Annotated in this window: 115 protein-coding genes, 4 tRNA genes, 1 pseudogene, 1 riboswitch and 2 other annotated features (1 of these 123 running past the window's edge); of the genes and pseudogenes, 24 read left to right on the top strand and 96 right to left on the bottom strand. The window is 36.5% G+C overall.

Annotation, left to right across the window (positions count from 1 at the left end; translation table 11 throughout):
- The 20 genes from ACE025_RS02120 to ACE025_RS02025 all read right to left on the bottom strand — a co-directional run.
- Window positions 1–300, bottom strand: the 5' portion of a protein-coding gene (locus ACE025_RS02120) for a terminase large subunit (RefSeq protein ID WP_485936993.1). 1428 nt of this gene lie to the left of the window's left edge; 300 of the gene's 1728 nt are visible here — the first part of the coding sequence; its start codon is at window positions 298–300; its stop codon lies off the left edge, out of view.
- Window positions 301–349: 49 nt separating this feature from the next.
- Entirely contained in the window at window positions 350–883 is a 534-nt protein-coding gene (locus tag ACE025_RS02115) for a hypothetical protein (RefSeq protein WP_485936991.1), read from the bottom strand.
- Between the two features lie 42 nt (window positions 884–925).
- The gene (locus ACE025_RS02110) at window positions 926–1363 is read right to left on the bottom strand and encodes a P27 family phage terminase small subunit (RefSeq protein WP_485936989.1); all 438 of its coding nucleotides are present in this window, start codon (window positions 1361–1363) and stop codon (window positions 926–928) included.
- Window positions 1364–1470: 107 nt separating this feature from the next.
- The gene (locus ACE025_RS02105) at window positions 1471–1851 is read right to left on the bottom strand and encodes an HNH endonuclease (RefSeq protein WP_485936987.1); all 381 of its coding nucleotides are present in this window, start codon (window positions 1849–1851) and stop codon (window positions 1471–1473) included.
- A complete protein-coding gene (locus tag ACE025_RS02100; RefSeq protein ID WP_485936986.1) occupies window positions 1851–2147 on the bottom strand; it encodes a hypothetical protein in 297 nt (98 codons plus the stop codon). Before ACE025_RS02100 ends, ACE025_RS02105 begins: the two co-directional genes overlap by 1 nt.
- A 139-nt stretch (window positions 2148–2286) precedes the next feature.
- Complete coding sequence (locus ACE025_RS02095) at window positions 2287–2688, bottom strand: hypothetical protein (RefSeq protein ID WP_485936984.1); 402 nt, start codon at window positions 2686–2688, stop codon at window positions 2287–2289.
- Window positions 2689–2707: 19 nt separating this feature from the next.
- A complete protein-coding gene (gene ssb / locus ACE025_RS02090) occupies window positions 2708–3187 on the bottom strand; it encodes a single-stranded DNA-binding protein (RefSeq protein ID WP_485936982.1) in 480 nt (159 codons plus the stop codon).
- Window positions 3184–3474: a hypothetical protein gene (locus ACE025_RS02085; protein WP_485936980.1), complete on the bottom strand. Its 291-nt coding sequence runs from the start codon at window positions 3472–3474 to the stop codon at window positions 3184–3186. The genes ssb and ACE025_RS02085 overlap by 4 nt, the downstream gene beginning before the upstream one ends.
- On the bottom strand, window positions 3471–4799 hold the full coding sequence (locus ACE025_RS02080) for a PcfJ domain-containing protein (RefSeq protein ID WP_485936978.1): 1329 nt from the start codon (window positions 4797–4799) through the stop codon (window positions 3471–3473). Before ACE025_RS02080 ends, ACE025_RS02085 begins: the two co-directional genes overlap by 4 nt.
- On the bottom strand, window positions 4796–5200 hold the full coding sequence (locus ACE025_RS02075) for a Cas9 inhibitor AcrIIA9 family protein (protein WP_485936977.1): 405 nt from the start codon (window positions 5198–5200) through the stop codon (window positions 4796–4798). The genes ACE025_RS02080 and ACE025_RS02075 overlap by 4 nt, the downstream gene beginning before the upstream one ends.
- Window positions 5201–5205: 5 nt before the next feature.
- Window positions 5206–5508, bottom strand: coding sequence for a hypothetical protein (locus ACE025_RS02070; protein ID WP_485936975.1), 303 nt, complete (start codon window positions 5506–5508; stop codon window positions 5206–5208).
- Window positions 5509–5546: 38 nt separating this feature from the next.
- Complete coding sequence (locus ACE025_RS02065) at window positions 5547–6095, bottom strand: RNA polymerase sigma factor sigma-70 region 4 domain-containing protein (RefSeq protein WP_485936973.1); 549 nt, start codon at window positions 6093–6095, stop codon at window positions 5547–5549.
- A gap of 1 nt (window position 6096) precedes the next feature.
- A complete protein-coding gene (locus ACE025_RS02060) occupies window positions 6097–6306 on the bottom strand; it encodes a DUF7736 domain-containing protein (RefSeq protein ID WP_485936971.1) in 210 nt (69 codons plus the stop codon).
- On the bottom strand, window positions 6306–6509 hold the full coding sequence (locus tag ACE025_RS02055) for a hypothetical protein (RefSeq protein WP_485936969.1): 204 nt from the start codon (window positions 6507–6509) through the stop codon (window positions 6306–6308). The genes ACE025_RS02060 and ACE025_RS02055 overlap by 1 nt, the downstream gene beginning before the upstream one ends.
- A 12-nt stretch (window positions 6510–6521) precedes the next feature.
- Window positions 6522–6923 (bottom strand): RusA family crossover junction endodeoxyribonuclease, encoded by a 402-nt coding sequence (locus ACE025_RS02050; RefSeq protein ID WP_485936967.1) that lies wholly within the window; start codon window positions 6921–6923, stop codon window positions 6522–6524.
- A 22-nt stretch (window positions 6924–6945) separates the two neighbouring features.
- Window positions 6946–7137, bottom strand: a complete 192-nt coding sequence (locus tag ACE025_RS02045; protein ID WP_485936965.1) for a hypothetical protein — start codon at window positions 7135–7137, stop codon at window positions 6946–6948.
- A gap of 11 nt (window positions 7138–7148) precedes the next feature.
- Entirely contained in the window at window positions 7149–7967 is an 819-nt protein-coding gene (locus ACE025_RS02040) for an ATP-binding protein (protein ID WP_485936963.1), read from the bottom strand.
- Complete coding sequence (locus ACE025_RS02035) at window positions 7948–8691, bottom strand: conserved phage C-terminal domain-containing protein (protein ID WP_485936961.1); 744 nt, start codon at window positions 8689–8691, stop codon at window positions 7948–7950. Before ACE025_RS02035 ends, ACE025_RS02040 begins: the two co-directional genes overlap by 20 nt.
- 14 nt (window positions 8692–8705) lie before the next feature.
- Window positions 8706–9377 carry an MBL fold metallo-hydrolase gene (locus ACE025_RS02030; RefSeq protein WP_485936959.1) on the bottom strand — a complete coding sequence of 224 codons (672 nt, stop codon included), beginning with the start codon at window positions 9375–9377 and terminating at the stop codon, window positions 8706–8708.
- Between the two features lie 29 nt (window positions 9378–9406).
- Window positions 9407–10345, bottom strand: a complete 939-nt coding sequence (locus ACE025_RS02025) for a recombinase RecT (protein ID WP_485936957.1) — start codon at window positions 10343–10345, stop codon at window positions 9407–9409.
- 66 nt (window positions 10346–10411) lie between these two features.
- Here ACE025_RS02025 and ACE025_RS02020 point away from each other — a divergent pair, with 66 nt between their 5' ends.
- A complete protein-coding gene (locus ACE025_RS02020) occupies window positions 10412–10879 on the top strand; it encodes a hypothetical protein (protein WP_485936955.1) in 468 nt (155 codons plus the stop codon).
- Here ACE025_RS02020 and ACE025_RS02015 read toward each other — a convergent pair.
- The 6 genes from ACE025_RS02015 to ACE025_RS01990 all read right to left on the bottom strand — a co-directional run bounded on the left by ACE025_RS02015 (window position 10857) and on the right by ACE025_RS01990 (window position 14744).
- Window positions 10857–12809, bottom strand: coding sequence for an AAA family ATPase (locus ACE025_RS02015; protein ID WP_485936953.1), 1953 nt, complete (start codon window positions 12807–12809; stop codon window positions 10857–10859). The two genes, ACE025_RS02020 and ACE025_RS02015, sit on opposite strands and share 23 nt — an antisense overlap.
- A 71-nt stretch (window positions 12810–12880) precedes the next feature.
- Complete coding sequence (locus ACE025_RS02010) at window positions 12881–13174, bottom strand: hypothetical protein (protein WP_485936951.1); 294 nt, start codon at window positions 13172–13174, stop codon at window positions 12881–12883.
- On the bottom strand, window positions 13171–13320 hold the full coding sequence (locus ACE025_RS02005; RefSeq protein ID WP_485936949.1) for a hypothetical protein: 150 nt from the start codon (window positions 13318–13320) through the stop codon (window positions 13171–13173). Before ACE025_RS02005 ends, ACE025_RS02010 begins: the two co-directional genes overlap by 4 nt.
- A 214-nt stretch (window positions 13321–13534) precedes the next feature.
- Window positions 13535–13834 (bottom strand): hypothetical protein, encoded by a 300-nt coding sequence (locus tag ACE025_RS02000; RefSeq protein WP_485936947.1) that lies wholly within the window; start codon window positions 13832–13834, stop codon window positions 13535–13537.
- A gap of 2 nt (window positions 13835–13836) precedes the next feature.
- The gene (locus tag ACE025_RS01995) at window positions 13837–14550 is read right to left on the bottom strand and encodes a Rha family transcriptional regulator (protein WP_485936945.1); all 714 of its coding nucleotides are present in this window, start codon (window positions 14548–14550) and stop codon (window positions 13837–13839) included.
- Between the two features lie 11 nt (window positions 14551–14561).
- The gene (locus ACE025_RS01990) at window positions 14562–14744 is read right to left on the bottom strand and encodes a helix-turn-helix domain-containing protein (protein ID WP_485936943.1); all 183 of its coding nucleotides are present in this window, start codon (window positions 14742–14744) and stop codon (window positions 14562–14564) included.
- A gap of 282 nt (window positions 14745–15026) precedes the next feature.
- Between ACE025_RS01990 and ACE025_RS01985 the strand changes: the two genes are divergently transcribed.
- The 4 genes from ACE025_RS01985 (at window position 15027) to ACE025_RS01970 (ending at window position 17482) form a co-directional block, all read left to right on the top strand.
- Complete coding sequence (locus ACE025_RS01985) at window positions 15027–15353, top strand: helix-turn-helix domain-containing protein (protein WP_485936941.1); 327 nt, start codon at window positions 15027–15029, stop codon at window positions 15351–15353.
- Window positions 15354–15371: 18 nt separating this feature from the next.
- Window positions 15372–15716 carry an ImmA/IrrE family metallo-endopeptidase gene (locus tag ACE025_RS01980; RefSeq protein ID WP_485936939.1) on the top strand — a complete coding sequence of 115 codons (345 nt, stop codon included), beginning with the start codon at window positions 15372–15374 and terminating at the stop codon, window positions 15714–15716.
- An 87-nt stretch (window positions 15717–15803) separates the two neighbouring features.
- Window positions 15804–16250 carry an SHOCT domain-containing protein gene (locus ACE025_RS01975; protein ID WP_485936937.1) on the top strand — a complete coding sequence of 149 codons (447 nt, stop codon included), beginning with the start codon at window positions 15804–15806 and terminating at the stop codon, window positions 16248–16250.
- Between the two features lie 110 nt (window positions 16251–16360).
- Entirely contained in the window at window positions 16361–17482 is a 1122-nt protein-coding gene (locus ACE025_RS01970) for a tyrosine-type recombinase/integrase (protein WP_485936935.1), read from the top strand.
- Here ACE025_RS01970 and ACE025_RS01965 read toward each other — a convergent pair.
- The 3 genes from ACE025_RS01965 to ACE025_RS01955 all read right to left on the bottom strand — a co-directional run bounded on the left by ACE025_RS01965 (window position 17469) and on the right by ACE025_RS01955 (window position 19585).
- Window positions 17469–18089, bottom strand: coding sequence for an ATPase, T2SS/T4P/T4SS family (locus tag ACE025_RS01965; protein ID WP_485936933.1), 621 nt, complete (start codon window positions 18087–18089; stop codon window positions 17469–17471). The genes ACE025_RS01970 and ACE025_RS01965 overlap by 14 nt on opposite strands.
- A gap of 141 nt (window positions 18090–18230) precedes the next feature.
- Window positions 18231–18956, bottom strand: a complete 726-nt coding sequence (locus tag ACE025_RS01960) for a YebC/PmpR family DNA-binding transcriptional regulator (RefSeq protein WP_485936931.1) — start codon at window positions 18954–18956, stop codon at window positions 18231–18233.
- Window positions 18957–19066: 110 nt separating this feature from the next.
- The gene (locus tag ACE025_RS01955; protein WP_485936929.1) at window positions 19067–19585 is read right to left on the bottom strand and encodes a VanZ family protein; all 519 of its coding nucleotides are present in this window, start codon (window positions 19583–19585) and stop codon (window positions 19067–19069) included.
- A 135-nt stretch (window positions 19586–19720) separates the two neighbouring features.
- On the opposite strand from ACE025_RS01955, the gene ACE025_RS01950 reads away from it, so the two are divergent.
- Both ACE025_RS01950 and ACE025_RS01945 read left to right on the top strand, forming a co-directional pair.
- A complete protein-coding gene (locus ACE025_RS01950) occupies window positions 19721–21532 on the top strand; it encodes a M3 family oligoendopeptidase (protein WP_485936927.1) in 1812 nt (603 codons plus the stop codon).
- 26 nt (window positions 21533–21558) lie between these two features.
- Window positions 21559–23367 (top strand): M3 family oligoendopeptidase, encoded by a 1809-nt coding sequence (locus tag ACE025_RS01945; protein WP_485936925.1) that lies wholly within the window; start codon window positions 21559–21561, stop codon window positions 23365–23367.
- A 65-nt stretch (window positions 23368–23432) separates the two neighbouring features.
- Here ACE025_RS01945 and ACE025_RS01940 read toward each other — a convergent pair whose 3' ends face one another.
- The 3 genes from ACE025_RS01940 to ACE025_RS01930 all read right to left on the bottom strand — a co-directional run bounded on the left by ACE025_RS01940 (window position 23433) and on the right by ACE025_RS01930 (window position 26777).
- A complete protein-coding gene (locus ACE025_RS01940; protein WP_485936923.1) occupies window positions 23433–24338 on the bottom strand; it encodes a diacylglycerol/lipid kinase family protein in 906 nt (301 codons plus the stop codon).
- Window positions 24339–24492: 154 nt separating this feature from the next.
- A complete protein-coding gene (locus tag ACE025_RS01935) occupies window positions 24493–26031 on the bottom strand; it encodes a C40 family peptidase (RefSeq protein ID WP_485936921.1) in 1539 nt (512 codons plus the stop codon).
- A 200-nt stretch (window positions 26032–26231) separates the two neighbouring features.
- Window positions 26232–26777, bottom strand: a complete 546-nt coding sequence (locus tag ACE025_RS01930; protein ID WP_485936919.1) for a DNA-3-methyladenine glycosylase I — start codon at window positions 26775–26777, stop codon at window positions 26232–26234.
- Between the two features lie 166 nt (window positions 26778–26943).
- On the opposite strand from ACE025_RS01930, the gene trhO reads away from it, so the two are divergent.
- Window positions 26944–27903 carry an oxygen-dependent tRNA uridine(34) hydroxylase TrhO gene (gene trhO / locus ACE025_RS01925; protein WP_485937191.1) on the top strand — a complete coding sequence of 320 codons (960 nt, stop codon included), beginning with the start codon at window positions 26944–26946 and terminating at the stop codon, window positions 27901–27903.
- Window positions 27904–27954: 51 nt separating this feature from the next.
- On the opposite strand, the gene ACE025_RS01920 is transcribed toward trhO, so the two are convergent.
- The 6 genes from ACE025_RS01920 to ACE025_RS01895 all read right to left on the bottom strand — a co-directional run bounded on the left by ACE025_RS01920 (window position 27955) and on the right by ACE025_RS01895 (window position 32460).
- Entirely contained in the window at window positions 27955–28830 is an 876-nt protein-coding gene (locus ACE025_RS01920; RefSeq protein WP_485936917.1) for a VOC family protein, read from the bottom strand.
- Window positions 28831–28888: 58 nt separating this feature from the next.
- A complete protein-coding gene (locus ACE025_RS01915) occupies window positions 28889–29272 on the bottom strand; it encodes a DUF421 domain-containing protein (protein WP_485937189.1) in 384 nt (127 codons plus the stop codon).
- The gene (locus ACE025_RS01910; protein WP_485936915.1) at window positions 29272–29556 is read right to left on the bottom strand and encodes a DUF421 domain-containing protein; all 285 of its coding nucleotides are present in this window, start codon (window positions 29554–29556) and stop codon (window positions 29272–29274) included. The genes ACE025_RS01915 and ACE025_RS01910 overlap by 1 nt, the downstream gene beginning before the upstream one ends.
- Before the next feature lie 182 nt (window positions 29557–29738).
- Window positions 29739–30542, bottom strand: a complete 804-nt coding sequence (locus ACE025_RS01905) for an ABC transporter ATP-binding protein (protein ID WP_485936913.1) — start codon at window positions 30540–30542, stop codon at window positions 29739–29741.
- Window positions 30539–31447 (bottom strand): ABC transporter permease, encoded by a 909-nt coding sequence (locus ACE025_RS01900; protein WP_485936911.1) that lies wholly within the window; start codon window positions 31445–31447, stop codon window positions 30539–30541. The genes ACE025_RS01905 and ACE025_RS01900 overlap by 4 nt, the downstream gene beginning before the upstream one ends.
- A gap of 35 nt (window positions 31448–31482) precedes the next feature.
- Window positions 31483–32460, bottom strand: coding sequence for an ABC transporter substrate-binding protein (locus ACE025_RS01895; protein WP_485936909.1), 978 nt, complete (start codon window positions 32458–32460; stop codon window positions 31483–31485).
- Between the two features lie 670 nt (window positions 32461–33130).
- Between ACE025_RS01895 and ACE025_RS01890 the strand changes: the two genes are divergently transcribed.
- Window positions 33131–35968 carry a transglycosylase domain-containing protein gene (locus ACE025_RS01890; protein WP_485936907.1) on the top strand — a complete coding sequence of 946 codons (2838 nt, stop codon included), beginning with the start codon at window positions 33131–33133 and terminating at the stop codon, window positions 35966–35968.
- Window positions 35969–36108: 140 nt separating this feature from the next.
- Here the strand turns inward: ACE025_RS01890 and ccpA are convergent, their stop codons facing one another.
- Window positions 36109–37119, bottom strand: a complete 1011-nt coding sequence (gene ccpA / locus ACE025_RS01885; protein ID WP_485936905.1) for a catabolite control protein A — start codon at window positions 37117–37119, stop codon at window positions 36109–36111.
- Between the two features lie 224 nt (window positions 37120–37343).
- On the opposite strand from ccpA, the gene ACE025_RS01880 reads away from it, so the two are divergent.
- The gene (locus ACE025_RS01880) at window positions 37344–38441 is read left to right on the top strand and encodes a M24 family metallopeptidase (protein WP_485936903.1); all 1098 of its coding nucleotides are present in this window, start codon (window positions 37344–37346) and stop codon (window positions 38439–38441) included.
- 115 nt (window positions 38442–38556) lie between these two features.
- On the opposite strand, the gene ACE025_RS01875 is transcribed toward ACE025_RS01880, so the two are convergent.
- Window positions 38557–39156 carry a YtxH domain-containing protein gene (locus tag ACE025_RS01875; RefSeq protein WP_485936901.1) on the bottom strand — a complete coding sequence of 200 codons (600 nt, stop codon included), beginning with the start codon at window positions 39154–39156 and terminating at the stop codon, window positions 38557–38559.
- Between the two features lie 51 nt (window positions 39157–39207).
- Entirely contained in the window at window positions 39208–39642 is a 435-nt protein-coding gene (locus tag ACE025_RS01870) for a DUF948 domain-containing protein (protein WP_350457884.1), read from the bottom strand.
- 315 nt (window positions 39643–39957) lie between these two features.
- On the opposite strand from ACE025_RS01870, the gene ACE025_RS01865 reads away from it, so the two are divergent.
- Window positions 39958–40842, top strand: coding sequence for a mechanosensitive ion channel family protein (locus tag ACE025_RS01865; protein WP_485936898.1), 885 nt, complete (start codon window positions 39958–39960; stop codon window positions 40840–40842).
- 97 nt (window positions 40843–40939) lie between these two features.
- On the opposite strand, the gene ACE025_RS01860 is transcribed toward ACE025_RS01865, so the two are convergent.
- The 5 genes from ACE025_RS01860 to racE form a co-directional block, all read right to left on the bottom strand.
- Window positions 40940–42103, bottom strand: a complete 1164-nt coding sequence (locus ACE025_RS01860; protein WP_485936896.1) for an N-acetyldiaminopimelate deacetylase — start codon at window positions 42101–42103, stop codon at window positions 40940–40942.
- A 146-nt stretch (window positions 42104–42249) separates the two neighbouring features.
- A complete protein-coding gene (gene cbpB / locus ACE025_RS01855; protein WP_485936894.1) occupies window positions 42250–42732 on the bottom strand; it encodes a cyclic-di-AMP-binding protein CbpB in 483 nt (160 codons plus the stop codon).
- 117 nt (window positions 42733–42849) lie between these two features.
- Window positions 42850–43365 (bottom strand): YfcE family phosphodiesterase, encoded by a 516-nt coding sequence (locus ACE025_RS01850; RefSeq protein ID WP_485936892.1) that lies wholly within the window; start codon window positions 43363–43365, stop codon window positions 42850–42852.
- 13 nt (window positions 43366–43378) lie between these two features.
- Entirely contained in the window at window positions 43379–44752 is a 1374-nt protein-coding gene (rph, locus tag ACE025_RS01845) for a ribonuclease PH (protein ID WP_485936890.1), read from the bottom strand.
- Between the two features lie 39 nt (window positions 44753–44791).
- Window positions 44792–45607, bottom strand: a complete 816-nt coding sequence (racE, locus tag ACE025_RS01840) for a glutamate racemase (protein ID WP_485936888.1) — start codon at window positions 45605–45607, stop codon at window positions 44792–44794.
- Window positions 45608–45839: 232 nt separating this feature from the next.
- Between racE and ACE025_RS01835 the strand changes: the two genes are divergently transcribed.
- The gene (locus tag ACE025_RS01835) at window positions 45840–46304 is read left to right on the top strand and encodes a YslB family protein (RefSeq protein ID WP_485936886.1); all 465 of its coding nucleotides are present in this window, start codon (window positions 45840–45842) and stop codon (window positions 46302–46304) included.
- 96 nt (window positions 46305–46400) lie between these two features.
- Here ACE025_RS01835 and ACE025_RS01830 read toward each other — a convergent pair whose 3' ends face one another.
- A complete protein-coding gene (locus ACE025_RS01830; protein WP_485936884.1) occupies window positions 46401–47639 on the bottom strand; it encodes an ABC transporter permease in 1239 nt (412 codons plus the stop codon).
- Window positions 47632–48531, bottom strand: coding sequence for an ABC transporter ATP-binding protein (locus tag ACE025_RS01825; RefSeq protein WP_485936882.1), 900 nt, complete (start codon window positions 48529–48531; stop codon window positions 47632–47634). The genes ACE025_RS01830 and ACE025_RS01825 overlap by 8 nt, the downstream gene beginning before the upstream one ends.
- 212 nt (window positions 48532–48743) lie before the next feature.
- Between ACE025_RS01825 and ACE025_RS01820 the strand changes: the two genes are divergently transcribed.
- Window positions 48744–49457: a Bax inhibitor-1/YccA family protein gene (locus tag ACE025_RS01820; RefSeq protein WP_485936880.1), complete on the top strand. Its 714-nt coding sequence runs from the start codon at window positions 48744–48746 to the stop codon at window positions 49455–49457.
- A 76-nt stretch (window positions 49458–49533) separates the two neighbouring features.
- Here ACE025_RS01820 and ACE025_RS01815 read toward each other — a convergent pair whose 3' ends face one another.
- The 9 genes from ACE025_RS01815 to ACE025_RS01775 all read right to left on the bottom strand — a co-directional run bounded on the left by ACE025_RS01815 (window position 49534) and on the right by ACE025_RS01775 (window position 58854).
- On the bottom strand, window positions 49534–51042 hold the full coding sequence (locus tag ACE025_RS01815; protein WP_485936878.1) for a DUF1846 domain-containing protein: 1509 nt from the start codon (window positions 51040–51042) through the stop codon (window positions 49534–49536).
- Window positions 51043–51229: 187 nt separating this feature from the next.
- Complete coding sequence (locus ACE025_RS01810; RefSeq protein WP_485936876.1) at window positions 51230–51940, bottom strand: alpha/beta fold hydrolase; 711 nt, start codon at window positions 51938–51940, stop codon at window positions 51230–51232.
- 85 nt (window positions 51941–52025) lie between these two features.
- The gene (locus ACE025_RS01805) at window positions 52026–52295 is read right to left on the bottom strand and encodes a hypothetical protein (protein WP_485936874.1); all 270 of its coding nucleotides are present in this window, start codon (window positions 52293–52295) and stop codon (window positions 52026–52028) included.
- 314 nt (window positions 52296–52609) lie between these two features.
- On the bottom strand, window positions 52610–53353 hold the full coding sequence (locus tag ACE025_RS01800) for an alpha/beta hydrolase (RefSeq protein ID WP_485936872.1): 744 nt from the start codon (window positions 53351–53353) through the stop codon (window positions 52610–52612).
- A gap of 118 nt (window positions 53354–53471) precedes the next feature.
- Complete coding sequence (gene trxA, locus ACE025_RS01795) at window positions 53472–53783, bottom strand: thioredoxin (protein WP_092479842.1); 312 nt, start codon at window positions 53781–53783, stop codon at window positions 53472–53474.
- A gap of 110 nt (window positions 53784–53893) precedes the next feature.
- Complete coding sequence (locus tag ACE025_RS01790) at window positions 53894–56260, bottom strand: endonuclease MutS2 (protein ID WP_485936870.1); 2367 nt, start codon at window positions 56258–56260, stop codon at window positions 53894–53896.
- Between the two features lie 134 nt (window positions 56261–56394).
- Complete coding sequence (locus ACE025_RS01785) at window positions 56395–56943, bottom strand: CvpA family protein (RefSeq protein WP_485936869.1); 549 nt, start codon at window positions 56941–56943, stop codon at window positions 56395–56397.
- 16 nt (window positions 56944–56959) lie between these two features.
- The gene (locus tag ACE025_RS01780) at window positions 56960–57256 is read right to left on the bottom strand and encodes a cell division protein ZapA (protein WP_485936867.1); all 297 of its coding nucleotides are present in this window, start codon (window positions 57254–57256) and stop codon (window positions 56960–56962) included.
- A 140-nt stretch (window positions 57257–57396) separates the two neighbouring features.
- Window positions 57397–58854 (bottom strand): AcpB/EbpR/MafR family transcriptional regulator, encoded by a 1458-nt coding sequence (locus tag ACE025_RS01775; protein WP_485936865.1) that lies wholly within the window; start codon window positions 58852–58854, stop codon window positions 57397–57399.
- Window positions 58855–59662: 808 nt separating this feature from the next.
- Here ACE025_RS01775 and rnhC point away from each other — a divergent pair.
- A complete protein-coding gene (gene rnhC, locus ACE025_RS01770) occupies window positions 59663–60592 on the top strand; it encodes a ribonuclease HIII (RefSeq protein ID WP_485936863.1) in 930 nt (309 codons plus the stop codon).
- A gap of 48 nt (window positions 60593–60640) precedes the next feature.
- On the opposite strand, the gene pheT is transcribed toward rnhC, so the two are convergent.
- The 11 genes from pheT to ACE025_RS01715 form a co-directional block, all read right to left on the bottom strand.
- Window positions 60641–63058, bottom strand: coding sequence for a phenylalanine--tRNA ligase subunit beta (pheT, locus tag ACE025_RS01765; RefSeq protein WP_485936861.1), 2418 nt, complete (start codon window positions 63056–63058; stop codon window positions 60641–60643).
- A gap of 4 nt (window positions 63059–63062) precedes the next feature.
- Window positions 63063–64109, bottom strand: coding sequence for a phenylalanine--tRNA ligase subunit alpha (gene pheS / locus ACE025_RS01760; protein ID WP_485936859.1), 1047 nt, complete (start codon window positions 64107–64109; stop codon window positions 63063–63065).
- Between the two features lie 55 nt (window positions 64110–64164).
- Window positions 64165–64391 (bottom strand) — a binding site (T-box leader).
- Window positions 64392–64455: 64 nt separating this feature from the next.
- Window positions 64456–64827 (bottom strand): winged helix-turn-helix transcriptional regulator, encoded by a 372-nt coding sequence (locus tag ACE025_RS01755; protein ID WP_483089529.1) that lies wholly within the window; start codon window positions 64825–64827, stop codon window positions 64456–64458.
- A 127-nt stretch (window positions 64828–64954) separates the two neighbouring features.
- On the bottom strand, window positions 64955–65503 hold the full coding sequence (locus ACE025_RS01750) for an HD domain-containing protein (RefSeq protein ID WP_485936857.1): 549 nt from the start codon (window positions 65501–65503) through the stop codon (window positions 64955–64957).
- Between the two features lie 160 nt (window positions 65504–65663).
- Window positions 65664–66419, bottom strand: a complete 756-nt coding sequence (locus ACE025_RS01745) for a TrmH family RNA methyltransferase (RefSeq protein WP_485936855.1) — start codon at window positions 66417–66419, stop codon at window positions 65664–65666.
- 172 nt (window positions 66420–66591) lie between these two features.
- A complete protein-coding gene (locus tag ACE025_RS01740; RefSeq protein ID WP_485936853.1) occupies window positions 66592–68037 on the bottom strand; it encodes a peptidoglycan DD-metalloendopeptidase family protein in 1446 nt (481 codons plus the stop codon).
- Between the two features lie 547 nt (window positions 68038–68584).
- Window positions 68585–70039: an aminomethyl-transferring glycine dehydrogenase subunit GcvPB gene (gene gcvPB / locus ACE025_RS01735; protein WP_485936851.1), complete on the bottom strand. Its 1455-nt coding sequence runs from the start codon at window positions 70037–70039 to the stop codon at window positions 68585–68587.
- Entirely contained in the window at window positions 70032–71384 is a 1353-nt protein-coding gene (gene gcvPA, locus ACE025_RS01730) for an aminomethyl-transferring glycine dehydrogenase subunit GcvPA (RefSeq protein WP_485936849.1), read from the bottom strand. Before gcvPA ends, gcvPB begins: the two co-directional genes overlap by 8 nt.
- A gap of 1 nt (window position 71385) precedes the next feature.
- On the bottom strand, window positions 71386–71790 hold the full coding sequence (gcvH, locus tag ACE025_RS01725; protein WP_485936847.1) for a glycine cleavage system protein GcvH: 405 nt from the start codon (window positions 71788–71790) through the stop codon (window positions 71386–71388).
- Window positions 71791–71823: 33 nt separating this feature from the next.
- Entirely contained in the window at window positions 71824–72936 is a 1113-nt protein-coding gene (gene gcvT / locus ACE025_RS01720; RefSeq protein WP_485936845.1) for a glycine cleavage system aminomethyltransferase GcvT, read from the bottom strand.
- A gap of 223 nt (window positions 72937–73159) precedes the next feature.
- Window positions 73160–73945, bottom strand: a complete 786-nt coding sequence (locus ACE025_RS01715; protein WP_485936843.1) for an SDR family oxidoreductase — start codon at window positions 73943–73945, stop codon at window positions 73160–73162.
- Window positions 73946–74145: 200 nt separating this feature from the next.
- Between ACE025_RS01715 and ACE025_RS01710 the strand changes: the two genes are divergently transcribed.
- Window positions 74146–74487 (top strand): hypothetical protein, encoded by a 342-nt coding sequence (locus tag ACE025_RS01710; RefSeq protein ID WP_485936841.1) that lies wholly within the window; start codon window positions 74146–74148, stop codon window positions 74485–74487.
- Window positions 74488–74576: 89 nt separating this feature from the next.
- Here the strand turns inward: ACE025_RS01710 and pepV are convergent, their stop codons facing one another.
- Window positions 74577–75977, bottom strand: coding sequence for a dipeptidase PepV (gene pepV / locus ACE025_RS01705; RefSeq protein ID WP_485936839.1), 1401 nt, complete (start codon window positions 75975–75977; stop codon window positions 74577–74579).
- Between the two features lie 243 nt (window positions 75978–76220).
- Between pepV and ACE025_RS01700 the strand changes: the two genes are divergently transcribed.
- Window positions 76221–77048, top strand: a complete 828-nt coding sequence (locus ACE025_RS01700) for an NAD(P)H-hydrate dehydratase (protein WP_485936837.1) — start codon at window positions 76221–76223, stop codon at window positions 77046–77048.
- Window positions 77049–77083: 35 nt separating this feature from the next.
- On the opposite strand, the gene ACE025_RS01695 is transcribed toward ACE025_RS01700, so the two are convergent.
- Together ACE025_RS01695 and ACE025_RS01690 are read right to left on the bottom strand one after the other, a co-directional pair.
- Window positions 77084–78199 carry a GGDEF domain-containing protein gene (locus ACE025_RS01695; protein ID WP_485936835.1) on the bottom strand — a complete coding sequence of 372 codons (1116 nt, stop codon included), beginning with the start codon at window positions 78197–78199 and terminating at the stop codon, window positions 77084–77086.
- Window positions 78200–78250: 51 nt separating this feature from the next.
- A complete protein-coding gene (locus ACE025_RS01690; protein ID WP_485936833.1) occupies window positions 78251–78979 on the bottom strand; it encodes an EAL domain-containing protein in 729 nt (242 codons plus the stop codon).
- A 602-nt stretch (window positions 78980–79581) separates the two neighbouring features.
- On the opposite strand from ACE025_RS01690, the gene ACE025_RS01685 reads away from it, so the two are divergent.
- Together ACE025_RS01685 and ACE025_RS01680 are read left to right on the top strand one after the other, a co-directional pair.
- Window positions 79582–79947, top strand: a complete 366-nt coding sequence (locus tag ACE025_RS01685) for a DUF2512 family protein (RefSeq protein WP_485937187.1) — start codon at window positions 79582–79584, stop codon at window positions 79945–79947.
- Between the two features lie 102 nt (window positions 79948–80049).
- The gene (locus ACE025_RS01680) at window positions 80050–80874 is read left to right on the top strand and encodes a manganese catalase (protein ID WP_485936831.1); all 825 of its coding nucleotides are present in this window, start codon (window positions 80050–80052) and stop codon (window positions 80872–80874) included.
- A 56-nt stretch (window positions 80875–80930) separates the two neighbouring features.
- Here ACE025_RS01680 and ACE025_RS01675 read toward each other — a convergent pair whose 3' ends face one another.
- From ACE025_RS01675 to leuS, 5 genes are all read right to left on the bottom strand, one after another.
- Window positions 80931–81650 (bottom strand): pseudouridine synthase, encoded by a 720-nt coding sequence (locus ACE025_RS01675; RefSeq protein WP_485936828.1) that lies wholly within the window; start codon window positions 81648–81650, stop codon window positions 80931–80933.
- 143 nt (window positions 81651–81793) lie between these two features.
- A complete protein-coding gene (locus ACE025_RS01670; RefSeq protein ID WP_485936826.1) occupies window positions 81794–83458 on the bottom strand; it encodes a putative polysaccharide biosynthesis protein in 1665 nt (554 codons plus the stop codon).
- 195 nt (window positions 83459–83653) lie between these two features.
- The gene (locus ACE025_RS01665) at window positions 83654–84451 is read right to left on the bottom strand and encodes an aldo/keto reductase (RefSeq protein ID WP_485936824.1); all 798 of its coding nucleotides are present in this window, start codon (window positions 84449–84451) and stop codon (window positions 83654–83656) included.
- A 13-nt stretch (window positions 84452–84464) separates the two neighbouring features.
- Window positions 84465–84590 carry a hypothetical protein gene (locus ACE025_RS01660; protein ID WP_485936822.1) on the bottom strand — a complete coding sequence of 42 codons (126 nt, stop codon included), beginning with the start codon at window positions 84588–84590 and terminating at the stop codon, window positions 84465–84467.
- Window positions 84591–84736: 146 nt separating this feature from the next.
- Window positions 84737–87154: a leucine--tRNA ligase gene (gene leuS / locus ACE025_RS01655; RefSeq protein ID WP_485936820.1), complete on the bottom strand. Its 2418-nt coding sequence runs from the start codon at window positions 87152–87154 to the stop codon at window positions 84737–84739.
- A 72-nt stretch (window positions 87155–87226) separates the two neighbouring features.
- Window positions 87227–87455: a binding site (T-box leader), on the bottom strand.
- A gap of 234 nt (window positions 87456–87689) precedes the next feature.
- Here leuS and ACE025_RS01650 point away from each other — a divergent pair.
- From ACE025_RS01650 to ACE025_RS01640, 3 genes are all read left to right on the top strand, one after another.
- Complete coding sequence (locus ACE025_RS01650) at window positions 87690–88217, top strand: HdeD family acid-resistance protein (protein WP_485936818.1); 528 nt, start codon at window positions 87690–87692, stop codon at window positions 88215–88217.
- A gap of 226 nt (window positions 88218–88443) precedes the next feature.
- Complete coding sequence (locus ACE025_RS01645; RefSeq protein WP_427355655.1) at window positions 88444–88887, top strand: acyl-CoA thioesterase; 444 nt, start codon at window positions 88444–88446, stop codon at window positions 88885–88887.
- Between the two features lie 33 nt (window positions 88888–88920).
- On the top strand, window positions 88921–89757 hold the full coding sequence (locus ACE025_RS01640) for a DUF72 domain-containing protein (protein WP_485936815.1): 837 nt from the start codon (window positions 88921–88923) through the stop codon (window positions 89755–89757).
- A 63-nt stretch (window positions 89758–89820) separates the two neighbouring features.
- Here ACE025_RS01640 and ACE025_RS01635 read toward each other — a convergent pair whose 3' ends face one another.
- From ACE025_RS01635 to ACE025_RS01595, 9 genes are all read right to left on the bottom strand, one after another.
- On the bottom strand, window positions 89821–90369 hold the full coding sequence (locus ACE025_RS01635; RefSeq protein ID WP_485936813.1) for a glycosyl-4,4'-diaponeurosporenoate acyltransferase CrtO family protein: 549 nt from the start codon (window positions 90367–90369) through the stop codon (window positions 89821–89823).
- A 16-nt stretch (window positions 90370–90385) separates the two neighbouring features.
- Entirely contained in the window at window positions 90386–91495 is a 1110-nt protein-coding gene (locus tag ACE025_RS01630; protein WP_485936811.1) for a glycosyltransferase family 2 protein, read from the bottom strand.
- Window positions 91496–91506: 11 nt separating this feature from the next.
- Window positions 91507–92904 carry an aldehyde dehydrogenase family protein gene (locus ACE025_RS01625; protein ID WP_485936809.1) on the bottom strand — a complete coding sequence of 466 codons (1398 nt, stop codon included), beginning with the start codon at window positions 92902–92904 and terminating at the stop codon, window positions 91507–91509.
- Window positions 92897–94399, bottom strand: a complete 1503-nt coding sequence (locus ACE025_RS01620; protein ID WP_485936807.1) for a phytoene desaturase family protein — start codon at window positions 94397–94399, stop codon at window positions 92897–92899. The genes ACE025_RS01625 and ACE025_RS01620 overlap by 8 nt, the downstream gene beginning before the upstream one ends.
- Window positions 94400–94458: 59 nt before the next feature.
- Window positions 94459–95346, bottom strand: coding sequence for a phytoene/squalene synthase family protein (locus ACE025_RS01615; RefSeq protein ID WP_485936805.1), 888 nt, complete (start codon window positions 95344–95346; stop codon window positions 94459–94461).
- 82 nt (window positions 95347–95428) lie between these two features.
- Complete coding sequence (locus tag ACE025_RS01610) at window positions 95429–96931, bottom strand: phytoene desaturase family protein (RefSeq protein WP_485936803.1); 1503 nt, start codon at window positions 96929–96931, stop codon at window positions 95429–95431.
- A gap of 23 nt (window positions 96932–96954) precedes the next feature.
- The gene (locus tag ACE025_RS01605; RefSeq protein ID WP_485936801.1) at window positions 96955–97425 is read right to left on the bottom strand and encodes a MarR family winged helix-turn-helix transcriptional regulator; all 471 of its coding nucleotides are present in this window, start codon (window positions 97423–97425) and stop codon (window positions 96955–96957) included.
- Window positions 97426–97477: 52 nt separating this feature from the next.
- A complete protein-coding gene (locus ACE025_RS01600) occupies window positions 97478–98152 on the bottom strand; it encodes an ABC transporter ATP-binding protein (RefSeq protein WP_485936799.1) in 675 nt (224 codons plus the stop codon).
- 18 nt (window positions 98153–98170) lie between these two features.
- Window positions 98171–99262 carry an ABC transporter permease gene (locus ACE025_RS01595; protein ID WP_485936797.1) on the bottom strand — a complete coding sequence of 364 codons (1092 nt, stop codon included), beginning with the start codon at window positions 99260–99262 and terminating at the stop codon, window positions 98171–98173.
- 312 nt (window positions 99263–99574) lie between these two features.
- Here ACE025_RS01595 and ACE025_RS01590 point away from each other — a divergent pair, with 312 nt between their 5' ends.
- A complete protein-coding gene (locus ACE025_RS01590; RefSeq protein ID WP_485936795.1) occupies window positions 99575–100282 on the top strand; it encodes a Crp/Fnr family transcriptional regulator in 708 nt (235 codons plus the stop codon).
- 62 nt (window positions 100283–100344) lie between these two features.
- Here the strand turns inward: ACE025_RS01590 and ACE025_RS01585 are convergent, their stop codons facing one another.
- From ACE025_RS01585 to ACE025_RS01560, 6 genes and pseudogenes are all read right to left on the bottom strand, one after another.
- On the bottom strand, window positions 100345–101850 hold the full coding sequence (locus tag ACE025_RS01585; protein WP_485936793.1) for a YfcC family protein: 1506 nt from the start codon (window positions 101848–101850) through the stop codon (window positions 100345–100347).
- Between the two features lie 213 nt (window positions 101851–102063).
- Window positions 102064–103011: a carbamate kinase gene (arcC, locus tag ACE025_RS01580; protein ID WP_485936791.1), complete on the bottom strand. Its 948-nt coding sequence runs from the start codon at window positions 103009–103011 to the stop codon at window positions 102064–102066.
- A gap of 85 nt (window positions 103012–103096) precedes the next feature.
- Complete coding sequence (gene argF / locus ACE025_RS01575) at window positions 103097–104113, bottom strand: ornithine carbamoyltransferase (RefSeq protein ID WP_485936789.1); 1017 nt, start codon at window positions 104111–104113, stop codon at window positions 103097–103099.
- Window positions 104114–104141: 28 nt separating this feature from the next.
- Window positions 104142–105473, bottom strand: a complete 1332-nt coding sequence (locus ACE025_RS01570) for an arginine deiminase (RefSeq protein ID WP_485936787.1) — start codon at window positions 105471–105473, stop codon at window positions 104142–104144.
- A gap of 462 nt (window positions 105474–105935) precedes the next feature.
- Window positions 105936–107393 (bottom strand): annotated as a pseudogene (nagE, locus tag ACE025_RS01565) (N-acetylglucosamine-specific PTS transporter subunit IIBC); the annotation flags it as partial.
- 409 nt (window positions 107394–107802) lie between these two features.
- Window positions 107803–111078: a LysM peptidoglycan-binding domain-containing protein gene (locus ACE025_RS01560; RefSeq protein ID WP_485936785.1), complete on the bottom strand. Its 3276-nt coding sequence runs from the start codon at window positions 111076–111078 to the stop codon at window positions 107803–107805.
- A gap of 266 nt (window positions 111079–111344) precedes the next feature.
- Here ACE025_RS01560 and ACE025_RS01555 point away from each other — a divergent pair, with 266 nt between their 5' ends.
- Both ACE025_RS01555 and mnmM read left to right on the top strand, forming a co-directional pair.
- The gene (locus tag ACE025_RS01555; protein WP_485936783.1) at window positions 111345–112016 is read left to right on the top strand and encodes a phosphatase PAP2 family protein; all 672 of its coding nucleotides are present in this window, start codon (window positions 111345–111347) and stop codon (window positions 112014–112016) included.
- A gap of 15 nt (window positions 112017–112031) precedes the next feature.
- Window positions 112032–112598 (top strand): tRNA 5-(aminomethyl)-2-thiouridylate-methyltransferase MnmM, encoded by a 567-nt coding sequence (gene mnmM, locus ACE025_RS01550; protein WP_485936781.1) that lies wholly within the window; start codon window positions 112032–112034, stop codon window positions 112596–112598.
- Between the two features lie 38 nt (window positions 112599–112636).
- On the opposite strand, the gene metK is transcribed toward mnmM, so the two are convergent.
- The 5 genes from metK to ACE025_RS01525 all read right to left on the bottom strand — a co-directional run bounded on the left by metK (window position 112637) and on the right by ACE025_RS01525 (window position 115331).
- Window positions 112637–113824 (bottom strand): methionine adenosyltransferase, encoded by a 1188-nt coding sequence (gene metK / locus ACE025_RS01545; RefSeq protein ID WP_485936779.1) that lies wholly within the window; start codon window positions 113822–113824, stop codon window positions 112637–112639.
- Window positions 113822–113907, bottom strand: a riboswitch (SMK box riboswitch). It overlaps the preceding gene by 3 nt.
- A 1077-nt stretch (window positions 113908–114984) precedes the next feature.
- Window positions 114985–115056: transfer RNA gene (locus ACE025_RS01540), tRNA-Glu, on the bottom strand.
- 28 nt (window positions 115057–115084) lie between these two features.
- A tRNA-Ile gene (locus ACE025_RS01535) sits at window positions 115085–115158 on the bottom strand.
- A gap of 17 nt (window positions 115159–115175) precedes the next feature.
- Window positions 115176–115246: transfer RNA gene (locus ACE025_RS01530), tRNA-Gly, on the bottom strand.
- A 12-nt stretch (window positions 115247–115258) separates the two neighbouring features.
- Window positions 115259–115331, bottom strand: a tRNA-Phe gene (locus tag ACE025_RS01525).
- Between the last annotated feature and the right edge of the window lie 12 nt (window positions 115332–115343).

Below are 115343 nucleotides of genomic sequence, written 5' to 3'. Positions count from 1 at the left end.
ACGTACGACTTTGCCTTTTTCGTTGTAATGGACCCAACCATAAATGTTGCTATAGATGAATTTTTCCCAATCTTCAAGAATGAATGGCTGTCCGGCCATATCACCTTTTGTATGACGTACAAAAGTTTCAACCCAGTCCATCATTTCATTGGCGCGATCAACATCAAACCAAATATCTTTTCTCTTTTTCCATCTGTAATAACGATTTACTGCATCTTTAACAGTTGTCGGGAATTTTTTAGGTCTCTTTCTAACTTGTTTAGCATAAATATCTGCATAGTTGATACCTGGTTCAATCACATATGCTCACCACCTCCAGGCATAATAAAAAGCCACTCATATGAGTGACTTAAAGACTTTTTCTTATTTTTTCTTGTTCCTTATTGGTATATTCATTTAAAGCTAAATCTGTTCTAATTAGTATCTCTGTCAGAGCATCCTTTAACTTATCTATCTCAAGGTTATTAGCATTTTTCACTTTATTTAAAGTTATTAATTGCAGCCTATTAGTGTTAAGCAAACCTGATAAATTGTATACATGTTTCTCTTTTTTGTATAGAAGGGGAATTATTTTAGCAAATTGTAATTGTAATGAATTTATAATATTATCATTTCTTTTTACAAGTCCATTCTTGACGTTATTATTGTTTTTGCTTATATATAAGCTGATTTCCGAAGTTGCAATAGTGATTTCGTTTCTTAATCTATTTAGTTCATCCAATCTTTCTTTAACTAAAGTATTTGCTTCTCTATTAGCCTTAGCTTGTTTATTAGACAAAAAAATAGATACTACTGAAGAAATAAAAGTTAAAAATGATATTATAGCTGCGATACTAGCCCATTGAAAATGCTCGGTACTATCAAGAAAAAACTTTTCATACATTGTATAATCTCTCCTAAATATTTTCTTTGATTATACCAATATTTATCTCTGATTTCTCCATTTAATTCTATGTGCTTCTAATTCATTGACTACTACTTTAGGTTTCTCCATCTCATCATCTTTATTGACAGAAGAACCACCAGTAATCATTTTGCCAACTTTTCCTTTATTAGTTAAACCAAGTAAGTCTAAAGCTTTGGTTTTTTTATCTGACCACGATTCAACTTGTTGGGCCAAAGGATGCTTAGAATTATTTGTTGCTCCGGCTTTATTTGTGTGCCTTTGCGTTGTTGGAAACCCCTTATCTTTCCATTCAATAAACATTGTTTGATAAATTTCATAGATATCTAAATAAGATTCAATCAAAGGATCCAGAGTGAGTGTGTAAATATCTGCCTTGCGCATAATATCTAAAATACGCTTTTTTTCTTCAGCAGTTTTTTTTGCCACGATCGCTTGACGCTGCTTTTTCGTGCTCATTTTTTACACACCCCCCTTTCTTTTTTTGAAATTCTTCCTAGCGCGTGAAATGACACCCTTGCTACCTATCTTCCCTTGACGAAAAAAAAATATTTTTGGTAGGGGGGCTATCCGAAATAGCTGGGAAAAACTTTTTCCTTTTTATCTTTATTTTCTTCAATCGTATGACATGTTGGACAAAGTAATGTTAAATTAATTGGGTCTAACTTCAGCAAAGGATTATCTTTGACTGGCACTTTGTGATGGACATGAGCTGACTTACCAAAGACGAACTTGCCACATCTACTGCAACAACCTTTGTCTCTTTCGTAGATATATTCCCTCATACTTTTCCATGGACCAGAATTATAAAAGCTTTTATTCTCGTGATGATAGATTTCTTTCTTCTTACGTTTAGCCCTGGATGATTTCTTAGACCGTTTATGCTCAGGACAATAAGCTCCCTTAGCCATCTTGTTGCTGCAGCCGTTGAAGTCACAATACTTCATTATTCTTCATCTGTTTCTTCGCTTTTTATAACCGACTTGATTTGATCTTTAGTCTTTGCTTCATTAGGCAACTCAATCTCTAAGGATGCAGCATGTTCTTTTAACTCTTTGAGATTCATTCTTTCAAGATCAGGTTCATTCTCGACTACTTTCTTTTCTTCTTTATGGATCAATGACTCATACTCATCGGTTACTTCAAAGTTCGGTTTAGATCCATTAGGAACGAAGACGGTTCTTTTTTCTATGTTATCCCAATATTCAGTGCCTGCACCTGTTGTTCTGATTTTTGCTCTCATAATCAATCTCTCCTTTTTTGTAATAGCAAAAGAGCAACTACATTTCTGCAGCTGCTCTTTTGTCGATTTGGTATGTTATTAATATATAGTACATTTTCCTAACAAAATTGTTTTAACTCTGCTTAGTTAAAAAGTAGAATTACGTTATTGATTCATAAATCTTTATCACTTTTACTAGATGAGAATGTCTAGTCATGATATATGAGTAACTGTAATTCAATTCAATTGATATATCTTTAAGAGTCATTCTATCAATGTATTTCATTTTCAATATTTGGTTATCCAACCCTTTGAATCGATTAACCATTTCCATTAACGACTCCATAGCTTTTTGTTTTTCATTAAGTAACTCTTTGTCACGTTCAATATTCTTTTCTAGATTAGAAGCTAAAGAATCTTTTTCAAGTTTGATTTTAGCTAAGTCGCCTTCAACCCATCTACTCAATTCTAGTTCTGACTTCTTTATCTTCCACTTCAAAAGATATATTTGCTCGTCCAATTCCTGGTACTCCAGCAACCATTCATACTTGATGTTAACCACCACCTTTGTTTAATTAAAATCAGAATGGTAAGTCATCATCCGAGATGTCTACTACTTGACCACTAGAATCAAAAGGATCTTGACTTGCATTCTGGCTTTGATTCCTTGCGTAGTTTTGATTTGAATTAGAACTTTGAGTATTTGTCTGTGAACTTACTAAATCGTCTTGTACCCCTGTTTTTTTACTTTCTAGGAACTTCACTTCTTTAGCATTCACTTCAGTAACGTATACTCTTTGACCTTCTTTGTTCTCGTATGATCTCGTTTGTATTTGTCCCTCTACTCCAATGAGTGAACCTTTGCTAGTGAAGTTGGCCAATGCTTCAGCAGTCTTTCTCCAGGCAACGCAATTAATGAAGTCTGCTTTCTGCTCCTCGTTGTCTTTCTTGAAGGAACGATTCAATGCAACTGTAAAGGATGCAACTGCAGTTCCGTTTGATGTATATCTTAAATCTGCATCTTTAGTCAGTCTTCCAACTAATACAACGTTGTTAATCATTTTCCGAACCACCCTTTCACTTTACTTTTTACTCGTTCCCACTTGCTAGGATTTCCAAATTTAGGAAACCAAACAAGTGGTTCAGTACTTGGAATTTCGCGGATATCATCAATCAATTTACGTTGGTAAGAAAAACCAGCAGCAGATTTTATTTTTGTAGCATTTTCAACATAGACTTTCCTAACCATGCTTTCATGGTATTTTTTATCGAAGCCAGACAACGATTGACCACTGATTAACTTTCTAATGATTCGCTTGTGTATTTTTCTTTTTGTGCGCTTTTTCATGCTGCACCTGCTTTCAATATTTTTTTACCACCGTTATTCACCCATTCCAACCATTTACCAGTGGCATGTTCTACTTCTTCTGGAGGATTTTGATTATGCTTCCCTCTTATTTGAATGATTCGTTTGTCTTTAAGCTCCAAAGTGAAATACGGTTGATCAATTGCTTCGTTTTTTCGGATAAAAACAATCGTAGTTCTTCCTTCAGCATGACCATCGATGTAGTTGCTTCCTCCTACACAGTGATGGAGAATTTGACCTTCTTTCACTAAATCGTCAGCTGTTTTCGGAAGAAGGAAAGAATAGTTCTCAACTGTTATCTCAATATTCGCTAAAGATGTTGCTCGTTCTTGATATCCTTTTCTTACTACTTCTCTTTTCAGCGAATTTAAGCTTTCTACAGCTTTATCATGAGCCTCTCGAATATTCTTGGGTAGTAATGTTGACTTAGTTAAAGGAATGTTCAAATCTTTCAGCATCGAGAGATAATCTTCGTAGTAGGAAAATGATGTTTGCTGCTTGATTAAATAGTTTTGGAATTTTACGATTCCTATTTCTGTTGGTACTAAATGGATCTCACGTTCAGATAGGTACTCTTCAATACCAGGAACGAACTTGCCGCCACGTTGTTCAATAGCTTCCTTTAATTTCACTTCTTTCATCCCTAGAGAAGAATGACTCAAAAACAGCTTGTGTTTCTTTAACCAGCTTTTCGTAACGACCCTCATATCAACACTTTCTTTGTGTTCACCAATATCCATTGCCAGCTGATTAGCTTTTATCTTTTGAGCAAATTCAATTTCTTTGCGATATTTATAAATAGTCGGAATATGTTCAGGATAAAAGTTCCATAACTTCAAATATCTAAGTTCTGAAACTTTAGCCAACCTATCTCTCCAGTTATTTGGATACAAATCAGGAATGTAATAGCTGAACATATTATTTAATTGAGCTAGTCCAAACTTATAAGTCGAGTATTCGTGACTTACTTTTATATGCTTGTTTTCACTAAGTTGTTCTAAGTTAATTAATGCATGCTTGAGTATCTGTTTGCCCTTTTCAAAACTAGACCAAACTTGATACGTCTGCAATTCGATTCTCTTGCTAGTAGACAAAATGATCATAAAGTTCTTTTTACAGTCAAAAAAAGTTAAGTTGGAATTTTTTGCTAATCTCTTTTTAGTAGTAAAATCATGTTTTCTATCAGAAGCAATAATTGTTTCTTTCTTGTTGCTCCATTCATACGTGGGCATATAGTAATAACACCATTCAAAAAACGCTTTTGGTGGTACCAAATGATGATCAAAGTAATATTTTGGCTCTTTCATAACATATCCAGCAAACTCAATTGCTCCCCTTCTGAAACCGGATTTTGGGACTTCGCTTTTTTCTTAACTTTTTTGACAGGTTTTGAAGCAGATGTCGTTACTTCAGCAGCAACATCTGCGACTATTTCGGGCTCTTTTTCAGCAGTAAAGTATTCTCTTACCCAAGAAAAAACCGTTTGATCATCAACCATTGCAGCGTTACCCGACTTCTGCGTTGAGGCTTCTGATATACAATATTTCATTGCACCTTTGATGGAGCGCCCTTTTTTCAAGATGCCTTCAAATAACTGTTCATCGTTTTGATCACATAGCCAATTATGAATAGCATCTTCAGCACCAGCGTGGTCACCATTCATTTCATCGAGCATCTTTTCTAGAGCTTTTTGTTTAGTTTCGTTCATTTATACTACCCCCAACCTTCATTTTCATCAGCTTCTTTAATCGCATCACTGATTTCAGCAGCTTCATAGATGACTTTCTTCCAAGACTTACCTTTATAGAGATAAATGGTTCCTTTTTGAGTGATAAGAAAGAACCTATGAATTTTACGATCATGTGCCCATTGAGCTATCCCGTAACCTAAATCTTTTCTTTTTCCATTCGGAGTTAGCCCAGTTTTTTCGAAGAACATATGCAGCTGTTTTGACAACTTATTATCGAGGGTTCTTTTTGAACTCAGTGTTTGCTCAACTTGTTTGTGTCTACCCATCTTTATACCTCCTAGTAATGAAAAGAGTAGCAATGCTACTACTCTTTAATCTGGTTCCATGCTGCAGCATAAGGTGCAAAGTGCATTCTGGCTTTTTCTAAGCTGGTAACAACAGCCGCTTCTTTGACTTCCATTTCTTCAGCGATTTCTTCATACGTCATTTCGTCTTGCAATAAATCGAGAATCTCTCTTGGATTCAATTCAATATGACCAGGTAATGTTAGTAATGGAGCTTTCAAAATGTATTGATCAACTACATCACGTTCGATAACAAAATCTTTGAAGTAAGCATTTTGTTCCATGTTTTCAAGTGACAGTTGCTCTTCTCGATGTTCAACAACTTCGCCTTTTTTATTGTCGTATACATATTTGATTTGAGGTTCATCTGTTTGGCGATCAAATGGGATACGGTATGAAATCATGCTTGGTTGGATGACCACATTTACTGCTTCACCAATTAATTGAGATAAGCTTTCAAATTTACCGTTTAATGATCCATTATCGATGGTTAACACCACTTCTTGTTTTTCACCGCTATTCATTTTTACCGCCTTGATGATTGGTCTAAATTCTACTGTTTTTGCCATGTTATTTTTCCTCCAATATTGTTTTTTGGTTGATTTCCATAAATTCTTTTTCCGATAATTCTTTTAGTTGTTTCCAAATTTCAGGATCTGCAAACTCATGTGTCCAAACAGGTCTCCCTATTATTTCTTCAGCATATTGATGGAACCATTCGAATTTTCCAAATAAGATTCCAGTTTGTGCTGTGAATACTTGTGCTTCTCGTTTATTCATCACTCTTCCACCTCTAATTCACTCAATACCCAGTCAGCATAGACTTTTAAAAGTTCTACTTCCTCTTCTTTACCCAAATCATCATAAGCAGTCTTTACTTCTGCAGGAACATTCCTACTGACTTCGATCAGAGCCACTGCACTAATTGGGAAAAGTGGTAGTGACTTCCACCATTCTAATAATATATTTTGGTTTTCGTTCATGACATTACCTCCCTAAAGTAATTCAATCTGTTCCGTGTCCAACGTTCGAACAGTAATCTCAACCCGTGGATCCGCTGAATAATATTTTCGAGCAATCAAATCAACAACTTGACCGTCATCTTTCCAGATTATTCCTTTTAATGCATCCAGTGGTCCTTTAGCATAGTTATCAGCATCTGGCTTGGTCGTTGGTCTTAACAATCCACTCTCCGCTAGCGCTGCATTCTTTTTACTAAATGACTTAAGCGATTCTTTAAATATAAGTATTTCTACTTCCAACTCTCCACTCAACAATTCTGATGGTTGATGCTTCTTTGCGTGTCTAGCAACGAGTTTTTTGTAAGCCGCAGACTTTGGTGGATCGTATGCTCTGACAAATGGCTTGGTTGTAAACTTGGGCCGACCCTGCGGCACTGGATCACCAGGTACTATGATTTTAATTTCCATAAAGCACCCCACTGAATTGTTTTTCTAACTCTTTTCTTTGAGCTCTAATTTCTGCAATATGCTCTTTGATTGATTGCTCATCATGGATGCAATAGTCACATCTTTTCATCACTATTACTCCATGAAACAGTTCTTCATGCATGACTCCATTCACACAATTCGGATGGTTGCATTTTTCCATTTCAATTCCTCCTAGAAGACTAGACCTGACCGCTTGTCTTCAGTATTTTTAAATGTAATCACGCTATCTGCTGCTTTAGCTCCTCGATACATTCGACTCAATAACTTTTGATCATACATACGGTTTAATTCCGAACTAGTTAAGTTTGTGGTAATGATTGTTGGTTTGTTCATTCGAGCATTGATCACTGCGTAAAGGGTTCGAGTAGTAAAGTCGGTAGCCGTCTTTTCGCTACTGATAGCCCCTGTTTCCGCTCCTAAGTCGTCTAGTACCAATAAATCCGCTTTACCTAAACGTTCTACTAAATTCTGTTCAGTATAACCAGCACTCCGATTGCTGAAGCTGTCTTTGATTCTTCGCATCAACTCATCTACTGAAACGAAGAGGCATCTTCGATAAGGATCGCTGTTATCATTTACTGCTTGAAGGATAGACATGGATAGATGACTCTTTCCAGTTCCTGGTGATCCGCTCATGATGGTATTGAACACTTGTCCATCGAGATAAGCTTTGGCAATCAATCGGGCTCTTTTTTTATTTACAGCTGTTTCTGGTTCATCTTCTTGGTAAGTTGCAAAAGTAGCGCCTCTGATTGTTTCATCAGCAAGCAAAGACAAATCACTTAACCATCCATACGTAGAATTTTTTATATGAGAATCAGTTTTTTTCTCGATGATGTTCTTGTTTTTCTCGTTTAATCTTTCCTGAGCACAATTAATACAAAAAGGAGTGCTGTTCTCACTAATTTGAATCATTGGTTTATGATGCAGCTCACATACAAGATCGGTTTCTCTCAGCTGTTGCAGTAAATCAAAATTCAGGCCACCCATTTTTATTCCCCTCTCTTGGTTGGTATTTAGGTTTCTGATTCAAATACCCTTCGAATTTAGTTCCGAATAAAGTTTGTGGTCGAAGATATTTCGCATCAAACAAATCTTTAGGGTTATTCGCATCTGTCACTTTGTTATCAATGACCTTTTTAAAATCATCAACAGAAAACTCTTCATTCAATCTGGCATCTATCAAACGTTGAGTTGCTTTGCTGGATGCTTTAAAACTTGTTCCTGCTTTCTGATTCAAATATTGAATGATTGAACTATATATATTTATATTCTTATCATTCTTTACATTCTTACCCTTCTTAACATTCTTGTTTGTGTCGGTTTGTTGTTGGTTTGTTGTTGGTTTGTTGTCGGTTTGTTGTTGGTCTTGTTGTTGGACTTCAGGTTCTTTATCTTGATATTTCGCCCAGTTAACAACGTTTACGACACTAAATTTGTTGTTACTCTTGATGTCAATATTTCCAAGCTTTTCCAACAGCTTCATGCGGTCCCACACAGTGGACTCTTTCATGTTTAACTCAGCTGCTGCCTTCTTTCTACCGAAGACAAATTCCCCTGGTTTAACTGTTACCGGCTGCATTCCGACTAATGACTCGTGTTCTTTGTGAGAAGCTTTAAGGAGGCAGTAAAGCCAAACCTTGAGCAACTTCTCATTTTGGAAAACTGGATCATCAATAATTTTTCTATGGAGTTTTATCCAACCTCCGCTCAAGATGCCACCTCCTACTAAGCTATATACACTGGAACACCAGTTAATTCTTGAACCTCACGTTTAAACATTTCTTCATCACTATTTGAATCCGATAAGTGGAGCAACCAGATTTCTTTCAATTGATCACTCATATTTACTTTGATAAACTCTTTGCTGTTTTCTAACTCGAAATGACTCTTTAAAATACGGTTCTTCAAAAATGGTTCTATTTCATGAGCTGCTGCCTTTTGACGTATCACTTCTAGGGAGTAATTGGCTTCAATCATCATGTGAGTGATACCTTTGAATTTGTATTTGACGTAGTAGGTATCTGTCACAAAAAGCAATCTTTCACCTAATTGATTTTCAAAGAGAAATCCAGTTGGTTCTGCAGCATCATGTTGAACATCAAATGCTGCGACCTTCCATGTTCCAATTTGTACGCTTTTACCTATTTCAAGTACGTTTGCTCGATATTTTGGAACGTTTAAAGCATTTAGCGTACCGTTTGACCCAAATATTTCGATTGAAGTAGTGTCTAATACTTTCTTCAGTTCTCTTGAGTGGTCCAGATGTTCATGACTAATGCACATACCTGCTACTCTTGATAGATTGAACTTCATTTTGCGCTTGACCAGTTCAAATTTAATGCCGCATTCTATCAAGATTTGAGAATGGCCATCATCGATTAGATAGCCATTTCCCAAACTCCCAGAACCGAAGCTTTTTATTTCAATCAAAACGGATCAGATGAAGAAGATTCTTTTTGTTCTTGAACTGGTTCTTTTTTCTTGAATTCGCCACTTGCAACACGTTCATCAAACGTTCGGGCATCACCATCAAACGTTTGGCCAGCTCCTTCATCAACTTCTGCATACTCAGCATCGAAGTATTCTGTGTTCGCTTTCTCTTCAATTTCTTCAGCTACTTCTGCTTCTTTGATGTCGCCGCTTTGTCGATTGAAAAACTCAGATACTACGCTGCTGTCATCTGAACTGTTGATGAAGTTTTTACATGCACGATTGATCACTGTTTTCTTAGCCATTTCTTGAGCGAACTTGTCATGAGTGCTGCCTGCTTTAGGTGCTTTTTGATCTTTGCCCCACATTTTAGATTGAGACCATGCAGCAAGAATTTCTTCAAAAGTCATCAACTCGATATAGTTGTCTTCTGGATTCGGCATCACAATAGTTGCATAGGCACCAATGATTTTATCTTTGTTGATATTTCCGAATTTTTGTTTGTGGACCAAGTCTTTAATTTTTCCGTTGACCATGTCGTAAGTCACGTCATCACCTTCATAGATAACTTGTCCGACAATATCTTTTGCTCCTGTCACTCGTTTAGTAACGGCCATTGTTCCGAAGTAAGAACGTTGGAATGTTAATTTGCTACCGTACATGATGAAGTAGCCTTGGTTCTTTTCTGGATTCAATCCTTGCACTACCATCGATAGCAATGCATTTGCCACACTATCTTTTGTTGCTACTTCAAGTGCTGGCTTGTAGTCTTTTGTTTGGACCTCCTGTAATTTCAACCAAGCTGATCGCATTGCATTACCTGGAGAGTAATCAGCTGGTAAATCAAGTTGGCCACCTTTCACAAATTCCGCCACCTTGTGTTCTACGCTGTCCGCGATTTGTTTCTGTTGTGCTACTAATTGATTGTTTGCCATTTTAAATTCCTTCTTTCTTTTCTTTATTAAATTTGAGATAATCTTTTATTGATGGAGGTGTATTTTTTGAATAGAAAAAGTAGTATTAAAAATAAAATATTGAATTTTTTCAGTATCTTAATAGGGAGTGTTGTGGGGTATGGTTTATATATATATTTCATTTGTATCTCTGGTTACGCTATCCTATTAATCAGTAAATCAATACTAAATGTGATGATAAAAAGTATATCTTCTGAATCAGTTTTATTTGAATTAGCAAAAATCGAATTAATTCATGTTGTAAATTCTTTGATGATTTGGACAGCAATTTTTTTGTTTTTGTATATGCTATTTGGTTTGAGCTTTGTTTTTCTTATAAAGGATAGAAAAAAGGTAATAATTTATAGCAAAAAGACATTCATTTTTCTTTTAACATCATGTTTAACCCTTTCTTTGCTGACCACCTTAAACGAAGCTCAATTCGGTTTATTTGTCACAGTAATATCCTTAATTGCATTACTTTATCCTTGGTTTAATAAGATTGAAATGTCTTAACTAAAAGTTTTGGAGCTAATGAAACTACTAAGCTAACCACCTGTGCTTGTGTCTCAATCAATTCATTTACTGACTCCGCATTGTCTACAAAAATCGGAGCTGATACCTGGTAGTGATTCGAAAGAGTGTTGATGATGTCTAATCCAACATTGATCCGTGCAGCGTTGTTCAAGTTATTTGTATAAGCTATTCCGTTAAAAGTAGCCTCGCATACTTCATCGATGCCGCCATTTTTCTGCAGCTGGAACAACTTGAATTTGGCATACTTGAACTGTTGATTGATTTGTTCCTCCAGGAGTTGGACACGACTTCTAGTAAATTCATCCAACATGAATTCTTGACCTTGAAGAGAATTGTAATTATCTACCATTTTCTTATGCAGACTTTTCAACTCTGTTAAACGATCATTTTGTCTCTTGGCCAAATCGATGAGAGAAAGAGATTGCTTGATTTCGTCGATTGCTTTAGTTAATTCGATTTGGTTTTCTGCAATGTCTTCCAGGAGAGTTCTCTTGCTTTCTTGCTCCGTAGTGATCTTTTCCTGAAGGTCCAAACCTTGTTGAACGTATTCTTGATACTCATCTGAATCTTCATATTTTTGGTTTCCTGCTCTAACCTTCTCAATCTCAGCTTCCAAATTATTGGCCAGACCTTGATACTTTTCTTTTTCTTTTTCAATGCAAACCAATTCTTCTTTCATATCGCTTAATTGTTTTTCAGCAATTTGAATTTCTGTCGCCTTGGTTTTTCCGTCTTCTAAAATCTTCGCCACTTTTTCAGATTTATCTTTATTGAAAGTATTCTTCATAGAGCTGATTTGATCTTCTGGTAAATCTTGGCCACACATAGCGCAAGTAGTTCTGTGTTCGTCAAACGTCACAGCATTTTCTCTGTGATACTGATCGAGTAAATTCGCTTTTTCGTTTTTAATATTTGAGATATGTTTTTCTAAGCGTTGGATATTGTATTTGTAATCTTCGGCGTTGTCGTTCGCTGCTCTCAATTTAGACTTGGTCCATTCCAAATCATCTACAAAGCTAGAGACAGCTAATTGATTACTTTGAGAAAACTGGAGCTTACCTTCATTGATTTTGTGTTTGATCCCATCAATCTGTTGTTGAAACTTAGCAATTGCTCCACCATTTTTGATTTCAGCTGCTTCAGTCTGCAGTTTGTCATACTCAGCAGTCTTACTTTTTAATTGAGCATTTAAAGCTGATTCATCTAAGCCTGCAGTATCTGGAATAGCTCTTTCAGCTTCATCAAAACGAACAGTTAGACCATCAATGTCTTTTTTGATATCTTTCATTTTGCTTTTGACGATAGCTTTTTGATCTTCTGGAGAACGTCCCTCCAAAATTTCTTTCAACCCTTCTAGCTCATCGTTTGCTTCAATGACATCATCAATAGACACATCCTCAACTAAGCTCATTAAGATGTCACGTCTGTCTGACCAATGTAGTCCGTTAAAAGCAAAAGGGTTGGTCAACAGTTTGAAAATATTCTCATCAACAATCGAAGCGATAAATTCTTGATACTCTTTTTGAGTCTTGACTGGCACACCGTCGATGTAGTATTTCGTTTTATCCGACTTACGTTCTTTCTCGAGTCGACCTTTGATAGTGGACCAAACTTCTTTTAGTTCGCGTCTCAAAGTGACTGTCTTATGATCAATGGCTAATTCTGCTTCAACGATTGGTTCTTTACCTAAAATCTCATTACCGTTTTCGTCAAAGGGCTTTACATCGAACTTACTGTTCTCAGCTGAGTCTTTTCCGAATAGCAGCCAATAGAAGCCGTCAAACAAAGTAGTTTTTCCAATAGCGTTTCTAGCTGAAACATTTGCATCCTTACCGTTTAGATCTAACACGAAACTTTTGATACCTTTGAAATTTTCGTAAGTGATACGATTAATTCTGATGTTCTTCATGTTTTATCCTTTCTGTGATTGTGTTATAATCACGTTGAATTTAATATTTGGTTTTGGCTGATGTTGGCGCATCAGTCATTTTTTTGGTTTAAATACAGTCCAGCAATCAAAGCAGCTTTGAGCGGATTCTTTTCGGCGATTTCTTTCAAAGCATTTTCGAATACAGCGCTCGTAGCGTTCTCATAAGCAAGTAAATGGTCAGAGTTGATATTGCTGGCTACAGCTGTTTCTGATTTTTCTAAAGGACCAGAGATTTTGATAACTACTAAACTATCTACCTCTGGATCGTAGCTCTTGATAATTTCGTGAAAGTGCTCCAACGCTTCTTCTTTGGTCGATTCAATTTCTATTCGTGTTTGTCTCATTTTTTTCTCTCCTTTTCTTTTTCTAAACAATTGATAACCAACTCTAAATCTTTTCTTGAAACTGTGATCATGATCATTTCTGGATAGTTGTATAAATCGGATTTTAATTCCTTAAATGCTTTTTCTTCTTTCGCGTTCATTTCCATTGTCAAAACCTCCTTTCATCATATAAACAGTGGTAAAAAAATAAATACCATTGCTAGAAGTAAGCTACCTCCTGCAACTACAAAATCTTTTGGCTCAATCTCTCCTTCCTCTAAATCAAAAAGGTTCATAAAATAGATTTTCATTTCTTCCACCCTTTCCTATAAGTTGTGATCGCATTACTGACTGACAAGAGGAGTTCTTTTGTTGGTTCGCTCATGATTGATACACCTCTTTCAATCGAGGTAACTCATTTTTGAAAGAGACGCTTCTTGTTTCTGATTCAAGCAAATCTCTGTTTTCGAAATAATATGCAAAACATATGATGTCGTATAATGTGTCCATACCTCTATTTTTTATATAGGGCTTATACGGTCTAAAGACATTAGGATGTCCATCTGCATAATCTCTAAAACTCTTAAGCAATTTAACAGGGTCCTTATAACCAAATATTCTCCCTACATCTTTTGTGAATGCGTATTGTTGAGTTTTGGTTTTAGCTTGCAAGACCTCCATATCTACACCTCCAGTTCCACTTGGCTATTCAATCGTTTAATTTCGTAAGCTAATTCGATTGAAGGATTCCACATTCCAGCTACATCCATCGCATCATCAAATCTTAGTTTAGGAATCTCTTCATAGCTGGCAACATCAAAGTAGTTTTTTATTTCTCTCCAATGTTCTGAAATAGCGACTCTATAGAGTTTCTTGTAGGCGTTTGACTTATTACCGCCAACCGCTGCCATAGCGTTCGCTCTTACTAATTTAGAAAGATGAGACTTTTGGAGACGACTTAAGTTGATTTCTTGTTTCAAATCAGCGACGTCATCTTGAACTAGTCTAAGGTTAGCTTTGAATTCTTTTTGTGCTTCTAACGTTGCGATCATGATATCTTCAGGACTCATTAACCGAGCATCTTTAATGTGGTTTTCCATTTGGTTGAACGCTTGAATGTATTTCAATTTGAATTCATCTGCTTTTCTACCCGTGAATCCCATTGCGATAAAAGCGAAACCATCTCGATTCATATAGTATATTTTTTGATCTCTATTACGTGAATCTTGATAAACGTCTTCTACAAACATTGTTTTGTAATGAGCTGAATTTTCAGCCGATTGAATTTTTTCCTCGATGGCTTGAATTACATTTTTGTGTTGTTTATCGAAACCTTCGGCTACTTGCAAGCTTGTCGTTACTGCTTGGCTGTCTTTCATGATTACTAAATTTGTCATTTTTTATCCTCCTAAATATTTAGTATTTTTTTGATTCTTTTGATATGTTCTTGCGCTTTAGGCCCATCTTTTTTCCCGTTGATAATATCTGACAGATAAGCTGCTGACATTCCCAGTTCCTTTGCTAACTTAGCCATGGTCAAGTCTTTCTCTACCAATTTGACTTTCACTTTTAAAGCTAAATCTTTACTCATTTCGTCACTCCTTAAAAATTATTAGAGAAAATAAGCTAATTTCATCAGCTAATTGTTTACACGTTTATACATATATGCTACAATCAAGGCATAGTTAAATAAGCCTTTGATGACGCTGTTATTACGTTGGGGAACGTAGTTTGGTAGCTCGTTTCATGTTGCTTATTAGCTGAATTAATTAGCTTATGGACATAGTATATATGCAAATAATCTACACGTCAACCACTTTGTAGCATATTTGTATAAATTCTTTTTCTTTGAGCTGTTGAAAGGTTGATATAAGTGGGATTATACGAAAAAATAAAATTATTAGCTAAAGAGAAAAACATCTCTATACGGAAGTTAGAGGAAGATTTAGGTTACGGAAACGGGACTATAAGAAGATGGGAAACAACTTCTCCAGGGTTTGATAAAGTAGAAAAAGTCGCTGATTACTTTGGTGTCACTGTAGAATACTTACGTGGGAAAGAAGTTGAACAAACGTTGCCTAAGAATTTGGATTTAGATGAAATCTTAGACAATACGATGAGTTTTGATGGCCAGCCTATGACTGATAGCGACAGAGAAGCTATTCGTGCTTATCTCATTGGAAGATTCAGCAACAAGTAAGGAGGTACCTATGTATATATGGACAATTTCTATGGTTTGCTTATAGAGAATGGAATCGAACTCGTATTGTTGAGTTTGAAAAAGAATGGATATTACAATCATTATTTAAAGACAATGTTTGTTAACGAAAGTTTAGACGAGGAAAAACAAAAAGAAGTTATTCTTCATGAGTTAGGCCATGCTTTAAATCATGAAGATTTTTCTGCTCTATATGATAAGCCTGTATTTAGATCTAAAATGGAAAATGAAGCCAATTACTTTATGATGAATTACTTGATTGATGAGTCGGATGGTCACTTTGATTATTCCAGCGTGCTAGAAAATTTCAAACTGGGTATTGGATGGGAATGCAAGTTAAAATAAAAAGCCCTAATCACTGCGGCGAACAGTAATTAGAGCATAATTCTTCTGTGCTTATATTCATAATATCACTTTGTGAGGAGGATTACATTGAAAGAATATCGTTTTAAAGAAAATAAGTTAAAAGTCATTTTAGATGACGAATCAATTGTTTTTGTAAGGGGAAAGAATGATTTAAAGATACATAAATCCATGCGTGGTGAAAATAAAGTTTTTTTTAACCAGATCCTAGGTATTAAGTATCAAGAACCTGCTCTGTTGAAAAAAGGATTTATTCAATTCAGCATTCCTAGGACTAACATAGTTGGCGTCGTTCGTTCTATGGATCAAGGTGCTAATGCGATTGTTTTTAATAAAAATGAGCAAGATATGATAAATGAAATAAGAAATTATGTTGAAACTAAGCTAAGAGAAAGCAAAGTTACGGACTCCGAATCATCTTCAATAAAAATGCTCAAAGAATATAAAGAGCTTCTAGACATGGATATCATTACTCAAGATGAATTCGAATTAAAGAAAAAAGAACTTTTGAAGTAAAAAAAGAACACTCCCCTCACCGACCAAAGCGAAGGAGTGTTCAAATGAAATAACCTACAATAGGTCCCTTTTCTATGTCCTATTGTAGCATAAATTAGGAGGTTTTGTTCATGTGGATTGAGGAATTAAATAACGGAAAATTCAAATATGTTGAACGCTATACGGATCCGTTGACAGGCAAACAAAAAAAAGTTTCTATCACTCATACAAAGAAAAATAATCGCGTAGAAAAAGAAATGTTTCTTATGCTGCAAAATAAAATCGATACAAAATTAAAAAAATCTAGCAAAGATATAAATTTCAGAACACTCACAGAAAAATGGTTAACTGTATATGAAAAACAAGTTAGATCTTCTACTTTCAACAGTCGTGTTTCATATATGTTAGTGATTAATAGAGATATTGGCGACATCCTACTAGATAAGCTAAAGGTGGCCCATATAAACACGGCAATTTTAAACTTGTTGAATGCAGGCTATAGTTACGATACTGTTAGAGGAATGGTTGGATCTATACGTAATATAATCAGATTCGGGCTTAAGTACGGACAATTGTCCGATAGAGAGCTTTTAAACGGAATCGAAATACCTAAAATTAACGTAACCGAGAAAGATGAGTTTAAGTATCTGGAAAGAAATGAATTAAAGAAAGTAGTCGACCAATTAGAAGAAAAAGGATACGGAGAATTAGCTAGAATGTGCTTAATCCAGACCTATACAGGTATGCGTTATGGGGAAATGATTGGACTTGACTACACGAAACACATTAACTTCAAAGAAAAGTCGATTCTTATAGAGCGTACCTGGTATCACCGGAAAAAAATATTTCAACCTACAAAAGATGGGAAACCTCGGACTATTTATTTTAATGATGAGACAGCTATTTTGTTGAAAGAACAAATACAATACACTAAATTAAAAGTTATGCAGCATAGCCTGAACAAAACTCAACGTCATTTATTTGTCAATTATCACAGTGAACCTTTTACAAATAGTTATACAAATGAGCTCCTTGGAAAATATGTTGATATTCCAAACAAACATGTAACCACTCATATATTCAGACACACGTTCATTACATTAATGATTGAACAAGGTACAGAATTGGCTTTAATTGCAAAACATGTGGGCCATGCAGACACCAACATGATTCAAAAAGTTTATGCTCACTTTACTGAGAAAATGGACACAGATTTACAGAATGCGATTAACGATTTTTCTATATCTTTATAACCACTTTGCCCCTTTTCTGCCCCTTAGCAAAATTGTAATCCCATAAACAGTTGATACACCAAGTATTTGTGCTATATACAAATTCTTCGACGGTAATGACTTGTTGTTTCTGCATTCGGGAACTTTCTCTTATCAGTTGATACATTGTAGTAGTCTTCCCTGAACCAACGGGACCAGAAAATAACAATAAGCCGCTTTTGTATTTGGCTAGTCGTTCAATGTCCTGTACCTCTTTTTGAAAAAATGTGGTCGTACGAAGGGGTTGGATCTTCGCTTGACTCAATAGCCTGATGACCATTGTTTCTTGAGCTCGAAAATTTGTGATGATCGAGAAACGTAAGGCACATACCCCATAGTCATTTTCCAGATTTGCAGAACCGCTTTGCGGCTTTCTCCTCTCTCCTACATCCATATTTGAAATGTATTTAAAGTAAGATATCAGCCTTTCTCCTTCCTCTTTTTCAATTGATTTATGGAGCACCATATTGCCTCCGATCCTGAAGTAAATCAAAAATATTTTGTCTCCTTCTGGCAAGATATGTATATCACTGACTCCTGTAAAATGGGCTTTTCCTACCATACGAGAAGCAAATTCTTCTACTTCCACTGTTCTTCCACCCCTATCCGGTTTTAGTTGTTGTTCTGTTAATATTTGATACTGTAATATATGCTCTTTTTAACTGCTCTCGTTTAAAAAAACAAAAAAGCTTTATCACTCTTAAATCGAATGATAAAGCTTTTAAAAAGATTACATATCAGCATTGTGGTAGACTTCTGACACATCGTCATCGTCTTCTAATTTAGAGACTAATTGCTCAAAAATCTCTTTTTTGTCTTCAGGTAATTCAATCAATGTTTGAGGAACCATCGTTACTTCAGCTTGTGCTATCGTGTAACCTTCAGCTTCTAGAGCATCACGTACATCTGCCATATCTGAAGGATCAGTATAAATTTCAAAAACTGGTTCTGAGGTTTCCAGCTCTTCTCCGCCAGCTTCCAATACACTCATCATCATGGTATCTTCGTCTATATCCAGACCTTCACGTTCAATAGCAATGTACCCTTTGCGGTCAAACATATAGCTTACTGAACCTTTTTCTCCTAATGAACCGCCATTTTTATTGAAAATGGTACGCACATGAGTAGCAGTCCGGTTTAAATTATCGGTCAATGAATGAACCAATACAGCAATTCCATTTGGTCCGTATCCTTCGTAAGATACTTCATCATAGTTTTCGCCTTCGCCTGAAGAAGAAGCCTTTTTGATTGCTCGTTCAACGTTGTCGCTTGGCATGTTATTTGATTTAGCTTTATCTAATACCAAACGTAATTGAGGGTTATCGTTGGGGTCAGGACCACCACTCTTTGCAGCCATATAGATCTCTCTAGACAACTTTTGAAAAACTTTCGCACGTTTAGAATCTTGTGCATTTTTACGTCCTTGGATATTGTTCCATTTTGAATGTCCTGCCATCCACAATTCCTCTTTTCGGTTTAATAGTATTTGCTTCAATCAAGCCTTTCTATTCTACCAAAAAAACACTATCACCGCAACATTCTCAAGCAGAAGCAAGACTTCTAGCATTATTTATAAGTCCTTTTTGAGGAATGCTTCTTCTTCCAAACCAATACATATATTAACACCAGTACAACTGCTGTTAACGCTCCGACACTATCCAATACAATATCTTCTAACAAAGGCGTTCTATCTGGAGTCAAACCTTGATGAAATTCATCGAATGAAGCATACCCAGCAGCCAAAAGCCATGACACCAAAGCTGATAAATAAATTCCGTTTATCCGATCTTTTAACCCTAAAAACCAAAATAAAGCCAGTAAAAAATAAGATCCAAAATGAGCTGCCTTACGGATAAAGAACTCAATAAATTCGTTGTATCCGCTAGCTCCTATACTGACTTCGCTTCCTGCATATGTAAATCGGATACGACTCAACAGCCCTTTTAAAGGTTCGTTCTTAAGTAAGGTATCGAGAAATCCGGTCACAGACTGGTCCCCGTATGGTTGAGAGGAACTGTAAAACAATATTCCCATCATGACAAAAGCCAACACAATGAATAACGTACTTTTTATCGATTTGTTCATAATTATCTCCTCTAGTATGTCATTAATTATTTTATTTTGTATTCAATTCATTATTTTACATGAAATACATAGATTTTTATAGAGATTAAATCTACAATAAGAGAGTAAGATTAAAATTCAGAAAGGAAGTAATGAATGAAATATAATATAAATTGGGATATGGATTCCGTTTTTCCTGGTGGAAGCACCTCTCCTCAGTTGCAAAAAAAATTGGATACTATGGAAAAACAACTAATAAATTTTTCCGATAACGTTTCCCATTGGAATTGGCAACAAGATTCTCCAACCTATACAGAGTTCGCCGCTATTTTAGAATTACAGGAAATCCTTTCTTTCGGTTTAAGCGAAGCAGCAACTTTCATTCGTGGATTGATTTCAGCGGATGTAACGGACAAAAAAGCTGGAGCAGTCTACGGGAAAATTATGGAAATCAGAAGTTCGTTTTCAACTATTCTAACGATTTTAACTAAAAAAACCGTTGCTGTTCCGGATAAAGAATGGAAAAACTTATTGTCTCAATCTCCTTTTTCAGAAGTTCGTTTTGTATTAGATGAAGACCGTACTGCCGGAAAAGATTTACTTAGCGAGGAAGAAGAAGCACTGATCAACAGCTTATCCTTGGACGGATTTAATGGATGGGGAGATCATTACAATACGATCGTTTCTTCCATTGAGATTCCTTTTACAGAAAAAGACGGTAAGACAACTCTTCTTTCAGCGGGACAAGCACAAAATAAAATGGGATCTGATCCTGATGATGCTGTTCGCCAGCACATTTTTGCTGAATGGGAAAAAGCATGGAGTGAAAAATCTCCTCTGCTTTCGGATACGTTGAATCATTTAGCTGGATTCCGTCTGACGAATTACAAATTACATGGCGTCACTGATTTTATGAAGCGCCCTCTAGAATACAATCGAATGACCAAAGCTACTTTAGACACTATGTGGCAGACCATCAATAATAATAAGCAACCTATTGTAGATTACTTAAATCGTAAAGCAGCCTTAATAGGTAAAGAAATGCTCTCCTGGGTCGATGTTGAAGCGCCCATTCTTTTAGGCGATTACCAACCTCAACGTTACCCCTTCGATGAAGGTGCAGACTTTATCGTTGCTAATTTCCGCAAATTCAGTACAAAAATGGCTGATTTTGCACAATATGCATTTGACAATAGTTGGATCGAAGCAGAAAATCGCGGAGGCAAGCGGCCAGGCGGATATTGTGCCAACTTGCCAGAATCAGGTGAATCCCGCATTTTTATGACTTATGCAGAATCACCAAATGAAGTCTCTACTTTAGCTCACGAACTTGGCCATGCTTTCCATAGTCATGTCATGAGAGATTTGCCGGCTTTAAATAGAGGATATGCGATGAACGTGGCAGAAACGGCATCGACATTTGCTGAACTGGTTATTTCAGACGCTACTGTGCAAGAAGCTCAATCCGAAGAAGAAAGAATCAATCTTTTAGACAATAAAATTCAACGTTCAGCTACTATGTTCATGAATATTCAAGCTCGTTTCTTATTTGAGTCCCACTTTTATGAAGAACGCAAAAAAGGGATTGTAACGGAAAACCGCTTAAATGAATTAATGGAAGATGCTCAAAAAGAAGCCTTTGAAAATAGCTTAAGCAGTTACCACCCTACTTTCTGGGCCAGCAAATTGCACTTTTTCAATACAGGCGTCCCTTTTTATAACTTTCCTTATACATTCGGCTACTTGTTCAGTATGGGAATTTACGCAAAATCCATCGAACAAGGAAGCGACTTTGAAGAACAATATATCGCTCTATTGAAAGATACCGGTTCGATGACTTCTGAAGATCTTGCTCTAAAACATTTAATGGCAGATTTGACTCAACCAGATTTCTGGCAAAATGGCATCAACTTGATTCATCAAGATATTCAAGATTTTATGGATTTGACACAAAAATACATCGATTAATTAAACCCAACAAGGAGTGTTCAATGATGAAATACAGTTTAACATGGGACTTAGAATCTATTTTTCCTAATGGAAGTGATTCCGCTGAGTTACAAGAAAAATTAACTTTATTAGACAAACAAGCTGATGAATTTACTCAAAAAGCCAGAGAATGGGATTATGAGACAGATAAACCCCGCTATACTGTCTTAGCAGACTTGATGGTTCTTCATGACGCATTAATGGACGGCATTTCCCAGACTTATACTTTTGTAGAAGCTCTTCAATCTGAAAATGTACATGATAAAAAAACAGGCGCCTTGTTTGGCAAAGTGTCTGCTTTATCCAGCCGTTACAAAACTGCTCAAACTATTTTAACCAAGAAATTCGTGGCTATCCCTGATGAAGAGTGGTCTCAACTAACTCAGCTGCCTGAATTTTCTCCTATTGCTTTTGTTTTGACTGAGACACGCGCTGAAGGAAAAGAACTGCTCAGCGAACAAGAAGAAAAATTGATCAATGATTTGTCAGTAGATGGCTTTGAAGGTTGGAGCAGCCACTATGACTCGCTAGTAGCTAAAATCAGTATCCCATTTGAAGAAGAAGACGGTACAATTACCCATTTATCTGCTGGACAAGCTCAAAACAAAATGTATGGAGATCCTGACCCTGCGATTAGAGAAAAATTGTTTAACGAATGGGAAAAAGCTTGGCAGGAAAATGCTTCTTTATTTGCTGACACACTGAATCACTTGTCAGGTTTTCGTTTGGCAAATTATAAAGCGCATGGTATCTCAGATTACTTGAAGAAACCACTAGCATACAATCGAATGAAAAAAGAAACGTTGGATGCTATGTGGAAAGCTATTAGCGACAACAAGCAGCCGTTTGTAGATTACCTGAATCGCAAGGCTCAGTTATTCGGCAAAGAAAAATTAGCATGGCAAGATATTGAGGCACCTGTAATCGTTGGTAATGCTCGTCCCAAAAAATACCCCTACGATGAAGGAGCAGAATTTGTGTTAGGAAACTTCCGTAAATTCAGCAACAAGATGGCCGATTTTGCTCAATACGCTTTTGATAACAAATGGATCGAAGTAGAAGACCGTCCTGGAAAAGCACCGGGTGGATATTGTGCGGGGCTTCCTGAAACAAAAGAATCGCGTATTTTTATGACCTATTCCCAAAGTGCAAACGAAGTTGCTACTCTAGCACATGAGTTAGGACATGCCTTTCATAGCGATGTGATGAAAGACTTGCCTGCTATGAACCAGCAATACGCGATGAATGTGGCAGAAACGGCTTCTACCTTTGCAGAAATGATCGTATCTGATGCAACCGTAAAAGAAGCTGTCACTAAAGAAGAAAAAATCACTTTATTAGACAGCAAAATGCAAAATGCTTTAGCTATGTTCATGAACATTCATGCTCGTTTCTTATTTGAAACTCGTTTTTACGCTGAACGTCAAGCCGGTATCGTAACTGAAGAACGCATTTCTGAATTGATGACTGAATCACAAAACGAAGCATTCAAAGGGGCTTTAAGTAACGATCATCCTACTTTCTGGGCCAGCAAATTGCATTTTTATATTTCAGATGTCTCTTTCTACAACTTCCCATATACTTTTGGCTACTTGTTTAGTTTAGGTATTTACAACCGCTCTCTAGAAGAAGGTGCAGGATTTGAAGACAAATACATCGAGTTGCTTCAAGATACAGGTCGTATGACTACAGAAGAATTAGCTCAAAAACATTTAAACGTAGATTTAACACAACCAGACTTCTGGGAAGCAGGAATTTCATTAGTGAAACAAGATATTGCAACCTTCCTTGAATTAACAGAAGAATACATCTAACAAAAAATAAAAACAGCTTTGTCCAGGTATCAAAAGATATCTCGGCAAAGCTGTTTTAACATTTTTTATTTGTTACCAGTATTTTTAGGAACCAATACGGTCAAATGTTGCGGCAGTACTCTCAACGTTAATGGTAATGTATCTCCTTCATCTCCATCAACATTAGCTTTCAACTCTTTAGAATCTTGCACTTCAATAGAACCCATTTTAAATTTTCGATAAAGAATTTTTTCGTCATCTACTGCTTTTCCCGTAAATATTTTAGGAATAATATTCAATTTATCCATGATCGCTGAACCTTTTAACGCGATCAAATGTAGATAGCCATCATCTATTTCAGCTTTTGGCAGTAATTTTTCAAATCCGCCCACTGAGCTGGTTAAAGCAATCAGCATCAACATTGAATCTTGAGTGATTTCTTCATCATCTACTACGATATTGAAAGTATGCGCCTCATTGTTAGTCAAAGCTTTCGTTCCTTCCAGAAAGTATGCCAACGGACCTAATTTCGTTTTTTGCTCTACATCGACTTCTTGGACAGCTGTTGGTATTGTACCAAGAGCTACGACGTTAGCAAAATAATGATTATTTACTTTTCCAATATCCAATTTCTTTTCTTCTAAAAAGTTTAATTGAGCTATCGCCTCTTTAGGATCCATTGGAATGCCTAAAGATCTTGCTAAGTCGTTCACTGTTCCTAATGGAATAAAACTAAAATCCGGACGGTTCTCTTGTTCAGCTAAACCACTGATAGCTTCGTTTACTGTTCCATCTCCTCCCATAGCAAATACAGCAGAAGTTCCTTGTTCAGCAGCAGATTTAGCAAACGCGGTAGCGTCTCCGCCTTTTTCAGTATATTTTATAGTAACCTTGTCATACATTTCAGCTAATTTTTCTTCTGCGACACTGGATAAAGCTCCTGCCTGTTCAGTGCCGGAAGAAGGATTAACAATCAATAGTGCTTCTCTCATTCTCTTCACCTCATCGGTATGTATTATGCATTTCTTCTTCTCTAGTTTACTGAATTTTACCCGTTATTCCTACTGAAACACCTTTATATACAAAAGACCCTAAAGCAGATTTAGAAACTGCTTTAGGGTCTTTACATTGATTATCTAATCTAAATTAATATCTACCGTAGTATACTGAGAAGTTGCCCCAATATGGGTTAGATTTAAAGTTGCTTACATGTCCTGGACCAGTACTTGATTGGGATCCAACCATACCGCCATTACCTGTGTAGATAGCTACGTGGAAGATGCCACTTGGGCTTCCGCTTTTACTAAAGAACACTAGGTCACCCGGTTGAGGGCTAGTTACTTTAGTTGAACCAGCGTATTGAGCATATGAATTACGAGCAAGTGTTTTTCCTGCTTTTGCAAAGACATATTTTGTAAAACCTGAACAGTCAAATCCGCTAGTTGTATTTCCGCCAAATTTGTATGGAATACCTTTTCCAGTCAAACTATTAGCTACTTGTAAAACACTTCCGCTAGAAACGACTGGTTTTGATTCGTCTTTCTTAGCTGCTTCTGCTGCTTTTTTAGCTGCAGCTTTTTCTGCCGCTGCTTTTTCTGCCGCTGCTTTTGCTTCTTTAGCTTTTTGTTCTTTAGCTTTTTGTTCTTTGGCTGCTTTTTCTTTAGCAGCGTTCGAATTGTTATTAGAACCAGAGTTGTTATTAGTTGGTGCAGGCGCCTCAGTCGGAGCTGAAGGTGCTGTTGTCTGTACCGGTTCAGAAGATTCAGGTGTTGGTGTTGCAGCAACTTCTTCGGATTCTTCTTGAACTGAAGCAACTTCAATACTTTCTTCACTGTTTTCTTCAGAACTCTCTGTTGCAGTGAAATCTTGAGTTTCTTCTTCAGTTTCTGCAGCAAGTTGAGCTTGCTCTAATAATTCTGCTTCTGCGTCTGCTTCTGCTTGAACACTTGTGTATTCAGCAACTTGTTGTTCAGCTTCTGCTTTTTGTGCTAAGAAAGTTGAGATATCTTCTTCTGTGGTTGCTTTTTCAATTGCCAACTGGGCTACAATAACTTCTTTTTCCAGCAATTGTTTGTCCATTTCAGTACGAGTTTGTTCTAATTCCATAGCAATAGCATTTTGTTGATTGATTTTTTGTTCTGTTTGTTCTGATTTTTCAACGACAGCATTTTGATCTGCCACTTGTTCTTGAACTAACGTTTTATTTGCTTTTACTAAGTCTGTTACAACATCAATTCTACCAATTACATCAGCTACTGATTCTGATTCTAAGATAAAATCTATGTAATTTTGACTAAAACCGCTTGTCTGAACTGTACGTGCTTGCTCTTTTAGTTGCTCATTTCGTTCAGCTATTTTTTCTTCTAATACTTTGATTTCATCTTGCAATTGTTTCATGTCTGCTTGAGCTTTTTCAATTTCTTGAGCTAAAGCTGTTGTTTTTTCTTCATTATTTTTGATTTCATTTGAAATAGCTTTTAATTCAGTTTCAGTTGTAGATACTTGAGATTCGATTTGATTTAATTGAGTACTTTTTTCATCAATCAATGTTTGAGTGCTTTCAGCTTGTTGTTGAGCTTCTTCAATTTTCGTAGTGTATTCTTCTGCAGATACTTGAGTAGGTAATATAAGGGAACTGAATGTCATGGTTCCTAATAAGGCGATAGCTACAAATTTCTTTTTCACGGAATCTTTCCCTCCAACAATAGTTTACTTTTTTAAAAGTTAGTTTTTCTCTTAACGACAAATGAAGTATAGCATACGGAATATATCAAAAAGGTATCGGCAATATTACAGAATGATTAACAGAGCACTTGTTGATTTTCGTTCACAAATGCAGTTTGAATTAATAACTTCTTCAACTTTTTAGTTGCTTTTTCTTCGAGTTACTTGAACGAACAATCATTATAGTGATCATTAATTAAACCTGCTGCTTGCATGTAAGCATAGCAAATCGTTGGTCCTACAAAGGAAAAACCTCTTTTCTTCAATTCTTTAGATAATTTTTGGGATAATTCACTTTGTGAAGGAACGTCTTTTTCGTTTATTATATTATGAACAATTGATGTCTTTTTAGTAAAAGACCACAAATAATCTGCGAAAGAACCAAATTCTTTTTGTATTTCAACAAAGGCTGACGCATTTGTAACAATTGACTTAATCTTTAATCGATTCCTGATTATGCTTGGATTTTCCATTAGTTCTTCTTGTTTCTCAAGAGTGTAATGTTTGATTTTTTCTGCATCAAATCCATCTAACGCTTCGCGATAGTTTTCTCTTTTTTTCAAAACCGTCTCCCAATTCAATCCTGCTTGCATGGTTTCAAGTATGAGCAATTCGAATAGCCTCTTATCATCGCGCAATGGTTTTCCCCATTCATTGTCATGATAGTCTTTTAACAAATCTGTTTTAGCCCACGAACATCGCTTCATTTTGTTCTCTCCTTTTAGTTTGTCTATTATAGGTCAATTTTTTAAGAATCTTGATTTTGTTTTGCTGCTTGGTGTATAATACATTGTTAGTATAGCAATCTTAAGTAGGCACAAACGTATTTGCCTGCTGTTTAGTGAACATTTTGGAGGTTATAAAAAGATGACTATGGATTATCGAGTATTATTGTACTACAAATATACTACTATAGAAGAACCAGAAGAATTTAGACGTCAACACTTAGGTTTATGTAAAGATCTTGGTTTAAAAGGCAGAATCTTGGTTTCTGAAGAAGGTATGAATGGAACGGTATCAGGAACGATTGAGGCTACGCAGAAGTATATGGATACAATGCATGCAGATGAACGTTTCTCAGATATGATTTTTAAAATGGATCCGGCAGAAGGGCATGCGTTCAAAAAAATGTTCGTTCGTTACCGTCCAGAAATCGTTTCGTTGAACCTTGAAGATGATGTTGATCCGAATGAAACTACTGGTAAGTATCTAGACCCTAAAGAATTCCGTAAAGCATTATTAGATGAAAATACAATTGTCATTGATGCGCGTAACGACTACGAATACGATTTAGGACATTTCAGAGGTGCTGTTCGTCCGGAAATCAAAAACTTCCGTGAGTTGCCTGAATGGATCCGCGAAAATAAAGAAAAATTCATGGACAAAAAAGTCGTGACATATTGTACCGGCGGAATCCGTTGCGAGAAATTTTCTGGATGGTTATTAAAAGAAGGATTCGAAGACGTTGCTCAACTTCACGGCGGTATCCACACTTATGGTACTGATCCAGAAGTACAAGGTGAATTGTGGGACGGAAAAATGTATGTTTTTGATGAACGTATCAGTGTTCCAATCAATCGTAAAGAACATGTTATCATTGGAAAAGACTGGTTCGACGGTACTCCTTGCGAACGTTATGTGAACTGTGGAGACCCTAAATGCAACCGTCAAATCTTGACATCCCAAGAAAATGAACACAAATATTTACGCGGCTGTTCTCATGAATGTCGTATCTCACCAGAAAACCGTTATGTGAAACAACATCACCTAAGCCGTGAAGAAGTAGCAGAACGCTTAGCAGTGATTGGCGAAAAATTGCCTGAAACAGTTTAATTTTTATAAAATAAAAAAAGGAAAGGAGCGCTGAAAATCAGCGCTCCTTTTTTATTCATTATTATATGCCCTCTCTAATTCCGCAATGTCCATTTTTTTCATTTGTAAAAACGACTGAACGACACGTTCTTTTTGTTTTTCATCTTTTGTCGCCAACATTTCACCCAAAATTCTTGGTGAAATTTGCCAAGATACGCCAAAACGATCTTTAAGCCATCCACATTGTTCTGCTTCTGGGACCATAGACAGTTTATCCCATAAGAAATCTATCTCTTCTTGACTTTCACAATTTACGAGAATAGAAAATGCTTCATTAAAAGTAAACTCATGATTCATCACGCTGTCCATAGCTGAAAATAAAAGTCCTTCTATTGTGAATGCAGCATAATGAACTCTATTTGGCATGTCAGAATTTTCTTTATCATACATAATAGCTTCCACTGTACTATTTTTGAATAGTGTCGTATAAAATTCAACGGCTTCTTTTGCTTTACCTGCTTGCTTTCCTGAATACATGATATGAGGAACGATTTTTTGTGTGATTGGCTTATCTGTCAACTCAATTTGCCATGATACCCCGTAGCAATCATTCACCCACCCATACCATTCACTATTGGAATGTTTTCCAATCTCCATTAGAACAGTTCCCTTGATAGACAATACTTCCCATAACCGATTCACTTCTTCTTTTGATGAACAATAGACCATTAATGAAATGGCTGGAGAATGTTGAAAAGTTGGTCCAGCAGAGATAAAAATAAACTCTTGTCCAGATAGTTTCAGCTCTACATTATCAGATGTGCCTGAAGGTGTATCATGAATTTGGATGATGGATTCTATATTTGAGTCTTCAAATATAGAAGTATACAGTTCAGCTGCTTCTACAGCTTCTTTGTCGAACCAAAGATGGGGAATGATTTTTTGCATATAAACTCCTCCATTAGTATTTTTCAACACTATCAACGATTGATATTATATAAGTGCTTTACCCATCGATTCTCATACTCATCTTTGCATTTTTTGAATATGGAACAAGGTACAGTCCATCTTCCCTTGACCATTCAGCATAGACAATTTCTTCTGCTTTTTTGAATCCTTTATCGATGATTTCTTCAAGTAACCATTCTTCAGTCTTTTCAATACTTTCTAGAGCTTTTGTTTCTACCCTACCTTCCTCAATCAATAGATCAGCCAACGTAGAACGCACTTCTTCATTCTTCATTACGCTGACTTCTCCGCTGGTTTCTAATATGACGTATTTTGCTTCTTTCAAAGAAAAACAATCTTGGCTCCTTAACAATGATCGAAGTTGTTCTAATTCTATATGATTTTTGGCTAATTCATTAAGATTCAACTGTCCGTCATGAATTAATATACTCGGTACCCCTTCAACATTTGACTGAATCGATGTTGTTTTTGAACGATCACTTCTATGATATAGATCAAAGTTCCCCAGAAACCTAAGGCAAATAGAACATGTCCTATATGGACAGATTGTTCATAAATCGCTCCCTCTACTATCCCACCCAAGATTAACGTATAAATTAAATCAAAAGGTGTTACTTCAGCCATCGTTTTCTTGCCTAATACCCTAATAACTAACAACAATCCGATCAACCCAATTAACAGCTCTAGTCCAATTGTAAGAAACACGTTATTCCTCCTCTTATTTCTTACTAATGATTGTCTAATTATCATTCCTTATCTTCTCTTTCTATTGTAAAATGTTTGAACCAAAAAAACACACTTCAAGATTGCTATATAAAAAAAACAACCTTTGTTCAGACGATATCTACGTCTTAAAACAAAGGTCATTTTCCTGCTCGTGTTTATTCTTAACTTAAAATCAAGGCATCGTCATTTAATACTGTTCCGCTGTTCTTATGAAACATTTCTAGCAAATCGGGTATCGTCAATTGAGCTTTTTCTTTCCCAGAAATATCTACCACTATATTCCCTTCACTCAACATAATCAGTCTGTTTCCATATTGAATGGCTTGTTCCATATTGTGAGTAATCATCATGGCAGTCAATTTTTCTTCTTGAACGATTTTTTCTGTCAAATCTAATACCATTTGGCTGGTTTTTGGATCTAGAGCTGCAGTATGTTCATCCAACAATAATAATTTAGGTGTTACTAATGAAGCCATTAAGAGTGTCACAGCTTGTCTTTGCCCGCCGGATAATAACCCGATTTCCATCTTCATTCTATCTTCTAATCCTAGCCCCAACCTCTTTAATGATTCTTTGAAAATCTGACGCTGATCGTCTTTCACTCCAGAAGTCAATCCGCGGTTTTTCCCCCGCTTCAAGGCTACTGCTAAATTTTCTTCGATGGTTAATCTGGAGGCAGTTCCCATACGCGGATCTTGAAAGACCCGGCCAATGTCTTTAGCTCTTTTTACTGTGGACAGTTTAGTGATGTCTTTTCCTTCAAGTATGATTTCCCCTTCATCTACAGCAAAACTACCTGCAATACTATTCATTAACGTTGATTTACCAGCCCCATTCCCGCCAATAATCGTGATGAAGTCCCCTTCATAAATCGTTAAATCCAATCCTTTTAACACATGATTTTCATTCACTGTACCAATCTCAAAACTTTTATGGATGTCCTTCATTTCTAATACTGGTTTCATATCAATGTGGCTCCTTTCTCGTTTGTTTGGTTGAGTTTCTTTTTGCACTTGTTAGGCAACTTGACCAATGGAGAAGCTAGAGCAACCGTCAATAGTATAGCGGAAAAGACTTTCAAGTCTTGCGGATCGACGTTCAACTCTAATACTAAAGACAACATCAACCGATATAAGACTGCTCCTATAACAATCGTCATCAAACGCTTAGCAAATGTCAGATGACGGAAAATAACTTCTCCAATAACAATAGAGGCTAAGGCGATCACGATTGTACCAATACCACTGCTGATATCTGCAAAACCATTATCCTGAGCAATCAATCCACCAGACATAGCGATTAATCCATTACATAACATATAAGAAATGATCTCCATTTTATCGGTGTTGATCCCATTTGCTTCACTCATTTCTGAATTGTCTCCAGCAGATCGAATAGCTAGTCCAGTCTCTGTATTGTAGAATAATTTCAAACTTATGATAACTAAAGAAACAATGATCCATCCAACTATTAACGTAGAAAGCTTTGATTTCACTCCCCATGACTCTGCAGTTTCCATTAAGGTGAGTTCGCCTAATAAATTGACATTTGCTTTCCCCATAACTCTTAAATTAATCGAATACAATCCGGTCATTGTGATGATTCCAGAAATAAGAGAAGGAATCTTCAATTTTGTGTGCAGCAGAGCGGAAATCATTCCAGCTGCCATACCGCTTACTAATGCTGCCGTCGTTGCGATCCAAGGAGAGACACCGTTCACAATCAAAGTAGCCGTAATTGCTGCTCCTAAAGGAAAACTTCCTTCTGCTGTCAAATCTGTTATTTTCAAGATACGGAAGTTTAAATAGACTCCAATTGCCATTACTGACCACAATAATCCTTGAGATGTGCTTGATAATAAAATATCCATTTTTACCTCTCCTTTATTTCATAATGTTGCTTTTTTTATTCTGGCAATACGATATCGTCCGGATTTATCCCTAATGCTTCTGCCATTTCTTCGTTAATCACTAATTCGAGACTATCAGATGTTTCAACAGCTATTTCTTCTGGTTTCTTGCCTTCTTCAATAATTTGAAGAGCCATTTCAGCTGTTTGACGTCCTAAATCCTCATAATTGATTCCGTAAGTTGCCAAGCCTCCAGCTTCGACTTGTTCAGCAGAACCTGCTACCACGGGTAACTGGTATTCCATGGCTATTTTACCTACTGTCGCTGCTGTACTGGCTAAGGTATTATCTGTTGGGATATATATGCCATCAACATCTTGTGCTAATGTAGTCAACACTTGCTGTACATCATTGGTAGATGAAACCGTCAAAGCTTCTACCTTCACACCACTTGATTCAAGCGCTTCGATGGCTAAATTTGCTTGTATTTCAGAGTTAGGTTCTCCTGCGTTGTAAATAAGGCCGATTTTTTCTGCATCCGGAACTATTGATAGTAAAAGAGCGATTTGTTCTTTAATTGGTACCATATCGCTTGTTCCCGTAATATTTCCGCCGGGCTCCTCGTTACTTTCTACTAATCCCGCATCTTCTGCATCAGTTACTGCTGTAAAAAGGATAGGATCTTCTTTGGTTTCATTTGCCAAAGATTGTGCAGCAGGTGTAGCAATTGATAAAATAACGTCATTTTCTCCTGCCAATTGTTGGCTCATGCTTTGAAGATTCGCCTGATCTCCTTGAGCATTTTGATAATCCAACGTCAGATTTTCTCCTTCTGTATAACCGGCATCCTCTAATTCAGCTAAAAACCCTTCACGTGCTGAACTAAGAGATTCATGTTCCATAAACTGTAATACTCCTATATTGATAGATCCATCATCTGAAGACTCCGCTGAACCGCAAGCCGCCAACACCATTCCCGATAGTATAGCTACTCCAGTTAAAGCGATTTTTTTCAATTGATTTTTATTCGTCATTTTCATTTCCTCCTCATTTTTTCTTAATAAATTGAATGCCTTATCAAACTTACCTAAGAGCCTCCTTCTATAGTTGAATAATAAAAAGCGCCTCATTAGATGATAAAAACCTAATGAGGCGCAAATCTTATTGATTACTGATCGATTTTAGCAGCCGCTTAGATTTTTCATCTACGCGGCTGGTTGAAAACAGTACAAAGTACTTTAGCCATCATAGACGCAAACTTGGTTATTGTTTGCATCCATAATGTTGATATGTCTACAAACACCGTCTAAAGTAGCTAAAGTAAAAATTATTCAAATTTATGGGTTCTTTTCTCATTACTATTTTCATTAAGAATCACTCACTATCTAAATTTGATATTGCTAGTATAATGTAATTTAGATGAGAATGTCAACGATAAAATTAGAATTCTTTCATCATACTCTTTTTTTACTGCTCCTATCTTACAAAAACGTTCAAATTTGAACGTTTCTTTTCGGAAATATATCTTTTTTATCAACTCTGTCCGTCTACTCCTAATAAAAATTTTCTTTTATTTCTTTATTTGGTATAATTAGCGAAGCCATATGGAAGATACAGTCAACTCCAATTTAACGGATGTATACTTCCATTTTTTTATTATTCATGACGAGAACCATACTTTATAGATTATGAGGTGATTTAAATTTGAACGATTCAGGCAATAAAGACGGACGTTCACTGTGGGAAAAAGTCTCGCAGTTTGGAAAATCTGTCTATCAGAACAGTGTGGATTTTATAGATTCAAACCGTGAAAAAATAGACGGAAGAACCAGGAAAAATCTTGCAAAAGAAGATACTCTTGCAGCCGAAACATCAAGTACCCATGAGATGAATGAAACAAATGAACTCTCCTCTGATACTATGGATGAAAATACAGAGCCTAGAACAGGATTCAGCAGATTTCTCTTCGGGTTTAATGTTGCTTACAAGGTGATCAAGAATTTAGTTATTATATTTTCTCTTCTTTTATTGATTGGTGGAGCTTTCGCTGGAGGAGCAGGTATTGGACTTTTTGCTTCACTAGTATCAGGTCAAACGCCGCCTTCATATGAAGAAATGCAAGTTGCTATTGGAAATGTAGAACAAACTTCTACAATGTATTACGCTAGTGGAGAAATGATCAGTGATTTTCGTTCTGATCTAAAACGCACCACTATTTCTTTAGAAGACATCTCTGAATATGTTATCAATGGTGTTGTTGCAACAGAAGATGAATACTTCTGGGAGCATCCCGGAGTCGTTCCTAAAGCAGTTCTTCGTGCAGTTGTACAACAACTAACAGGCTCTGTTCAAACTTCAGGCGGATCTACATTGACTCAGCAATTGATCAAACAACAAATTTTATCTCCTGAAGTAACATTTGAGCGAAAAGTAAATGAGATATTGATTGCTTTTAGAGTTGAAAATTATTTTTCTAAAGAAGAGATATTGCAAGCCTATTTAAATGTTTCTCCTTTTGGAAGAAATAGTTTGGGACAAAATATCGCTGGTGTGCAGGAAGCTGCAACAGGGATTTTCGGCGTAAAAGCAACTGACTTAACTCTTCCTCAAGCAGCTTTTATTGCAGGTCTTCCTCAAAATCCAATCACTTACAGCCCTTATACGGGGTCAGGTGAGATAAAAGAAGATCAAACGAGCGGGTTGAACAGGAAAAACGAAGTATTGTTCCGTATGTACCGTGAAGGTTACATTACTGAAGAAGAATATGTTTCCGCTAGAGATTATGATTTGACACAAGACTTTATTTTGCGACAAGAAAATGAACAAGATACAAATTCATTCGCATATGATGCTGTGGAAACAGAAGCCCGTACAATTTTAATGGAACTGCTTTATACGGCAGATGGATTAACTAAAGAAGAAATTGATGCTGATCCTAATCTGTATACTCGTTATTATGAAAGAGCTGATGACGATCTACGCTTAAACGGGTATAAAGTCTATTCTACTATAGATAAAACAATCCATAACGCTTTAGAGCAAGTTGCATCTGAATATGGTCCAGATATGGGACGAACTAAAAAAGCTCCTGCAGTTTATGATCGTTCAACTGATGAATACATTCAACCAATGGAAGAAGATCCTGAAACAGGAGAATCCGTTCCTAAAATGGTTGAAATTCAAGTTGGTTCTTCATTGATCGACAATGCAAGCGGTCGAATCATTGCTTTTGTCGGCGGTACTAACTATAAAGATAATATGCTGAATCATGGTTTGTATGTTGAAAGACAACCTGGTTCGACAATAAAACCTGTTTTAGTTTACGCTCCTGCTCTTGAAGAAGGCTTGATCACACCAGCAAGCATGGTATCTGACTCCCGTTTGTTCGTACCAAACTGGTCATCAGAAGAAAGCAAATTTGTCGGTAAGGAAGTAACGAACGTAGGAAATGTCTTTTCTAATAAAAACGTCTCTGTTCGAGAATCATTAACGAATTCAATGAATATCCCTACTTCTCGTATTTATTTAAAAATGCTTGAGAACGGATCTACTCCTGGTAACTTCTTACCTTTAATGGGTATTGGATCGGATGCTGTACATCCTGATGAGTACAAAAATGCTGCATTAGCTTTAGGTGGTACTGGTCATCAAGAAGTTAATGAAGAAGGCGAAATTGTGGGCATGAACTATGGTCCAACTGTTTTAGAAATGACGAGTGCCTATACGATGTTGGCAAATCAAGGTATTCATGCTGATCCTTTCATGATTGAACGCATTGAGAACAGCGAAGGTGATGTCATTTATCAACATGAATCTGAAACAACCAAGGTCTTTACTCCAGAAACGGCTTATATGACAGTAGATATCTTGAGAGATGTTATGGAAAACAGCACTGTTGGCGGTACTAAGGATCAACTGAACTTCTCAGCAGATATCGCTGGTAAAACAGGGACAACAAATGCTCAAGAAGATATCTGGTTTATTGGTATGACACCTACCATTACCTTAAGTTCTTGGATTGGATACGACGTAGACCAAATTTCTATAGACACGGAAAACGGAGTTCATCCCAGTAAAAGAAACTTGAATTTTTGGGCAAGATTAATGAATGCCGTCTATGAGAAAAACCCTACTTTAGTAGGAACAGATAAGACTTTCAATCAACCAGAAGGAATCGTCGAAGAAGAAATTTTAGCTGAAACAGGGATGAAGCCAGGCGAAATCACAGTGCCTTCAGACGCTGTAGAAAAAGCTAAAGACTCTGAATTGCAATACGCTGATTTTGAAGAAAGAAAACCAAATGTTTCTCCTTCTAGATGGTTGCCTGATGGTGCTAAAGTTTCTATTTCAGGTGATATGAAGAAAGAGATCTTTGCAAAAGATAAAGTTCCTGGAACAACCGTGTACGATTTCTTAATCGGTAGCCCACCTCATATTCAAAATAGTTTTTGGAAATCAAAAGCTGGTTCTGGAAACAGTGCTCAAGCAAAAGAGGATACCAAAGAAAATGACAAAGAAGAAGAAAATGCTAACGAAGACTAAGAACTTCTTATAGCAGCAAAAAAGATTCATTGGGTTCCGTACCCAATGAATCTTTTTTCTATACTTTTTTGATTAGCTCTCTCTAAATGAAAAAAACCTTTCCTACTGAATACTAGCAGTAGAAAAGGTTTTTTTTAAAATTAATCTTCTGCACGTGTTGTTCCTCTATGAGCAACATGATAAGGCAAGATAATAGTTTTTTCATCTGTTTCTTCTTTGTTCATCAACTTAGTTAATAATCTCATCGCTACGGCACCGATGTCATATAAAGGTTGAGTGATTGTACTTAATTTTGGACGAGTCATTTCAGTTAATTTAGAGTTGTTTGTTGTCACGATCTCAAAATCTTCTGGAACTTTAATCCCTCTATCTACAGCACCATTTAAGATACCTACTGCTAATTCATCATCTCCGACAAATGCAGCCGTAGCACCAGATTCAGCTAGTTTTGTAAACAATTCTTCTCCACTTGTAAAAGTGTACTCTGATTCAAAGATCAAGCTTTCATCATATTCAATAGAAGCTTTCTCTAAAGCATCTTTATAACCAGATAAACGGTAAACACCATTGATTGGCTCAGTTTGCGGTCCTGAAACAAATGCGATTCTTTCGTTTCCGGATTTAATCAATTCAGCAACCACTTCTTCTGCCGCATTTTTGTAATCAATATTGACACTGCCTACTTGCTCATCAGGATCTACAGTTCCTGCTAAGACAACGGGCGTTTTAGATCGAGAAAATTCCGCTCTCATGTCATCGGTGATTTTGTGACCCATGTAAATAATACCGTCTACTTGTTTTGCAAGTAATGTATTCAACACTTGGATTTCTTTTACATCATTTTGATCAGAGTTTGCCAAAATAATATTGTATTTGTACATGCTTGCAATATCATCTATCCCTCTAGCTAAAGACGCAAAGTATAAGTTCGTTACATCTGGGATGATAACCCCTACAGTAGTTGTTTTTTTACTTGCTAATCCACGCGCTACTGCATTTGGACGATAATCTAAACGATCAATAACATCTAACACTTTTTTACGAGTAGTTGGTTTTACATTGGGATTGCCGTTTACAACACGAGATACTGTAGCCATTGAAACGTTTGCTTCGCGCGCAACATCATAAATCGTAATAGTCTGTTTTTCCATTTTTTAATAGCTCCTTTAAAGTCATGTCGTTCATTTTTCAACCTATTTTTCAATAATTCTAATCTACCAAATCTAATCCAATATTGCAAGCGGTTTACATTTATTTTCATGAAATTTTCACTTGCTTTTTCAGATAACGTTTTCAAAAATATTTTTATGCTCTGCTGTTGCTTAATGATACAATAAGAGGGAATGCATAAAGTAACTTAGAAAGAAGGAATATAATGTTAAAACAACTAACTCTATTACAAAATTGGTTGCAAGAAAATGATGTAGACGCTGTTTTCATCAATGATCCTGACAATGTCGCTTATTTCAGCAGTTACCACAGTGAGCCTCATGAAAGGATTTTAGCTCTACTAGTCTTTAAACAGGCCGCTCCATTTCTCTTTGTTCCTGCATTAGAAAAAGAAGATGTTTTATCCAGTCAGTGGTCATATGATGTAGTTTCTTATTTAGATCATGAAAATCCTTGGGCTGTGATCCAACAGACGATCATGCAGAGAGTAAATCATTTATCAGCCCTAGCCATCGAAAAAGATTTTTTAACAGTTGCAAAATTTGACCAATTGAATCTTGCGCTTTCTCTTTCAACGGTTACAGACGCAAGCCCACTTATCCAACAAATGAAAGTTATTAAAACAGCAGAGGAAATACAAAAAATGATTGAAGCTGGAAAATGGGCAGATAAAGCTCTAGAGATCGGATTTAACGCTATAGCTGAAGACGTTGAAGAACAAGAAATCGTAGCTGTGATCGAGTATGAACTGAAAAAATCAGGTATAAAGAATATGAGTTTTGAAACAATGGTTTTGACTGGAGACAATGCTGCTAGTCCTCATGGTACGCCTGGCGCTAGAAAAATCAAAAAAAATGACCTCATTTTATTTGATTTAGGTGTAGTTTATGAAGGATACACCAGTGATGTCACACGGACAGTAGCATTTGGTGATCCTTCACCGCAAGCTAGAGAAATTTATGATCTAGTTCTTAGAGCCAATGAAGCTGCTATTGCGGCTGTAAAGCCTGGCATAACAGCAGGAGAATTAGACAAAATAGCAAGAGATATTATCTCAGAGGCTGGCTATGGAAAATACTTTAACCACCGCCTGGGCCATGGATTAGGAAGCAGCGTTCATGAGTTTCCTTCTATTATGGAAGGAAATAATCTAGTGATCGAGGAAGGTATGTGTTTTTCTATCGAGCCAGGTATTTACGTGCCTGGCATAGCTGGTGTACGCATAGAAGACTGTGTCTATGTGACTGCAAATGGCTGTGAAGTTTTGACTCATACGCCTAAATCTCTGACGTTCATTTCTTAAAGATCATTTAATAACTTAAATTTCAAACCGCGAAAAAAGAGACTGGAATTTTCCAGTCTCTTTTTTTATGTCCATTTTTCAGTACCCGTAAGTACTAAATACTTTATAAGATAGATTAGATTCCGACATTTGTATTAGTCGTTCTTTCTCCATCGCTTTCTTCAGTTGTTTGTTCTGTGCTGACATTTGTTGTAGTGTATTGAGGATCTTCGTCGAATTTTTCTTGGTCATAATCAAAATCCATTGTAGCTCTTTCCACATCTTTTTTCATATTTCCAGCAGTATACTGAGGCATTTCACGAGATTTTTCTGCTTCAGAAACTTTTTTCTCTCGTTCTGATTGGAACTCTTCTTTAACTTCAGATCCCTTTTCTTTCACTTGTCCAGCTGCATCTTTTACTTCGGTTTTTATATCCTCTAAGTTATCTTTTAATCCTTGCGAATTAGAAGACATTTGACTCTTCATTTTATTAGCAGTATCTTTTAAGCTGATTTTGATGTCTTCTGTTGCACTCATAGCAACCTCTCTCATCTCAGTCCCTTTTTCTTTTGCTATTTGTGAATAGTCTTTTGCAGTTCCTTTAGCTTTATCTGCTTGTTCAGTAAGATCTGATCTTAATTCTTTTCCTGACTTAGGTGCAAATAAGAGTGTTGTCGCTGCTGCTGCAGTTGCTCCCAAAATTGCTCCTAATAAAAATCCGCCTTTTTTACTCATAATTCAATCTTCCTTTCTTTATATAAAAGTTGTAGATTGTCAGACTCTCGATTATTCTGAATCTTTTTTATTTTTTCTCTTGCGGTTCATGTTCATAGCTGTTTTACCTACTTTTGTCGCAACGCCTGTTTGAGCAGTACGTTTTGTTACTCCTGTAACACGGTCAGTTAAGTTACGTGTAGAAGAGTTTAGATTTGAAACAGACACTCCTAAATCTCCAATAGCTTGGAATAAAGGATCGGTTTTGCCTAATTTCCCATTCACATCATCCAACGTAGTATTGGATTTGTTCAGCAGCCCCTCTACTTCAATCAATAAGTTGTCTGCATCTTTAGTGATTACTCGAAGACTAGAATTGGCCTCCTTGACTGTATCGGAAACTTCCCCCATAATCTTAGAAACTTTAAGCAAGACAATCACTAAAAAGACTACTAGTACTGCAAATGCAACCGCTGCTATCAACGCAGCAATTTCTCCACCTGTCATATGAATCCCTCACTTCCTTTTAATTTTCAACTTATTTTTTAAATGGCTCATTTAAATCTACAGAGAGTAAACATAGCAGCATTTAAAAAACGTTTTCTATTCGTGTATAGAATACCATTTAAAAAAAAGGAGTTCAAACAATACGAAATGGAATAGAGTAAAAAGTTCGCTTTTCATTTTATTCTAAAGTATTTAGACACATTAAAGACTGTCGTAATAATGGTCACAGAAGTTTAACAACGATTAGGTTTTATTTAAGCTGTTATTTTGTTAAGATGTCATTTAGCAGCGATAATTTTTCATGAGGTGAAATGAATGAACGAATCAAATGTTACAGAGTCCGTAGTAAATGATGTTGTAGAGAAAACAAACTTGTTTAGTCAGTATTGGAATTCAATTAATTGGAATAAAATCATCAGCAGTGTTTTAACCACTAGTCTGCAAATCTTATTTTTCTTGATCCTGTTTTATATCTTAAAAAAGATTGGAGATGTTCTGATCACCAAGGCTTTTTCGAGTTATAGGAGAAAAGAAAATATATCTATAAATCGGTTGAATACATTAAATAGCTTATCGCAAAATCTTTTCCATGCCGTCATAGGGTTTTTACTAGCCTATTCTATCTTGAATGTAATAGGTGTTCCTGTTGGGTCTTTACTAGCTGGTGCAGGGGTAATTGGTCTGGCTTTATCTTTAGGCGCTCAAGGATTCGTCAGCGACATCGTAAATGGCTTTTTTCTATTGCTTGAAAAGCAACTGGATGTTGGAGATGTGGTAGAGCTGGATACTGTATCTGGAACAGTTGTCGATGTGAACCTCAAAACTACTCAAGTCAAAAGTTTTGATGGAACATTAAACTTTGTACCCAACCGTTATATTACAATAGTCAGCAATAAATCACGAGAAGACATGCAAGTAATGATCAAAATCCGTCTTTATCCTGATGCCGACATTCAAAAGGTCTCTAAGATTATTTCTGATGTAAATGAGCGTTTGGTTCCTCAATTTCCTCAGATAACCGAAGAACCTTCTTATACTGGGATGATCGACATAGGAGAAGGCCAGACTGGAATTCGTATAACTATGTATACTTTAAATGGAGAGCAATTTGATATTCAACATCGCTTTTTCCAAGAATACGTCAGCAGTCTAACAGAAGCAGGTATAAAAATACCTTTGACGAAATACCCTATAGTCTAGATTTCCTTAAAATAGTATTATAAGTAGACTCATTAACAATGGTCAAACGAAAAGAAGCTGAATCGGAGTTTTTCTCCGATTCAGCTTCTCTTTATTTTTAACTTAAAGCTACTTTCTCTTGTTCCAATACATAGTTTCCTTTTGCTTCTAAGAAATCACCGACTGTTTTTATAGCAAAAGGAATGGCTTCTTCTTTAGGAGACATTTGAGGATGATGTAATCCATATGGTGTATCGACACCCAACCAAAACATTGTTCCTGGGATTTTGTCTAATAAATAGCCAAAGTCTTCTCCTGTCATGGCTGTTCCAGCTTCTTCATAGCGGACATCTGCATGGTTTTTCATAAACTGAACAAATGTCTCTGTTTCTTTCGGCGTATTAATAACTGGCAAATAGCCGTACATGTTCAAATCTACATCTACTTTGCATTGATAAGTCATTTCGATTCCTTGAGCGATTTCTGTAAATCGTTTTTGGACCATATAACTCATATCTTTGGTCAATGCCCGTATAGTACCTTCAATACGGGCATGGTCACTAATGACGTTTCCTGTTGTACCAGCATGGAATGAACCCAGGGTTACTACCGCTCCTTCAACAGGATTGACATTACGGCTGACGATCGTTTGCACTTGGTTTACAAATTGACTGGCTGCTACAACCATATCATTGGATTCTTGCGGGTACGCTGCATGTCCTCCTACGCCATGAAAATCTACCACTAGATCGCAAGTTGAAGCAAACAGAGTGCCTTCTTTGGTAGCTATAGTTCCTACAGGTCGATTTGGATCAACATGCAGAGCATAAAATTCATCTGGCAGCCATTCATTCAGGAAACCTTTATCATAATAGATTTTTGCGCCACTGACTGTTTCTTCTGCTGGCTGAAAAAAGAACACCATATGGTCTTTAACTGGATGCTCACTAAAATGAGCCAATATCCCTAAAGTAATGGCCATATGTACATCATGTCCACATGCATGCATTCTTCCTTCATGAATAGATCCAAAAGCCAAATCTGTCTTTTCTGAAACAGGCAGTCCGTCGATATCTGTTCTCCATCCAATCGTACGGTTTCCTTCCGTTCCTCTTACTCTTACTAAAATAGCTGTTTCATCCACTTTAACTTCTAAATGTTTTTGAGGCAATTGCTGAATAACCTTCAGTAAGTAATCACGCGTTTTAAATTCTTTTAACCCTACTTCAGGAATCAAATGCAAATCTCTTCTTATTTTTACAAACGGGTCTAATTTTTCCAATCTGGACTTACTCCTTACATCTATCTAACTTATAAATGAACCAATTGTTCTATCTAGGTTTATTTATAGTCATTAATGAATTGATTTTTTTGGTTTATTTATTTCAGCTTGATGATTGATTGATCATTAATTGATCAACTAGAAATTTACTGACAAATTGATTCTTGATGCGGTTGAACATCATAACGATGCTCAAATCCATGCGCTACATGGTTTACTGATTTTAGAATTTCTCGTCTTGTGACGATACCTTGAAATTTCTTTTCGCTGTCTACAATACAGATAAACGCATTATCGACTAGCAAATGCAACAGATCTTCCAGTTCATAATCATCATTTAAAACGGCAAAATCAGTTCGCATCACTTCGCCTACCGTTAGTGAGTCTAACTGGTCAAAATGAATTTCTGTAACCCCTGTGATAGCTTCTATGATCATGGGGATGGAAATGAGTCCGCTGACACGGGCTTCTTTGTCTAAAACAACGATAACATTAAATCCGATTTTGGTTAAAACTAGCAGGGCATGGTTCAAATTATTTTCTGCTTGGACATGTGCTACTTCACTGGCAGGAATCAAGTAATTTTCTTGATTTTCTAAAAACATCTCTTGGATTTTATCTCCAATCATGGATGGTTTCCTCCTAAATATCATCTTCATTACTATTGGTATTTTACAGTACACAAGCAAATAATCATATGTTTTAGCAACTATTTAAAAAGTTTTAACTAAATTGATAAACTTCCTTTATATTTTACTGTACTGAACAACTAGTCCTTCAATTGGTGTATGGTTACGATCATAATAAGAAACCGTTATTTCTCTTTCGTCTACCTCTACAATAGCATACGTTTTAACATGATATTTCCCTCTAGGCTGTAAAATACTTCCTGGATTCAATAAAACGATTCCATCTCTTTTCTCTACACCCAATTCATGTGAATGTCCAAAAAAAGCGAAGTTTGCTTTTGCTTTTTTTGCGGCATCTAGAAGTGGCACCATAGAAGATTTCACATCCAAATAATGTCCGTGAGCCATAAAAAAGCGATTGCTCCCAACGTCTACGATTTGTTCCAGTTCGAAACGCGGGTCAAAATCCATATTCCCTCTTACTGTGATGAAACTCTCCCAAATATCATCCGATGCTTCCAACTCTGAATCCCCGCAATGGAACAATTTGCTCATACTCTCTTTGTATTTGTCCCGAAGCTCTACTAAAACTTCCCTATCCCCATGACTATCACTAACAACAAGTATTTTCATTATCGGATTCTCCTTATTTATCTAACATTGAAATCCATTCGTCCCAAACTTTTTCCAAATTGATCAAAGCTTTTGCTCGATGGCTGACAGCATTTTTTTCATCTTCCATCATTTCTGCCATCGTCTTATTTTTGTCTGCTACAAAAAATAATGGATCATAACCAAACCCATTTTCTCCTCGCGGAATAGACAAAATATGTCCTTCTACTTCTCCTTCAACAACTAAACTCTCTTTTCCGGGCGCAGCTAAAGCCAATGTACAGTGGAACTGAGCTGTTCTTTTTTCAAAAGGTACATCGGTCAGTTCATGCATTAATTTTGCGTTATTTGCTGCATCGCTTTTTCTTTCTCCTGCATATCTTGCTGAATAAACTCCAGGATTGCCATCCAAATAATCTACCTTTAATCCAGAATCATCAGCCAAAACAAGCATATTCAGTTTATCTGCTATGGTTTCAGCTTTTAACAGAGCATTCTCAGCAAACGTTGTTCCTGTTTCTTCTACGTCGGGAATATCAGGATAGTCTAACAAGGTTTTAACTGTGAATCCTTTTTTACCAAATAAACTTTCAAACTCAGCTGCTTTTCCTTTATTGCGAGTAGCAATTAAAATTTCTTTTTTGCTTTTACTTAAGTCAAGAGGAGCTAAATTTTGATTCATACGGTTCCCTTCTCTGATGGCTTTGTTTTGTAGATCAAACAATTGAAGAATGCCTGCTTCTCCTATTTCCATCATCTCATCCATTTGCGCTTTAGAAAAAGGCGCTTTTTCCCCTGTGCCTTGGATCTCTACAAATTTCCCGCTGGAAGTCATGACTAAATTCATATCTACAGCTGCTGAGCTGTCTTCACTAAAATCTAAATCCAATAAGATATCTTCTTGCAAAGACATTCCTACACTGATAGCTGCGATATTTTCCAAAACCGGAGTTTCTTTTACCAGCTGTTGATTGACCAGTTTTTGAACAGCTAAACTCAGAGCAACAAACCCGCCCGTAATACTTGCTGTCCTTGTTCCACCATCGGCTTGAATTACATCACAATCTATTACAATCGTTTTTTCTCCTAGTTTTTCCAAATCGACCACTGAGCGAAGGGAGCGAGCAATCAATCGTTGGATTTCCATTGTTCTCCCGTTTATTTGGCCACGAACAGCGTCACGCTGTTTTCGCTGCTGTGTCGCACGAGGCAGCATATTGTACTCTGCATGAACCCACCCGCTATTTTGTCCCTTTAAGAATCGGGGAACTTTATCCTCGATTGTCGCCGTGCAGATCACTTTTGTGTCCCCAACTGAAATTAAAACGGATCCTTCTGGGTGCATCAAGTAATTTGGTTCAATAGTTACTTTTCTTAACTCTGCTGCTTTTCTATTATCATTACGCATAACTGGACTCCTTCATCACAACTTTAGTACTGTTGTTTATTATTCCGCAGTTCCTAGGTGAATCTGTTCTACTTCTAATTCTTTCAATCCTAACCATTGTGAAGCTATGTCATGAAACATTTGCTTAGAACCTGTTGTATAAAACTTACGTTCACTAGAAGTTTTCTTTTGACTTTTTTCGGCCAGGTCGTAGTAATCTAAAATAGTGCTCACTTCACTAATCGTTTCTGCTCCAGAATCGATCAACGTAACATTTTCTCCGATTACATTTTGGATGATTGGGCGCAATAGAGGATAGTGAGTACATCCTAAAATCAATGTATCCAACTGTTTATTTTTCAAAGGTTTCATTGTCTCAGCTACAACTTTTTTGGCTATCGCACTTCGGTATTCGTTGCTTTCTACCAAAGGAACAAATTTGGGACAAGCTAGACTAATGACTTCCACTTGGTTATCTTTGTCGTGAATCAATTGTTCATACATTTTGCTTTTAACAGTTCCTTCTGTCCCAATGATGCCTACTCGATTATTAGATGTGGATTTGATTGCAGCTCTGCTCCCTGGCATAATAACGCCTATTACAGGTATAGCCAATTTCTTTTTAATATCTTCCAATGCTACGGCTGTAGCTGTATTACAAGCAATGACCAGCATTTTAATGTCTTTGCTTAATAAAAATTGAGTCATTTCCCATGTAAATTGCAGCACCTGTTCTTGAGGTCTTGGTCCGTACGGGCAACGAGCTGTATCGCCAACATAATAAATGGATTCATTTGGCAATTGACGCATAGCTTCTTTTACGACTGTTAATCCGCCGACTCCTGAATCTATAAAACCTATTGCTTGTTTTTTCATATTTTAACAACCTTTATTATAAAAATTATACTGCTCTAGTATTTATTGTCGCTGTTTTATCCTAAAAATTCAAGTCTATATACCCTTGTTTGCAGACTTATTTAGTTTTTCCTCAAAAAACAGTGAATTTATTTTGTCAAAGTCCTTTTTTCACTGGGCTTTGCATAAAAAATAGTAGGTTTCTTCTATTAATCAATGTATAATAATATAGGAAACTATTGAGGTGAAATCATTGAAAAAGAAACTAAAACCCGAAGAACAGAATCTAGAATTGTTAAATACCCCCGTTAACTTATTTGGACACGAATTGATCCGAACGGAATTATTAACGAACATATTAGGCAAAGATGCTGAAGCTATTTTATATTGGGCCGGTAAAGAACTGGCTCGTAATCATCCTTTAACGAGTTTTGAAGATGTGGTTCTTTTTTTCGAACAAGCTTCATTTGGAACACTAATCCGTACAAAAGAAAAACGTTCTTCTTCTACATATAGTCTTTCTGGAAAATTGATCGACTTGCGTTTAGCTCAAAAAGGAGCCGTTTTTTCTCTGGAAGCTGGTTTTTTAGCAGAACAAATGCAACATATAAATGGTGTTTATGCAGAAGCATATGCAGAAGTCATCAAAAACAAGACCGTTGTGATCACTTTGAAGTGGGACAATAAAGATTTCGTTGAAGTCGATGCAGATAACTAAAACCGTCAGAAAAAGGATCTTTCTTCCTTTTCTGACGGTTTTTTAGAAATTTTATTTTAACAGCAATTTTACCGATAACGCTCTTAACTCTTTGGGCTACTTCTTCTTCATCGCTTTTAGAGATATCTGCATAGTTTTAAACATACCTGCATCAGAGTAAATAAGAACACTTGAGCGGTATAGTAAGAGTGACAGCCAAGTTGTCAATAAAACAAATACAATCAGCAACACGATCGATACCGTTACGCCTGTTGTTGTAACTGTATCGCTCGCTACTCTAAACGGCATGATAAACGAAGTAAATAGCGGGATATATGATCCGATTTTGATGACCATGTGCGTTGGATTGTAAAACGCGAATAAACCTGCATAAAAACCGGCAAGAGATAAAAACACAATAGGCGTGACCGCTTTTGAAACATCTTCTACTTTTGAAACAAGCGATCCTAAGAAAGCTGCTAAAACAGCGTACAACACGATTCCTAACACAAAATAAATCAGTGACGTCCCGACAAATCCTTGCAGAATAGCAGAAATATCAAACCCTTCAAGCAAATCTTTTACGAAACCGACTTGTAAGGCTATTGCCCCTAAGAGAGCATAAATGGCAATTTGAGTGAAGCATATCAACACGATCGCCACTAGTTTCCCGAAGAAATGGGTCGTTGAGGAAACACTGGATAAAATAACTTCCATGATTCTTGTACCTTTTTCAGAAGCAATTTCTTCTCCTATAATACTTGAATAAGTCATAATGAACATAAACACCGCAATACCAACTACATAAGCACCCGCCATTCGAATCGCATCTTCAGCACTTTCAGTAGTAGTAATCCCGCCACCTTCAAATTCTATCCTTGTTTCTTCTAATGTTGCAGGAGTCAACAAGTTGGCAATATCTTCCTGTTCCAAGCCCAACTCAGCTGCTCGCTGACTTTGTTGAATCGTTGTAAGCAGGCTGTTCAAATACAAAGTATCCAATTCCTGGCTGTCTGGCGAATAAGTATAATTCCCAGTATACACACCATTCTCTTCCTTAACCACTAAATACCCGTCTAGCTCTTCTGCTTCTATAGCGGCTTCCGCATCTGCAGCAGTAGTGATATCCGGATTCACTTCAAACTGTTCGGTTTCAGATTGTAAAATAGAGGTTACTTGTTGATCGTCAGTTAAGACGGCAATTTCAGGTACACCGCTTTCTGAGTCTGAAACAAAATAAATAATAGCTCCGATAACGGCTATTATAACAATTGGTGCAAAAACCATAGATAAAAATCCTAACGATTGGACATTTTTTTTATAGACTTGTCCGACAACGACCCAAAATTTATTCATGCGGCTCACCCGCTTTCTTTTTAAATATTTCTTCTAAACTAGGCGGCTGCTGACTAAAAGTAGGGATATATCCATTTTTAGTAACCGTATTAAAAATGCTTTCTCCATATGATGCATCTTCTAAATCAATAGCGTAAACACCCTCTTTGGTTAAATGAATATTTTTAACACCTGGAAGCTCACTTAATTCTTTCTGGCTCATAGTTGTTTCTAAAAACAGCTTTGTCCGTCCGAACTGTTCGCGGATTTCTTTTACAGTGCCTTTTAAAACTGAAGAACCGTCTCGTAACATCAATAAATGATCACAGATTTCTTCAACATTATTCATATTATGGCTTGAAAAAATGACACATGCGCCTCTGTCTTTCAATTCTTTGATCCCTGCTTCTAACAATCCAGCGTTTACAGGGTCCAATCCACTGAACGGCTCATCAAGAATCACTAATTTTGGATTATGTAATAATGTAGCAATCAGCTGAACTTTTTGTTGATTTCCTTTAGACAAAGATTTTACTTTATCTGTCTTTTTACCTTTAACCTGGAACTTTTCCATCCACATATCGATCAAAGGTTTGACTTCTTTTTTGGTTTTCCCTCGTAAACGAGCAAAGTAAATCAATTGATCTTCTATCGTTACTTTAGGATACAATCCTCTTTCTTCTGGCAAGTAACCGATAATGTTGTAATCTTCTTTAGTCAGCGGCTTGCCATTCCATAAAATTTCTCCCGAATCAGCTGTTAAAAAATCCAAAATCAAGCGGAATGTCGTAGTTTTCCCAGCACCATTTTGTCCGATCATTCCTAGGATTTCACCTTGTTTGATGGTAAAGCTGACATCATTTACCGCTGTCAGATCACCAAAGCTCTTCTTTAGGTTCTTCGCTTCTAACATTCTATCCCTCCTGCAATTAAAAATATATTATGTACGTATTTTATAGTAACATACCTTCACAAGATGTCGAAATCATTCCTGTGCAATTTCTATTAAATAGCAACTTATTTTTTTCAAACTGACCCAGTAAATAACTTTGACCTTCCCGCTAAAGTCAGGTAAACTATAGAAAATTATATATCATTTTATCACTACTTTGGAGGATGAAAAAAATGAATAGTCAAGAGCACTTTATTGATGCGAAAAGAGGCTTTTCTAAGTTCATGGCTAATGTTTATGCTTGGATGGCGATAGGAGTGCTGTTGAGCGCAAGTGTCGTTTACTTGCTGCTTTACACATATACGCCTATTGCAAATGCTTTTTGGGATCTTATCATTTCTACAGACGGCATGGCTATATATGGATTTATTATATTGGAATTAGTCTTGGTCTTCAGTTTCCGCTTCAACCCGGAAAAGATGAAGTCGCCAGTCAATTATGCACTTAAATTTATATCTTATTCGATCGTCAATGGAATCACGATATCTGTAGTTTTGTTGGCTTACACAACCGCAAGTATCTTCAACGCTTTTATTTCAGCATTTGCTTTATTTGCTGTTATGAGCTTGATCGGTTTCGTCACTAAAAAAGACTTGTCTTCATTGGGCGGAATTTTACTTAGTATGTTGTTAGGGTTGATCATAGCTTCTCTGGTCAACGTTTTCTTCTTGCAAAGCAGTACTGCAGATTTTGTTCTTTCTATTATTACAGTAATTATTTTCGTCGGTTTAACAGCTTATGATACACAAAAATGTAAAACGATTTACCAACAATTTGGTAATACCTCCGCTATCAGCAGTATAGCAATTGGTTGTGCTTTAGAACTTTACTTAGACTTTATCAATTTATTCTTGAGTCTATTGCGTATATTTGGAAAAAGAAGATAAAAAAGCAAAACGAGCAGGAAAAATCCTGCTCGTTTTGCTTTTCTTATTGTAGAAAAGTATCACTGATTCTATATTTTTATAAGTAATACAAATTCTCAGAAGGATAAATCGGATCACATGTTACATCAATTCCAAGTTTGCGCAATACTTGCTCATCGTCTCTATTGAGCATAACAGTCGAATGAGCTTGCACTCCATTCAACTCTGAGAGTTTGTTATACGCTAATTGTGCCGTTGGGTTCGTAACAGCACTAATGGCTAATGCGATCAAAATTTCATTCACATTCAATGCTGGAAGTTTACTATGCAAGTCATTGGTTTTCATATTCTGAATGGTTTCTAAAACCATTGGTGACAACAAATGAATCTCATCAGATATATTTGCTAAGGCTTTGATAGAGTTCAATACTCCTGCTGAACAGGAATCCATCAGTGGAGTGGTTCTCCCCGTAATGATTTGACCATTACCTAATTCAAAAGCAATAACAGCTTGTATATCTTTTGTTTCTGAAAGATTTTTTACTTTCTCAGCATATTCACGAGCTGGTTTAACGGGCACACGGTCAACTTGACTTAATTCCACTTCTTCCATAATCAATTTCATTCGATTCAACACTTCTTCATCTACAAGACCTTTTTTAAAGTCTGTTTCAATCGCAAAGCTTCTGCGAATGATTTCTTGTTTTGAAGCTTCTTGAACGACTTCATCATCTACGATCCCAAACCCGACACGGTTTACACCCATATCAGTTGGTGATTGGAAGACGGATTCTTTTCCCGTGATTTTTTCAATGATTCGTTTGATTACTGGGAAGGTTTCTATATCGCGGTTATAATTTACAGCAATCTCATTGTATTTTTCGTAATGGAAGTTATCAATCATATTAACATCTTTCAAATCTACCGTTGCTGCTTCATAAGCAATGTTCAATGGATGTTTTATTGGAACATTCCACACTGGGAATGTTTCAAATTTTGAATAACCGGCTACTTTTCCTTGACGACGTTCATGATACAGCTGATTTAAACTTGTCGCTAATTTTCCGCTGCCTGGACCTGGGGCTGTAACGACTACGATAGGTTTTGTAGTAGGAATAAACTCATTTTTTCCAAATCCGTCTTCACTGACAATTACATCTAAATTGGAAGGATATCCATCGATCGACTCATGTGTGTATACTTTGATATCCCTTTTTTCCAATTTATTAATGAATAACTTAGTAGAAGGTTGTCCATGATAACGAGTAATCACAACGCTATTAACTTTCAATTCGTATTCTCTCAATTCATCGATCAAACGAAAGACATCCATGTCATACGTGATTCCATAATCCCCACGAATTTTATTGCGTTCAATATCTCCTGCATAGACACAGATGATGATTTCTGATTTATCTTTTAATTTTTGCAATAATTTGATTTTAGCATCTTCATCAAAACCGGGCAAAACACGTTTAGCATGCTTATCTCCAATCAATTTACCGCCAAATTCTAAATAAAGCTTATCATAATTATTCACTCGTTCTAAAATATATTTCGTTTGTTCTTCGATATATTTTTGTGGATCAAATCCTAGTTTGTTCATCAAAACCCTCCATGCTTTCCAACAAATTAGTCCAGCTTTTCTAGATTTTATCCAGCTGTCCCGTTTTTACTCTTAAAAATAAAAATAGAGCCTCATACATCAGCTCTAACATTCCCCTGTTTTATACGTTTCGTAAAAAAAATTATTTTTATCTCACATATCTATTATAGATTCTTTTGCTGAGTATTCAATGTTTTTTTAAAAAAGATTCTACGATTGCATTAAATTCACTTGGTTTTTTCAATAAAAAGAAGTGATTTGCTTTCGGTATGATTGCTAATCGACTATTTTTTATTTGCCGGGCGATCCATTGAGTATGAGACAGCTTGATCACATCATTTTCTCCTGCCATCACTAAAGTAGGGGAGAGAATCTTCGTTAAATCGAACTTCACTTTTCTCAATTGAATAGTCATCAACTCATAGATAGCTCTTTTTGCCCGAAATTTCGAATCAAAAAATCCTCTAACTTTTATGGCTGCGAGTTCTGCTTCTACTTTTAACAACTCTGCCTTTCTCATTCCTTCAGGTTCGGTGTTAGCCCCTACGATAACAAGTTTTGTTACTTTTTCAGGAAAATATTGCGCAAACAACAACGCTATATTCCCGCCATCGCTAAATCCTATGATAGACGTTTTTTCAATATGTAAATGATTTAATACCTGATCAATATCTTTAACAAAAGTCTCAAAAGTCAATGTTTCTTGTTTTGCAGCTGATTTCCCATGACCTCTCGTATCCAAAGCGATAACAGTATAAGAAGGTTTAAAGTATTCGATCTGCTGTTGGAAAATGGTATGGTCTTCACCATTTCCATGCAGCAACAATAAATGTTCCCCAGTTCCGCCTATCTTACAATGCAGCGCTCCCTCTTTTAAGTGTATATAAACAGATTTCATTTTTCTCCTCCTTCAATTTAATTTTCCATAGTAAACAAAAAACTTCTTGGTTGAACAAAATTTGTTCTCCAAGAAGTTCTCTGTTTTAAAAATTAACGTTTAAAGAAATTTCATTCAAGACGATAGAATCTCCGTTTTTCTTTTGTACAAATATTGCACGAATCGGAGACAATTCATTTAAATCTTTCAAGGAATAATCATTTCTCCTCAAAACATACTCTAATGGGCAATCCAATTCTCCATCAGCATTTTCTATTAAATCTTCCGGGCAAACTTTCAAAATCCATTTATCTTCTATTCCTTCAAAAATCATCTCATATTTTTCTGCTGCTTTCTTCATTAATTGATTGTTCATATTTCTACCTCCTATAATACTAATAAATAAGAAATGTGAATTGTGCCCGTCCAACTGCTATCTTCTTACTCGGTTAGGATCTATTGAAGCGATTATTTTTGTACTAAGAATAAAACAAGTTTTCGGTGATCTTGTTTTATACGAGTATGTACAACTTAGCAGAAAACTATTCAGTTCTTTTTCATTTTTATGAATCAATTATAAAAAAAATAAAATAGAAAGTATACCTTTTTTCATAGTCGTAGCTTTTTCGTCACAAATATATGAACAATTTTTTTCTAACTTTATATACAGTGATTACAGAGATTTCAGCTTTAGTTTTCTGTTGTTTCTTCTATAAATTCTATAATGATTTCTACTGTGTTATCTTGTTGCTCCTCAACGGATATGATTGCTGTTCCATCACCTTTTTGATGTCCATAGTTTCCAAATTGAGCATGATTTCCGCCTTCAATAACTGCTGATTTTCCACTTGGTAGAGAATCGAATGCTTCAAAGTAAGCTTCCTCATTCAACACTTCATCATTGGTTCCATAGATAGAAAGTGTATCTATCGAAGTTGCAGAAAAGTCGCCTGCTGGATAAGAAGCCAAAAAAATGACGCCTTCAAATTCTTCAGGTTGTTTTTCTACAAATGACGCCGCCATTACTCCGCCTAATGAATGTCCCGAAAGATACCAATTATTGATTTCTTCGTGTTCCGTTAATACTTCCTCCGCTGCACCACTGTTAAAAACAGCCAAATTAAAAGGCATTCTTACCAAATATACTGAAATACCTTTTTCAGCTAAATTTTTCATTAAGGGAGCATAAGCTTCTTCTTCTACTTTACCTCCCTGATAGAAAATAAGTCCACTACTGGTTTTATTTTCCATTGGTTCAAAGCTGATATAGTCGTCTCCTTCAATGACAGTTACGTCATTAGTTGATTTCAAAGCTTCAATTGCCGTTTTTTGCGGTTCATAAGCATCAGATAAGTACCAAACAGTCCCTATTCCAAATATCAAAACCAAGACACCTAAAACGATCCATAATTTTTTTCCTTTTTTATACTGCATTTATTACACTCCTCTGCTTTTTGAACTGATTTTTTTATCAGTATAACACTTATAGTGGTAAAAAAATTCATAAAAAAGAAGCTGAGGTCTATTGAGTCCCAGCTTCTTTTATCGTTTCTTATTTGTGTTTGCTTAATACATCTTCAATTTGTTCTTTACTGTGGTAGCCGATTAATTTTTCCACTACTTCACCATCTTTTTTCACTAACAATGTAGGGATACTCATAATCCCAAATGAAGCTGGAACTTGAGGATTTGCATCCACGTCCATTTTAACAAATTTTACTTCATCGCCGATTTCTTCATCCAATTCATCTAAAACTGGAGATTGCATACGACAGGGTCCGCACCAAGTTGCCCAAAAATCCGTTACTGTTAAGCCGTCTTTTGTTTCTGTTTCAAATGTAGCATCTGTTACTGCTTGTACCATAATATTATTCCTCCTATAGAATTGCTTACTTTAGCTGCTTAACTTATAATTAGTAAGCCTTTATTAGTTTTATTATAACAAACTCTGTATGAGATTTCTACTTTTTGTACTTAATTTTTAAATTCTACTATTGTTGCCCCATTACCGCCTTGATTTGCAGGTGCATATCCGTATGTTTTTACAGAAGGATGACGTTTTAAGGCTTCTGTTACTCCTTTACGCAAAGCTCCTGTCCCTTTACCGTGTACAATCGTTACTTGAGGGTAGTTAGCCAGCAATGCGGCATCTAAATATTGATCCATTCTAGCCAAGGCGTTTTCATACCTTTCTCCACGAAGATCCAATTGCGGAGAAACATGACTTTGACTGGCAGATTTCAACGTAGCTGTTCTGCGAGCAGGTTCTTTTTCTGGCGCAGTCAAAATCAAGTCGCTCTCATCCAACTTCATTTTCAGCATGCCCATTTGAACCACCCATTGATTATCTCCTGCTTTTTCAATAATGATTCCTTTTTGGCCGAAGGATTGAACTTTGACATCATCTCCTGGCTTCAAGGTTTGTTTGGCTTTTTCTTTTTTCAAGACTTTATTTTTTGATAAAGCTTCTTCGTGGCGCAAGTTTGCTAAACGCGTTTTAGCATCTATAAACTCATGCTCTTTTATTGCTCCGTCAATACCGCTTTCCAACTGTTTGTTTCTTAAATCGGCAATCACTTTTTCTGCATCTTCTTGTGCTTGTTCAACTGTTTGATTAGCTTTTTCTTTTGCTTTCTTCATCAAGTCGTCTCGTTCTTGCCAGAACTCTTGCACAGCTGTTTTCAAGTCTTTCAATAATTGATCCGCTTCATTGACATGCTCTCGAATTTCTTGATATTCCATTTCTGTCATTTTTCGAGTATTCTCTAAATCCGCGATCATCTCATTCAGATTTTGTGTTTCCCCATCAATCAAATGACGCGCATTTTGGATGATATCAGGACTGAGTCCTAATCGTTTAGAGATCTCAAAAGCATTACTTCTACCTGGAACACCGAACAACAAGCGATAGGTTGGACTTAATGTATCTACATCAAACTCCATACTGGCATTGATTGTTTTAGCATGATTATAGCCATAAACTTTCAATTCAGGATAATGTGAGGTTACCATAACTGAGCTGCCGATAGAACCAATTTGATCCAGTATAGCAATTGCAAGAGCTGCTCCTTCTTGAGGGTCAGTTCCTGCGCCTAGTTCATCAAATATAATCAAACTTTTCTCATCCATTTTTCGCAAAATTGATACAATATTTGTCATATGAGATGAAAAAGTACTTAAACTTTGTTCAATCGATTGTTCGTCCCCAATGTCCGCAAAGACTTCATTAAAAATGCCGATCTGGCTTTCTTCTGCGGCTGGAATCTGCAATCCGGATTGTCCCATTAATTGGAGTAAGCCTAATGTTTTTAAGATGACTGTCTTCCCACCAGTATTAGGTCCGGTAATAACAACAGCCTGATACTCTCCGCCGATAAAAATGTCATTCGGCACGACTGTTTTTTGATCTAACAGAGGATGGCGTGCATTATACAATTTCACTTCATTTTCATCGTTTATTTCTGGACGTACAGCTTGGATGCTTTTAGCATAAGCAGCTTTAGCTCCGATGAAATCTAATTGAGCTAATAACAGCATATTATAGTGGATTTCTTTGCTGTATGGAGCGATTTCTTCAGAAAGTTCAGCCAATATTCGGTCTTCTTCGTGGCGTTCTTCAATTTGCAATTGACGCAATCGGTTATTCAACTCTACTACTGCTTTCGGTTCAATAAACAACGTTTGCCCTGTAGAACTTTGATCATGTACGACACCGCCGAAGTAATTTCGGTATTCTTGCTTTACTGGTACAACATAGCGGTCATTTCTGATAGTGATCAACGCATCACTCAGATACTTTGCGCTTTTTCCGCGAATAACAGATTCTAATTTTTCTCGGACCGCATTTTCGCCTTTTTTGATACCGACTCGAATCCCTCGTAAAGCAGGACTGGCATCATCTAAAATATGACCATCTTCATTGACCGTTTCACGAATTCGTTGATTCAATTGCGGCGTTGTCACAAATTGATCCGTAATCGTATATAAGCGGTAAAATTCAATCCCTGTTTCTTTCAATTCGTCAAAAAAACGGCGTGTTTCTGTAGTGGTCGTTAGAATTTTTCCAATTTGCGCGATTTCAACTGCATTCAATGATGCTCCTATGTCCAACCGCTTCAAATGTGGTCTCACATTTTCTAATTTTGGAATGGGCATTCCTCCGCGTAATCGTTCGATTTGTACTCCGTCAGCTGTCTCTTCTTGCCAATGCATGACTTCATCTTTTAGTGTAGACGGATGCAGATCCATAATCAGTTCTTTACCTAAAGTTGAAGAAGCAAATGATGCCAATTCTTGAATAATTTTTTGGAATTCTAATGTTTTTAATATTTTTTGATTCATGTCTTCACCTCGTTTTATACTCGGTCTCTCTTTTCACTAACGACATCCAAATTGAATGTGTACATCAATACAACAAGAAATCGTTTCTTCTGATACAGCAGAAACGATTTCTTTTGTTTATCCAGTTCGATTGTTTAATTGATGGTACTTACCCACCAAGAATAAATTTGTTCTGATAAGATTGGAGTGCTGCTTACAATCATTCTTGCGAGTCCGCTATTTGAAAACTGTTCTTGAATAAAATCCAAAGGCAGCATTGTCAAAACAAACAACAGCAGGAATACTTCTACATAAGATAAGATTCCGCCAATAACGGCTCCACCCAGGGCATTGGCTTGTTTGACTACAGGTAGAAATTTGACTCCTCTTGACAGTCCGCCGATAAAACGAGTTGCCAACCAGCCCAAAAATAGAATCAATAAGAATGAGATTCCATGATAGAAAGCCTCATCCAATTGCAGACTCAAAGCACCGCTATAAAATTCAAATGAATCATCTATAGAAGCTGAGGGATAAGGAATCAATAACTGTAAATATTTACTCACTTCTAAGTAATATCTGCTTGCAAAATAGTAAGCTATTAAAAATCCAATGGAAAGAATCAATTGTAAAATCAATCCTCTTCTTGCTCCACTGTAAATACCGATCAATAAAAATACAATGATTCCGATTGTCATCCACATATATTGGCCTCACCCTTTATTCTTCATTCAGGTCTGTTTGTTGGAAGTTTTTTACTTCTTGTCTCAGCTGCTCCAACTCTTTTTCCATTTGCTGCATTTTGATTTGCATTTCAATTTGATCGGATACTGCGTTTACTGCTGCTAATACAGCTCTTCTTTCAGGATCCAATCCTTTTGTCAACTTTTCAATTTGTTTTAATTGTTCATCGATTGTTTTTTCAACAACTTGCAAATGTTGTATCGAGCGTGCCCCGATAATGGTATACTCTTTTCCTGCTATCGTTGCTTTATACCGTATTTTATCTTTAGACACCGAACACCCTCCTAGTTAAACACATTTCATTTTATTTTAACATGAATCGGTTTGAATTTGTAGAGTTTTAAAAAAAAACCAGGAAATGAAGTATACACTTTTTCCTGGCTCTATTTTTTTATAAGTTATTTTTTTTTTGATTATTTATTTTTTTTTAAATATATTTCATTGATTAAAGTATTGACCCGATCCCAACTTTTATGATTGACAGAATATTTAATTTCAGCTATAGGGATAGAATTATCCAATTGCAACTCCAGTTCTGTTGTCTCGTGATCCGTAATGATTAGTTCTATGGAGTCTGGATAATTATTTTTCGTAAGCAAGAAAGTATTTAATCTATAAGAGAAATGCAAATTTAAGAGTTCTTCCAAATATCGTTCATAATATAATCCAAATTGTGACATAATAAGTATATTAACTTTTTCCCGGTGTTTTAAAATTTCTGTTGTAAGATTTTCCCAAGTAATGATGAGAATATATAAAAAATCAACTGGTGCTTTTAGTACTGCTTCACTCCATTCTGCTTTATCTAAGGATTCTAGTGTATTGACAGCTGTTTCTAATAATTCATCATACGTTCCTTCTTGATTATAAATAATCATTCTATTACTCTCAACTAAAGAATAATTCAAGCCTCGCATTTCTAATTTATAAAGATAATGACTGAATAATCTTTTTTGAACGACAGCCATATTCTTCAAAGGGAGAGACGTTCGTTTAGATAAAGTGTTTAAAAAGACTTCTATATCATTAAAAACTTTCTTAAATTTCGGATTGGTCTCTATGACCTCTTTAGCAAAATAAATATACCGACTCTCCAAAAAGTAGCTGATATACTGAATGTCTTCTTTTTTAATCTTAAAAGGCAGTTTATTCATTTCTTTAGAAACAAACTTCTCGATTTCTTTTGACACAGGAAGAAACGGTTTAAAATCATTTTCTATATGATTGTCTACAGAAAAACGCTCTAAAACAAGCACTAACCATAAAATGGTTTTATTCAATAAAGTTGAAGATAGAGCTAAATCGTTTTCTCGTTTAAACGTTGTAATCATTTCATATGCCTCATTTATATAATTAAAATGAAGGTTTAAAAAAGAGGTGCCGTATTCTTCCCAGAATAAAATTCTATAAAATAATAAAATCCTTTCTTCTCGTCCTTGGACACGAATTGGCTTTTGCTGGATTGTTAATTCGAATTTTTCCAAGACCGGCTTTACTTGTTCTATACATCTTTTTACAGAAGATACGCTAGTATACAGTTCTTCAGAATATTCTTCTAGTGTATGAAACGAATTATAGAACAATAAGTTAAGAAACTGAACATTCAAACAATCACAAAGGATTTTTTGGTAGAAACTATCCATTCGAAAAGTATTGGAAATAATCAAACGCACACCTTTTTGTTTGGAAGTTTCAAATTTAAAATCAGAGGCAAAATACAGATGAAAATACTTGATATCTGATTTAACCGTACTCTCAGAACATCCTAATCGATCAGCAATCTGCTCTGTCTTCCACCATCGATTTTCTTCCAACATGTATTCAATAAACTTTAGTCTTCTTAAACTGCTTGAATCTAACAAGTTACGCATTATTTCACCTCCGAAACATCTACTTTTATGATAACTGTTTAATCATTGTATCATACTTAATTAATCTTTTATGCGAACTTTTCTTATCTGATATAACATTCTTCGTCCATTTATTCTATAAGCTTACTCTATTTTAAGCAAAAAAAAAAGCCAGACGAGCGTCATAGCTTTTTGAGGATGGTGTATCGGTGATTGGGTGCTGCTTTATGTTGACAACAAAGCAGGCTGGTGTTTTTACAATTTAGTTGTCTTTTCTATCATTATTCTAATCTTAAAAGTTATTTTCTTACATACCTTATCAACTAATTGACAATTTGATAATAAGAGTCCACATAAACATTTGTCTCTAAAAGAAATAAATTTGTGCATTAGAATGAATAATTTTATCATATATGACAACTATTGAAATAGAAGTTTCGGTTTAATACAAACCTGAAAGAGATGTGAGGTTGAATTAGCGATAAGGTAAGTGATATGAATTAAGTAAACGAAGCCTAAAAAAGTACAATTCATCACTCCTTTGCTTTTGTTATACTAACAATAACAAATTTTCTTCTGAATTTCCTTTCTTTTAGTACATATTGAAAAGTAGATTTTGACTGTTTTTTTTTACAGCAACTAATTGACAATCACTTGAGAAATATTTTAAAATAAAATTTTGTGTCATTTAGGAAACTTTTCAACAAATATGGTCCTGCTGTTATTATGGTCTTTTTGCTTTCTTTATCAGTCTGTTATACTATAAAATAGACTATTTTTAATAAATATTCAGAGTACATACTAACTTTTTTATGAAAAGAGTGATTTAATGTCTAACGAAGTCCTAATGGTTTCAAGTCAGATACTGAACGAAATGAAAGAACAGTATAAAAACTATTTAAAACCAACCAATCCTCCTGGAAGTATATTTGCTGCTAAAAAAGGCTCTGTAAACATCACTGCGTACAAATCGGGAAAAGTTTTATTTCAAGGAAATCAATCTCAAGAGGAATTTTCTTTGTGGGCCTCTAAAGGGAAAGAATCTCATAAAAAAGTTTCTGCCAGCAAAGTGGACACTGAGTTACCATCTGGTTTCAGCAGTTGGTCCGTCTTAGGGAGTGACGAAGTAGGAACAGGTAGTTACTTTGGTCCTTTAACTGTAGTAGCTGCTTACGTAGATCGGTCCCAATTAGAATTGCTGAAAGAGTTGGGAGTACGCGACTCCAAGGAAATGACCGATAAAGAAATCTGTAGAGTAGCGAAAGACTTGATTACTTTCTTACCATACAGTTTATTGAATGTGATGCCTGAAAAATACAATCAGATCCAACCTAAAATGTCACAAGGAAAAATGAAAGCTGTATTGCATAACCAAGCTTTACATCATGTACTGACGAAAATCAATCCCACAAAACCTGAAGCAATTTTGATTGATCAATTTGAATTGCCTTCTACTTATTACAAACATATCCAAGATCAAGCAATTCAAGTGAAAGATAAGGTTTATTTTCAGACGAAAGGTGAAAGCCACCATTTGGCAGTAGCTGCAGCTTCTATTATTGCTCGTTACGCTTTTTTAACTGGATTAGAAGAACTGACAAAAGAAGCTGGGATGAAAATTCCTTCAGGTGCAGGATCTGCTGCGGATCTAGTCGCTGCAAAATTGTTAAAGCGCGGCGGGGTCTCCTTATTAAATAAATATGCTAAATTACATTTTGCAAATACAGATAAAGCTAAAAAAATAGCCGGATACAATTAAAAAAGGTCAAACAGGAAAATAATCCCTGTTTGACCTTTTTTTGTCCTCTTAACGAATTTCTGCCTTCAATTGAGTGACAATTGCTTCCTTCACTTCTTCAAAAGCTTTTGTAACTTCTTCCTCTTGCAATGTTGCTTCCGGGTTTAAATAAGCTAAAGTATAAGCCATTGATTTTTTACCAGGAGCAATATGTTCCCCTTGATAAAGGTCAAATAATCTGACATGTTTCAAGTGTTTCCCACCTTTTTCAAGAATAACATCTACGATTTGCTGGTTTGTCACTGTATCGTCTACCAATAAAGCTACATCTCGTGTCATACCAGGATATTTAGGAATTCCGCGATACACCGTAGCTTCTTTTTCTGCTTGGACGATCGCCTCTAAATTCAGTTCAAAAGCATATGTCTCATTGATGTCCAGCTCTTTTGCTGTTACAGGATGAATTTGTCCTATAAATCCGACTTCTTGGCCATCTAGCAAAATAGTCGCTGTACGCCCGGGATGCATATCTGATCGGTTGGTATCATGTAGATATTCGATTTCTCCAACCAATCCATAAGTGGTCAATAATTCCCCTAAAATACCTTTTAGAACATAGAAATCTACTTTATCTCCTTCACCTTGCCAGTCTTTCTCACTCATTGATCCAGTTACCACGCCAGCTAAATGTTCTTCTTCGATTGGCAGTGTTTGACTAGGATCTTTGTAGAATACTCGTCCAGTTTCATAAAGGGCTGCATTTTGATTGTTGTGAGAAAGATTATATTGTACATCATCCAATAAACCGCTGATCAGATTCATTCGCAAAGTACTTCGCTCTTCACTCATAGGCATTTCTAATTGAGTCATGTCACTTTCTCTCATCATAAAGCGGCTTGCTTTTTCAGGTGTAGTCAACACATAGCTGATTGCCTGAGCTAATCCTGCATCTTCTAAGAAACGTCTTGTATGGCGTACCAAACGTTGTTTCGTTGTCAATCCTCCTGGAAGCGATTCTGTTGTTGGAAGCGTCGAAGGTAGTCGGTCGTAACCATAAATACGCGCAACTTCCTCGATCAAATCCGCTTCGATGTGAATATCCCAACGTCTAGGAGGAACTACTACTGTAACCTCTTCATCTGAAATGGTCACTCCGAAACCTAATTGATGAAAAATTTGTTCGATTTCTTCTGCAGAAATAGCTGTTCCTAGTGAACGATTTATTTTCCCTAATGTAGTCGTAACCACGCTGTCTTTTACTTCTACTGTATCTACAGAAGCTACGCCAGAAACAACTGTTCCTTCTCCAAGCTCAGCCATCAATGCCGCTGCATGCTCACTAGCTTGTTGCAATGTTGCCAGATTGATCCCTTTTTCAAAACGAGAACTAGACTCACTGCGCAAGTTTAATTCTTTAGCTGTTTTACGGATCGAGATAGGTTCAAATAAAGCGGCTTCTAGAGCTACTGTTACCGTATCATCTGTAATATGTGAATCCAATCCGCCCATTACTCCTGCTAATGCTATCGGCTTTCGACCATCAGTGATGACGATATTGTTTGAAGACAATGTCCGTTCTTCTTCATCCAAAGTGACCAGTACTTCATCTTCTTTTGCACGACGAACTAAAATTTCTTTTGAATTTAATTGGTCATAGTCAAATGCGTGTAACGGTTGCCCGTATTCTAATAAAATATAGTTTGTGATGTCCACGATATTGTTTAAAGGACGAATACCTGCATTCATTAATTTAGTTTGCAGCCACATTGGACTTTCTTTTACTTTGATATTTTTGACCACACGAATCGTATAGATTGGTGCATCTGCAGTGTCTTCAACAGATACAGACATATACTCCTCAACATTGTCAGAAGAATCTTCTGTAAGAACCACTTCTTTAAAACTAGGCTTAAGATTATATACAGCAGCAACTTCATAAGCTACGCCGCGCATGCTTAACGCATCCGCTCTATTTGCAGTAACAGATAAATCTAAGATCGCATCATCCATAGCTAAATAAGAGAATACTTCTTCACCTGGAACAGCATCTTCTGGAAGAACATAAATCCCGTCAGCATATTTTTTAGGAATTACTTTGTCTGAATACCCTAATTCTTCTAATGAACAGACCATTCCATTTGAAACTTCTCCACGCATTTTACTTTTTTTGATTTTTTTATTACCTGTTATACGTGATCCAGGTAAAGCTACGATGATTTTTTGACCAGCTGCAATATTTGGTGCTCCACAGACGATTTGAGAAGGTTCTTCTTCTCCGATATCTACTTGGCAAATATGCAAGTGATCTGAATCTGGGTGATCCACTACAGATAAAGCATGACCTACCACGATTTTTTTCAACCCATCTTGCGGGATTGTGACATCTTCTACTTCAATACCGGTACGGCTTAGTTTTTCTGCCAATTCTTCCGGAGTAATTGAATCTAAGTTTAAATATTCTGATAACCATTTATAGGATACGTTCATCTTTCTACTCCTTTACCTTGAATTGATTTAAGAATCTCAAATCATTTTGATAGAAATGACGGATATCATCAATTCCATATTTTAACATTGCTACTCGTTCTGGTCCTAAACCAAAAGCAAATCCGCTATAGCGTGAAGAGTCGATCCCGGACATTTCTAGTACGTTTGGATGAACCATTCCGCCGCCTAAGATTTCGATCCAGCCGGTGTGTTTGCAAACGTTACAGCCTTGTCCGCCGCATTTGAAACAGCTCACATCAATCTCAACAGAAGGCTCTGTAAATGGAAAGTAGCTTGGACGCAAACGAATTTCTCGGTCTGCACCAAATAATTTTTTCGCAAAAACGTTCAAAGTTCCTTTTAAATCAGCCATACTCACTTCTTCAGCAATGACAAGTCCTTCAATTTGGTTGAATTGGTGAGAATGAGTCGCGTCATCGTTGTCTCTACGGTAAACTTTACCAGGGCTCACCATTTTTAATGGTCCTTTTGAGAAATCATGCTTGTCCATTGTACGGGCTTGTACAGGAGAAGTATGAGTTCTTAGTAGAACTTCATCTGTGATGTAAAAAGTATCTTGCATATCTCGTGCCGGATGATCTTTCGGCAGGTTCATGCGCTCAAAGTTATAATTATCTTCTTCAACTTCAGGTCCTTCAATGACTTGGTACCCCATCGTCATAAATAAATCTTCAATTTCTTCCATGATTTGTGTCAACACATGGCTCTGACCTTTAGCGACTTTTTTGCCAGGCAATGTAACATCGATCGTTTCTTCTAATAACGCTTGATGTATCGCTTCAGACTCCAAAGACTCTTTTTTTTCATCCAAGGCAGCTTGGATAGCATCACGAACCACATTTGCTAAAGCTCCGATTACGGGACGCTCAGTAGGATCAAGATCCTTCATTCCTCTCAATACTTCAGTGATCGAACCTTTTTTCCCAAGGTATGCCACACGCACATGGTCCAATGTTTTTAAATCATCCGCTGCTTGAATTTCATTCAACGCTTCTGTTTGTAACGATTCAAGTTTCGTCTTTATTTCCATTTTTCTGCTCCTGTCTATTAATTATTTTTTGAACACAAAAAAAGCCCATCCCTATAAAAGGGACGAGGCTCATATTCGCGGTACCACCCTAGTTTAAGTCTATATGACTTACACTCAACTGCATAACGGCGCATACCGGAACTTTTTTCATTACGTTTAGTAAATCCCAAAGTCAACTCAGGAAGTGAACTTCATTTGAGCATTTCTACAAATGTTTTCAGCCAGCGACATCTGCTCTCTTAAAAAATCTCTCAAATTACTCTTTTCCATCATCGTTTCTGTTCTATATTCAATTCTTATTTAGTTTAACTGAATATCAAGGCTTACGTCAAGCGTATTTAGAGTATTAATTGCAGTCTTCAGCTGAGACCCATTTGTCTGCCCATAATTGAACTTCATTCATAACGCCTTTAAAAGCATTTCCTTTGTCAGTTAATGCATAAGCTACACGCATGGTAGCGTCTGGATCAACTGTACGCATAACGATACCTTCTTTTTCTAGTTCTTTTAAACGTTCTACCAATACTCGGTCACTGACTTCTGGAATAGCAGAAGCAATATCTTTAAAACGACGAGGACCATCTAATAATACATCGATGATAAGACCTATCCATTTTTTACCCAATAATGCAAATGTGCGCTCAAACTTAGGGCAAATCATTTTTTGTCTGGATTCGCATTCGATTTGTTGTTCGTTTTGTTCATTAACGGTAATCATACTTCTCACCTCTTTTTCATATAGTATATCATATATAGTTATTAATAGTAAGTAAACGTTCCGGATTTTCTGCGTATTTCTCGGCAAATAATCCCATTTGTTGTACGGTTAAATGGGATTATTTATCTTACGAAGACGCTCCATCCAATTTCAATCGATTCCATACGTTTTTAGCTTTAAACTGTACTCTTGTTTTAATGACTTTAGGAAGTGGCGTCAAGACTTCTTTAGTAGCACAATATTTATCAACCATAGTCACTATATAGCTTTCTTTGAACTTAGGCAATTTACGAATACATGCAGGAGACGCTAACCACATATGTTTTACAATAATATCGCATTCTAATTCAGTTAATTCAGTTAATGATTGGGCATTCTGCAAAGCAACATGAGGATGGTGAGAAGCATGAGAATAGCCTTCATACGTAGCTGCAAAAGATTTTCTGTCTTCATGGAAAAAATCATGCAATAATCCCGCACGTGCGACTGCTCGGCAATTAAGATTTAATTTTTTGGCGATCTTATAACTGGTATAAGAAACACTAAGTGAATGTTCTAATCTCGTAGAGAAATGATGATGAGTAATAGTCTGTAAACTTTGTACTTCTTCATATTGAAGCAAATCTTCAATCAAAGCCATGTATTCAGCGTCTAATTTCCAACTAGCATATGTCATTCAAGAACTTCCTTTATCTGTTATTGGATTACTATTTTAGATGTTTCTTATCATACATGCTTTAGGAGATAAATTAAAGCGAATTCCTTTAGTTTCACTAATTTTTATCAAAGAATTACCAATTTCGTCATATTCTGTAATTTTTCGCATTATCAAAAAATTACCTTAGAGAAAACATCAAAATACCTGCTGCAACAGCAACATTCAAAGACTCTGCTTGACCTTCAATAGGAATATAGAGATTCTTAGTCGTTTGCTTCAATAATTCTGGATTCATCCCTTTGCCCTCATTCCCCATTACCAAACCATATACACCAGGTGCAGCAATATTTCTATAAGAAACAGCATTTACATTCAGCTCTGTTCCATAAATAGGAAAATTTGCAGCTTTGAATCTTTCAAACCATTCCGTTAGTTCTCCTTGATAGACAGGAAAATGGAAATGACCTCCTTGTGTAGAACGTAAAACTTTACTATTATATAAGTCTACTGTTCCTTTACCTAAGACTACTCCACCATACCCTGCTGCATCTGCCGTGCGAATCATTGTTCCGACATTTCCAGGATCTTGGACGTTGTCTAAAAATAAATGAGGTTTGGTGAATTCTTCAGGTACAGGATGGTCCTCTTTTTTCACTACCGCAAAAATGCCTTGAGGTGATTCTGTATCACTTAAATAAGAGGCAATTTCCTTAGAAATCAAAACCATACTTTCTTGAGGAAAATCAGGATACAATTCCTCTTTTATTTCTTGAGAAATTAAAATCTCTTCGACAGAAGCTCCGTATTGAAGAGCTTCTGAAACTAAATGGAATCCTTCGACCAAATAGATAGCTGAAGTATCTCTTTCTTTTTTTGTGTGCAATTTTTTCCATTTTTTTACACGCTCATTTTTTTTTGATAATATTTTTTCCATGCTGCCTTCTCCTCTATAATGCCTTTAAGAACTTTTCCGTTTCCTGCTTGCTTTTCTACTACTATACTATGGGCATTCTTTATTGACTTCTATATTAGTGTACTAAAAAAAGGAGAGGAACAACAGTCCCCCTCCTTTTTATTTTATATGATTGTGTTTTTTGAAAATTAAATTACATTCCTAAATATGGTGCTGGATTTGTAGGAACTCCATTTTTGTAAACTTCAAAGTGCAAGTGAACTCCTGTTGAAGAACCAGTTGTCCCCATAGTTCCAATTTGTTGACCTTGAGAAACTTTTTGTCCAACACTTACACGTAAACTACCTTGTACCATATGCGCATATAGTGTAGCTAATCCATTTCCATGATCAATCTTCACATACCAACCCCAGCCGCTGTTGTACTGAGCTTTAACCACTGTACCACCTTGAGCTGCAACGATTGGGCCGCCGCCGCCGAAGTCCATACCCGCATGCAATATATTTGCATGTTTGATTGGGTGGAAGCGATATCCGAAGTGAGAAGTTACATACCCGCCTGATGGTCGAATGAATCCTGAACTAGACTGAGAAGAACTTGAGCTACTTGGTGTTGAATTATTAGAACTGCTTGGTGCTGAATTATTAGAACTGCTTGGTGCTGAATTATTAGAACTGCTTGGTGCTGAATTATTAGAACTGCTTGGTGCTGAATTATTAGAACTGCTTGAATTTGTTGCTACCTTTTCTGCTTCAGCTTTCTTAGCTGCTTCTGCAGCTGCTTTTTCTTCTTCCATTGCTTTATGGGCCAATGCCTCAAGTTCTTTACGTTCTTTTTCTTCTTGAGCTCTTCGCTCAGCAATAATACGATCTTGCTCAGCTTTCATTTCCGCACTTAATGTACTTGTTTTAGAAGCAATCACTTCTTGTTCTTTAATGAAAGCATTTTTTTGTTCTTCTGTCATTTCATAATGAGTTGCTATTTCAATGATTTTCTTGTCCAGCTCATCTTTTTGAGCAACAAGTGTATCACGGTTCATCTCGATTTCGCCTTTTAATGTTTCAATAGCTACACGTTCCGCTTCTGCTTCTGCTTCTTTAGCTTCTAAAGTTTTTTGATCTTCGATTTGAGCTAGCACGATTTCTTGGTTAGCATCTACAAGTTCATTGACTACACCAATACGTCCTAATAAATCTGAAAGACTTTCAGCAGAAATGACAATATCGAGTAAATTAGCTGAATTACCGTCAGTTTGAACAGCTCGAGCTTGATTGTCGATTTTTTCTTGTCGTTGAGCAATAAGCACTTTTAATTCTTCAATTTCTTTTTGCAATTGAACAACTTTTTCTTCAGCCGCTTTTAATTTTTTTTCTTGTTCAGCAAGTTCACGAACTACTTTATCGATTTCTTTTTGCAAGCCTACAACGTCTGCTTCTAATGCAGCTCTTTCTTCTTCCAAAGTTTTCAATGTTTCTTCTTTAACATTAATATTGTTTTGAATGTTTTGGTTTTCATTTTCTAATCTTTGTTTTTCTTGACGCATTTCTTCTAATGAATCTGCAGATACTGAAGTGGACATAATTACAGGGCTAACAAATAACGATGCTGCAAGTAAACCGGTAATAAATTTCTTTTTCAATTTGTTTCCTCCATCAATCTTTTCGTTTTTTAGTAAATTTTATAGTTTAGAGTTTAGTAAATCATAGGGTGTTTTTTCGCTAATGAAAATATAGCATATAAAAATGGTTAGAAGATTTTAGTTGTGTAACAAAACCTCGCAAATGTTACGAAACGATTACCGAGAACGCTTTCTGTCTTTTTCCTATTCAAAAAACCCTGATTTGGCGCGGAAAGTTCAAAATTTGTTCATTTTCGCCTTTAACACAGACAGCGCTTTCAAATACAATCGTTTCCTTGATTTAACAAGCTTAAAGATGTTATTTATTAAGAAAAACTTATGATATCGTTTGTTATTTCATAAAAAAATTAACTAAAAGTTAGTCAAAAAGTGTTCAAAAGTTACGGCGTTTATTTTAATCTAATTCTCATTAAAGTGTGATTCATCATAAAGTTATGCAAAAAAAATGGCTACTCATTTGATGAGTAGTCATTTTTTTAATTTTTTATTCTGCAAATAAGAAAAAAATCACCTGTATAATTACAAAACTTATTTTACAGAAAAAATTTTATTCAAACCGAATGACAGGTTTTCTTGCCGCAGTCACTTCATCTAGTCTCTTAACACTTGTGTAGTGAGGCGCTTGAGTAACTATTTCAGGAGTCTGTTCAACTTCTTGGGCAATTTGGATCATCACCTCAGCAAACTCATCTAACGTCTCTTTCGTTTCTGTTTCAGTAGGTTCGATCATCAAACACTCTTCTACGATCAATGGGAAGTAGATCGTTGGAGCATAGTAGCCGAAATCCAATAATCGTTTAGCAATATCTGTTGTGCGGACACCTAATTTTTTCTGTCTGTTCCCAGATAACACAAATTCGTGTTTACATACTTGAGAATAAGGGGAATCATAATAAGGTTTTAACCTATGACGCAAATAATTGGCATGAAGGACCGCGCTTTCGGACACTTTTCTAAGCCCTCTTCCGCCCATAGTCCGGATGTAAGTATATGCTCGAACATTTACTCCAAAGTTTCCAAAATAACCTTTTATTCTTCCGATAGAAAGCGGGTAGTCAGAATTCAACACAAACTCTTCACCGTTTTTCTCAATTTTAGGTACTGGCAGATATGGAGTCAAGAAAGATTTCACACCTACTGGTCCAGATCCCGGACCTCCTCCACCGTGTGGCGTACTAAATGATTTATGCAAATTCAAATGGACAATATCAAATCCCATAGCCCCTGGTGTCGTAATTCCCATAATCGCATTCAAATTGGCGCCATCGTAATATAATAACCCGCCGACTTCATGAACGATCTCCGCCATTTCTAGAATATCTTTCTCAAAAATACCTAATGTGTTTGGGTTCGTCAGCATCAATCCTGCTGTATCCGGGCCTACTTGCTCTTTCAAGGCTTCTAAATCAACTTTTCCATCTTCATTTGAAGGAATCTCTATTACATCAAATCCAGCAATGACTGCACTTGCTGGATTTGTTCCATGCGCTGAGTCGGGAACTAAAATTTTCCGGCGAATATCCAACTCATTATTCGTTTCATGATAGGCTTTGATAATCATTAACCCAGCCCATTCACCATGCGCACCCGCGGCTGGCTGCAAGGAAACTTCATCCATGCCGGAGACAACTTTTAAATCTTCTTGCAATTCGTACATCAATTGAAAAGCACCTTGAAGCGTTTGCATCGGCTGCAGTGGATGGATGTGCGCGAATCCATCATATCGAGCAACATCCTCATTGATTTTTGGATTGTATTTCATTGTACACGATCCTAAGGGATAGAACCCATTGTCCACACCAAAGTTTTTATTGGACAAAGCGGTATAATGTCTCATCAACTGAGGTTCTGATACTTCAGGTAATTTAGCAGGTTCTTCACGCGTGAATGTCTCTGAAAATTTTTCTTTTAATGAAACAGCCGGCACATCACTTTGCGGCAGGCTGCAAGCTCTCCTGCCTGAACGGCTAATTTCAAATAATAAATCTGCGTATTCATTCATAAGTGATTTCCTCCAATGCAGAAACCAAAGTATCTATTTCTTCTTTTGTCCGTTGATCAGTCGCACACAACAGCATCGTATTTTTCATCCCATACTCTGGTTCTAGATCATATCCACCAATGATTCCTTTATCTAAAAGAGCAGCAGATGCTTCTGTAACTGAATGTTTCAGCTCTACTGCAAATTCATTGAAGAAAGGAGACTGATTGATAATCTTAAAGCCTTTGCTTCTCAACTGGTCAGCTAAGTAATCTGTTTTCTCTACATTCAATTGAGCCATTTCTTGAATTCCTTTTTTCCCCAGCGCAGCCATACAAACTGCTGAAGCTAATGCATTCAATGCTTGATTTGAACTCATATTCGATGTAGCTTTTTCCCTTCTGATATGTTGTTCTCTAGTCTGCAAGGTCATAACAAATCCTCGTTTCCCCTCTTTATCAGTCGTCTGTCCGACGATACGGCCAGGAATTTTACGCAGGTGTTTTTTATTCACAGTAAAATAACCGCAGTGAGGACCTCCAGCTGACATAGCCAATCCCAAAGGCTGCATATCCCCAACAACAATGTCTGCTCCGAATTTCCCCGGAGACTCTAGTACTCCCAACGCCAGTGGATTAGCCATCACGATAAATAAAACTTTTTGGCTAGCCGCTATTTCTTTTATACGTTGCAGATCTTCTATCGAACCTAAGAAATTCGGGTATTGAACAATAACCGCAGCAGTATTTTTATCTACAGCAGATTCTAATTGAGAGAGATTTGTTGTATCACCTGCTAAAGCGATTTCTTCTAATTGGAATTCCCTGCCTTTTGAGACCGATTGCAAAACTTCTCGACCTTGCGGGTGTACTCCCTTAGAGACAACAATCTTGGACCGTTTAGTTGACACGACCGACAAATTAGCAGCTTCTCCAAGAGAAGTAAATCCATCATATAATGATGAATTTGCAGCTTCCATTCCAGTCAATTCCGTGATCATGGTTTGGAACTCGAAAATGGCTTGTAGTTCTCCTTGGCTGGCTTCTGGTTGATAAGGAGTATAAGCTGTATAAAATTCAGAACGAGAAATCACATGATCCACCACGCTGGGTATGTAATGATCATACGTTCCTGCTCCAAGAAAAACAGTTGCTTCATGAGAATGGACATTTAATGCTGCTAACTTTCTTAAATGTTTCGTTAAAGCTGATTCAGAAACAGCTTCAGTCAAAATTAAATCTTCTTTAAGACGAATTTCTTGAGGAATGTCTTTGAACAACTCATCGATAGACTGAATTTCCAAAGCTTCCATCATTTCTGCTTGATCTTGTTCAGTGTCTGGGAGATAACGAAATTCATTTATCACATTATTGACCTTCTTCCTCTTTTAGTTCTTTCACATAAGCATCATACGCAGACTGATCCATCAAGTGAGAAATTTGATCTGTATCCGTATATTTGATTTCAGCTAACCATCCTGCTTCATAAGGTGCTTCGTTAACCAATTCGGGACTGTCTTCCAATTCTTCATTGACACTCATAACCGACCCAGAAAGCGGCGCGTAAATTTCAGAAGCTGATTTTACAGATTCTACAGTAGCTATTTCTTCCTCCATAGTGATTGCTGAATTTAATTCTGGTACTTCTACAAAAACGATATCTCCTAATTGTTCTGTTGCGTATTGAGTGATCCCCATACGAGCTGTGTTGTCTTCTAAAAGTAAAACCCACTCATGATTTTTTGTAAAATAAATATTTTTAGTCGTTGTCATGTGATAACTTCCTTTCGTACCTTTTTTATTTTATCAACGTTTATAAAAAGGTGTGGCTATAATGTTTGCTGCTATTTTTTTCTTTCTTACGCCTACATAAATCGTTGTTCCTAATTGACTGTATGGATAATCGACCAGGGCTAGCCCTATACTTTTATTCAATGTAGGAGACTTGGTACCTGAAGTGACATACCCAATTTCTTTTCCATCCTCTGAATAGATAAGATAGTTTTCTCGAGCTATTCCTTTATCTGCTAATTCAAAACCACGTATACATCTTTCAATCCCTTCACTACGTTGTCTTTTCAGTTCTTCTTGTCCAATAAATGCATCAGTTTTTTTTATTTTCACTGCAAATCCAATTCCACCTTCTATTGGAGAGATATCTTCAGACAACTCGTGCCCGTATAAGGAGAGCCCTGCTTCTAAACGCAGTGTGTCACGTGATCCCAATCCGCATGGTTTCAATCCTTCTTCTGCTCCAACAGACAATAATTTTTTCCATAACTCTTCCACTTTATCAAAAGCTGTATATAATTCGAATCCGTCTTCCCCTGTATAACCAGTTCTGGAGATCAGCACATTTTCGACATCCGCTACAATTGCATGCGCTTTAAAATGATAAGGGTTGATATTGTCCAAATTCTCAGAAGTCAATTTGCGTAAAATTGCAGCTGCTTTTGGTCCTTGCAAAGCCAGCAGTCCCATTTCAGCAGAATCATTCTTGATCGCAACTTCCTCCTCTAGCAAGTGCTGATTCATCCAGTCAAACACTTTATCTGTATTGGCAGCATTCGGAGTGACCAAGTAACTCTCTTGAGACAACTTGAATATGATTAAATCATCCAACGTACCGCCGTTTTTGTTACACATAGCGTTGTACTGAGCTTGATTTTCTTTTATAGCAGCTATATTATTCGTCATCAAGCGGTTCAAGTAGCTTGTCGCTTCTGTTCCTTCAACCCAAATTTCACCCATATGTGATACATCAAATAATCCTGCATGAGTTCGCACAGCCGTATGCTCTTCTAATATTCCGGTAAACTGGATCGGAAGCGCCCATCCTCCAAAATCAACTAATTTCACTTGATTTTCTCTATAGTGTTCATACAATGGCGTTTTCTTTAGATCAGCTATTTCAGACATCATACTCCTCCTATTCTTATTCACATTTTTCTTTTCTTATCCTCATTATAAAATAATCATTTGCTAAAGTCCTTCGTTATTGAAAAATAAATCAGAAAGAACATCGAATTTATTTTTTATGGGAAATGTTAGTTCATAACTTCTTAAAACTAGATCCTCTACACCATCTTTTTATTCTCAAAAAAAACCAGTTAAGAGAATTCCCTTAACTGGTTTTACATCATCAAATAGCTGTGACCATTCCACCATCTACTAAAAGAGACTGTCCTGTGACATAAGTATTGGCACCGGAAACTAAAAATACAGCTGCTTTAGCAAACTCTTCCGGTTCTCCATAGCGACCTGCCGGAATCGATTTTTCTGATTGAGTTGTAACTTCCTCTAATGAAAGGTTTTGATCGTCAGCTTTTGCTTGGTCCAATTCTTGAATTCTGTCTGTAGCGATTCTTCCTGGGCCAATCGTGTTCACTAATATTTTATCTGATGCTAATTCAATAGCCAACGATTTACTTAAGCCATTGATGCCGTTACGAAATGTATTGGATAAAATCAAATTTGGCAATACTGCTTTGATAGAAGAAGAGGCAATGTTCAAGATTTTTCCTCCTTCTTCTTTCAGATCAGGCAGCACCTCTCTAATCAAACGGATATAACTAAACAAATTCAACTGAAATGCTTTTTCCCAATCTTCATCGTCAAAATCCAGAAAATTTCCAGAAGGAGGTCCACCAGCATTATTGACTAAAATATCGATTTTGCCCAATTTTTTCCTAGTCTCTTTCACTAATGCTTTGATATCATCAGCTTTTGTAATATCTGCTGGAAAATATGCTACTTTTCCTTCTGTTTCATTTTCAATTTCTTTTGCTGCTTTTTGCAAACTTTCCTCACAACGACTCGTCAGCATGACTCTGGCACCTTCTTTTGCCAATTCTTTCGCCACAGCTTTCCCCAATCCCTTACTGGAAGCCACTACTAACACAACTTTATTTTCCAACCCTAAATCCATTGTTCTCATCCTCCAATACATATTGAAAAGCATTTGCATAGATTATAGCATTAATCCACTAAAAGAAAATAAAACTGGCTCTTAATCCCTCTGCATAATTTGTGACAAATTTATTTAAATAGCTCCCTCATATCTTTACGAATTGGCCGTTTCAGTGTATTATTTAAACAAAAAATTAAAGAATAGAGGAGTTTTTGCAAATGAACCTTAACCTTTCAGATGAAGAAACTCGTGATATCGAAGAATTTGTGAATAAGTTAACAATAACTAAAGAAGAGTATTTTTTAAATCTTCATAAGAGAAATCAACTTACTAAAGAAGTTTTACAAGACAATTTCCACTTGAGATTGTTTATTGAGGACTATTATCATATGATAGACAATCTATATGCATATAACTCTGTACTAAAAAAGATATTCGAACAAAATAGTGATACTAAAGTTATAGACGCCATTCTATCTTTTTTAGACACGGCTATGAGAGACCCTATGTTGCTGCCGCAGATCTATAGTATTTACAAAAAACAAAACGAAAAAAGATAAACTTCTTTTAAGATCTAATCGATAAAAAACCTCTAATTCATAACGAATTAGAGGTTTTTTGAAAAATTCAACTTAAATTCTACAGGAGATTATTTAACCAATTCATAGATAGCTTCAGCATAGATAGCCATAGCATCCATCAAGTTTTGGATAGACATGAATTCATTTGCTTGGTGCATTGTATCAATACTATCTGGAAACATTGCTCCATAGGCTACTCCACGTTTTAACAAACGTCCGTAAGTTCCTCCGCCTATAGATTGCTCATGCGCTTCTAATCCAGTATGTTTAGAGTATACATCTAACAATGTTTTTACCAAAGGATCATCCGCCGGCACATAGTGAGGCTCTTTTACTCCGCCTCGGCTGATCGTTACACCAAACTCGGATAATTTGTTTTCTAATTGGATTTCTATAGATTCTACATTCATTCCACGTGGATAACGGAAATTTAATGCAATGACTCCGCCAGTTTCTGGAGTAAAAGTGAATACCCCTGCATTCATAGTCAAGTCTCCCATTATTTCATCGGTGAAATTCAAGCCCAAACCTTCTGCCCTTGAGTCTTCATGAATATATTCTGAAATCAATTGAAGGTAGTTTTGTGCGTCTCCGCCAAAGCTGAAATTGCTTAAGAATGTCGCCAAGTAAGTTCCGCCGTTCACTCCTCCGCGAGGTTCCATTCCATGAGCCGATTTCCCGACCACTTCAATCGTTACTTTTTTGCCTTCAACTTGAACCGTTCCAGTAATTGGTGCAGCTTCTACATAATCATAGAAAGCTTTTTCGATGATTTCTGCTTCTTCACTATTGAATACAGCGACTGCGTCACGAGGAACCATATTTTCACGCAATCCGGCATCAAAACTGATCAATTCATTTTTCCCGCCTGCTGTCGTTCCTTTTGTATTCACGTATAAAGAGACATTTCCTTTTTCTCCATTGATGATCGGGAAGTTCGCATCTGGCGAGAAACCAAAATCGGGTGTTTCTTCAACAGCCAGATAATGATCCATACATTGCCAACCGCTTTCTTCATCTGTTCCAATAATGAAACGAATTCTTTTAGAAATCGGCAAATTCATTTCTTTGATCATTTTGATAGCGTAATAAGCTGCCATTCCAGGACCTTTATCATCACTTGAACCGCGAGCGTATATAAGACCATCTTTGATCACTGGATCAAATGGATCGGTTTCCCAGCCGTTACCAGGAGGAACTACATCCACATGGGCCAAGACACCCATAGTCTCGTCGCCTTCTCCGTATTCAATATGCCCAGCTATGTTTCCAGTGTTTTTCGTAATAAAGCCGTCTTTTTCACCCAGCGCTAGAAAAGCTTCCAACGCTTTTTTAGGACCTGGGCCAACAGGAGCCTCTGTTGATGCTTTACTGTCATCACGCACACTGTCTATTTTTAGTAAATCGACTAAATCTTTTAAGAAGTCATCTTTACGAGCTTCCGCTTCTTTTTTCCAATCAATTGCCATATCACATTCTCCTCTCATCAATAACAATTCTATTCTATCACTTTTGACGTGACTTACCAATCTAGAGATAAAATTTTCATGTGAAATAGCCAAAACTTTAGCGAAGCTTCTCCTGTAAGCTCTTAGAATGCTGCAGAGGTTGCGGTGTAAAACGAACAGTATTTTTATATCTGATGGGTCACCTTAGATTAATCAGTTCAAAACTTTTATAATAAAAGAGATGAATAGAAAGGAGTTAAAAAAATGAAATCTATTACAGAAGATTTAGTACGAGAAACTATTACCAAAAGAAAAGAAGACAGCTACAAAGGAACTTATGGAAGAGTACTGGTCGTCGGCGGAGATGAAAATATGGGAGGTGCTGCAATCTTAACAGCTAGTGCAGCTGTTTATAGCGGTGCAGGTCTAGTCACTGTAGCCACTGCTAAAAGCAATCATGCTGCTCTCCATTCAAGACTCCCAGAAGCTATGGTGATAGACAGTGCTGATACAGAAAAAGTCGCGGAGCAAGTGAAAAAAACAGATGTCATTGCCATTGGGCCCGGTCTAGGCCTATCAGAAAAAGCCTTAACGATTTTATCTACCCTATTTTCTGCTGTAACAGAACAACATAAGGTCATTATTGATGGCAGTGCTATCAGCTTAATGGCAAAGTATGATTTGCCTTATCCCAAAACTCAAACAATCTATACTCCGCATTTGGGAGAATGGGAAAAACTGTCCGGTCTAGCACTCTCAAAGCAAAAAGTTGATGCTAATGTACGTCAGCGGGAGAAAATAGGCGGGATAATTGTATTAAAATCAAATCGCACAGAAGTTTATTTGAAGGATTCCGTCTGGAAAAACACCACAGGGAATCCCGCAATGGCAACCGGAGGAATGGGAGATACTTTGGCAGGTATGATAGCGGGATTTGCTGCTCAATTTGAAGACAAAGAAAAAGCTGTTTTATCAGCTGTCTTTCTGCATAGCAAAATCGGTGACAAACTAGCCGAAAAGCAATATGTTGTTTTGCCAACACACATTATCGAACATATTCCTTCTACTATGAAAGAGCACTCTCTTTTATAAACAAAAAAAATCCTATAACCCTCTATGCAAGAGGGTTATAGGATTTTTTTTAATTCCCGTTCTGCCAAATCTAACACAACGAGCCGATTCCTGCCGCGTTCTTTTGCTTGGTATAAAGCACGATCAGCTAATCGATACAAATTTTTCATATCTTTGACTTTATAAGAAGTGGCCATTCCTATAGAAACTGTTACATGAATAGTTTGGTGATTTTCAAGTGAAAAAGGTTTAGTCTCTATTGTTTGCCGTATTTTCTCTGCTAGTGTCATTTGTTCGGAGAAACTTTTATTTTTCAGTACGATACAAAATTCTTCTCCTCCGACTCGGTAGATCTGTTCGTGTTCAATATCTCCCACGTGTAATAATGTTGCAACTTGTCGTAAAACCAAATCTCCATTCAAATGTCCATATTGATCGTTGATGCATTTAAAATGATCAATATCCAGCATCAAAAAAGCTGTATGGGTCACAGTTGAATCATTCTCGATTTCTGCCCAGTAATAACTAAATTCTCTTTTATTATACAATCCAGTTAAATAATCGCTCTTGGCACGTTCTATTTCGTCTAAGTAACGACGGACATCTGCCCGCATATCTTCTATAAACATCATATTCAACATCAAACAAGTACTGGTAAATAAAAAGTTGAACACCGCAACAACAATTGTTTGTTTCCAATCATAATAAATGAAGTATAGAACGATTGCATGTCCGATCACATAACAAGTATTTAATATCAAACCTGTTGCATAACTATTAAAACGTTCAAAGATTCTTTTATTTAATATAAGCATAACGACACTTAAAACAATGTAAAAAAGGAGTGTATAGACAGCTGCTGTGGATATACCCCAAGTGAATCTTAAAATACCAGTTAAGATGGAAGCTGGTACAAAAACATCAGGCCCAATGTAATACAACAACAAAATCATAACATTATAGCGCATATCGATTTTTACATGTTGTGGCAGATCAACTGAAAAAGACATCAGGATAAAAGACGTCATGCTGGCAAGAAGAATAAACACTATTTTTTGCCGACTAGTCAAACTATACTTTTTCTTTTTAGGAATTATTTTAATATAAATATATGAAACTAATGTCAGTATGGCAATATTTGCAATGACATTTAATAAATCACTTAACAGCATAACAATTTCCTTTTGACCCTTTCTTTTAATCCTCTACAACCACGATCGACTTTAGCTACTCTGTAAAACTCTTTCGGCAGCGGGTTTCCCAAAATAGTAGCCTTGCTGTAGCAGCATTCCTTTTTCTACTAATTTTTTGCTCGTTTCGTGATCTTCGATGCCTTCTATTACAATGTCTAAATGATTTTCTTTGGCAAATTGGTGCCAAGCTTTCAGGAAGTAATCAATCATTTCCAATGAAGCATCGTATTTCAAGCATTTTACAATCGAGAATTTTATTTGACTCAAGTAAGGTACGTATTCTAAAGCACGCTCAAAAGAGTTTTGCCCTGTACCAACATCATCCAATGAAATTTTATAACCTTGTTCTTTAATAAAAATTAAAGCAGCAATAAGGCTATCTTCAATACATTTTCCGCTTATTTCTTTGGTTATATTTAAAAGAATAGGATCTTCTGTTATCTCCACTATCAATTGATCGGAAAACTTGTTCATTTCACTGAAAAATTGTTTCGTTTCAGGATATAACAATTGTATTGGAGAAAAGTTTACAGATAAAGAACATGAAGGATACTCGAGAAGCACTCTTGTTAATTCCTGTTTTAACCATCCCAAAAAATTAGAATGTTTTTCTCTATCGTGATAAATTCTTTCCATTTTTGCTGCGGGATAGTAAGGCGGATAATCTTTATTACGCAATAAAATTTCGTAACCAACGATTTCATTTGCATTGACGTCGATTTTAGGCTGGTAGTAAAGTTGCAAAGATACTGATGACATATTTAATCTCCCTTCTTACTTCTTTAATCGGTACATGTCTCACAGAAATAATCTTATTTGACTTTTTATTTTCTCTACCCTTTCTTGCGTGAATATAAGCAGAAGCTTATGTCGACTAAATTCATGAATTATCAGTAAACGGGGATTAATTTAATGAACTTTATTTCTAAAAAATATTGACGTTAAAGAAATTATAACATAAACACAACTGAGACCGTTCTCGGATATATTTTCTTCTTGTAGACGGATTTATTCCACAAAAATTTTCGGTTAATATTTTTTTGTCCTTCTATTTTTTAACACATGCTCCCTTTAAAAGCCACTTCTTTTCACCATTTGAAACTCAATTTCTTTATTTAATTGACAGCTTCGTTCACAAAGCAATTAGTCTATAAAAGAAATTTATCGTTACTCTTTATTATTTCCTTTTTTCAAATTAAAATTTTTGAAGTATAAAATAAATAGTGCTATTCTTGCGTTGTCGGAGAAAAGTTTTATTTTGTTCACATTTCACTTTGTTGTTCAATTGTGTTAGTTTTCCTATAGACATTGGCGAATTTTTAATACCCTAATTTTTAATACCATAAAAGGAGTGGTTCATTATCAAACATGTAAAAGCTCTAGCTATAAAAGCCTTGATGATATGGGCAATTTTATGGATAGTATTAACAGGACTATACGATGTTTCTTTTTTAGATTCTACTATCGTCGGTGTGATTATAGTGGCACTGATCTATGTATTAGGTGATTTAGTTATTTTAAGAAAAATAGGCAATGTAGCGGCTACAATTGCAGACTCTGGAGCAGCCGCTGTTGTTCTATGGATCTATCTGACAAGTATGGACTACACAAACGATCTTTGGATGAAAGTTCTCATTCCTGCTCTATTAATTGGTGTGGCAGAGTGGTTCTTCCATAAATGGTTGTTAAATAATGATGTAGTTCCTGATGAAAGAAAAATGAAATAAACATTCTTAGCACTATTTGACAACAACCGTGAATGTGAAAAATGAAAACTTTTTTGACTTTAAACATCCCAATACTAAAGAATAGAAAGGAAGATATCTTTTATGTTTACACACACTAAAAAACTACAATATCATGCAAAACCGAGTAAACCAGATCCATTGATGGCTAAACAATTACAAGAGATTCTTGGTGGTCAGTACGGTGAAATGTCTGTCATGAACCAATACTTGTTTCAAGGCTGGAACACTCGCGGTAATGAAAAGTTCAAAGATATGTTATTAGACACTGGTACTGAGGAAATCGGCCATATTGAAATGATTGCTACTATGATTGCTCATTTATTAGATGATGCTCCAGTAGATGTTCAAGAGAATGCTTATAAGAGCGATCCTGCTTTAGCAGCTATCATGGGTGGTATGAATCCGCAACATGCTATTGTCAGTGGTTTAGGCGCAACGCCTAGAGATTCTGTAGGAGTTCCATGGAACTCTGGCTACATTATTTCTAGTGGTAACTTACTAGCAGATCTTCGTGCGAATATCAACGCTGAATCACAAGGTCGTCTGCAAGTAGCACGTCTGTATCACATGACTGATGATCCGGGTGTTCGCGACATGCTTGGTTTCTTGCTTGCCAGAGATACAATGCATCAATTGCAGTGGATCGAAGCAGCAAAAGAAATCGAAGATAGAGAAGGTATTGTCGTTCCTTATGATGTTCCTGCTGATTGGGAAGTTAAAGAAGTCAATAACATTCTATACAACTTCTCTGAAGGAGAAGAAAGCAAATCAATGGTTGACGGTAAAAAAGCAGCGGACGGTCGTGAATTCCGTTATGAAAGCACACCAGTTGCTTTTGCAGATAAACCAATCTTAAAACCTGCACCACCAAGCTTGCACAACTCAAAACCAATGGATAAAATGTAGTTTAAACACACAAAAGCCTGAGCATAATGTGCTCAGGCTTTTGTTCGTTCCATATTTCATCTATTCTTTAACTGTTCAATTTCCTCGAGTGTTAACGGTCTATACTGACCCAATGGCAGCTCTTCGTCTAAGATTAACGGACCCATTGATAGACGTTTTAAATACACGACTTCTTTTCCCACAGCTTCAAACATACGCTTGACTTGATGGAATTTCCCTTCTTGGATCGTGACTCTGATCCAGGACGTCCCTTCAAACTCATTGGTTTCTACGATTTCTAAAACAGCAGGTTTACAGATATACCCATCATCTAATGTGATTCCTTTTTCAAAAGCAGCTGCATCTTCTTTTGTCACGATTCCATTGATTTCTGCTTCATAAACTTTATTGACATGTTTTTTCGGTGACAGCAATTCATGGGTTAAGGCTCCATCATTGGTCAATAACAGCAATCCTTCTGTGTCGATATCTAACCGTCCGACTGGAAAAGGCTCTTGAAGCTGATCTTGGGGCTCCAATAGATCAATAACCGTTTCGTGCAGATTATCCGTAGTCGCGCTGATCACACCTTGGGGTTTATGAAGCATAAAATAAACAAATTCCTGATAGCTGACTTCTTCACCGAACACTTCTATAAGGTCTTTTTCTAAGTGAACTTGAAACTTGCCGTCTTTTTGTACTTCATCGTTGACTGTAACACCTTTTTTCTTCAATAAGTTCTTTACTTCTTTTCTCGTTCCAAATCCACTGTGGGATAACAATTTATCTAGTCTCATTACAGATTTCCTTTCTTACTCATTCTGTTAATTCTCTATACCTATTATACAGATATAGAAAAAATAAAAAAGAAAGCTGAGATTTCACTCCCAACTCTCTTCATTGTTTAAACAAAAAATCCGATTTATACTACTGACCAGATTTAAATCTTCAATTTATTTCTCAATGCTGCAGCTCTAGCCCCGATTACTTTGTCAGCTAATTTAGACTTTAAGATTAAGTATCCATAAACCACTAATCCAACAAAAGCCACCACTAATACGATCACTAAGGCTAAGAGTCTGTCACTTTCTGGAATAAAGAGATACATAAACTCTTTCACTCCTACAGCCACAATAGCCATGATCAAAGAGAAAATTGTAATCAACAATGTTCTTCTAGATAACAAACCTAAATCGAAAGGTTCAGTTTCATACATTGCACGAATGATAAATAAAGAAGAAACTCCAAATCCAACAATAGTAGACATGATCATTCCGTGTGTTTGGAAATAATCTATCAAAGGATACTGTAAAATCAATTTAATAATCATCCCAAAAAACAAACCGTTCATTGCTGCTTTTGGACGATTAGCAGACATGATCATAATGCTGACAACTGTATACAATCCTAAGAAAATTGTCATGATAGCAGACCATTGCGTGATGCTGGTACCAAAATCATCGTGCTGATAAAAAACAGTGTATAAAGGTTCAGCGACAGCAGCCATTCCTATCGATGCCGGAACAATGATCAGCAACAGCAATTGGATGCTGTTATTAAACTGTCTGCTCAATCCTTTATGGTCTTTTTTAGCCATCAAACTGCTGATCAAAGGTACTGATGTAATGGCCATCGAGCTTCCAAAGGAAAGAACGATCATAATCAGTTTATGGGCATTTGCAGCTGCTACACCATATGTCCGTTGAATTTGAAGTGGAGTATAGTCACTGACGCTCTTCATGATCGAATCATATGTAAATTGATCAATCAACTGTGCAATAGTGATTCCTGCTCCAATGATGATAAAAGGAATAGCTGTTTTAACAATCGACAATAATATTTGATTAGTAGATACAGTCACATTATTTGGACTTTGTTCTGCTGCTTCTTTTGTATTGAGTTGTTTTTTCCATACGACATAAACCAAATACGCCATACTCGCTAACGCTCCCACAAAAGCTCCAAACGTAGACATTGAAACAGCATCTACTACAGAACCATCGAACACTTGACGAATCAAAAATACAGAAGCAAGCATGAAAATGACCCGTACAATTTGTTCAAGGACTTGTGAAATAGCTGAAGGTGCCATTGTTTGATACCCTTGAATGTATCCCCTAGTCACACTCATCGTTGGAATCAACAATAATGCTACAGACAACGTACGAATGACTTGAGTTCCATCAGCTGCAGAAGCCGTTGGACTATTGGCTGCTATGAAAGGAGCTAACAAGAACATCACTATAGCAGAAACAAGTCCCGTTATGGACATGACTTGCAACCCTCTTTTATAGATATCGCGGCTGATTCCGTACTCTCCGATAGAATTATAATGAGAAACTTGCTTTGCAATTGCTGAAGGCACACCAGCTGTCGCGATACTCAGAAACAATGCATAGGGGGTATATCCGACATTATATAAGGCATTAGCTGCATCGGCAGTTGTTTTGTCGCCCATCCAAGCCATCCAAGGAACGATATATAATGCTCCTAACAACCTGGAAATTATACTAGCGGCAGACATCCAAGCAGAACCAGATAACATTTTACTTTGTGTATCACTTTCAGCCTGTCTTGTTTTTTTATTTATCATTTCATTTGACATTCATAAGCCTACTCTCAAAATATTTGCTAGCTTACATTCTACTTATAAAATCTATAAGATGCAACGTCTAAAAAGCTAGCTCATTTAAATTTAATTCTTTTTTAACGACTTTGAAGCAATAAAGACAATTTTCATAGACTTTTTCGACTCATTCGCTCGCAAAAAGCAGGGAAAAACCCTGCTTTTTATGAACACTTATCCTTTTGCCAACAATAAAGCCATTTCTTTATCTGTCAATTCAAAATCGAATACGTCTATATTTTCTTCCAATCGATTGGAATTTGCCGTTTTAGGAATGGGGATCATTCCTCTTTGGATGTTCCATCGCAACGCAATTTGTGCAGGAGTTTTCTGATATTTCTCTGCTAATTGCTGAATATCTTGGTCACTGAGGATCCCCCCATGATGAAGAGGACTGTATGCCATAGAACGGATATTTTCTTTCTCGCAAAACACGCGCAGCTGCTCTTGTCCTTGCCCAGGATAGCACGAATATTGATTGATGACGGGTTTGATATCTGCCATTTTTAACAAATCGATCAACTGCTCCGGACTGAAATTGGACACTCCAATAGCTTTTGCTTTCCCACTATAATAGATTTCCTCTAAGGCTTTCCATGTGGCTACATTTTCTCTATCACTATCCGGCCAATGAATCAAGACTACGTCGACTGCATCTAATTTAAGTGCTTCATAACTTTTGGCAAAAGCTCTAAGTGTTTTAGAAAACCCCATATCGGTTTTCCGAATTTTGGTGATTACAGTTATCTCTTCGCGTGGGATTCCTTCGTCTACAGCTCTTCTGATTGCCCTTCCTACTTCTTTTTCATTTTCATACATAGATGCAGTATCGATCAGTCGATACCCTTTTTTCAAAGCTTTGTACACGATTTCTTCAGCGCTTGTTCCTTTCAATGGGTGAGTTCCCAACCCAATCAGAGGGATTTCCTGATCATTGTTCAGCGTAGTCGTCATTCTCACATGTTGCTTCATTTGTCTCTCCTCCTTAGCTAGCTGGAGCTTTTTTAGTTAGAGTATGCAAGGACTTTTTTATTTCCGTTTTCTTTTTTCTGTCATCAAATATACCGACAGCAAAGGCTGCTGAAATAGCAAACCAAGATCCAGCTTCCACTTTTCTCCCCCTAAGGCCACTCGTTTGGAGCTCTTAAAAACAAAAAAACGTGCTATTACTCTTTATAAGAATAATAGCACATTTGTTGTTAAAAAAAGAATATTAATCCTTTAGTCAAAAGTGGTTTCTTTCTATAGCATCTTAGTCTAGTTAGCTACGATATTAACTAATTTCCCAGGTACTACAATCACTTTACGGATCGTTTTGCCTTCTAAATACTGTTGGATCTTTTCATCGTCCATTGCCAGTTTCTCTAAATCATCTTTAGAAATCATTTTAGAGACTTGGACTTTTGATCTCAACTTGCCGTTCACTTGGAAGACAACTTCGATTTCATCTTTTTCCAAATATTTTTCATCATATACAGGCCATGCCTCATAAGAGACACCTTCTGTTGAACCAGTCACTCTTTGCCACAATTCTTCTCCCACATGTGGTGCGATAGGAGCCAGCATCTGGATCAGTCCTTTGATGTATTCAACAGGAAGAGCTTCAGCTTTATATGCTTCATTGACGAATACCATCAACTGAGAAATAGCTGTATTAAAGCGTAAGGCTTCAAAATCTTCAGTGACTTTTTTTACGGTTTGGTGATACACCACGTCTAGTTTTCCATCGTTGAAATTAGTAACGCGGTCGCGCAATTTATCCTCTTCATCAATGATCAAACGCCATACACGGTCTAAGAATTTGCGGCTTCCCTCAAGTCCATTTTCGCTCCATGCAATTGAAGCATCTAATGGCCCCATGAACATTTCATAAACACGCAATGTATCTGCGCCGAATTCTTCTACTACATCATCCGGATTAACAACATTTCCTTTTGATTTAGACATTTTCTCATTATTTTCTCCCAGGATCATTCCTTGGTTGAATAGTTTTTGGTACGGTTCTTTAGTTGGAACTACACCAATATCGTATAAGAATTTGTGCCAGAAGCGTGCGTACAATAAATGCAATACAGCATGCTCTGCTCCACCAATATAAATATCAACTGGAAGCCATTGTTTTAGTTTTTCAGGATCAGCTAATTGTTCCGTATTATGCGGATCGATGTAACGCAAGTGGTACCATGAACTACCTGCCCATTGCGGCATCGTATTCGTATCCCTTTTTCCTTTTTTACCGGTTTCCGGATCAACTACATTGACCCATTCTGTAATATTTGCAAGTGGAGACTCTCCTGTTCCGCTAGGTTTGATTTCTGTCGTCACCGGCAAAATCAACGGTAATTCATTTTCTGGAATAGTCGTTGTTGTTCCATCTTCCCAATGAATCACTGGAATAGGCTCTCCCCAATAACGTTGACGAGCGAATAACCAGTCGCGCAAGCGGTATGTCGTTTCCTTTTTACCGATTCCTTTTTCTTCCAACCAGGCATTCATTTTCTCGATAGCTTCTTCTTTTTTAAGCCCATCTAAGAATTCCGAATTGATGTGGACGCCATCTTCCGTAAAAGCTTCTTTTGAAATATCGCCACCTTCTAAAACGGGAAGAATTTCTAAACCAAATTTCGTCGCAAATTCCCAGTCACGTTGATCATGTGCTGGAACAGCCATAATAGCTCCTGTTCCGTATGAAGCTAATACATAGTCTGCAATCCAGATTGGCATTTCTTTTCCGTTTACCGGATTGATTGCATAAGCTCCTGTAAAAACTCCTGATTTGTCTTTGTTTAAATCTGTACGGTCCAAATCACTTTTCAGACTGCTGTCTTTGATATAGGCTTCAACAGCTGATTTTTGCTCTGGCCTAGTGATCTTTTCAACCAAATCAGACTCCGGAGCCAAAACAGCATAGGTTGCTCCAAAAAGAGTATCCGGTCTAGTAGTAAACACAGTAAACTCTTCATCAGAATCTTTTACAGCAAAATCAACATTTGCTCCAACAGATTTACCGATCCAGTTTCGCTGCATATCTTTGATATTTTCTGGCCAGTCTACTAATTCCAAATCTTCTAGTAAACGATCTGCATAAGCAGTGATTTTCAGCATCCATTGTTTCATGGGTTTACGGTAGACAGGGTGTCCACCACGTTCACTTTTACCATCAATAACTTCTTCATTTGCCAAAACGGTTCCTAATGCAGGACACCAGTTTACAGCTACTTCAGCTTCATAAGCCAAGCCTTTTTCGTACAATTTTGTAAAGATCCATTGTGTCCATTTGTAATATTCTGGATCAGTCGTATTGATTTCACGATCCCAGTCTAAACTGAATCCTAATGATTGGATCTGACGTTTGAATGTTTGAATATTTTTAGCGGTAAATTCTGCTGGGTCGTTCCCTGTATCTAGAGCATACTGTTCAGCCGGCAAACCAAAGGCATCCCATCCCATTGGATGCAATACGTTGTACCCTTGTGCGCGTTTCATTCGAGAAAGAATATCTGTAGCTGTATATCCTTCTGGGTGACCTACATGCAGCCCTGAACCTGATGGGTAGGGGAACATGTCCATTGCATAAAAGTTATTTTTGTCAGACTCTTCTGTCGCACGGAATGTTTTATTATCATCCCAGTATTGTTGCCATTTTTTTTCAATAGTCTTATGATTAAAACTCATGATTGTTTGCTCCTTCTTAAAAAAATTATAAAAAAAATCGTCCTAAAGCACAAAGTCGTTTCCTTCTCTGTGCTTTAGGACGAACTCAAATTCTCAGTCGTGGTACCACCTAAATTTACTGCTTGTAACATACAGCAGCCTCATCATATCCTTAACGCGGATGAAACGTCTTTGCTTAATTGAATCCTTTCTCAGCAAAGCGACTCCGAAGGCGAGTTCAAAATGTATCTCTATGCATTTGCACCAACCATGCACTCTCTAAAAAAGGGACATTTCTACTATTCCTTATCACTGTCTTTTAACTATTGGCTTTATTCTAACAAATTCCTCTACCAGAATCAATGCTTTTTCTGTGTATCTAGAAAAGCAACATTTAAGATCTTCAAATAGAATGTTGATTTTAATAATCTCCATAAATATTACAAAAAAGATAAACCACTTAACTAGAAGTTAATGACAATTAAAGAGCAGAAATTGGAATTGCTAACGAAGATTAGTATAATAGTGTTAGATTAAACAAACGAGGAGGATTCTAATGATTACAAAAAACACAAGTGGTTTTGAATGGAAAAATTTTTTGCTAGCTGTTTTATTTTTCATTGCATTTTGGGTTAGTATTAACAATCCTATTTCAACATTAGTTACTTTAGGTATAGTATTCGGGGTTATCGCGATTGTACAAGGTATCCATGCACTCGAGCTTTATTTCGAAATAAGAAAAAGTAATGATATTAATCCTTGGTATCTTATATTAATAGGTATTATCGATAGTCTCGTTGGTTTCTATCTTGTATTTAATCCTTCCATCAGCATTACGTTTATTCCAATACTATTCGCTGTTTGGTTCATGATTGATTCAGTTATGAACATCTTATTAGCATTTAGACTAAAAGAAGTAAGCAATACTTGGTTCTGGATACGTCTTTTATTAGGTATTATAGGAGTTATTGTGGGGTTATCCTTAATCGGAAATATACTAATAGCACTTGTTTCTGTAACATACCTTATTGCTTTTTATTTCCTTACTGCAGGTGTTATTAAGTTAATCGATGCCTTTGTATAAATAGTAAGATCCACAAAAATAGATAATGAGAAAGCGCCAGAAAGTTCCACTTATTTCTGGTGCTTTTTTCTTAGCACAGTAACGCGCTTCAATATTGTCTTCATACTAGAATAGAAAGATTGCATAAACTGTATTATGTATCATAAAATGGAAATAGTAATTAATAGACTAAATGATATTTATGATAAGTTGTGACGATTAATATTTTTTGAAATGAGGAACAAAAATGGAAAATCAGTATCAATTATACGAGCATAAAGCGCAATACTATGAAACAGATCAAATGGGCATCATTCATCATTCCAATTATATCCGCTGGTTCGAAGAAGCAAGAACCGATTTAATGGATCAAATTGGTTTTGGGTATGATCAAATGGAGAAACGCGGCATTGTTGTTCCTGTACTTAGTGTTAATTGCGAATACAAGTCAATGGTCCATTACAACGACCATGTTTATATCATTCCAAAAATCGAAGTTTTCAATGGGATTCGTTTGCAGATTTCTTATCATGTTATCGACAAACAAACGAATGAACTGCGTGCTGTAGGCGAGAGCAAACATTGTTTCTTAAGCGGTACAAATCGTCCTGTTTCATTGAAGAAAATAGACCCGGAATTATTTGAGTTGTTTGACCGCTATACCGGAAAAAATTTCAGTTCAATAGACTAGCGGTTCTTTTTATTGTGAATAGGAGGCAAACAAATGATTACTATCGGTCTGACTGGATGGAACGATCATCCTTTAATTGAAATAAATCGAAAAACCAAGCTGGAAGACTATGCTAGTCATTTTCCCTTTGTGGAGATGGACACAAGCTTCTACGCTATCCCACCGGAAAAAAATATTCTCAGTTGGAATCAAAGAGTACCTGAATCTTTCCAGTTTATTCCTAAAGCTTATCAGGCTATGACTCAACATAAAAACTGGTTCGATGATTTCCCCAGTGAAGAAGCGATGTTCTCAGTTTTTTTGAATCGTTTCGCACCTTTATTAAAAGAGAATCATGTGAAAGCTTTTTTATTTCAATTTCCACCCTATTTTGGTTGCACAACTATAAATAAAGAGTACTTAAAACAAGTCAGATGCTGGATGAAAGACGCACCAATAGCGATAGAATTCCGAAATTCTAGTTGGTACAGTGAGAAAAATAAAGATGCCACTCTCACCTTTTTGACCCAACATCACTTCATCCATACAGTAGTGGATCAGCCGCAAACACCAAACAACAGTGTTCCTCTCGTTGTAAAAAGTACTCATCCAGAGTTGACACTTTTACGACTCCATGGAAGGAATTTTGAAGGTTGGCAAGGGAGCAATGTCCTCAACTGGCGAGAAGAAAGAACTCTTTATGAATACAGGCCAAAAGAACTGCAACAGCTCGCTGAAATAGCTTTATCGTTGGAAAAAGAAAGTCGTGAAGTCGCCATTATTTTCAACAACAATTCCGGCGGACACGCTGCAAAAAACGCGAAAGAATTGCAGTCTATATTAGGTGTTGATTTTACCGGATTAGCTCCTCAGCAACTAAATTTATTTTGATTTTTTCAAACAAAAGACTCCATTTTCGATGAGTATTCTTCATCAAAAATGGAGTCTTTTCTGTTACTCTCTCGCTAACTTCTTTTTATGAGAAAGCATCGGAGTTATACGATGCGTCACTTTTGACCGTTCAACTTTCCTGTGTATCATTCTTTCTAGACGTGGGCGATTATATCGCTGAACAAAAATAAGAGGCAAATTAAATAATACCGCATAACCGATCATGATCCAACCTGCCCAAGTTGGATTCCAAAAAAAGAATAACCCCGCCGGTGGAATCATAGCCCAGTGAGCCAATTCAGCACGCCTAGTTTCAAGAACAAACTTTTCTAGACTAGCAATATCAAATCCTTTTAGATGGGTCTTATCGAATCCTTCTTTAGTGATTTTAGTTCCGTCAGGCAAATAAGGTTTCCAAGTACGGACCCGAAATACCTCTTGCCATATTTCGCCTTCTTTTTCCCATTTTTTGGTAAGAAACCAATAAGCTTTTTCATCCAAAAATTGTTCAGGAACTAGTCGAGCCAACCAAGAAACAGACAAATGAATGCTGTACCAAGCTATAATATCTACCGCAATCGTCAGCCAATCAGCTAAATGAATGAATTGCATTCTCCTTCCTCCTTAACTAAACTTTCAGCTTTCGGCCCTTCCAAGTGACCGTTTTAAAGACATGTATCTGGATCATTGACCAACCAAAAAGTACAATAAAAAATAAGAAAAGGAAAGGATACACCAACAGTATTGAGAAACGGAACTGCCCTACTCTGCCTGCAAACACCTTCAACTGAATCAAATAAAGAATATAAATAATGACACCCAAAAATATCCTGTAACTTACGCTGGAGAATAGAGTGAAGACAAAAAAGATTCCTGATGCAATGCCTCCTGCTATCCAGCAGATAATCAAAAAAAGTATCTTTGGATTGGTGGCTTGAGAGGCTATAGCAAAATTTTTAGACCATCCCTCAATCAGTTGCTTGATTCCATCTGGATACATACGAAAATGGATCACTTTCTTCCCCGCGTACAGATGCAGTGGAAGTCCTGATTCTTGAAATTTCTTTCCTAAAACAAAATCTTCCATAATAGATTCGCGGCTTATTTTGTGACCGCCAACCAAATCATATTGTTCTTTTGTACACATCAAACACGGTCCAAAAGCTCCTGCTTCAATGAAACGATTGCCAAAGATCGTAAAAGCGTTCATTCCTGCTAATACCATAATGTTAAAAATAACTGATGCTTGTTCATATAAAAATTTGACTTGGTGGAACGGCTGAACCGATAAAATTCCATTACAGCCTTGTTTTTCAAATGTTTTGATAAAATGATGCAAACTGTCTTTGCTCTCTAAATAAGTATCTGCGTCCATGAACAACAGACATTCTCCCGTCGCAACCTCAGCTCCTCTAGAACAAGCTGCTCCTTTGCCTATGGAGGAGTCTCCTGGCTGCTTTTCTACTAATTCAGCTCCATACGCTCTAGCCACTTCGATCGTATCATCTGTGGAATTGTCATCTGATACGATGATTTCTTTAGGCCTGAATTTTTGCTGCTGCAAAGTTTTTAATAAAATAGGCAAATTTTCCGCTTCGTTTCTCGCAGGAATAATAATCGATAGAGATAGGTTTCCTTTAAGGTCTGTTGATCGATCAAACAGAAAGGGAACTTTGTAAAAAGCTGCCCATCCTGCCAACCATGTAAAACATAAAAATATCAAACTCCCTATGACCACTCAAACGCCTCCTAAAAAAGTCTCTTGCGGAGTTTCTTCAATAAATTTAATTGTTTTAATCGATAAGGCGGGTATTGTTGAGAAAGGCTTTTTGTGTTCTTTTGGTAATAAAACACTTTTTGAAAGCTGAACATCTCAAAACTGGCAAACCCATGATAAGCACCGAACCCGCTCTCCTTCAATCCTCCAAATGGAATTTCAGCGTGTGCGGCATGTCGGATCACTTGATTCAAACTAAATGCACTGCTGCGAATCTCTTGCTCCAAATAACGAATCTTATCTTGATTTTTACTAAAAATGTAAGCTGCTAATGGGACAGGTTGCTGATTAAGTTCATTCGTCAACTCTTGAATCGATGAGTAAGGAATGACAGGCATAATTGGGCCAAATATTTCTTCTTTCATCATAGCACTCTCTTCAGGCAAATCAACCAATATCGTAGGTTCTAAATAACGTTCAGTAAGATTGTAACGCCCACCATAATAGACAGTTCCCTGATTCAAAAAGTCGATTTGTTTTTTCAGCTGTTCTTGGTGGATGATCCGACTATAATCTTGGCTTTGTTCAGGATTTTTTCCATAAAACGTTTCGATGCACTCTGCTGCTTCTGATAAAAATTGAGTGTAAATCGATTCGTGCACATAAATCGTGTCAGGTGCAATACACGTTTGCCCTGCGTTCACAAATTTCCCCCAAATGATTTGACGTATAGTTTCTTTAGTCAAACCTGTCTCATCAACAATACAAGGATTTTTCCCTCCCAGTTCCAATACCACTGGAATTTGCTTCTCTGCAGCTGCTTGATGAACGATTTTTCCAACTCGCTTGCTGCCAGTAAAAAAAATAAAATCCCAATCTAATGTCAGTAGGCTTTCTGCAACACGACTATCTCCTTCAATAACAGTTACTTCTTCTGGTTCAAAGTACTCTTTCACCAATTCAGCCAATAACCGGCCGGTTGCAGAAGCAAATTCAGAAGGTTTTATCACACAGCTGTTTCCTGCCGCTAATGCACCTATCACAGGCATTAAGGTCAATTGAAGCGGATAGTTCCAAGGAGACAGCACGAGAACTGATCCGTAAGGCTGAGAACGCAAAACAGATTTAGCTGCACCGCTTAAACTGATATGAGTCAATTTCTTCGGCTTCATCCATTTGTTTAATTTATGAGTGACTTTATCGATTTCATTCAACAAAAGAGCTAATTCAGAAGTATAGCTCTCAATAGGCGATTTACCTAAATCTCTATTGAGTACCTCCATCCAAGATCGTTCGTTTTCGACCAACATTCTTTTCATCCGTTTCAATCGATCTAGTCGTTCTTTGTAGGAATGGTTTTCGTTTCTTCCAGAATAGCTCTTTTGTTTTCTCACTAGATCATGGGAATCTTCTACATTAAAATTATCCATTTCCTTCTTCCTTCTTTACAATCTTATCTCTCACTTGTTGCCCGCTGAGTGTGACCATTGGCATTCCGCCTCCTGGATTAACTGTTCCTCCAACAAAATAAAGGTTCTCATAAAGTTCGCTCTGCTTAGGATGTTTGAATCCGTGATTTTTCTTGCGATTGGACACTGTTCCGTAAATAGCACCCTTATGGGATAAATAATTTTCTTTGATATCTTCTGGTGTCCACATATTTTCGGTTACGATGTTCTTTCTTAAGTCCGTCAATCCCATTTTTTCCAACTTGATGAGAACTCTTTCTCGAAACTCCAAATATTCTTCTTTTGTAAAGGGTTTTTCCTGTAAATGAGGGATGTGAGGCAGTACTTTAATATTTTCATGCCCTGGCAATGTTTGGTCTGGATCTGACTTGTTTACATTCACCAAATAAATCGTTGGATCATCTGGTAAAACTCGTTCATGAAAAACTTGCTGAAAGTTCTTTTTGGAGTCATTTGAAAAGAAAAAGTTGTGATGTGCTAGTTGAGGGTAGCTGGCTTTTACACCTAAGTGCAGCACCAAACCTGAACTAGCTGGTTCAAATTTATCTTCTAATTTTTCAACAAATTGATCCTTTTCTGCCAGCAACTCTTCATAAGCAGGGATAACTTCCATATTTGAAACAAAGTAATCGGCTTTTAGACTAGTTCCATCTTCCAATTCAGCCGCTGATATTTTCTTATTTTCATCAGTTACTAGTTTCACTATTTTTTTCCCTGTATGAAATTCAACCCCAATTTCCCTGCCCAACCTGACGATTCCTTCGGCAATTCTTTGCATACCGCCTGGTACATACCATACTCCTTGTTTGTGCTGCATGTAAGCCATCATGTTTAGAACTGCTGGAGCATCATAAGGCGAAGAGCCAACATATTTGATAAAATACGCCAACATATCTCGAAACTTTTGATTGTGGATACGTTTAGCAATTCCATCGTACATCGAAGAGAAAAAATCAAAACTTTTTATTGATTCTACTACTCCGTGATGGCGAATAACTTCCATTGTTTTATCTAATCCTTCAGCAAAATACCCTTTTTCTGTCACATCGTAGATTTGTTTTGCATATTCCAAAAACTCTTCATATTCTTCCATATCCTTGGAACTCAAAGCTGAATTTTCTTTGGCCATTTTTTCCAAATCACCATACAAATCGATGATCGTCCCATCTGGAAAAAAAGAACGCCATTCATGGTCTAAACGAACAGTTGGAATATAATCGTCCATCTTTCGATTGCTTTCGGTAAATAAACGATCAAATATATGCGGCATAGTCAGTATTGAAGGCCCTAAATCAAATCCGAATCCGTCTTGTTCAGCTCGGTTCAGCTTTCCGCCCAGGTGGTGATTTTTTTCATATAAGGAGACTTTGAATCCTCTTTGAGCTAAGGAAACGGCTGCAGAAAGTCCACCTAGTCCGCCTCCAATAACGACTACTGATTTTTGTTGTTTTCCCATCTTGTCACCCTCGCTGCTAGTTGTATTTTCTGTTGTACTCATCGTGATTGTGTTGCGAATTAACCTTCTGTTACTTGGTTGAAGAAGCGTCTAGATTCTCGTTGTATTTTATTCATTTCCAGAGGTGAAACATAATTTTTGGTCTGCAAGCAGTTGTACTGATTTCTTCTGACTGCATTCAATATTCCCCTGTAAACATCTGCTGATATCAGGACTGGCAATCGACTTTCTTTGTCAAACAACTGAATCTCTTTTCTAAACGAATCATATAATTTTTCTGCTCTATGGGCCAAGCTTTCCCATATGCGGATAAATGATTCATTTACTTGACCACGAATCAAATCTTCTTTACTAAATTTTTCTTGAGAGAGAATTTGGTTCGGCAAATAAACCCGCTTATTGTCCTTCCAATCTTCTCCTACATCTCTTAATATATTTGTGATCTGCATAGCTACTCCTAAAGAAATCGCACTTGCTTTTGCTGCTTCTTTATTATCTTTTGCTATAATAGGCAACAACATCAACCCTACCGTTCCAGCAACGTAATAGCTGTATTCTTCTAAATCCCCTAAAGTTTGAGGAGAAACAAAATCAATATCCATTTTTTGTCCTTTAAGCTGATCATAAAAAGGCTCAATATCCATATCAAATCGTTCAAACACATCTGCTAGTGCACGCCACATTGGAGTATCAACAGCATTTCCGTTTTCAAATGCTTTTAATTCATTCTCCAATCGAGTGATGTTAAGACGTTGTTTCGCAGAGTCTTTTACTGTATCTACTGTGTCGTCTGCGAATCTGCAAAATGTATAAATGGCATAAATCGCTTGCGCCTTTTCTTTAGGCAACTTTGAAAAAGCATAATAAAAGCTTTTCGAATGCTTTTTTATGATTTTTTCACAATAGAGATAATCTTCTTGCAAGGTCATTTCTATAGGCTTCCTCATTATTTTTCTCCCCTTGGCTGTAAATCTTTACCATATGATCAATGAAAACAAAAAATTGTCTTCATTGATCAAATAAGTAATTTTATTTGTCATCAAGCATTAATTCTTCAGTGGCGATTTTGGCTGACAGCAATACGATAGGAACTCCAGCGCCTGGATGAGTACTGCTTCCTGTAAAGTAAAGGTTCTCACATTGCTTTGCTTTACTTTGCGGACGAAAATGATTGCTTTGCAATAAACTTGGTTGCAGACCAAAACAAGCTCCGTTGTAAGCATTGAACTTAGATTCAAAATCCAGTGGTGTGATGTAAGATTCAGAAACGATTTCCTGCTCTACGTTCTCGAAACCTGGCAAGTTCTTCAATGATTTCAGTGCTTTCTCTCGGTAATATTGAGTCGTTTCATCTGTCCACTCATATTTAGCTGTGGACAATTCTGAAACCGGCATCAATACATATAAGCCATCTTTATCTTTTGGTGCCAAAGAAGAATCTATTTTAGAACCCATATATAAGTAAATTGACGGGTCATTCAACTTGTCTCCATTAAAGATTTGATCTATATTCTCGTCTAGATTTTTTGAAAAGACAAAGTTATGAATATTTGAAATTTCTTCATATTTACGATCCATACCTAAATAAAGAATAAAACAAGAACAAGAATATTTCATACTATCGATTTTTTTATCGGTATATTTCCCTTTTGCTTTCGGTTCCTTCACCAATTTTTTCATAGCATAAGGAAAATCAGCATTACACATAACAAAATCAGACAGAACTTCACGATCAGCTAATCTGATTCCTTTCGCTTGCTGGTTTTCAATCAGTATTTCTTGTACTGGGGAGTTGTAATGAACCTTTCCTCCCAGCTCAAGAAATAGTTTTTCCATAGATTCTGCCATAGTATGCATTCCGCCCTTAATGAACCATACTCCATAAAGCAACTCAATCATTGGAATAATTGTATACAATGACGGTCCGCTCTTTGGGGACAATCCAATGTAAAGAGTTTGGAAGCTGAGCATTTGTCTTAAACGATCATCTTTAACGTATTTGCTGATCATATGGTCTGCACTATCGAATGTTTTCAACTTCAATGCTTGCTTGATCGTGGATGGATTGTAAAAATCTTTTGCATTACGAAAAGGGCGTTGCAAAAAATGGTCTTTAGCGACAATAAATCTTTCGTAAATATCGGTCAAATAACGAAGAAAACCTTGTGCATCTTCATCACTGATATCTTCCATCGTTTTTATCAGTGAAACTAAGTCAGATGATACATCGAACTTTTCTTTACCATCATCAAAAAACGCCGCGTACATAGGGTCTAAACGCTGCATTGGAATGTAGTCGTCTGGATCTCGTCCAGTCAATTCGAACACTTCTCGATACAGTTCTGGCATCATAACAAGACTTGGACCTAAATCAAAACGGTACCCGTCTTTTTCAATCAGATTCATTTTCCCGCCTGGTATTCCTTCTTTTTCATATAAAGTAACATCATAACCCGCGTGTTGAAGGCGTACAGCGCTGGCTAGTCCAGCAACTCCAGCTCCAATAACACTTACCGTTTTATTCTTCTTCATGTTTTCCCTCACTTATGTTTGTCTTAACAACTTTTTTCCAAATGTGCTAACTGCTCAGTTCGGTCCAGCTCACTATTGATTTCTTTTAAATTTTCTATCAACTGATCTCCATCTACGTCTATTCGATTGCATTGCATGACTTCCTTCAAGATACTCAAAGAAATCGCTCGTTTTTCATTCTTTGATTTTTCAGTTAATGTTACTACAACAGCTCTTTTGTCATTAAGAGAAGTCTCTTTCATGATCCAGCCATGATCAGATAAACGGTTTAATATCGGATTTAAAGTCCCGATAGACATGCCTAAGCGTTCGCTAATGTCTTTAACGTAGACACTATCGTCTTCCCACAACGCAAGCAATACCAAGTATTGAGGAAAAGTCAGTTCAAATGGTTTTAAAGCCCGCTTGTAGAGTTTTGAAAGCCCGTTTGCAGCCTTATATACTTCAAAACACAATTGATCCTCTAGTGAACGGTCAAAAATTGATTCATCCATTCTGCTCTCTCCTTTTTTCTTACCACTTCTATTACATTCAATACTTCGCGTATTAATTTTCACGCAACGTCAACGTTCCATCTTTCATCACATAAACTTTATCGCATTTGTCAATTAAACGTTCATCATGAGTGACCATGATCGTAGCTTTTTGTTTGTTTTTGGTTTCTCTGGCTAGAATATCTACCACTTCAAAAGCTCTTTCTGAATCTAAACTTGCTGTCGGTTCGTCCGCCAAGATAACAGATGGGTCATGATATAAAGCACGAGCAATGGCTACCCGTTGTCGCTCCCCGCCTGATAAGTCACTTGGATAACTTCTTTCCAATCGCAAAACATCTAATTCTTCTAATAAACTATCCGCTTGTTCTTTTTCCATTTTGGTTTTTTCGACTTTATTGACTAATCTTAACTGGTCGCGAACATTTAAGAATGGCACCAAGTTAGAAGCCTGCAGGATAAATCCAATTTCTTTAAAGCGCAATGCTGCCCTTTTTTTCTCTTCTTCTTCACTAAAAGGATTTTCCCGAATCAATACTTTACCCTCAGTTGGAGTTTGCAGACCACCAATGATCGTTAATAATGTGCTTTTCCCTGAACCACTCGGTCCAATGATCGCAACAAACTCTCCAGCTTCAACAGAAAAATTCGTTTCTTTTAACGCTTCGATTTCTGTACGTCCTTCTCCAAAACGTTTAGAAACATTTTTACATTCGATTAATTTCATATTATTTTCCTCCTGATTTTACCCAATTGCTTCTAATGGATCGATTTTAACGACAGTTCTTACTGAGAACAAACCACCTAAAACAGCAACAATGACTAATAAAGCAGTAATCCCGATTAAAAACAGGCCGTTATTTTGATAAGGAACAGTTGCGGGCAATACTAAAGAAGTAGCTAACGTTAATAACAGACCCGTTCCCACTCCAACAGCAGATAGAATAAATGTCTGCGCAATAACCGATTTAGCAATATACCCCGACGAAATTCCTTGAGCTTTCATAACTCCAAATAAACTAGATTTTTGCAGTGTTAAAACATAGATAAAAATTCCGATAACTACTGCAGCAATGACGATCAGGAATCCAATCATCAGACCAAACGTCAATACTTGCGCGCTGTATCCTGGAATTTTATAAATATAATCGCCGATTTCATAAGGGATTAAATCGTCATTATCAATTTCTACACCTGATAAATCTTCTTCACTATCACGCACGATTACTGCACTGATTCGTCCTTCTTCAGACTCATCTATTCTTTCAAATCTAATTTCTTGAAAAGAGCCAATCGTCGTATATAAAACTGGTGCTACGTTAAATTTAGCATTTTCTGTAAAACCTGTTACGGTCAGTTCCTTATCGCTCCCGGCCAACTGAACGACATCTCCGATTTCAATACCCTCTTCTTCATTTAAACTAATATCAGCTATTGCTTCATCTTTATTAGTAAAAGCCTCTCCTTCTATAAGTTCAGGCATAATAAACTCATCTGGGTCGATTCCAAAAAAAGTGACATTGATTTTCGAAGATTCTCCTGATGTTCCTTCTTTTCGAATTACTCCAGCTGTTTGTCCTAACAAAGCTGTTTCGTCTCCTGAAACGTCTTCTGCCTGACCTAAAGTAATCATTGACATGTTAATATTGGAATTGGATTCATCGGTCAAAACGATTCCATCCGCATCCCATTTGTCTACACTCGTTCGATTATCTTGAGCCAGTCCATATGCTAATCCCGTCAAAAAGTATACTAAGTATGAGACCAGTACCATTACTCCAATAATTAATGCAAATCTTGTTTTTGAATGTTTAATTTCTTTCCATGCTAGAAACATGTTCCCATCTCCTTTATTTTCAGCTGTTACTCTTACTGATTGAGGATATCATATATTAAATCGTGTACGATGTAAACCAAAGGGGCTTAATGAAAGGTATAATAAAATGTTAAGGATTCATAAGTAAACGTGATAACCGTGAAGTGATATAGTAGGAACAATGCAGACAGTATAAAACAACCAGATTTTTAAAAAAAACGCTAACAACATGAGAATAGATGAGGATTTTGTGGTATACTCAAATTGTGAATTTTTTATTATAGGCATGAATCTACGGAAATTCCAAGTCCTAATTTATTGGGGGTTTATGATATGTTGTCTATCCAAGATAAAAATACTGAAAACCATCTATTAAGGCAAAAAGAAGTTTTCCAATCCTTTACAGACGAAGAATTCAATCGCATTTCTCACAGTATGTATTTTCGAAAATATAAAAAAGGCCAAGTACTATTTGATGAAGGTGATCAAAGAAACAAGGTGTTTTACCTTTCAAAAGGTTTAGTGAAATTGGAACGATATGATGTCAGTGCTTTATATATGTATACAGACTATATCAAAGAAGATAAACTGTTTCCCTATGGAGAACTCTTTTCAAAGTCTTCCTATCGTTACACAGCTTATTGTCTGACTGATGTGGAGTTGTATTATATGCCTACGGAACTTTTTGAGTCTGTAGTTTCCGCTAATCCGCATCAAATGCTTTACTTTTATAAGAATTTGTCCTCTATATTAAAAGAACATGAAGAACGCATTCAATTTCTGGTAGGTTCTAACGCCAGCAGCCGTATTATTAAGGCTTTATCTTTTCTGATGGATGAATTAGGCGTAAACGTAGGAGAAAATCGAATTAAAGTCCCTTATCCAATCACAATTTGCGAGATTGCAACAATAAGCGGCTGCTCCAGAGAAACTGTAGGAATCAAATTAAAACAATTAAAAAAGAGCGGCAAGCTCGAACATACCCGCAAATTATTGACATTTAATGATGTCCTTTATTTCAAAAATTATTTAGAAGAATAACTATAAAAAAGAAGCCTTTAAGAAAATTGATTTCTTAGAGGCTTCTTTTTTTATAGTTAGTATCAACCTAATACTGCAGCAATTCCTAAAATAATACAGCTGACGATAAATATTATACCAATTAATTTAGCTGTAAACTTCCACCAAGTAGTCAAATTTATTCCTGCAATCGCCAGAGCTCCCATAACTACTCCTGAAGTCGGCGTTATCAAATTAACGATTCCGCTTGCTGCCTGATAGGCAGTTATGACAACATGTTCAGGTACATCAGCAAAACTACCTAATGGTCCCATAATTCCCATAGTTGCAGCAGCTAAACCTGAAGTTGATGGAATAAGGAAAGACATTGGAATATAGAATATATAGGTTAATATAGAAAACAAAACTGGAGAAAGATCAGATAAATTTTGTTCCCCAATATGCAAGATAGTAGCTGTAATCATTCCCTCGTTCATCACTACTTGAATGCCTCGAGCTAAAGCAACTACAAGAGCTACTCCTAATAGATCTTTAGCTCCATCAATAAAAGTAGATACAATTTCTCCTTCAGGGATACGGTAATAAAGTCCAATAATAATTGCCATTAAAAGGAATAACATAGTAATTTCCATAAAATACCAATTACCAAGCGGAACTAATTGTTGTCCTAATACAGTCCCTAAAATAGGCAGATTCATTAACCATTGATTCAAGGTTTCAAAGAATGTCCAGTTTGGATTCAATGTAGACCAAGGAATCAATCCAAGAACCATAACAACAAAAGTCAGTGCAAAAAGAACCATGACAACTTTCTGTTTCTTTGTCATTTCTTCTTTAATATCTGCTACAGCGAATTTTTTTTGGTTTTCTTTGTAGTCTTTATAAACCAGTGAACGAGAAGGTTCTTTTTGAACTTTAACCGCATAACGATAAACAAATAACGTAGCAATTGTATACATGGCTACAAAGAATAGCAAACGCCAAATAATGCCTTCACCTGGACTTAGACCTAAAGCTTGTGAAGCTACTCCTGTGGCAAATGGATTAACTGTAGAAGCCAATACTCCTACGCCAGATCCCAGTAATACAACAGAAACAGCTACTAATGTATCAAATCCTACCGCTACCATAACAGGTATGATAAGAGGATAAAAAGCTAACGTTTCTTCAGCCATCCCAAATGTTGTACCACCTAAAGCAAAAATAAACATCAAGATAGGAATCAACATTTTTTCTTTTCCTTTATAATTCTTGACGACTTGAGCTATCCCAGTATCTAAAGCCTTAGTTCGATTAATAACTCCTAAGAATCCTCCAACTACTAGAATGAATAAAGAAACCTCGATTGCACCTGGAGTTGTTTCAGTGCCGATCATCCCTTTTACAGGTGCCATAAATACATCCCACAAACCTTGAGGATGCTGTACAGTTACTTGATAACTTCCAGACAAAATATTCCCCGCTTCATCAACTTGGTATTCTCCTGCTGGAATGAACCAAGTGAGTACAGCAATGATTAAAATAATGAGAAACAGTACTGTGTAAGATGAGGGCATATTAAATTTTTTTTTCTTTTGACTTGCTTCCATAAATCATACCTCCTATTAAAATAATTAAATTATCTTAATTACTATAACATCCTTAATGAAATGAACATAATAAGAGTATCTATAGCATCACTATTTTTTAGTTCTATTAATCAAAAAAACAGTTTCCTCTCTAACAGGGATCTCCAGTAATCGAGTATTTCTGGAGATCCGAAAGACACATCCTGTCTTTATTTTAGTTTTTTGTAACATGGCTTACTCGGTTGCTGTAATAATGGTCCCTCCTTCTTCTGTCAGTACTCCTTGGATATTTTCTAGTGAAGTAATAATCGCTTTTCCTTCAGGATAACCTTCAACAAATTGAATAGCTGCTTCCACTTTTGGCAGCATACTTCCTGCTGCAAATTGATTTTCTCCAATATACTGTTTCATTTCTTTTACAGAAACACGTTCTAATTTCTTTTGTTCAGGAGTATTGTAGTTTACAAATACATTGTCTACTCCTGTTAAAATAACCAATAAATCAGCTTTCACTAGTTCCGCAAGTTTTTGAGAAGCAAAGTCTTTATCAATAACTGCTTCAATACCTTGTATTTTGTTTTCTTTTTGGATGACAGGTATTCCTCCGCCTCCAACAGTAATTGTAACTACACCGGAATTTACTAATTGATTGATGATTTTGTGTTCTTTGATACTAATAGGTTTGGGTGAAGGGACAACCTTTCGCCATCCACGTCCTGCATCTTCTTTAAAGATTGCATTTGATTGTTTCATTTCTATTTCAGCATCTTCTTTTGTCAAAAACGGTCCTACTGGTTTAGTCGGTTTTTCAAATGCTGAATCTTTCTCATCTACCACTACTTGAGTGACTAAAGAAACGACTTCCTTTTCTAAATGACGTTCAGTCAATACATTATTCATAGCATTTTGCAGCCAATAACCAATACTTCCTTGAGTCATGGCTACACACGTATCCAGAGGCATAGCAGGATTTTTTTCAGTATTAGCTGCTTCTTGCTGAAGTAATAAATTCCCTACTTGAGGTCCATTTCCATGAGAGATGATAATATCATCTCCATTTTCAATAAACTTTACCAAAAATTCTGCAGTATGCTTTAAAGCTTGCTGCTGAGCTTCAGCACTAGCATCTTCAGACAAAATAGCATTCCCGCCAAGAGCTACGACAATCTTTCTTTTTCCCATTTTACATTTCTCCTCTATCAAAAAAATTTAAAATGATCGAGTAAAAGAGGCTATGAAACTATCACAGCCTCTTTTACTCCGCAAACTAAACTTTTGGAATAAATAAGTTTCCTAATGTAGCAGCCATGATCGCTTTGATTGAGTGCATCCGGTTTTCTGCTTGATCGAATTGTCGCGCATATTTGCTGCGAAAAGCTTCATCTGTTACTTCCATTTCACCAATACCAAATTTTTCTTTTACCATTTCACCATAGTCAGTTTCTGTATCATGGAATGCTGGTAAACAGTGGAGTAGTATCACATCGTCTTTTCCAGTAGCTTTAATCATTTCCATATTGATTTGATAAGGTTTCAACAAATTCACTCGTTCTTCAAATTTGTCTTCTTCTCCCATAGACACCCAAACATCTGTATATAATACATCTGCATCTTTTACACCTTTTTGGACGTCATCAGTGATCATTAACTGACTGCCTGATTTGTCTGCAAAATCTTGGGCCATATCAACGATGTTTTTTTCTGGGAACAAATCTTTTGGCGACACTATACGGACATCTACACCTAGAATAGCACCAGTGACCAATAGACTGTTCGCTACGTTATTGCGCCCGTCTCCCACATATACTAAAGTGATTCCTTCTAAATGCCCGAAGTTTTCCTTGATTGTCAAAAAGTCTGCGATCATTTGGGTAGGATGCCATTCATCTGTTAATCCATTCCAAACAGGTACACCGGAATATTTGGCTAATTTTTCTACGTTTGATTGTTTAAAACCGCGAAACTCAATTCCATCGAACATACTGCCTAGTACTCGTGCAGTATCTTCTACAGATTCTTTTTTACCTAATTGAATGTCATCTTTCCCTAGGTATTCAGGCTTAGCACCTAAATCAACGGATGCTACTGTGAATGATGCTCGTGTACGAGTAGAAGATTTTTCAAATAACAACGCAATGTTTTTACCTTCTAAATAACGATGAGGAATGCCTTTTTTCTTCATTTCTTTTAAATGTTGTGAAAAATCAATTAGATACATTAGCTCTTCTTTTGTAAAGTCTTTCTCTGCTAATAAACTACGTCCTTGAAATACATTTTTCATCATTTATTTCCTCCAATAAATTAGATTTTCATCAGTTTAAGTCTTCTCTTACCAGCGGCATACTCATACAACGTGGGCCCCCACGTCCTCGAGATAATTCACTTGAAGAAATTTCAATAACTTTGATTCCATGTTCTCGCAACAGTTCATTTGAGGTATAGTTACGGTCGTAAGTCACAACGACTCCTGGCGCTATAGCTAAAGTATTTGATCCATCATTCCATTGTTCACGAGGAGCCGCAATAGCATCTCCGCCCCCACATGGAATTAACGTCATTTTATCAACCCCAAGAGCATCTTTCAGCGATTTTTCTAAATCAGTTTCGTGAGTGATTTTAACCTTTCCTGGTTCATCTCCTTCTTCAATAATGTAGACGTCAATCGATCCTCCGATACGTAAAATTCCTGGGTGAATAGTAAACTTATCATAATCCACCATTGTAAACACTGTATCTAAGTGCATCATTGCTCGGACATTTGGAATTTTAATAGCTAATATCTTTTCAAAGGTTGATCCTTTACTGAATAGCTCTAAGGCTAGTTCTTCAATAGCTTGAGCAGAAGTTCTTTGAGAAATCCCGATTGCTAGAGTCTTCTCGTTTAAAACCAGCTCATCCCCGCCTTCCATAAAAGACGTATGGTTTCGGTCACGCCAAATTTGAACGTCATTACCTGCAAATCGAGGGTGATTCTCCATGATTACTTCCATAAATAATGATTCTCGTTGACGAGCTTCAAACATCATACGGTTAATGGTTAGCCCATTTCCCATAGAAGCAGCTGGGTCTCTAGTAAAATAAAGGTTTGGCATAGGGTCCATGTAAAATGGGTAATCATCATCATTAGAAACATCACTTAAGTGATCAGATTCATCTTCTGTAAAATAAGAACTTCCTGAACCTTTTTTCTCGACAGGTTCCCCACCATCTTCAGCCACATCACTTAAATGTTCTTTTTTCGTATGAACATCTTTTTTCCGGATACCTTCCATGATGGCAATGACCATTTCTTCTGTTTCCATATCTAATAAATATTCTTTCAAACCCTCATACACACTTGGGGATTCAATATTTGATTCATTCAACATTTTTTCCACAAAAGCTTCCTTCACATTTCCAGCATCAATAGCCTCCGCTGCCAACTTTTCCAAGTAAAGAACTTCTACACCGTTGTCTTCTAGGGCTTTTGCAAATTCATCATGCTCTTTTTGAATCACTTTTAAATAGGGAATATCATCGAATAACAAGCGCTCCATAATTTCAGGAGTTAAGTTTTCTACTTCTCTTCCTGGTCTTTTCAATAAGACGGTTTTCAATTTTCCTATCTCTGAATTCACATGAATAGGTGCTATTTGTTTTGTCATATCATATCCTCCTTATTTATCTTTCCACACCCTTATAATAACGGTTCCAGCTACCATAAAGGAAATAAAACGTACAAATAAAATGTCGATTTCTTCACATTATGAAAACCATTTTTTATAAATATACTTTCCAAGCATAAAAATTCATTTTTTGTTCACATTTTTTGCATAAAAAATGTATTTATACAATTATTATGAACTATAAGAAATGGATAATTTTTTAATGAGAGTTTTTACATATTTAAAAAATTGCTGTTTTATTTTGTTCAAAAGTTTGATTTCAGCTATTCTGCTTTTTTATTTCTATTTTTGCTGTATAAAGTGGTCTACTCAACTTTTTATAAAACGTATTTTATTGTCAGGGTCGTTGTGCTGTATTTTTATTAGTTGATAAATAAAAAAGCCTTTGTAAGATTAGACTTTACTCTATCTTACAGAGACTTCTGTGATGGTTTATTTAGTTAATTTGCTCATTTCATCTGCAACGAATTGAACTTCTGTGCCCACGATGACTTGAATGTTTCGATCACTGACTTTGTTGATACCTGCGATTCCTGCTGATTTGATTTTAGCATCATCGACAATAGACATCTCTTTGATTTCCAATCGTAAACGAGTTGCACAGTTATCGATTGAAGAAACATTTTCTTTACCGCCTAATCCCGTTAGAATTGTCTCTGCTTGTTTTTTAAAACGTTCATCTCTTGAACTTGATTTAGAAGAAAGGGTAGCTGGTTCGCTATCTTGCGTTTCTTCTACTAATTCATCTCCTCGTCCTGGAGTAGCTAAATCAAACTTAAGAATAATAAAACGGAACAAGAAATAATAAACAGCAGCAAAAACTAGTCCTTGAATCAGCAGCATATACGGCTGATTAGCCAACGGCAGATTGAATGACAATATATAATCCACTAAACCAGCTGAAAAACCGAACCCTGCTGTCCATTGGAAAGCAGCAGCCACAAATAATGAAAGTCCTGTCAAAACTGCATGTGTTACATATAATGCTGGAGCAGCAAACATGAATGCAAACTCTAACGGCTCAGTTACACCGGTGAAGAAAGAAGCAAAACCTGCTGCCATCATCAATGAAGCTGTTGTTTTCTTTTTAGCTGTTTTAGCAGTATGATACATAGCTAAAGCTCCAGCTGGAAGACCGAACATCATAACCGGGAAAAACCCAGCTTGGTACATGCCGGTAACTCCTTTTACGCCACTACCTGCCCAAAAATTATTGATATCTGCAATACCAGCTACATCAAACCAGAATACAGAATTTAGTGCGTGATGCAATCCTGTAGGAATCAGCAGACGATTGAACAAACCATACAGTCCCGCTCCTGCTGCTCCTAGACCACTGATTGTCGTACCAAAAGTAACTAATGAATTATAAACTGGCGGCCATACAAATAACAGCGCCATAGATACCAGCATCATAACAAATGAGGTTACGATCGGCACTAACCGCTTCCCGCTGAAGAAAGCTAATGCTTGAGGTAATTTAACATTATAGAAGCGATTATACAATGCTCCTGCTATCAGTCCAGATAGTATTCCTATAAATTGTGTATCGATTCTTTCAAATGCCACATTCACCTCTTCAATAGGGATGCTTTGCAGCATAGCAACTGAATCAGGTGCCAGCAATACCGTAACTACTTGCCAAGCAACTAAACCACTTAAAGCTGCTGCTCCATCTTTATCTTTAGACATTCCTAATGCTACACCGACTGCAAATAAAACTCCCATATGATCAATAAGTGCACTACCCGATTTGATTAAAAAAGCAGCTATAACGCTGTCTCCACCCCAACCAGATGGGTCTATGTAATATCCAATCCCCATCAATATTGCCGCCGCAGGCAAAACAGCAACTGGCAGCATCAACGATCTGCCTAATCTTTGTAAGTAAGCTTTCATTTTTTTCCTCCAATATGTTCTGTACTAAGTGACAAGTGACTATTTCTTCTTCGCGTCTTTCATTTAGTAAAGTAAATCACTTTTAACAAAATAATAATTGATTAAATAAGTTCTTTTTTACGAGAATTAAGTTTTGTTATAAACACAATAATAGCTTTTGAATCATGCGATCACTTTCTAAATGAAATCATACCAATCAAGCAGATTAATGTCAATTCAATATTCTATCACCATAGATCAAATTAATTAAAGTTGACATAAAGGTTTTTATGAACAAAATCATTGGCCAACTCCATTTAGTAAGCGTTTCATTTCAACGTATACCAATTAAAAAAACAACAGGTTCATATCACTTAGACATGAACCTGCTGCTTTATATTTGCTAACTAATATTTTTTATTACCATCGTTTACTTAACGACTAATTGTTGCCCTACAAATATCAAATCTGTGCTTAAGTTGTTCCATTGTTTTAACTGATCTATAGAAACTTTATTTGCTAAAGCGATACCTGATAACGTATCTCCACTTGTTACTGTATATTTACTGTTTGAAACAACAGGTTTAACAGTTGTAGACGTTCCTACTTTAACAGCTAATTTTTGACCTACATAAATCGTATCGGAACTTAATTTATTCCATGATTTTATATCTGAAACCGAAACACTGTATTTATTAGCAATAGCTGTTAATGTATCACCGCTTTTGACTGTGTAATTTACATCCAGATTGCTGACTACAGTTTCTTGTTTTGGAGCTGGAGTAGTTGAACTAGAAGTTGCTGCCCCTTGAACCGTTAACTTTTGTCCCACATAAATCGCATCAGATGACAACTTATTCAACGATTTCAAGTTCGCTACTGTAGTGTTGTATTTTCTTGCAATAGCTGACAACGTATCTCCTGATTGAATCGTATAGCTGCTTGTTCCAGTATTAGATCCAGTGCCCGTAGATGGTGCTGGTTTAGTTTCTGGATTAGCAATACCTTTTATTACTAATTTTTGTCCTACATAAATCGTATCAGATTTTAAGTTATTGATCGATTTTAAACTAGCTACTGTTGTTCCGTATTGTTTAGCCAATCCAGACAATGTATTCCCAGCTTTAACTGTGTGTTGAGTTGTGCTTGATCCAGTATTGTTTGAAGGAGTTCCTGTAGAAGGTTTTGCCTCTTCTTTAACAGTTCCGCTAACCACTAATTTCTGTCCTACATAAATCGTATCAGATGACAACTTATTCAATGATTTCAAGTTCGCTACTGTAGTGTTGTATGTTCTTGCAATACCTGACAACGTGTCTCCAGATTTAACTGCATAGCTGCTTGTTCCAGTATTAGACCCAGTACCCGTAGATGGTGCTGGTTTAGTTTCTGGATTAGCTGTACCTTTGATCACTAATTTTTGTCCCACATAAATCGTATCAGATGACAACTTGTTCAATGATTTCAAGTTCGCTACTGTAGTGTTGTATGTTCTTGCAATACCTGACAACGTGTCTCCAGATTTAACTGCATAGCTGCTTGTTCCAGTATTAGATCCAGTACCCGTAGATGGTGCTGGTTTAGTTTCTGTATTAGCTGTACCTTTGATCACTAATTTTTGTCCCACATAAATCGTATCAGATGACAACTTGTTCAATGATTTCAAGTTCGCTACTGTAGTGTTGTATTTTCTTGCAATACCTGACAACGTGTCACCAGATTTAACTGCATAGCTGCTTGTTCCAGTATTAGACCCAGTACCCGTAGATGGTGCTGGTTTAGTTTCTGTATTAGCTGTACCTTTGATCACTAATTTTTGTCCCACATAAATCGTATCAGATGACAGTTTATTCAACGATTTTAAACTAGCTACTGTAGTGTTGTATGTTCTTGCAATGCCTGACAACGTGTCACCAGATTTAACAGTATAGCTGCTTGAAGTATTTGAGCCTGTATTAGAGCCATTTCCAGTTGAAGGCTTAGGCTCTTCTTCAACAGCTCCATTTACAGCAAGTTTTTGACCTACATAAATGGTGTCGGATTTTAAATTATTCAAGGATTTTAATTTTGCTACAGTTGTGTTGTATCTTCTTGCAATCGCTGATAATGTATCTCCAGATTTAACAGTATACTGATTTGTATTCTCTGAATTATTATTGCCGTTGTCTACAGGATTTTGTGTTTCTGGAATTGAAGGAGCAGGAGTGTTTCCGTTAGATCCTCCGGATTGTTTAACATCAAAACGAGTTAAATTATACGTATTGATCAAGTTGTTTAATTTTGCTGCGTAAGTTGGATCTGTTGCGTAACGTCCTTCTAACCAAGCTGTAGCTTCGTATACGTTAGATGTGTTGCTGACCCAAGCTCCGGCATAAAATTCTGGATTCCATGAAGTCCCTCTTTTTAATAAGTTTGCATTATCTTGGAAAGATTCAGCATAAGAAGGGTACTTTTTAAAGTTTTGTGGAATATTGATCCAGCCTGTGCTGGTTGAGTATTCTTTCGTGTACATCGTAACGGACTGACCATTATATGATCCTTTGATCCCAAACAAGTTGTGATTTGGAGCTTTGGCAAGGGCACTTCCTCCCCAACCACTTTCCAATCCTGATTGTGCGATCATCACAGATGCATACAAATTGTTTTTCGCAGCTATTTCAGTAGCAAAAGAAGCTACCGTCTCAATAAATTGTGCTGGTGTCTGAGCTTTATTGATATCTTTTAATTCTTCTTTAGGAGCAGATGAAGCTTGCTGGTTAACTGTCAATTTTTGTCCAACACGAATAACGTTCTTGTTAGAGATATTGTTCCAAGTCATCAAGTTATTTACAGACACACCATACTGTTTAGAAATCTTGTTTAACGTGTCTCCGCTCTTAACGACGTGAATAACTGGGGAAGATTTTTTAGCAGCAGTCGTTGTTACAGCTTTTTCTTCTTTCACAACTGCTGACGTAGTTGCCATCATAGTTCTAGCTTTAGAAGGTGCCGGTGTCTCTTCTTTAACTTTTGCAACTTCTGGTTTTACAGTTTCTGTTACAGGAGCTGGCTTAACTTCTTTAGCAGTCTCTTCTTCAGCAACTGTTGGTGTTTCTTCAATGTTTTCTGTTTCATCAAGATCTGTTGTTTCTTCTACAGGTGCTTTAGAAACGACTTCAGCGTCGTTTTGTTCTGTGGTATCCGTATTTAGATTTTGAGAAGGTTCTTGCTCTTCCAACTCGATTGCTGGTTCAGTCTCTGTTTCTTCTACTGGATTGGTTTCGGTTGCAGTATTGAAAGCTTCATCTACTAATTGGTCTACTTCTTCAATTGATAATTCTTCAAAATCAATCGAGTCGAAAATTTCTGGAGTCACTAACTGTTTGAATTCTTCTATTAACTGCCCTTTTGCAGTTTCTTGATCTTCTAACGGGCTTTCGTCAGCTACCATTGCAGTTTCGTCAGCTTCTGTTTCAACAGCTACTTCATTGCCTTCAGCAACTTTTGTATTTTTTTCTAGTTCAATAGTGTCTGTTTTACTGTTCTCAGCTTCGTTTCCATCAGCTTCAACGGCTTCAGTATATGTAGGAAAAGCTAGTAAGCCTACTAATAAAGACGTACTAAACAGTGCAGTGCCTTTTTTTAATCGAGCGTTAGAACACACATTTTTTTGCATTGTTCTCTCTTTTTCTGCTAAAGAGATTCTTTCTTTTCTATTTATTACCAAAGTAAGTCCCTCCTATGAATAAATCCTTAAACGTTTTAACGATAGATACTCTAATTATAACGGTAATCTTTTATAAATGAACCATAAACAAGTAGAATTGCTAAATTTAACATTTGTCACATGAATGTAATTTTATAAATATACATCTGCATCCATTATAACTGATTCTTCCCCTATATTTTGTATATAAAATACGAACTTTTATTGAATTGTTTGTTTTAATCTGTGATAAACTATATACAGTATATTTAGAAAGCAGGAAAATTATGACATCTACTAAATTAACTTCATTCATTAAACGGTATCCTTGGTATGTGTGGAGTTTCATCCTAGTGCTTCCATTTGTTTTTATTGTTTTAAGTGGTTCAGTGAGCGAAGATATTATTCACTTTATTGACTTAAGTATTAGTCAGCCTATCGTATCTTTAAGAAGCTCGTCCTTAACGTCTTTTTTTATTTTTTTAACCGACTTAGGAGGCACCATTTTTTTAGGTATCCTTGTTCTTTTAACAGCTGTTTTATATGCTTGGAAATATAAAGATCGTAAGGCAGCTTTATGGTTGATAATTCAATCTATACTGGGAGCAGGCCTATTAAATCAATTGCTGAAAGTGGTTTTCCAACGCGCACGACCTGTGTTGGAGCATTTGGTTGAACAAGGAGGTTATTCCTTCCCTAGTGGTCATTCGATGGGTTCTATGATTTGTTATGGAGGGATATTATTCTTACTCTCTAAAGTTATTCACGAAAAAACTTTGCGTTTAGGGTTGATGTTCCTAGGAGCAGTGTTAATCTTGCTTATTGGAATAAGTCGAATCTATCTGGGAGTACACTTTGCGACAGATGTTATAGGCGGTTTCTCTGCCGGAGCTGCTTGGTTATGCTTTGCGATTGGAATTTACCCTAAGTGGAAAACACTTATCGATCGAAGACATTAAGAAGGAGTGTTCTACGTGCTCGAAAATGCTTTACGTTTTAGTCATACATTATTAAAAAACACTGTCAGTCAAGGAGATATCGTAGTAGACGCCACTGTAGGCAACGGTTCTGATACCGTCCTATTAGCCAAACTAGTTGGCTCTAATGGCAAGGTTTACGGATTTGATCTTCAACAACAAGCAATAGAAACAACCACAAAAAAATTAATTTATACTAATTTGCATCCGCAAGTAGAGCTGTATCAGCAGGGTCACGAAACAGTGGGCGATATCATCAGCCCTGATACCCCAATTTCAGGAGCTGTTTTTAATCTAGGTTACCTTCCTAAAAGCGACAAATCGATTATTACTAAAAGCAAAACGACCCTAAAAGCTATCTCTACACTTCTTCCCTTATTGAGAAAAGGTGCATTACTACTCATCGTAGTTTATTACGGTCACGAAGGTGGAGAAGAAGAAAAAGATGCTGTGCTTGAATATGTAGCACAATTGCCTCAAAAAGAGTATAGTACTTTAAAGTATGAATTTGTAAATCAACAAAATCATCCACCTTTTTTATTAGCTATTGAGAAACTTCAGTAAGACACAAAAAAGAGATGGAATTTTCCATCTCTTTTTTGTTAACTCAATAATTCTTTTAGTACTTCTACTTTATCTGTTTTTTCCCAAGGTAAATCAATATCTGTTCTGCCAAAGTGTCCATAAGCTGCAGTTTGCTTATAAATAGGTCTTTGCAAATCAAGCATTTGAATAATACCAGCAGGTCTTAAGTCAAAGTTAGCACGAACCGCTTCAATCAATTTAGCTTCTGAAACTTTTCCAGTTTCAAATGTATCAATTGAAATAGATACCGGCTGAGCTACACCAATGGCATAAGCTAATTGCACTTCACATTTATCTGCTAAACCAGCAGCAACAATGTTTTTCGCAATGTATCGTGCAGCATAACTTGCTGAACGGTCAACTTTTGTAGGATCTTTTCCAGAGAAAGCTCCTCCACCATGACGAGCGTATCCTCCATAAGTATCAACGATAATTTTACGTCCTGTCAGTCCGGCATCTCCTTGCGGTCCTCCGATAACAAAACGACCCGTTGGATTAATAAAGTATTTTGTTTCTGCATCTAATAATTCGGCAGGTATTTCTTGTTTGATCACTTTTTCAATCATGTCTTCCTTTAACACTTCGTAAGCTATTTCTGGAGCATGTTGAGTACTGATGACTACAGTATCTACTCGAACAGGCTTACTTGTCTCATCATATTCTACTGTAACTTGTGCTTTAGCATCAGGTCTTAAATAAGATACTTCACTATTTTTACGCAACGAAGCAATTTTTCTAGTCAAACGATGACTTAATGAAATAGGCAACGGCATCAATTCAGGTGTTTCGTTGATAGCAAAACCGAACATCAATCCTTGATCTCCTGCTCCTATTTGATTTAAATCGTCGTCATTCAACTCTCTAGACTCAACTGAATCATTGACTCCTTGAGCAATATCTCCCGATTGTTCATCTATTGCAACAAGTACACCACATGTTTCTGCATCAAATCCATATTTTGCTCTTGTATATCCTATATCTCGAACTGTATCACGAACGATTTTTTGAATATCTACATAAGCAGTAGTAGAAATTTCTCCTGCTACCAAAACTAAACCAGTTGTAACGATTGTCTCACAAGCTACACGAGCTGTTGAATCTTTTTCTAAAATGGCATCAAGAATTGCGTCACTTATTTGATCGGCAATTTTATCCGGATGTCCTTCTGATACGGACTCGGATGTGAATAATTTTCTTTCTGACATTAGATATCCCCCTTTGTTTTTTCGGTTACAAGGCTTCTCCACTATTGAAAGTGAATCCTATCGGGAATCCTTTTGCAAACCTTATACAGTTTATCACAATTTGATGTAAAATGATACGTCAATAATTTCATGTAAAAATTTTTCTTTATCCCATGTACTTTTTTGGTATGATAGAAAAGAAAATAGTCTACTATACTACATATCATTGCCAAGGTAGCATTATTTTACGAAAGGAGCTTCATATTGACACAATCCCTTAAAAATCTCATAGAGTCATTTTTATATAATCCTATTATTTTGGTTTTCCTTAGACCGCTAAGTTATTTAACAATAGGCACGGTATACGCCTTACAATATAACTATTTTAATACTAAAGTATTTTTCTTATTGTATGTTTTCTTATTTATAAATTATTATATCGAATCCTATTTGTCTAAAAATTGCCTCTTTTCTAATAGTACTTTGAATTCTACATTCATATTGTTAGAGGTCATCAACATTGTTGTGATTAGCATACTTACTTTGTCTTCAAACTATCTAGTAGCATTATTAGTTGTACTTTATAGCCTAATCATCCATTTCCAACATTATCTGAAACATTTAGGGTGGTCTAATCTAGCGATTATAATTGTTAGTTTCTTTAAAGGCGGTATTATTACTTACCTAAGTTTCTTTATCCAAGTTCAATTTTTACCTCTTGAGTTATTTAAATGGAGTGTGCCGTTAGTTTTACTAAGTATTCTAGTAGAAATGCATACTTATTATTTGCAAGCCCCACATCAGTCATCCATTTCAAAAAAAGACGTTTTTATGAAAACACTCTTTTTGGCTGCACTAATTTATCTGACGACTGCCTTGTTGCTTTTCAATACTTTTGGCTATTTATTAAGTCTATTCATTCTAACTGTTCCTATTATTATACGTTTTATGAAAATGCTTCATTTTAAAGAAGGAAAAAATATCTGCCTAAAAACGTTATTTCTTTATCAGATAGCTTATCTATTAACGTTTACTCTTGTTGAAGTTATATCTTTTTATCTATATTAAAATGTATCAAAAAAGCATCCTGAGAAAAGGATGCTTTTTAAATCTCTAACTGCAAATTCATTCAAATAAAAAAGCTGGTTTCGTCGTAAATGACGCAACCAGCTTTTATCGTATGACCCGTACGGGATTCGAACCCGTGTTACCGCCGTGAAAGGGCGGTGTCTTAACCGCTTGACCAACGGGCCTTCATATTATATTTTAACCATAAGGTAATGGGCCTAAATGGACTCGAACCATCGACCTCACGCTTATCAGGCGTGCGCTCTAACCAGCTGAGCTATAGGCCCTAAAGACATAAAAAAAGAGCGGGTGAGGAGAATCGAACTCCCATCATCAGCTTGGAAGGCTGAGGTTTTACCACTAAACTACACCCGCATTTTAGTATGATGGCCCGGGACAGAGTCGAACTGCCGACACCTTGAGCTTCAATCAAGTGCTCTACCAACTGAGCTACCGGGCCTAATATTCAATT

Source organism: Desemzia sp. AGC72 (assembly GCF_057334175.1).
Note: the sequence above shows the minus strand (reverse complement) of the source record. Positions and strands in the feature narration are given on the sequence as shown.

Excerpts from the sequence above, each read along its gene's own strand:
- ACE025_RS02115 (WP_485936991.1), bottom strand. The coding sequence starts at position 883 with ATGTATGAAAAGTTTTTTCTTGATAGTACCGAGCATTTTCAATGGGCT.
- ACE025_RS02110 (WP_485936989.1), bottom strand. The coding sequence starts at position 1,363 with ATGAGCACGAAAAAGCAGCGTCAAGCGATCGTGGCAAAAAAAACTGCT.
- ACE025_RS02105 (WP_485936987.1), bottom strand. The coding sequence starts at position 1,851 with ATGAAGTATTGTGACTTCAACGGCTGCAGCAACAAGATGGCTAAGGGA.
- ACE025_RS02100 (WP_485936986.1), bottom strand. The coding sequence starts at position 2,147 with ATGAGAGCAAAAATCAGAACAACAGGTGCAGGCACTGAATATTGGGAT.
- ssb (WP_485936982.1), bottom strand. The coding sequence starts at position 3,187 with ATGATTAACAACGTTGTATTAGTTGGAAGACTGACTAAAGATGCAGAT.
- ACE025_RS02085 (WP_485936980.1), bottom strand. The coding sequence starts at position 3,474 with ATGAAAAAGCGCACAAAAAGAAAAATACACAAGCGAATCATTAGAAAG.
- ACE025_RS02080 (WP_485936978.1), bottom strand. The coding sequence starts at position 4,799 with ATGAAAGAGCCAAAATATTACTTTGATCATCATTTGGTACCACCAAAA.
- ACE025_RS02075 (WP_485936977.1), bottom strand. The coding sequence starts at position 5,200 with ATGAACGAAACTAAACAAAAAGCTCTAGAAAAGATGCTCGATGAAATG.
- ACE025_RS02070 (WP_485936975.1), bottom strand. The coding sequence starts at position 5,508 with ATGGGTAGACACAAACAAGTTGAGCAAACACTGAGTTCAAAAAGAACC.
- ACE025_RS02065 (WP_485936973.1), bottom strand. The coding sequence starts at position 6,095 with ATGGCAAAAACAGTAGAATTTAGACCAATCATCAAGGCGGTAAAAATG.
- ACE025_RS02060 (WP_485936971.1), bottom strand. The coding sequence starts at position 6,306 with ATGAATAAACGAGAAGCACAAGTATTCACAGCACAAACTGGAATCTTA.
- ACE025_RS02055 (WP_485936969.1), bottom strand. The coding sequence starts at position 6,509 with ATGAACGAAAACCAAAATATATTATTAGAATGGTGGAAGTCACTACCA.
- ACE025_RS02045 (WP_485936965.1), bottom strand. The coding sequence starts at position 7,137 with ATGGAAAAATGCAACCATCCGAATTGTGTGAATGGAGTCATGCATGAA.
- ACE025_RS02040 (WP_485936963.1), bottom strand. The coding sequence starts at position 7,967 with ATGGGTGGCCTGAATTTTGATTTACTGCAACAGCTGAGAGAAACCGAT.
- ACE025_RS02025 (WP_485936957.1), bottom strand. The coding sequence starts at position 10,345 with ATGGCAAACAATCAATTAGTAGCACAACAGAAACAAATCGCGGACAGC.
- ACE025_RS02015 (WP_485936953.1), bottom strand. The coding sequence starts at position 12,809 with ATGAAGAACATCAGAATTAATCGTATCACTTACGAAAATTTCAAAGGT.
- ACE025_RS02010 (WP_485936951.1), bottom strand. The coding sequence starts at position 13,174 with ATGAGACAAACACGAATAGAAATTGAATCGACCAAAGAAGAAGCGTTG.
- ACE025_RS02005 (WP_485936949.1), bottom strand. The coding sequence starts at position 13,320 with ATGGAAATGAACGCGAAAGAAGAAAAAGCATTTAAGGAATTAAAATCC.
- ACE025_RS02000 (WP_485936947.1), bottom strand. The coding sequence starts at position 13,834 with ATGGAGGTCTTGCAAGCTAAAACCAAAACTCAACAATACGCATTCACA.
- ACE025_RS01995 (WP_485936945.1), bottom strand. The coding sequence starts at position 14,550 with ATGACAAATTTAGTAATCATGAAAGACAGCCAAGCAGTAACGACAAGC.
- ACE025_RS01990 (WP_485936943.1), bottom strand. The coding sequence starts at position 14,744 with ATGAGTAAAGATTTAGCTTTAAAAGTGAAAGTCAAATTGGTAGAGAAA.
- ACE025_RS01980 (WP_485936939.1), top strand. The coding sequence starts at position 15,372 with ATGGACAATTTCTATGGTTTGCTTATAGAGAATGGAATCGAACTCGTA.
- ACE025_RS01970 (WP_485936935.1), top strand. The coding sequence starts at position 16,361 with ATGTGGATTGAGGAATTAAATAACGGAAAATTCAAATATGTTGAACGC.
- ACE025_RS01960 (WP_485936931.1), bottom strand. The coding sequence starts at position 18,956 with ATGGCAGGACATTCAAAATGGAACAATATCCAAGGACGTAAAAATGCA.
- ACE025_RS01955 (WP_485936929.1), bottom strand. The coding sequence starts at position 19,585 with ATGAACAAATCGATAAAAAGTACGTTATTCATTGTGTTGGCTTTTGTC.
- ACE025_RS01950 (WP_485936927.1), top strand. The coding sequence starts at position 19,721 with ATGAAATATAATATAAATTGGGATATGGATTCCGTTTTTCCTGGTGGA.
- ACE025_RS01945 (WP_485936925.1), top strand. The coding sequence starts at position 21,559 with ATGAAATACAGTTTAACATGGGACTTAGAATCTATTTTTCCTAATGGA.
- ACE025_RS01940 (WP_485936923.1), bottom strand. The coding sequence starts at position 24,338 with ATGAGAGAAGCACTATTGATTGTTAATCCTTCTTCCGGCACTGAACAG.
- ACE025_RS01930 (WP_485936919.1), bottom strand. The coding sequence starts at position 26,777 with ATGAAGCGATGTTCGTGGGCTAAAACAGATTTGTTAAAAGACTATCAT.
- trhO (WP_485937191.1), top strand. The coding sequence starts at position 26,944 with ATGGATTATCGAGTATTATTGTACTACAAATATACTACTATAGAAGAA.
- ACE025_RS01920 (WP_485936917.1), bottom strand. The coding sequence starts at position 28,830 with ATGCAAAAAATCATTCCCCATCTTTGGTTCGACAAAGAAGCTGTAGAA.
- ACE025_RS01905 (WP_485936913.1), bottom strand. The coding sequence starts at position 30,542 with ATGAAACCAGTATTAGAAATGAAGGACATCCATAAAAGTTTTGAGATT.
- ACE025_RS01900 (WP_485936911.1), bottom strand. The coding sequence starts at position 31,447 with ATGGATATTTTATTATCAAGCACATCTCAAGGATTATTGTGGTCAGTA.
- ACE025_RS01895 (WP_485936909.1), bottom strand. The coding sequence starts at position 32,460 with ATGACGAATAAAAATCAATTGAAAAAAATCGCTTTAACTGGAGTAGCT.
- ccpA (WP_485936905.1), bottom strand. The coding sequence starts at position 37,119 with ATGGAAAAACAGACTATTACGATTTATGATGTTGCGCGCGAAGCAAAC.
- ACE025_RS01880 (WP_485936903.1), top strand. The coding sequence starts at position 37,344 with ATGTTAAAACAACTAACTCTATTACAAAATTGGTTGCAAGAAAATGAT.
- ACE025_RS01875 (WP_485936901.1), bottom strand. The coding sequence starts at position 39,156 with ATGAGTAAAAAAGGCGGATTTTTATTAGGAGCAATTTTGGGAGCAACT.
- ACE025_RS01870 (WP_350457884.1), bottom strand. The coding sequence starts at position 39,642 with ATGACAGGTGGAGAAATTGCTGCGTTGATAGCAGCGGTTGCATTTGCA.
- ACE025_RS01865 (WP_485936898.1), top strand. The coding sequence starts at position 39,958 with ATGAACGAATCAAATGTTACAGAGTCCGTAGTAAATGATGTTGTAGAG.
- cbpB (WP_485936894.1), bottom strand. The coding sequence starts at position 42,732 with ATGATTGGAGATAAAATCCAAGAGATGTTTTTAGAAAATCAAGAAAAT.
- ACE025_RS01850 (WP_485936892.1), bottom strand. The coding sequence starts at position 43,365 with ATGAAAATACTTGTTGTTAGTGATAGTCATGGGGATAGGGAAGTTTTA.
- rph (WP_485936890.1), bottom strand. The coding sequence starts at position 44,752 with ATGCGTAATGATAATAGAAAAGCAGCAGAGTTAAGAAAAGTAACTATT.
- racE (WP_485936888.1), bottom strand. The coding sequence starts at position 45,607 with ATGAAAAAACAAGCAATAGGTTTTATAGATTCAGGAGTCGGCGGATTA.
- ACE025_RS01830 (WP_485936884.1), bottom strand. The coding sequence starts at position 47,639 with ATGAATAAATTTTGGGTCGTTGTCGGACAAGTCTATAAAAAAAATGTC.
- ACE025_RS01825 (WP_485936882.1), bottom strand. The coding sequence starts at position 48,531 with ATGTTAGAAGCGAAGAACCTAAAGAAGAGCTTTGGTGATCTGACAGCG.
- ACE025_RS01820 (WP_485936880.1), top strand. The coding sequence starts at position 48,744 with ATGAATAGTCAAGAGCACTTTATTGATGCGAAAAGAGGCTTTTCTAAG.
- ACE025_RS01815 (WP_485936878.1), bottom strand. The coding sequence starts at position 51,042 with ATGAACAAACTAGGATTTGATCCACAAAAATATATCGAAGAACAAACG.
- ACE025_RS01810 (WP_485936876.1), bottom strand. The coding sequence starts at position 51,940 with ATGAAATCTGTTTATATACACTTAAAAGAGGGAGCGCTGCATTGTAAG.
- ACE025_RS01805 (WP_485936874.1), bottom strand. The coding sequence starts at position 52,295 with ATGAACAATCAATTAATGAAGAAAGCAGCAGAAAAATATGAGATGATT.
- ACE025_RS01800 (WP_485936872.1), bottom strand. The coding sequence starts at position 53,353 with ATGCAGTATAAAAAAGGAAAAAAATTATGGATCGTTTTAGGTGTCTTG.
- trxA (WP_092479842.1), bottom strand. The coding sequence starts at position 53,783 with ATGGTACAAGCAGTAACAGATGCTACATTTGAAACAGAAACAAAAGAC.
- ACE025_RS01790 (WP_485936870.1), bottom strand. The coding sequence starts at position 56,260 with ATGAATCAAAAAATATTAAAAACATTAGAATTCCAAAAAATTATTCAA.
- ACE025_RS01785 (WP_485936869.1), bottom strand. The coding sequence starts at position 56,943 with ATGTGGATGACAATCGGAATCATTGTATTTTTATTGATCGGTATTTAC.
- ACE025_RS01775 (WP_485936865.1), bottom strand. The coding sequence starts at position 58,854 with ATGCGTAACTTGTTAGATTCAAGCAGTTTAAGAAGACTAAAGTTTATT.
- rnhC (WP_485936863.1), top strand. The coding sequence starts at position 59,663 with ATGTCTAACGAAGTCCTAATGGTTTCAAGTCAGATACTGAACGAAATG.
- pheT (WP_485936861.1), bottom strand. The coding sequence starts at position 63,058 with ATGAACGTATCCTATAAATGGTTATCAGAATATTTAAACTTAGATTCA.
- pheS (WP_485936859.1), bottom strand. The coding sequence starts at position 64,109 with ATGGAAATAAAGACGAAACTTGAATCGTTACAAACAGAAGCGTTGAAT.
- ACE025_RS01755 (WP_483089529.1), bottom strand. The coding sequence starts at position 64,827 with ATGATTACCGTTAATGAACAAAACGAACAACAAATCGAATGCGAATCC.
- ACE025_RS01750 (WP_485936857.1), bottom strand. The coding sequence starts at position 65,503 with ATGACATATGCTAGTTGGAAATTAGACGCTGAATACATGGCTTTGATT.
- ACE025_RS01745 (WP_485936855.1), bottom strand. The coding sequence starts at position 66,419 with ATGGAAAAAATATTATCAAAAAAAAATGAGCGTGTAAAAAAATGGAAA.
- gcvPB (WP_485936851.1), bottom strand. The coding sequence starts at position 70,039 with ATGAATGAATACGCAGATTTATTATTTGAAATTAGCCGTTCAGGCAGG.
- gcvH (WP_485936847.1), bottom strand. The coding sequence starts at position 71,790 with ATGACAACGACTAAAAATATTTATTTTACAAAAAATCATGAGTGGGTT.
- gcvT (WP_485936845.1), bottom strand. The coding sequence starts at position 72,936 with ATGTCTGAAATAGCTGATCTAAAGAAAACGCCATTGTATGAACACTAT.
- ACE025_RS01715 (WP_485936843.1), bottom strand. The coding sequence starts at position 73,945 with ATGGATTTAGGGTTGGAAAATAAAGTTGTGTTAGTAGTGGCTTCCAGT.
- ACE025_RS01710 (WP_485936841.1), top strand. The coding sequence starts at position 74,146 with ATGAACCTTAACCTTTCAGATGAAGAAACTCGTGATATCGAAGAATTT.
- pepV (WP_485936839.1), bottom strand. The coding sequence starts at position 75,977 with ATGGCAATTGATTGGAAAAAAGAAGCGGAAGCTCGTAAAGATGACTTC.
- ACE025_RS01700 (WP_485936837.1), top strand. The coding sequence starts at position 76,221 with ATGAAATCTATTACAGAAGATTTAGTACGAGAAACTATTACCAAAAGA.
- ACE025_RS01695 (WP_485936835.1), bottom strand. The coding sequence starts at position 78,199 with ATGCTGTTAAGTGATTTATTAAATGTCATTGCAAATATTGCCATACTG.
- ACE025_RS01690 (WP_485936833.1), bottom strand. The coding sequence starts at position 78,979 with ATGTCATCAGTATCTTTGCAACTTTACTACCAGCCTAAAATCGACGTC.
- ACE025_RS01680 (WP_485936831.1), top strand. The coding sequence starts at position 80,050 with ATGTTTACACACACTAAAAAACTACAATATCATGCAAAACCGAGTAAA.
- ACE025_RS01675 (WP_485936828.1), bottom strand. The coding sequence starts at position 81,650 with ATGAGACTAGATAAATTGTTATCCCACAGTGGATTTGGAACGAGAAAA.
- ACE025_RS01670 (WP_485936826.1), bottom strand. The coding sequence starts at position 83,458 with ATGTCAAATGAAATGATAAATAAAAAAACAAGACAGGCTGAAAGTGAT.
- ACE025_RS01665 (WP_485936824.1), bottom strand. The coding sequence starts at position 84,451 with ATGAAGCAACATGTGAGAATGACGACTACGCTGAACAATGATCAGGAA.
- leuS (WP_485936820.1), bottom strand. The coding sequence starts at position 87,154 with ATGAGTTTTAATCATAAGACTATTGAAAAAAAATGGCAACAATACTGG.
- ACE025_RS01650 (WP_485936818.1), top strand. The coding sequence starts at position 87,690 with ATGATTACAAAAAACACAAGTGGTTTTGAATGGAAAAATTTTTTGCTA.
- ACE025_RS01645 (WP_427355655.1), top strand. The coding sequence starts at position 88,444 with ATGGAAAATCAGTATCAATTATACGAGCATAAAGCGCAATACTATGAA.
- ACE025_RS01640 (WP_485936815.1), top strand. The coding sequence starts at position 88,921 with ATGATTACTATCGGTCTGACTGGATGGAACGATCATCCTTTAATTGAA.
- ACE025_RS01635 (WP_485936813.1), bottom strand. The coding sequence starts at position 90,369 with ATGCAATTCATTCATTTAGCTGATTGGCTGACGATTGCGGTAGATATT.
- ACE025_RS01625 (WP_485936809.1), bottom strand. The coding sequence starts at position 92,904 with ATGGATAATTTTAATGTAGAAGATTCCCATGATCTAGTGAGAAAACAA.
- ACE025_RS01620 (WP_485936807.1), bottom strand. The coding sequence starts at position 94,399 with ATGGGAAAACAACAAAAATCAGTAGTCGTTATTGGAGGCGGACTAGGT.
- ACE025_RS01615 (WP_485936805.1), bottom strand. The coding sequence starts at position 95,346 with ATGAGGAAGCCTATAGAAATGACCTTGCAAGAAGATTATCTCTATTGT.
- ACE025_RS01610 (WP_485936803.1), bottom strand. The coding sequence starts at position 96,931 with ATGAAGAAGAATAAAACGGTAAGTGTTATTGGAGCTGGAGTTGCTGGA.
- ACE025_RS01605 (WP_485936801.1), bottom strand. The coding sequence starts at position 97,425 with ATGGATGAATCAATTTTTGACCGTTCACTAGAGGATCAATTGTGTTTT.
- ACE025_RS01600 (WP_485936799.1), bottom strand. The coding sequence starts at position 98,152 with ATGAAATTAATCGAATGTAAAAATGTTTCTAAACGTTTTGGAGAAGGA.
- ACE025_RS01595 (WP_485936797.1), bottom strand. The coding sequence starts at position 99,262 with ATGTTTCTAGCATGGAAAGAAATTAAACATTCAAAAACAAGATTTGCA.
- ACE025_RS01590 (WP_485936795.1), top strand. The coding sequence starts at position 99,575 with ATGTTGTCTATCCAAGATAAAAATACTGAAAACCATCTATTAAGGCAA.
- ACE025_RS01585 (WP_485936793.1), bottom strand. The coding sequence starts at position 101,850 with ATGGAAGCAAGTCAAAAGAAAAAAAAATTTAATATGCCCTCATCTTAC.
- arcC (WP_485936791.1), bottom strand. The coding sequence starts at position 103,011 with ATGGGAAAAAGAAAGATTGTCGTAGCTCTTGGCGGGAATGCTATTTTG.
- argF (WP_485936789.1), bottom strand. The coding sequence starts at position 104,113 with ATGATGAAAAATGTATTTCAAGGACGTAGTTTATTAGCAGAGAAAGAC.
- ACE025_RS01570 (WP_485936787.1), bottom strand. The coding sequence starts at position 105,473 with ATGACAAAACAAATAGCACCTATTCATGTGAATTCAGAGATAGGAAAA.
- ACE025_RS01555 (WP_485936783.1), top strand. The coding sequence starts at position 111,345 with ATGACATCTACTAAATTAACTTCATTCATTAAACGGTATCCTTGGTAT.
- metK (WP_485936779.1), bottom strand. The coding sequence starts at position 113,824 with ATGTCAGAAAGAAAATTATTCACATCCGAGTCCGTATCAGAAGGACAT.